Origin of the sequence: Kumtagia ephedrae (genome assembly GCF_003012745.1) — a bacterium.
Classification (GTDB): domain Bacteria; phylum Pseudomonadota; class Alphaproteobacteria; order Rhizobiales; family Rhizobiaceae; genus Kumtagia; species Kumtagia ephedrae.
Map to the genome: position 1 here is coordinate 1 of NZ_PXYK01000025.1, position 88,176 is coordinate 88,176.

The following is an 88,176-nucleotide window of genomic DNA, read 5'->3' on the forward strand; positions in this document are numbered from 1 at the left end:
CCTCAACGCCGTCCGTCTTGCAAAGGGCAAGCACTCCATCAAAACCACGCGAAAGCTCGCCGGATGGGATACAAACGAACTCGCGCGAATCCTAAGCCCTGCCCGTTAACCTGGACTCGTTGCCCTGGGTGTTACGGGCTGAGCCCGCCCGGTGGCGCAATTCCCGGCACCATGTGCGGCTTGTCTGCACACCGACGCGGTTCTAGACTTCGCCGATGTCCCACGACCATGACCACGACAACGACCTCGACCGGATGGCCGCGCGGGTGCGGGCGCTGGAGACCATCCTCGTCCGCAAGGGGCTGGTCGATCCCCGGGCGATCGACGCCATCGTCGAGACCTACGAGACCAGGGTCGGACCCCGCAACGGCGCGCGCGTGGTGGCGAAGGCATGGACTGATCCGGCCTATGCCGACTGGCTGAAGCGGGACGCCACCGGAGCGATCGCCTCGCTCGGTTATACCGGCCGCCAGGGCGAACACATGCAGGCGGTATTCAACAGCCGGGACACCCACAACCTCGTCGTCTGCACGCTGTGCTCCTGCTATCCGTGGTCGGTGCTCGGGCTACCGCCCGTCTGGTACAAGGCCCCACCCTATCGCAGCCGCGCCGTCATCGATCCGCGCGGCGTGCTGGAGGAGTTCGGCCTGACCCTGCCGGGCGACAGGAAAATCCGCGTCTGGGACTCGACGGCCGAGCTGCGCTATCTCGTCGTGCCGATGCGGCCGGCCGGCAGCGAGGGCTGGGACGAGGAACGGCTGGCCGGCCTGGTGACGCGCGATTCGATGATCGGCACCGGGCTGGCGCTGGAGCCCGCGCCATGAACGGGCCGCAGGACCTCGGCGGGCAGATGGGGTTCGGGCCCGTCGCGCCGGAACAGGACGAGCCGTATTTCCACGCGGAATGGGAGAAGCGGGCGCTGGGCGTGACGCTGTGCGCCGGCGCGATGGGCGCCTGGACGATCGACGAAAGCCGCCACATGCGCGAGTCCCTGCATCCGGCGGATTATTATGCGTCCAGCTATTACGAAATCTGGATCAAGGCGCTGGAGCGGCTGCTGGTGCGGCACGAGTTCCTGACCGACGAGGAACTGGGGCGCGGCGAGGTGCTGTCGCCGGCGGCGACGCCGAAGCGCGTGCTGAAGGCGGAAAACGTCGCGGCGGTGCTGGCCAAGGGCGGACCGTGCGACCGGCCGGTGGACGCCGCGCCGCGCTTCAGGGCGGGCGACAAGGTGCGGACGAAGAATTTTCATCCGGCCGGCCATACCCGACTGCCGCGTTATGCGCGGGGCAGGCTCGGCGTGGTGGAGGCGGTGCGCGCGGGTTTTGTCTTTCCCGACACCAATGCGCATGGCGGGGGCGAGCAGCCGCAGCATGTCTACACGGTGGTCTTCGACGCCGGCGAGATCTGGGGCGAGGGCGCCGACGCGACCCTTACGGTCTCCATCGACGCCTGGGAGAGCTATCTTGAGCCGGCGTGAAGCCGCCGGAGCGCCGTTGCCGCCGGGAGTGGACGAGCCGGTCTTCGCCGAGCCCTGGCAGGCGGAAGTTTTTGCGATGGTCGTCGCGTTGCACGAAAGCGGCTTGTTCTCATGGAGCGAGTGGGCGGAGGCGCTGTCGGCCGAGGTGCATCGTGTCGATGCGGCGACGGACGGCCACGACTACTACGAGCATTGGCTTGCGGCGCTGGAGAAGCTGCTGGCGAAGAAGGGCGTGGCGGCGCCCGCCGCCGTCGATGCGCTGGCGGCGGCCTGGCAGCGCGCGGCGCATGCGACGCCGCACGGCAAGCCGATCCTTTTGGAGAATGATCCCGCACACGGCGCGGAGCTGCCATGAAACGCACGGTCGCCGCGCCGGAATTCGCGCACTATCCCGAGGCGTGGCACTTGTCGCCCGTGCTGGACACCGGCGATTTCGTCTTCCTGTCCGGGCAGACCGGCTGGCGGCCGGACGATACCGTGGCCTCGGACCCGGAAGAACAGTTCCGCGACGTGTTCGAGTTCCTGAAAGCGAATCTCGCCGCAGCCGGGCTGAGCTTCGCCGATGTCGTCGAGATGACCAGCTATCACATCGAGCTGAAGAAACATCTGCCGGCCTTCGTGAAGGTGAAGGACGAATACGTGTCAGCACCCTATCCGGCCTGGTCGGCAATCGGCGTGAGCGAGTTCATCAGCGACGGGACGCTGGTCGAGGTCAGGGTGATCGCCCGCCGGTGACGACGTGCGGTTCGTCGCCTAATCCCGCTCGAGGCTCGCATCGATCAACAGCTCGGCGTTCCTGGCGACAGCGGCCGCCGGGCCACCCGGCCCGAACAACTGGCCGCTGATGTAGGCACCCTCGATCAGCAGCAGCAGGCCGTCGCCCAGCGCGTCGGGATCGGCGGCACCCATGTCTTTCGCCATCTGCCGCAGGCGGCGGCGCAGCTCGCGCTTGTTGGCCTCACCGACCGCGCGCGCCGGATGGCCGGCCTCCGGATATTCGACCGCCGCATTGGTCATGCCGCAGCCGCGGTAATTCTGCATCACCGCGCGTTCGCCGACGCGCGACAGGAAGGCGAGGATCTGCCGGCGCGGATCGCCGGGATGGGCGTCGACCGCTTCATCGAAACGCTTCCAGAACTCCGTTTCGTAGACCCGCAGATAGGACGCCGCAAGCTCGTCTTTCGACTCGAAAGCCCGGTAGAGGCTGGGTTTGGTGACGCCGGCCTGCTTGACGATCTCGTCGACGCCGATGGCGCGGATGCCTTCCAGGTAGAAGAGCCGGCGCGCCGTGTCCAGAATGCGCTCGGCGGCACGCGGGCCCTGGCGGTTGCCGTAGGGTGCCGAGGTCGGGTTCAGGATTTTTTCGTCGCTCATCGGTGCGGTCGCTTGACAATGTTACTGAACGGTACGTATCTGACGACAAGATACGTACCGGTGAGTCACATGACAATAGCAAATTCGCGTCCGTTCGGCCAGCGCTACGCTTTCGTGGTGGTCGGCGTCATCTTCCTGTGCCTGCTGATCGCGGCCGGCCTGCGCTCGTCGATGTCGGTGATGATGGTGCCGCTGGAGGACGCCTTCGGCTGGCGGCGCGACGTCATCTCGCTGGCCGCCGCCGTTGGTATCTTCATCTATGGCCTCGCCGGGCCGTTCGCGGCGGCGCTGATGGAGCGCATCGGGCTGCGGCGCACGCTGCTGGCGGCGCTTTTGATCATGTCCGCCTCGACGGCGCTCAGCCTGCTGATGACAAAACCCTGGCAACTGGTGGCGACCTGGGGCGTGCTGTCCGGCGTCGGCTCCGGCGCGGTCGCGACCGTGCTCGGCGCAACAATCGTCAACCGCTGGTTCAAGACCAATCGCGGGCTGATGATGGGGCTGATGTCGGCGAGCGCGGCGACCGGCCTGCTCGTTTTCCTGCCGCTGCTCGCCGCGCTGTCGCAATGGGGCGGCTGGCAGCCGGTTGCGATCGCGGTCTCCGTCGCCACCGCGGCACTCGTGCCGCTGGTCTGGCTGCTGGTGCCGGAACGGCCGTCCTCGATCGGGCTGACCCGCTACGGCGCCGACGGCCCCGAGCCGGAGGCTGCCGCCGTCTCGGGAAACTTCCTGACGCACACGCTGTCGACGCTGCGCAAGGCGGCGGGGACGCGGGTGTTCTGGTATCTGTTCGCCACCTTCTTCATCTGCGGCTTCACCACCAACGGGCTGGTCGGCACGCATCTCATCGCCTTCTGCGGCGACATGGGCATCCCGGAAGTGCAGGCGGCGGGGCTGCTCGCCGTGATGGGCGTTTTCGACCTGATCGGCACGACCTTCTCCGGCTGGCTGACCGACCGTTTCGACCCGCGGAAACTGCTCGGCGTCTATTACGCGGTGCGCGGCCTGGCGCTGATCTACCTGCCGCTGTCCGGCTTCTCGCCGTGGGCGCTCGCGGTCTTCGCGGTGTTTTACGGGCTCGACTGGATCGCCACCGTGCCGCCGACGCTGAGGCTGTCCAACGAGGCGTTCGGCGACCGCAGCGGCCCGCTGGTGTTCGGCTGGATCGTCGCCGGGCATCAGGTGGGCGCGGCCGCCGCCGCCTTCTTCGGCGGTTACATGCGCGAGCTGCAGGGCGACTACGACCTCGCCTTCCAGATCGCCGGCCTGACGGCGATCGGCGCCGCCGCGCTGTCGCTGCTGATCCGGCCGACCGGGCCGCGGGAGGAAATGGCCGAGCCGCAGGCGGCGTAAGCGGCTTCACCCCGCCGCCAGGCACACCCGCGCCATTTCATGATTTCGGCGGCGTCGCTCGAGGGCGGAACCGATCCGGAGCTTGCTCTCGGGGCGAGAATCCTGTCTTTCAAGCCGATGGAATTCTCGCCGCAACAAGACGACGCGCTGAAGGTGGTGGCGGCCTGGCTGAAGACCGGCCGGCCGCAGATCTTCCGCCTGTTCGGTTATGCCGGCACCGGCAAGACGACGCTCGCCCGCTATTTCGCCGAGCATGTCGACGGCCAGGTGCAGTTCGCCGCCTTCACCGGCAAGGCCGCGCAGGTGCTGCGCTCGAAGGGCGCCGCCAACGCCCGCACCATCCATTCGCTGATCTACCGGCCGCGCGGCGAGGAGGCGGTGGCCGACGAGGCGACGGGAAAAACCTCGATGTCGCCGACCTTCTCGCTCAACCGCCAGAGCCCGATCGCCAAGGCCAAGCTCGTCGTCGTCGACGAGTGCTCGATGGTCGACGAGGCGCTTGGCCGCGACCTGCTGAGCTTCGGCACCCCGATCCTGGTGCTCGGCGATCCCGGCCAGTTGCCGCCGATCTCCGGCGGCGGCTTCTTCACCGAGCACGATCCGGATTTCCTGCTCACCGAGATCCACCGGCAGGCGCGCGACAATCCGATCATCCGGCTGGCGCTCGACGTGCGCGAGGGCAGGGAGTTCATGAAGGGCGACTACGGCACCGCCCAGGTGATCGGCCGCGAGGAGGTCACGCAGGATCTGGTGCTGAAGGCCGACCAGGTGCTGGTCGGCACCAATCGCACGCGAAAACGCTACAACAAGCGGCTGCGCGAGCTGAAGGGTTTTTCCGCCGACTACCCGCAGGCGGGCGACAAGCTGGTGTGCCTGCGCAACGACCCTTCCAAGGGCCTGCTCAACGGCTCGCTGTGGAAGGTCATGACGTCGGCGCGCGAAACCGTGAAGCCGGGCATCAACCTGCTGGTCTCGCCGGAGGAGGACGATCCGGACCGCGGCGTCGCCAAGATCAAGCTGCTGAAGGCGGCGTTCGAGGATCCGGACGCCGAAATCCCCTGGCAGCAGAAGAAACGCTTCGACGATTTCGACTACGGCTATGCGCTGACCGTGCACAAGGCGCAAGGCTCGCAGTGGAACGATGTGGTGCTGTTCGACGAAAGCTTCGCTTTCAAGGACACGCGCGACCGCTGGCTCTATACGGCGATCACGCGGGCCGCGGAGCGGCTGACGGTGGTGCGGTGAGGGCCGCGCTCACAGGCTATCCCTCCTCGTCCATCCAGGCCCACGCAGCTTCCTCGTCCTCCGGCGAAAACTGCCGGAAATCCACCGGCGCGGCGTCGAGGAAGAGGCCGCGCGTCGCGGCGAGCGCCAGCCGGTCGCCGACCACGGCGCAGCGCCGCACATGCTCGCGCGCATGCGCCTTGCCCTCGCGGATCGTGTCGGGCGCGACCTCCTGCCAGTCCACGCCCTCGTTGTCGACGACGCGCAGCAGCACGTCGATCTCCGGGTCGAGGACATAGGCGGCCTCCAGCAGGCCGTAGAGGTTCTCGATGTCGGCGGCCGATACATGGCCGACGACGTCGAAGGCGTGCAGGCTGCGGCGATCGGTATCGATGCGGCGCACGGCCGGGACCGACTCGAGCGAACTCATCCATTTCTCCATGCAGGCATCCGATTGTCTGCAACACAATAATCCGCTTTCCGTTCCCCTCTTTCAGCCTGTAGGGAAGGCTGACAACCCTCGGGAGGCGAAGACTCATGCCCGCCAAACTGTCCGTGAACCTCAATGCGGTGGCGATGCTGCGCAACCGGCGCGACCTGCCCTGGCCGAGCGTCACGGAGCTGGGGCGCATAGCGCTTTCCGCCGGCGCGCACGGGCTGACGGTGCATCCGAGGCCCGACCAGCGGCATGTCCGCTTCTCCGATCTGCCCGAGCTGCGCGCATTGATCGACGACGCCTTTCCGCGGGCGGAGTTCAACATAGAAGGTTATCCGGACGAGGCATTCCTTGCCCTGGTCGAGAAGACCGCGCCGGAGCAGGTGACGCTGGTGCCCGACGATCCGTCGCAGGCGACCTCCGACCACGGCTGGAATTTTCGCGCCCAGGCGGAATTCCTGCGGCCGGTCGTGCAGAGGCTGAAGCGCAGGGGATTTCGGGTGTCGCTTTTCGCCGATCCCTCGCCGGACGGGGTGGAGATCGCCCGCGCGCTCGGCGCCGACCGCATCGAGCTTTATACCGGGCCGTACGGCAGTTGCCATTCCGATTCAGCAAAAGCCGCCAATGAGCTGGAAAAGCTCGGAAAAACCGCGGACGTCGCACTGGCCGCCGGGCTCGACGTCAATGCCGGCCATGACCTGACGGTGGACAATCTGCCGGCGCTGGCGCGGCGCATCCCGAGGCTGGCGGAGGTGTCGATCGGCCACGCGCTCACAGCCGAGGCGCTGGAGCACGGCATGGCCGCAACGGTGCGCCGCTTCCTCGCGGCTTGCGGCTGGTAGCCGCCGGCATAGGCCTATAGTCTCGGGTCGGGAGGCCGCTGTTGCTATTGCAGCGCAGCAAGCGTAGAGGAGCGCCCGTTTGCCGGAGGCGCCGACACAGATGGCCATCGAGGGCTCAGCGGAAGACGAGCAGCCGGCTTCGGTTGCCGGCGACCACCAGGAGCATTCGCAGGACATGCGGATCCTGATGCTCGGCGCCCTCGGCGTCGTCTATGGCGACATCGGCACCAGCCCGATCTATGCCTTCCGCGAGGCGCTGGTGGCGGCGGCCGGCGACGGCGTGGCGGCGCGCGAGGCGGTGCTCGGCGTGCTGTCGCTGATCGTCTGGGGGCTCACCATCATCGTCACGGTCAAATATGTCGGCTTCGTGCTGCGCGCCGACAATCGCGGCGAGGGCGGCACGCTGTCGCTGATGGCGCTGGCGCGCGCCAGCTTCTCCAACCGTTCCGGCGCCATCCTGCTGATCGGCATCCTCGGCGCGGGCCTGTTCTATGGCGACGCCGTGATCACCCCGGCGATCTCGGTGCTGTCGGCGGTCGAAGGCCTCAAGGTGGTCACGCCGGCCTTCGAGCCGTTCGTGGTGCCGCTCACGCTGGTGATCCTCGCCATCGTCTTCTCGGTGCAGCGCTTCGGCACGGGCAAGGTGGCGACCGTGTTCGGTCCGATCACCGCGCTGTGGTTCCTCGCCATAGGCTATTCCGGGCTGACGCACATCCTCGACGACCCGGAGATCCTCTACGCGCTCAATCCGCTGGAGGGGATCGCCTTCCTCTTCAATTCGCCGGACGTCGCCTTCGTCACGGTCGGTGCCATCTTCCTCGCCGTCACCGGCGCGGAGGCGCTTTATGCCGATCTCGGCCATTTCGGACGGCGGCCGATCGTGCTTGCCTGGCTGTCCATCGTCTTTCCCTGCCTGCTGCTCAATTACTTCGGACAGGGCGCCTTCGTTCTGTCGCATGACGGCGCCATCGGCCATCCCTTCTTTGAGATGAACCAGGGGTGGATGCTGGTGCCGATGGTGGTGCTGGCGACGGCGGCGACCGTCATCGCCAGCCAGGCGGTGATCTCCGGCGCCTTCTCGCTGACGCGGCAGGCGGTGCAGCTCAACCTGCTGCCGCGCTTCCAGATCCAGCACACGTCGAAGACGCAGTCCGGCCAGATCTACCTGCCGCGCGTCAATCTGCTGCTGGCGCTGGCGGTGATGATGCTGGTGGTCGGCTTCGGCGAATCGAGCGACCTCGCCGCCGCCTACGGCATCTCCGTCACCGGCAACATGCTGATGACGACGATCCTGCTCTATGTGGTGATGACGCGCATCTGGAAATGGCCGCTGGCGTGGGCGCTGGCGCTCACCCTCGTCTTCGCCGTCATCGACGTCGGCTTCTTCGTCTCCAACATCGTCAAGGTGTTCGACGGCGGCTGGGCCTCGCTCGTGGTGGCGCTGTCGGTAGTGCTGATCATGGTCACCTGGGTGCGCGGCTCGCGGCAGCTCTTCGACAAGACGCGCAAGAACGAGATTCCGCTCGATTTCCTGGCCGGCAGCATGGCCAAGAAGCCGCCGCAGCTCGTGCCCGGCACCGCTGTCTTCCTGACCAGCGATCCGCAGAGCGCGCCGACGGCGATGATGCACAGCCTGAAGCACTACAAGGTGCTGCACCAGCAGAACGTCATTCTGACCGTGGTGACGGCGCCGCAGCCTTTCGTGTCCGATGACGACCGGGTGAAGATGGAGCCGGTCAACGAGCTGTTCATGCGGATCACGCTCACCTTCGGCTACATGGAGCGGCCGAACATCCCCAAGGCGCTGGCGATCTGCCGCAAGCAGGGCTGGAAATTCGACATCATGACGACGTCGTTCTTCCTGTCGCGGCGCTCGCTCAGGCCGTCTCCCAATTCCGGCATGCCGGTCTGGCAGGACAAGCTGTTCATCGGGCTCGCCCGCACGGCGGCCGACGCCACCGAGTATTTCCAGATACCGACCGGCAGGGTGGTGGAGATCGGCACGCAGGTGGCGATCTAGGGTTCGGCGGGTATGCCGGGTAGGTCGAGCTGACGAGATCAGGAACGGAAGCGATAAGCCCTTCCGTCTGCTCCGCCGGAGCGCTTCGCTCCCGGTACGGCATGGATCCTAGGGTCTCCGCAGTTCGCTTCGCTCCTGCTACGCCCTAGGATGACGAAGAGGAGAGCCGTCTACGCCAATCGGGAACGTTGGCGATTAGCGGTAAACCCCTTCGCATTCGTCATCCTAGGGCGGAGCAGGCCGAAGGCCGTCGCGGAGACCCTAGGATCCATGCCGTGCCGGTGGCGAAGCGCTCCGGCGGAGTAGAAGAAAGCAACAGGCGGGTATCGACCGGCCCCCAGTGGGGAGAGTGAGGCGAGCGCAGCGACCACCAGAAACGGCGAGGCAAAATCCACGCCCGCCGGTTTCACCCCACGATAGGCGGGTTCAGGCGGGCAAAACCTTCCTGCCGCCGATAAGGGAAATGCGGATAGGGCGCAGTCACCGCGCTCGCCGCATCGAGCTTTTCGACCTGCTCAGCCGCCAGCGACCAGCCGACCGCGCCGAGATTGTCGCGAAGCTGCTCTTCGTTGCGGGCGCCGATGATGACGGAGGAGACGGTCGGCCGCCGGGTCAGCCAGTTGATCGCGACCTGCGGCACGCTTCTGCCGGTTTCGGCCGCGACCTCCTGCAAGGCATCGACCACCCGGTAGAGCAGTTCGTCCTCCACCGGCGGGCCGAAGCTTGCCGTCTCATGCAGGCGGCTGCCCGCAGGAAGCGGCTTGCCGCGGCTGATCCTGCCGGTCAGGCGTCCCCAGCCGAGCGGGCTCCAGACCAGCGCGCCGAGCCCCTGGTCGGCTCCGAGCGGCATCAGATCCCATTCGTAGTCGCGGCCGACCAGCGAATAATAGACCTGGTTGGCGACATAGCGCGCCCAGCCGTGTCTTTCGGCGACGGCGAGCGACTTCATGATCTGCCAGCCGGAGAAATTGGAGACGCCGATGTAGCGGAGCTTGCCGTCAGCCACGAGCCGGTCGAGCGTCGAGACGACCTCCTCGACCGGCGTCGAGGCGTCGAAGGCATGCAGCTGGAAAATGTCGATGTGGTCGGTGCCCAGCCGTTTCAGCGCCGCCTCCACCGAGCGGATCAGCCGGGAGCGGGAGGAGCCCCGGTCGTTCGGCCCGTCACCGGTCGGCAGGCTCGCCTTGGTGGAGATCAGCACCGCGTCGCGCCGGCCCTTGATCGCCGCGCCGAGCACTTCCTCCGAACCGCCGTTCGAATAGATGTCGGCCGTGTCGAACAGGTTGACTCCGGCTTCCAGGCAGATGTCGACGAGGCGGCGGGCCTCTTCCACGTCGGTTGTGCCCCAATGGCTGAACAGCGGGCCGGAGCCGCCGAACGTGCCGGCTCCGAAGCCGAGGACCGGCACTCTGAGGCCGGACGCACCGAGATTGCGGTATTCCATGATCGTGTCTCCTGAAACGGGATTGTCGTGCAGCTCATTCCGCGGGGGCGGGACAGGGCCGGGGGCCGGCAATGCTGGCGCTGCGTCTATCCAGGCGGACGGCGAGGAGCGCCACGCCGAGGGCGGCGATCGGCACCATGCCGGCGACCAGGGTGATGGCCGGCAGGCCGGGCCCGTGATCGATGACGGCGCCGCCGAGCCAGGCGCCGATGGCGTTGCCGAGATTGAAGGCGGCGATGTTGAAGCTCGACGCCAGCCCCTGGCCGGCGCCGTCGGCCTTCTCCAGCAGCCACATCTGCAGCGGCGGCACCGTGGCGAAGGCGGCGGCGCCGAACAGGCCGACGGCGACGACCGCGGCGATGGGCTGGTGGATGGCGGCGGTCATGGCTAGCAGCGTGAGGGACAGCAGGGCCAGGCTGCCGAGCAGAGTGGGCACCAGCCAGCGGTCGGCCAGCCGGCCGCCGGCGAGGTTGCCGGCGACCAGGCCGGCGCCGAAGACCAGCAGGATGGGCGACACCGCGGCCGCCGAAAAGCCGGTGACCTCGGTCAGGATCGGCGCGATATAGGTGAAGGCGGCGAACACGCCGACCCAGGAGAGCACCGTGGTGAGCAGGCCGAGCAGCACCGGGCGGCGGGTCAGCACGGCCAGCGCGCTGCCGCTCTCCTCGGTTTCCCCCGTCGGTTCGTCGCGCGGCACCAGCAGCGCGATGATCGCCAGCGCCGCGACGCCGACCAAGGTCACCGCCCAGAAGGTGGCGCGCCAGCCATAGGCCTGGCCGAGCCAGGTGCCGAAGGGCACGCCGAGGATATTGGCGACGGTGAGGCCGGTGAACATGATGGCGATGGCCGACGCCTTGCGGTTCGGCGCTACGAGGCCGGTGGCGACCACCGAGCCGACGCCGAAGAAGGAGGCGTGGGCGAAGGCGGTGAGCACGCGCGCCGCCATCAGCGTCCAGTAGTCGGGCGCCAGCGCGCAGGCGAGGTTGCCGAGGGTGAAGACCACAATCAGGCCGAGCAGCAGCGTCTTCTTCGACCAGCGGCCGGCAAGGGCGCCGAGCAGCGGCGCGCCGACGACGACGCCGAGGGCGTAGCCGGAGATCAGCATGCCCGCCGCCGAGATCGACACGCCGAGATCGGCGCCGACTTCGAGCAGCAGGCCCATGATGACGAATTCGGTGACGCCGATGCCGAAGGCACCGGCCGTCAGGGCATAGAGGGCGAGGGGCATTGGACATTTCCAGTCAAGAGCTTGGGAGGCCCTGAAGATGGACATGCCCGCTTTGGTGAACTAGCCTGCCGGAAGGAACATGACTTGTGAGATGAAGTCATCATGGGCAGGCTCGACGTCAATCGCTCCGGCGAAATGGAGGTTTTCTCGCGGGTCGTCGAACTCGGCGGCTTCACGGCGGCGGCGCGCGACTTCCGCATGACGCCGTCTGCCGTCAGCAAGCTGGTGGCGCGGCTGGAGCGGCGGCTCGGCGTGAGGCTGATCAACCGGTCGACGCGAAAACTGCAGCTCACGCCGGAAGGCGCTGCCTTCCACGACCGGGCGTTGCGCATCCTCGGCGACATGGACACGGCCGAGCGCGAGGCCGCCGCCGGTACCGCGCCGCGCGGCCGGCTGCGGGTCAACTGCAACGTGGCCTTCGGGCTGCACTACCTGCTTCCGCTGGTTCCGGCCTTCATCGCCCGGCATCCCGACGTCACCGTCGATATCGTGCTCACCGATACCGTCGTCGACCTGCTCGAGGAGCGCGCCGACGTCGCCATGCGGGTCGGGCCCTCGCGCGAATCGCGGCTGCTTGCCCGAAAGCTCGGCGAGACGCGCAGCATGGTGGTGGCCTCGCCGGCCTATCTGGAACGGCACGGCATGCCGAAGTCGCCCGCCGATCTCGCCGGCCACAACCGCCTCGGCTTCTGTTTCGTCAGGCTGATCGAGGGATGGCCGTTCGCCGACGGCGGCGGCGGGACAGTCAACGTGCCGCCGCTGGGCAATGCGCTGGTCAGCGACGGCGAGGCGATGCGGCATCTGGCGATCGCCGGGCTGGGCATGGCCCGGCTCGGCGTCTTTCACATCCGCCGCGACGTCGAGGCGGGACGCCTGGTGCCGGTGCTGGAGGATTTCAATCCGGGCGATACCGACCCGGTGCATGCGATCTTCGTGGGGCAGGGCGGGCACCTGCCGGCGCGCGTGCGCGCCTTCCTCGACTTCCTCGCCGAGACGGTGCGGCTCGACCGATAGGCCGTGTCCTTATCGAATTGCAGCCATGCCCATTGACAGCCGGGCGTCCGATCTGGCTGGCTCGACGCTCGCACGAGGAGCACATCAATGGAAATCGTCACGCCGGGCCTTGCCAACATCACGCTGTTCACCGGGGCGGCGCTGATCCTGCTGCTCGTGCCCGGCCCGGCTGTTCTCTACATCGTGGCCCGCTCGGTGGAGCAGGGGCGGTTCGCCGGCTTCGTCTCCGATCTCGGCATCCACTCGGCGACCCTGGTGCATGTCTTTGCCGCGGCGCTCGGCCTGTCGGCGCTGCTCGCCTCGTCGGCGGTCGCCTTCAGCGTCGTCAAATATGCCGGCGCCGCTTATCTGATCTGGCTCGGGTTGAAGAAGATATTCGGCCCCGCCGAACCGCTCGACATCGAGGGCCAGATGAAGCGCTACGGCCATTGGCGGCTGTTCCGCGACGGCTTCGTGGTCAACCTGCTCAATCCGAAGACCGCGCTTTTCTTCCTCGCCTTCCTGCCGCAGTTCGTCGACGTCAGCCGCGGCCACCTGGCGATGCAGATCACCATCCTCGGCCTGATCTTCACCGGGCTCGGCTTCCTCACCGACGGTTGCTACGCGCTCGCCGCCGGCACGGCGGGCGGCTGGCTGAAGCGCAGCCGCGGCTATCTCAAATTCGAACGTTACGTCAGCGGCGTGCTGTTCATCGGCCTCGGCGTGAGCGCGGCGCTGGCGGGCAACGGCAAGAAATAGACGGCCTCAGCACCCGCGAGGCGGCGGAAAAATCGTCGAGAACCCCGCTCAATGCCGGGGTTCTCGAGACGAAACCATCGACTTTTCGCGGAAATCGGCGCGATTGTGAGCGCTTCCCGCAAATCGTGATCGACTTTTGCGGGCGTCGGTGCCGCATTTAGCAGTTTGTTTTTTCTTTTTTCTTATGCCAGCAATTACGACGCGCAACTGTCCCGGGGATACAGGGAATGCTTCGTGTTGTGAGCTGCCTGGCCTATGAGCACGACCTGTCCTTCGTCCTGGTCGCCGCCGTCATCTGCATAGCCGGCTCCGTCATGACGATGCGCCTGTTCGACCGGGCCAAGCGTCTCTCCTCGGCAAATCGTGCGATCTGGGTCGTGCTGTCGGGCGTGGCCGGCGGCGCCGCCATCTGGACCACCCACTTCGTCGCCATGCTTGGCTTCCGCCCGCCGGCCGAATTCGCCTACGAGCCGGTACTGACGCTGGTCTCGTTCGGCTTCGCCGTGGTGTTCGTGGCGGCCGGCCTGCATGTGGCGACCCTTTCCGCGAAGGGATGGCAGATCGAGGCGGGCGGCGCACTGCTCGGCCTGGGCATCTCGGTCATGCATTTCACCGGCATGAACGGCCTCGACGTCGCCGGCCGGATCGAATGGGACTGGACGCTGGTTGCCGCCGCGGTGGTGCTCGGCGTCGTCTTCGGGGCGCTCGCCACCAACCGCGCGGGCAGGGCCGCCGGCGCGCCCGGCAAGCTGCTCGGCGCTGGTGCCCTGGTGCTGGCGATCTGCTCGATGCACTTCACCGCGATGGGTGCCGCCATCTTCGTTCCCGATGCATCGGAAGGGATGGCGACGGGGGTCTTCTCGCGCGAACTGATGGCCCTGTCGGTGCTCGCCGTCATGTCGATCGTCACCGGGCTGGCGCTCTACGTGCTCGACGCGCGCTCGCAGCGCGAGATGCTGGACAGCTTCCGCCATGCGGCGCTGCACGATCCGCTTACCGGCATGCCGAACCGCGCCTACCTGTCGTCGCGCCTGCCGGCGATGCTGGAGGCCGGCACCAGGTCGGGCCGCAAGGTCGCCATCATCGTCCTCGATCTCGACCGCTTCAAGGACGTCAACGACGTCCACGGCCATACGGCGGGCGACGCGCTGCTGCAATCCCTGACCACGCGGCTCAAGGAAGTCACCCTGCCGGGCGAGTTCGTCGCCAGGGTAGGGGGCGACGAATTCATCGCGGTCAAGCAGGACATCGCCGGCGAGAACGACGTGCTCGGCTTCGCCCAGAGGCTGGTCGCCTGCATTTCGCGGCCCGTCGCCTATCGCGACCGCACCTTGTCGGTGGGCGTCAGCCTCGGCATCAGCCTCTATCCGACCGATGCCGATACGGCGGACGAGCTGATCGGCGTCGCCGATCTCGCCATGTATCGCGCCAAGAAGCAGGTCGGCCACAAGATCTGCTTCTACGACCAGTCCATGGACGAAGGCAGGCGCACCAGGAGCGTGCTGGCGATGGATCTCTGTGGCGCGGTCGGCCGCAACGAACTGCTGCTCCACTACCAGCCGCAGATCGACGTCAGGAGCGGCGAGATCACCGGCTTCGAGGCTTTGCTGCGCTGGCAGCACCCGCAGCGCGGGCTGGTCGGGCCGTCGGAGTTCATCCCCATCGCCGAGGAGACCGGCCTGATCCTGCCGATCGGCGAGTGGGTACTGCGCACCGCCTGCGCCGAAGCCGCGTGCTGGCGCAAGCCCTACAAGCTGGCGATCAACATCTCGTCGGCGCAGTTGACCCAGTCCGGTCTGCCTGGCCTCGTCCACGAAATCCTGCTTGAGACCGGGCTTGCGCCGTCGCGGCTGGAGCTGGAGATCACCGAGGCGACGATCATCGACGACGTCAACGGAACCTTGCGCGTGGTGCGCCAGCTCAAGGCGTTGGGCGTCACCATCGCCATGGACGACTACGGGACCGGCTATTCGTCGCTGTCGACGCTGCAGATCTTCCCCTTCGACCGGATCAAGATCGACCGCTCCTTCGTCGAGCGGGTGACGACCAACAGGGCATCGGCGGCGATCGTCAAGGCGACGATCCTGCTGGCCGACAATCTGGAAATACCGGTGCTGGCGGAGGGCGTCGAGACCGAGGAGAATCTCGGCTTCCTGCGGGACGCGGGCTGCGCCGAGGCGCAAGGCTTCCTGTTCGGCCGGCCGCTGCCGGTGTCGGACATCGCCGCCCTGGCCGGGCGGGCGCGAAAGACAACCATCCAGCCGCTGCCGCAGCGCCCTGCCGAAGGCAGCTCAGCGGCGACCTCGCTCGGCGTCGAAAACCTTGCCAAGGTCGCGGCCGCGCCGCGATAGGCTCCATCCGCCTCGTCTATTGCCGCGATAGCACTTGCATTTGCCGGTCGGCCGGCGCATAAGGCCGAACCGTAACGTACGGTACGGTCCGCGAGCGGGCCGGGCAAGCGGGAAGATCGGTGTTGCAGTCCGCATCGCACAGCGAAGGCGTTGAGAACGGGATGCTGACGGACCGTCAGCAGGCCGTGCTGGATGCCGTGCTGGCGCTGATGGTCGAGCAGGGCGGCGACTTCAGCATGACCTCTGTGGCACGCCGCGCCGCCTGCTCGAAAGAGACGCTTTACAAATGGTTCGGCGACCGCGACGGCCTGCTGACGGCGACGGTGCGCTGGCAGGCGTCGAAGGTGCGCGCCGGCAACTATGACAGCCAGCGGCTCGACGCCGCGGCGCTGCGCGAGAGCCTGGAGAATTTCGCCGCGAACTGGCTGAAGGTGATCTCGTCGAGCACGTCGATCGCGCTCAACCGTGTCGCCGTCAGCCATGCGGCGTCCGGCAAGAGCAACCTCGGCCACATCGTGCTCGACAACGGCCGCTTCGCCATCGGCGAGCGGCTGAAGCCGCTGCTGGAGGCCGGCCGCGCCGCCGGGCTGCTTGCCTTCGACGACAGCGAAGCGGCGTTCCGCAGCTTCTTCGGGCTGGTCGGCCGCGACGTGCAGATCCGCCTGCTGCTGGGCGACGGTCTGAAGCTGACGGCCGCCGAGATTTCGCGCGATGCAAGCCAGGCGACGGCGCAGTTCCTCGCGCTTTTCGGTGCCGAGCGCCCGAAGGCCCGTTTTATCTGACACCATCAACCAGGAAGGGAATGTCTCAATGCGTGTCTATTACGATCGCGACGCCGATCTGAACCTGATCAAGGGCAAGAAGGTCGCCATCATCGGCTACGGCTCCCAGGGCCGCGCCCATGCGCTCAACCTCAAGGATTCCGGCGTCAAGGAGATCGCCATCGGCCTGAAGGCCGGTTCCCAGACCGCCAAGAAGGTCGAGGCCGACGGGCTGAAGGTGATGAGCGTCGCCGACGTCGCGAAATGGGCCGATTTGATGATGATGGCCACGCCCGACGAGCTGCAGGCCGACATCTATCGCGACGAGATCGCGCCGAACATCCGCGACGGCGCGGCGATCGCCTTCGCCCACGGCCTCAACGTGCATTTCGGGCTGATCGAGCCGAAGAAGACCGTCGACGTGCTGATGGTTGCGCCGAAGGGCCCCGGCCACACGGTGCGCGGCGAATACCAGAAGGGCGGCGGCGTGCCCTGCCTGGTCGCGGTGCACCAGGACGCTTCGGGCAACGCGCTCGATCTCGGCCTCAGCTATGCCTGCGGCGTCGGCGGCGGCCGCTCCGGCATCATCGAGACCAACTTCAAGGAAGAGTGCGAGACCGACCTGTTCGGCGAGCAGGTGGTGCTGTGCGGCGGCCTGGTCGAGCTCATCCGCGCCGGCTTCGAGACGCTGGTGGAAGCCGGCTACGCGCCGGAAATGGCCTATTTCGAGTGCCTGCACGAGGTGAAGCTGATCGTCGACCTGATCTATGAGGGCGGCATCGCCAACATGAACTACTCGATCTCCAACACCGCCGAGTGGGGCGAATACGTCTCCGGCCCGCGCATCATCACCGCCGAGACCAAGGCCGAGATGAAGCGGGTGCTCAACGACATCCAGACCGGAAAATTCACCAGCGAGTGGATGCAGGAGTACCGGGCCGGTCTGTCGCGCTTCAAGGGCATCCGCCGCATGAACGACTCGCATCAGATCGAGGAGGTCGGCGCCAAGCTGCGCGGCATGATGCCGTGGATCGCCAAGAACAAGCTGGTCGACAAGGCGAAGAACTGAGGCGATCCGCTTCGACCTGAGCGGCGCCGTAGGCGCTGCTCAGGCGTTCAAATGTCCGACATATATTCCATTGTCCGATAGTGTGTCCTCAGCCTTATCAAGATAGTCTACAACAGATTTTATAAGGTTAATTCCACGGAAGAATTTTATATCGCCTCGATCAGATTCGATTAGAAAAACTGATTCTACGTGTTTTCTTTGGTGTATAAGTCTGAAAAGTACTTCAATATCTTTTTCTGCATGCCCAAAGCGTTGCTTAAAAGTTATGTCGTCGTTTATAATAATCATATTTTTTGCATGAACTATGTTTCCTATTATCTCCCAAAGATTATATCTGTAATCAGAATCCTCGAAATAAAGTCCCGTCTCGTCACGTTTAGCTATGAAGGATCTTAGCTCTTCTGCTTTTAGCTTTTTCTGAGTTTTGGTTAGTTCAGCTAGGCGCCTAAGAGATATGCAAAGCAATATTGTGTCGCGGATCGCTAGCTCAGTGGCTCTCGTCTCATAGTATCCATGACCAATCACTTCCGAATACCTGGCGGTACAAAACGCCGCTAGGCGCGCAGTTGCTTCAGTGCTGTCGTAGAACGCCTGCTTGCAAAGTTCTGCATCCAGATTGTTCGCCGTTGCCAAAGCGTGCCCCCGAACGAAGTTGAACGCTTCCTATATGTGCTTGGTGTTGGGGCGAGCACGCAAGGGGATTGAAGCTACTATCGCGGCAGATCCACGATCCCTCCTCGCGCGTCCTCGGGCTTCGCCCTGCGGGCGAGCGTGGTGATCGCCAAAAAAACAGACCGGTGGACGAGCAAATAACCGAACCTGTCAGGACAAGATGTAAACAAGGGCCGCCGACCGCTCCGCGGCCCTTGTTTTTTGCTAGACTGCGATTCGCAGGGCAGGGCGCGTTCGGAGGGTTTGATGCAAATCGAATCGGCGCTCGAGCTGCAGGCGCGAATCTTTTCCCAGATATTCAACTTCATCGAGCTGCCCGCGGCGGCAGGCATGGGCGCGTTTTTGCCGCCCGGCCTTTTCCTCGACCCGATGCTGCTGGAGACCAAGTCGGCGCGGCCGCGCCGGCCCCCGCGCCGACGCGCCAACGACATCGCGCTCGGCGTGACCGAAGGGACGGGCGCCGGCGATGCCAGGCTGGCGGTGCTGGTGCAGAGCCGCGGCAAGATGCAGAGCGCGGTGGTCGAGGACATCGTCGGCCTGGCCAGGGGCGAGGCCGAGGTTCTCTACATCGGCCGGCAGCGGCCGCTGTGGACCACCGCGCGCAACGACCCGATCCGGCTGGGCTGCAGCATCTCGCCGGTCACGGTGCCCTATGCCGGCACGCTCGGCTGCTTCTGCCGGGACAATCTGAGCGGCAGGATGACGATCCTGTCCAACAACCATGTGCTGGCCGACGTCAATGCGGTGCCGGTCGGCACGGCGGTGATGCAGCCGGGCGCGCGCGACGAGGGCAATGCCGAAAAGGACGTCATCGCCGAGCTCATCCGCTTCGTGCCGATCCAGTTCGGCGGTTTCCCCAACCGTGTCGACGCGGCGGTCGCCGCGCTCACCGAGCATGGCCGGGCCGAGGACCGCGAAACCCTCTACGACAGCGAGGAGGTTCCCGAGCCGGCGATCACCTTGCAGCCCGGCGAACTGGCCGAAGCCCTGCCGGGCATGAGCGTGTTCAAGACCGGCCGGACGACACGTCAAACGCGCGGAAAAGTGCGCGCCGTCAACGTCAACAACTACCTCGTCGACGTCGGGGTGGGGCTGGCGCGCTTCGACGGCCAGATCGTCATCGAGACAGACATGGCGCCGCAGCCGTTCAGCCGGCCGGGCGACAGCGGCTCGCTGATCGTCGACGAGAACGGCCGTCCCCTCGGCCTGCTGTTTGCCGGCTCCGCCTCGGGCGGCGCCGGAAACGTTGGATTCACGGGGGCAAACCCTATATTGTCGGTGACGGAGCAATTGGGCGTGACGCTCGTCTAGGGCAAGGCGGGCCGTCACGAAAGCTGTGTGGGGCCGGCATGAAACACTCGATGGACGAGGCCAGGGAAATCCAAAAAGCCTTCGAGGAGCGTTTTGGCGACAGGGAAGGGCTGCTCGGGATAGGCATCTGTCTCAATCCGGGCAAGGACGATCTGGCGCTGAACATCTCCGTATCCCGCGAAGGGCAGGCTTCGGGGCTGCCGGCGACCTTCGACGGGCTCGACGTCGTCGTCGACGTGGTCGGATCCATCCGCGCCTTCTGAAGTCGTTGCCGGAAGTATCGCTGCGGACACGCTTTTGTGTCCGCCTGTCCCATCGCGGCACACTTGCGCTTGGTCCGCTTCTTGCAGCACTTCTCGCATGAGCGAGGAGGTCCGCACATGACACCGATCACCGAAAAATCCATCGGCATCGACGGCGTGGTCTTCGCCGAGCGCAGGCAGGCGGAGCGCCGCCGTGTGCTCAAGGGCGGCAGGCTCTCCTTCAACAGCGGCTATGGCAGCGCCGAATGCGTGGTGCGCAACCTGTCCGCGACCGGAGCGCGTCTCACTTTCGGGGATAGCTCGGCCATTCCGCAGCGCTTCGACCTTCTGATCACCAGCGAGGAAACGCCGCGCGGCGCAGTGGTGCGCTGGCGCAGCCGGACGGCGCTCGGCGTGTCCTTCGGGTAACGCCTGCGGGCGACGTTCCGTGCCGTTTCGGCCGGCCCCGCGGGGGGCGCCGGCGGCGGCACGAGAGCCGGCGCAGCGGGGGGCTGCGCCGGCTCAGCGGCCGAGATGGCGATCAGCCGTCAGCTATAAGGCGAATAACACTGCCGCCGCGGCCCGTTATAGGGCTGGAAGGTGTTGTCCCAGGCGCGGTAGCTGCGATAGCGCGAGTAGCACCAGCGCACATGCGCATTGCCGGCGACGGGCGCGCGGTAAACACGGCGCGGCGCGACATAGTAGGGATCGTAGCCGCCGTAGATCGGCACGCCTAGGCTGAGATAGATGCCGGAGTCGTAGCGGTCGCGATAGCGGCGGTAGCGCCAGCCGTCGTCCCAATGCCGGCGGGCATGCCGCCGCCAGTAGCGGTCGCGGCGCCATTCGCGGTCGCCCCGCCAGTGGCGGCGCTCGCCGCGCCAATGGCGACGATCGCCGCGCCATTCGCGGTCTCCACGCCACTGCCGGCCGCCGCCACGCCATTCGCCGCCGCCGCGCCGCTGCCGCCAGACCGGATTTGTCCCGCCGCGGAACTCGCCCTCGACGACCGGTACGACAGGAACGGCTGAGCCGGCCGCCGGCGCCTGCGGTTTGGCGATCGGGAGCGGCGCCGACTGAGCGCTCCCCGCGAGGCCGGTCAGCACGCCGAGCGCTATCACGCCCGCGCGCGCGAAACTCGAGAATGCGGTGATCATTTTCAGGTCTCCAGAACCAAACCCGCCGCCCGCGGATGCCGAGAGAGAAGCATCGTAGGACCACCACGATGAACGGCGGATGAATGGTTTTGTTCCGGCGCAGCCCGCGGGAGCCACGCCACGGGCTTGTCTTCGCCCGCGCCAGAAGGCATGAAGCGCTGCATGTCGCTGCGCCTCGCCACGTTCAACGTCGAGAACCTGATGAACAGGTTCGACTTCTCCGGCTATCGCAACCAACTGCACCAGGACCGCACCCTGGCGTTGTTCCACATCCGCGACGAGGCGGAGTTCCGGCTGCTGGAGCAGGCGCGCACCATCGCCCATACCGACGATACCCGACAGCTCACGGCGCTCGCCATCGCAGCCGCCCGCGCCGACATATTGTGCCTGCAGGAGGTCGACAACATCGAGGCGCTGAAGGCCTTCGAATACGGCTACCTGTTCAAGATGGTGGGGCAGGGCTATCGGCAGAAGTTCACCACCGCCGGCAACGATACGCGCGGCATCGACGTGGCTGTCATGATGCGCGAGCAGACGCGCGACGGCCAGCCGATCGAGTTCGTGCGCATGAACAGCCATGCGCCGCTCAGCTACGGCGAGCTCGGCCTGCACACGCCGGAGCTGGCGGCGCTCGGCATCGAGCCGCAGGAACGGGTGTTCCGCCGCGACTGCCTGGAAATCGACGTCAGGATCGGCGGGCAGCCGCTCACCATCTATGCCGTGCACTTCAAGTCGATGGGCGGGCCGCGCGACGGCGTGCCGGGCCGCGACGCCACCATGCCGGTGCGCATCGCCGAGGCGAAGGCTGTGCGCCACGTCATCGAAAGCCGCTTTGGCATCGATCACGCGCGCGCAAAACGCTGGGTGATCTGCGGCGACCTCAACGACTACCGCCAGCGCGTCGTCATCGAGGGCGACGGGCAGCCAAGCTATGCCTTCACCGTGGTCGACGAGCAGGCATCGGCGCTCGACCACCTGCTCGCCGACGGTTTTGCCCACAATGTCGTCGAACGCCTGCCGGAGATGGAGCGCTGGACGCTCTATCACACGCGCGGGCCGCAGGAGCGGCATCTGTGCCAGCTCGACTACCTGCTGCTGTCGCCGGCGCTGGCCGAGCGCAACGCCACCGCCGTGCCCGACATCGTCCGCAACGGACAGCCCTGGCGCACCATCTTCCCGCCGGGCCAGGAGGTCGAGCGCTTCCCGCGCGTCGGCTGGGACCGGCCGAAGGCGTCGGATCACTGCCCGGTCGCCATAACCCTCGACATTGCGTGACGCCTTGGTCGACACCGATACCCACCATGGCCGCCAAAGACCTCCGGACCCGGCGCGCCGCAATGCCGCCGACGATCGCCGGCGGCCTTCGATGAGAGAAGGCGCGCCGTCGCCGGGTCGTCTCGGAACGCTCGAGCGGCTCGACTACCGGGCCGACATCGACGGGCTGCGGGCGCTCGCCGTCCTGCCGGTGGTGTTCTTCCATGCGGGCGTCGCCGGCTTTTCCGGCGGCTTCGTCGGCGTCGACGTCTTCTTCGTCATCTCCGGCTACCTCATGGCCGTGCTGATCGCCGGCGAGATCGACCGCGGCGAGTTCAGCCTCGTGCGGTTCTACGAGCGCCGCATCCGGCGCATCTTCCCGGCCCTCTTCGCCATGATCGCGGCCTGTGCCGTCATGGCCTGGCTCTTCTTCATGCCGGACGAGTTCAGCCTGTTCGCACGCAGCGTGAGAGGCGCCGCGCTGTTCGTGTCGAACATCCGGTTCGAGCGGGAGATGGGCTATTTCGACATCGCCTCGGAGATGAAGCCGCTGCTCCACACCTGGTCGCTCGCGGTCGAGGAGCAGTTCTACATCGTCTTCCCGCTGGTGCTGATGGCGATCGCCCGCTTCGTGCCGCGACGGGTCGTCCCGATCCTGCTGGCATTGCTGCTCGCCTCGCTCATCGCCAGCGCCTGGATGGTGCACGACGATCCCGAGGCGGCGTTCTACCTGGCGCAATTTCGGGCTTGGGAGCTGCTGCTCGGCGCGCTGCTGGCCTTCAACGCCGTGCCGCGGCCCGGTGGAGCGATGGCGCGCCAGCTGATGGCCGCGATCGGTGTCGCCCTGATCGGTTTGGCCGTCTTCACCTTCAGCGAGGACACTGTCTTTCCAGGTCTCTCGGCGCTGGTTCCCTGCGTCGGAGCGGCGCTGGTCATCCATGCCCGCGCGTCCGGCGGCCCGGCCGGCCTGTTGCTGGCGGCGCGGCCGCTGGTCTTCGTCGGCCTGATCTCCTACTCGCTCTATCTCTGGCACTGGCCGATCGTCGTCTTCACCAACTATCTCTTCGGTCCCGATCCGTCGCTGGCCCGCAGTGGCCTGATCGTCGCGGCCTCGCTGGCCGCGGCGGTCGTCTCGTGGCGCTTCGTCGAGCGCCCCTTCCGGGGTAGCGCCAGCCGCGTCGCGCGCCGGCCGCTGTTCGCTGGCGCGACGGCCGTGATGGCGGCGTCGGCCGTGTTCGCCTATGTAGTCGTCGCCGGCGACGGACTACCCGGCCGGTTGCCGCCCGCGGCGGCCAAGGTCTACAGCGCGGTGCACGACAACGGTCGCTTTTCCTCGGCCGAATGCTTCCTTGAGTCGGACGGAGACGGCCTGTCCCTGGAGGATATTCGCGCCGGAAAACTCTGCCGGGTGGGCTTGCCGGGGCCCAACCCGCGCTTCCTGGTCTGGGGCGATTCGCATTCCGCGGCCATGGCGCCTGCTATCGACGCGTCGGCGGTCCAGGCTGGCGTCGGCGGGCTCTTTGTCGGAACCGGCGGCTGCCCACCGCTTCCGGACGTGCGGCTGTCCAAGGTGCGGGATATCGAACGCTGCCGCGACTACAATCAGGCCGTGCTTGATCTGATCGAGAGCATGCGCATTCCGGAAGTCATCATGGTCGCCTACTGGCCGAAATACGTGCATGGCGCCGAACTGCCGAACCAAGGGGTCTATTTCGATCCATCGGTGCCGCCGCCGGTGGAGGACCGTTCCGCCCCGATCGCCGAGGCGATGGACCGGGTCCTGGCGCGCCTGACGGAGCGCGGCACGAAGGTGGTGCTGGTCATGGACGTGCCGGAGATGGGCTACTTCGTGCCGGAAGCCCTGGCCCGCGCGGCCATCACCGGCGGCTCGACCGACATCGCGCCGTCCTGGGCTTACACCGAGAAGAGGCAGGCGCTCGCCCGAAAGATGCTGCAAGATTTTGCCGCCAAGTACAGCGCCACGGCCGTCGATCCGCTGCCGGCCTTCTGCAGCGACGGCCGCTGCCATGCCGAACGGGACGGCGTGCCTCTCTATACCGATTCCGATCACATCACGGCGACCGCCGCGCGCAGCCTGAGCCATCTCTACCAGCCGGTCATGCAGCGCATCCGCGAGGCGGAAACGGCGGACGACTGACCGGAGGCAGCATGTTGGCGTTTCCCCGCAACCAGGTGGCGCCGGTCTCGGCGGTCGAGGTGAGGCTGGAACCGGGCCCGCATCCGTTCGAGGTCGAGCACGCCGCGGCGATCGAGGCCAGCTGGCAGCGCGAGGTCGCAGCGAATCCCGCGCTGTTCGACGGCCGGGTCGTGCTGCTTTCGCACATCGCCTACGATCGCGGCAGGCTCGCCGGCCGCTGCCATGCGGTGCGCTATGCGACGCTCCTGCACTGGCGGCACAGTCGCCCGCCGGGCGCCGAGCACGCCTTCGCGCATGCCGCGCTGGTGTCGGGCGACGGCGCGCTGGTGGCCATCCGCATGGGCGCGCACACGGCCAATGCCGGGAAGGTCTATTTCGCCGCCGGCTCGTTCGAGCCGGTCGATTTCCGCGACGGCCTTGTCGATATAGATGCCAACATGGCACGCGAGGTGTTGGAGGAGACCGGGCTCGACATCGCCGCTTCGCCCGTCGACGAGACCTATCACCTCTATTCGCAGAATGCGACGACGGTGATCTTCCGCCGCTACCATCTGGCCGAAAGCGCCGACGCCATCGCCGCGCGGATTTCGGCCTTCGTCGCTTCCGAGGCCGAGCCGGAGATCGAGGGGCCGGTAATCATCCGCGGCCCCGACGACCTGCCCGACGGGCTGATGCCGCATATGCGGGCGATCGTCGACTGGCACTTCGGCCAGTGAGTTTCCGCATGGCGGCGCAAGAGCCTTCGCGCCGCCGTCAGCGTTGCTATTCGTGCCTCAGCGCCACGATCGGGTCGAGCCGGGCGCCGCGCAGCGCCGGGAAGAAGCCGAACACCATGCCTATCAGCGCCGAGAAGCCGACGGCGAGCAGGATCACTGCCGGACTCGGCGCGAACGGGATGGCAAGCGCAAGCGAGGCGGCGCCCGCCAGCGCCAGGCCGATGGCGATGCCGATCAGCCCCCCGAGCAGCGACAGCACCGTCGCCTCCACCAGGAACTGCACGAGGATGTGCCGTTCGTGGGCGCCGATGGCCAGGCGGATGCCGATCTCGCGGGTACGCTCGGTCACCGAGACCAGCATGATGTTCATGATGCCGATGCCGCCGACCAGCAGGCTGACGCCGGCGACGGCGCCCAGCATGCCGGTCATGGTGGCGGTGGCGCTCGCCATGGCGTCGGCGATCTGGGTCATGTCGCGCACGTCGAAATTGTCGTCCGCGCCCGGCGCGATGCGGCGGGTCTCGCGCAGGATCGTCTCCATCTCCTCCTGGACGTCGGAGGTGGCCACCCCGTCCATCGCAGAGACGTAGATGGTGTCGATGTTGCGCCTGCCGACGATGCGGCGCTGGTAGGTGGTGAGCGGCATGACCACGGTGTTGTCCTGGTCCTGGCCGAAGCCGGACGTCCCCTTGCTCTCCAGCACGCCGATGACGCGGCAGCTCATCTTGCCGACGCGAATCGACTGGCCGTCCGGATCGCCGGCGCCGAAGAACAGCGTCCGCACCGTCTGGCCGATGACGCAGACATTGGTGCCGCCGCGCGCTTCCGATTCGGTGAACAGGCGGCCCTCGGCCAGACCCCAGTCGCGCGCGACGAAATAGTCGAGGTCGGCGCCGGTGACGTCGGCGGCGGTGTTCTGCGCGCCGAAGACAACGCGCACCGTGCTCTGCGCGGCGGCCGAGACGGCGCGCGCCGAAGTCAGGCCGCCGACAAGGCCGGCAACGTCCTTCTCGTCGAGCCGGCGCGGCGTGAACGAGGTCGAGCCGGAGCGGTCCGGCCGGGCGGCGCGCACCACCAGAAGATTGCTGCCGAGCTGCGCGATGTCGGACTTGACCTTCTCGGTCGTGCCGCTGCCGATGGTGAGCATGGCGATGACGGCGGCGACGCCGATGACGATGCCGAGCAGGGTCAGGAACGAGCGCAGCACGTTGCGGCGCACCGAGCGCAGGGCGAGGCGGACGGTTTCCCACAGCATCACGCCGCCTCCGCGTTCAGCGTGTCGGACGCGACATGGCCGTCGAGGAAGCGGATGGTGCGGTCGGCATAGCCGGCGACGTCCTGCTCGTGCGTGACCATGACGACGGTCAGGCCGAACTCGCGGTTGAGGCGCGTCAGCAGGTCCATGATCTCGTGGCTGCGGGCGGTGTCGAGATTGCCGGTGGGCTCGTCGGCCACCAGCAGCATCGGTCTGGTCACGATGGCGCGGGCGATCGCCACGCGCTGCTGCTGGCCGCCCGAGAGTTCGGCCGGGGTGTGGTGCTCGCGGCCGTTCAGCCCGACCTCGGCCAGCGCCTGCATGGCGAGCTGCCGGCGCTCGGAGGCGGGGACGCCGCGATAGATCAGCGGCAGCTCGACATTCTCCGCCGCCGTGGTGCGGGCGAGCAGATTGTAGCCCTGGAAGACGAAGCCGATGTAGCGGTTGCGCAAGGTGGCGCGGCGGCCGCGATCGAGCCGGCCGGCGTCGGCGCCGAGAAAGCCGTGGCGGCCCCCGGTCGGCATGTCGAGGCAGCCGACGATGTTCATCGCCGTCGACTTGCCGGAGCCCGACGGCCCCATGATGGCGACGAACTCGCCGCGGTCGATGGAAAACGACACGCCGGCCAGCGCATGCACGCTGGCCTCGCCCCTGCCGTAGGTCTTCCAGACGCCGTCGAAGCGGATGAGCGGGCGGTCGGCGCTCATCCGCCGCGTGCCCCGCGCGCGCCGGTGATCACCTGGTCGCCTTCCGACAGGCCGGACAGGATTTCCGTGTTCTCGCCGTCGCTGGCGCCCGCCTTGACGCGCACGGCTTCCGGCTGGCCGTCCTTCAACAGATAGAGGGTGCGCGTGCCGTCCTGCTCGCGGGCGGCGGGGCGGGCACCGCGCGGCCGGCCCATGCGCGGCATGAACAGCCGCTGCAGGCTCCAGCCGGTCTGGCTCGCCTGCACCGGCGGGCTGTAGCGGAAGGCGGCGTTGGGCACGGTCAGCACGTCGCCGGCCTGGCGGGTGACCACGGAGACGGTCGCCGTCATCCCCGGCCGCAGCAGCAGCTCGTCATTGTCGACGTCGAGGCGGGCATTGTAGGTCACCACGCCTTCCGTGGTGGCCGAGGCGTAGGAGATGTCGCGGATGTCGGCGTCGAAGCGCCTGTCGGGAAAGGCGTCGACGGTGAAGCGCGCCGCCTGGCCGGGCTTGACGCCGCCTATGTCGGCCTCGTCGATGGCCGCCTTCAATTCCATCTTCTTCAAATCGGCGGCCAGCACGAACAGCACCGGCGCCTGCAGCGACGAAGCGACGGTCTGGCCGGGATCGACCGAGCGGGTGAGCACGATGCCGTCGATCGGCGCATAGATCCTGCTCTTCTGCAGGTCGGCCTTTTGCAGCTCGAGCTCGGCCTGGGCGATGGCAAGATTGGCCTCGGCGACCGCGAGGGCCGCTATGGCGCGGTCGCGCGTAGCGAGCGCGGTGTCCAGCCCCTGCTGCGCCACCATGCCCCGGTCGGACAGCCGCTGCGAGCGGGTCAGCGTCTGTTCCGCCTCCTTCAGCGTGGTCTCGGCCTGTCCGATCTGCGCCTGCGCCACCTTCACCGAGGCTTCCGCCCGGTCGACATTGGCAAGGGTGCGGACCGTGTCGAGCTCGGCCAGCACCTCGCCCTTCCTCACGGTCTGGTTCTCGTCGACGGCGACAGAGCGGACGACGCCGGACAGTTCGCTGGAAATGTCCACCTGGGTCAGCGGCTGCAGCGTGCCGGTGGCCGAGACCTCCACGGTGAGGTTGCCGCGCGTGGCCGGCACGGTGGCGAAGGTGATCGGCGCCTGCGACGGCGACGCCCACCAGTACACGCCGCCCGCGGCGGCCGCCAGGAGAGCGGCGGCCAACGTCGCGCGAACCAGCCGGCGGCGCCAGCGGACGCGCGGGCTGGCGTCGAGACCGAGCGCGGCCTCTATCGACGGCGGGTTGTCCGCGCCTGGCCGATTGACAATCTGGTCCATCGAGGACCCCTATGATCGAGATTCCCTTCGCGTCACAGGTCATGCCGGGGCGATCGGATTTCAAGTTAATTTTCGCTCATGTTGGAGCGGTTGGAGGATCGAGGCGATGCAGAAACGCCGCTATGTGGTCTACGACGTGTTCACCGGCGAGGCGCTCACCGGCAATCCGCTTGCCGTGGTGCTCGATGCCGAGGGTCTGGATCTCGCCGCCATGCAGCGCATCGCGCGCGAGTTCAACCTGTCGGAATCGACCTTCGTGACCGCGCCGGAGGATCCCCGGCACAAGGCGCGGGTGCGCATCTTCACCCCCGACTACGAGATGCCCTTCGCCGGCCACCCGACCGTAGGCACGGCGATCGCGCTGGCTGAGCTCGCCGGCAGCACCGAGCCGTCGATCCTGGTGCTGGAAGAGAATATCGGGCCGGTGCGCTGCGTCGTCGGCCACAGCGACGGCGTGGCCTTCGCCGAGTTCGGCCTGGCGAAGCTGCCGGAAGCGCTGCCCTTCACGGTCGATGCCGACGTGGTCGGCGCCGCGCTCGGGCTCGGGCCGCACGAGATCGGCTTCGAGAATCACCGCGTCTCCTACTGGTCGGCGGGCGTGCCCTACGTCATGGTGCCGGTGTCGGGCCTGAAGGTGGCCGCCAAGGCGCGGCTCGACAATGAAGCCTGGATGGACATCTCGCCGCAGAAGAGCGGCAGCGCGGTCGCCTCCGCCTATGTCTACTGCCGCGAGACGGTGCATCATGACAGCGCCTTCCATGCGCGCATGTTCGTGCCCGGCAATCCTTCCTACGAGGATCCGGCGACGGGCTCGGCGGCGGCGGCCTTCGCCGGGGCGGTCGCCAGGTTCGACGAGCCGATGGACGGCTCGACCCGGCTGTGGATCGAGCAGGGCATGGAGATGGGCCGGCCCTCGCGGATAAGGCTGGAGATCGACATGGAAGGCGGACGCATCGAGGCGGCGCGCATCGGCGGCCAGGCGGTGAAGGTGGCGGAAGGCGTCCTGCTGGTGTGAGCCGGCGTCTCTCGACTTGGGTTCCTCGCCCCCAAGTGCAGGCTATCGCATATGAGCTTACCCCCACCCCTGACCCCTCCCCACAAGGGGGAGGGGGACTCTGCGACCGCCATGCCGCGCGAAATCGCCAACGATTGTGCCTGGCGGTGATGCCAGCAAGTCCCCCTCCCCCTTGTGGGGAGGGGTTGGGGGTGGGGGTGCGAAGCAGCGAATTCCTCGCCTTTGCAGGCGCTGCAAAATCGTCAATCACCCGGCCCGAGCGCCTCTTCGAGCAGATGGGCCAGCCTGTATCCCGCCTGCTTCAGCCGTGCCCGCACGACGGGCCAGTTGTCGTCGAGATAGGCCTCCGGCAGCGTCGGCAGCACGTCGCGCCTGGTCGTGGCGATGCGCGGGTCGGTGAAGATGGTGTCGCGGGCGATGTCGCGGCCCTCGAGCGCCCAGCCCGCCGGGGTCGACGGGACGATCGGTCCGGTCGGCGCCGCTTCGACGGCGTCGGCCAGTTCGCGCCAGTCCTTGCCCTGCCGGGCGACGATGGCATCGTCCCAGACGTCGTGCAGCCGGGTCACCTTGCCGTCGAGCACGACGGCGCGGCCGCCGGTGTCGGCGCTGGCATGCAGCGGCTGGTGCAGGTCGCCGACGAGATGGACGACGTATTTCAGCGCGGCGAGGCGCTCGTCCGCCGGTCTTGTCCGGTCGTGCAGGATCGCCGCATATCGCTCGACCGCGGCGGTGGCGCAGCGGTTCTTCCTGCAGACCTTCGCCGCGTTATAGCCGCTGTCATCGAGGGGAAGGCGCACGACATGCGACGGCTGGCCGGGGATGCGCAGCACCTTGACGAGGTCGGCCCAGAGCGAGACGTCGACCAGCGATTTCTGGCCCTCGACGGCCAGGAGGCCGGACACCGCCTTCTTCGCCTCCGACGAAAGATGCCGCTCCGCGATCTCGGCGACGATGGCATGGCCGCTCCAGGTCCAGGCCGAAGCGGGCGCGGACAGCGCGATCACCATCGCCAGTGCCGACAGGATTCGTCTCATCGTCCGAGATTAGCCCGGGAATGTGGCCGGGTCAGCTTTGTTCGAAGGTATTGTTTCAAGGCGGGAGGCGATGACGATCTCGATCGACGCGGCTGCGAAAAAGGGGACAAATTTTCGTTCTTTCCGCCTGTGCAAGCCTGGAGCGGCAGCGCTTTTCCAGGAAAAGGGCAATTGTTGCCGATATTTGATCTCCTCTCGCCGCGCCAGCGCTTACCACGCACCGAATTTCTATCCCCTCCCTTTCCGCCTGCGGCATACTTCGCCGTGAAAGCCGCTCCCTGCGGGAACTTGGTGCGCACCGGGTATCAGGAGGGAGCGTCGGCGCCGGGTCGGCCGCGCAAACGGTAGCGCGGCTGGCGTGAGCTGGAGACCCGGGCCCCAGCCGCGACACCTGCGCGAATGCAGCGCTAGCGGACGGGCAAGAACGCCGGCGGGGCGCGGGTCACCGCGCCACGTACTTTACTTAGAGAGGCTCGGCCCCGCGCCCCGCTTCCCGCACTTTCCTTCAATGGCCAGACTGCAAAAGCAGGGCGTGGCGAGGATGACGCTTGCTGTATCCGTCCTGTCGACAGCCTTGTGGAAGACACGGTCGTGCTCACACACCGATCGGCATGTGCTCGGCCGAGCGGGTGACGGCGCGCGGGGCGGTCAGTTCCTTCCACTGCGACAGCGCCTTGCTGACCGCCGGGAAGGGCCTGCGCTCGACCAGCTTACCGCGGCCGGGGCGCGGCTGCGAGTTCTGGCCCTCCGACCAAACCACCTCGCCCCGCGACAGCGTATAGCGCGGCAGGCCGGAGACCTTGAAACCCTCGAACACGTTGTAGTCGATGATCGATTTCTGCGTCGCGGCCGAGATGGTCTTGGACAGTTTCGGATCCCAGACGACCATATCCGCGTCGGAACCGGGAAGAATCGCACCCTTTTGCGGATAAATATTGAGGATTTGCGCGATGTTCGTGGACGTGACGGCGACGAATTCGTTCGGCGTCAGCCGGCCGGTCTCGACACCCTTCGCCCACAGCACCGGCATGCGGTCCTCCAGCCCGCCGGTGCCGTTGGGGATTTTGGTGAAGTTGCCGACGCCCACGCGCTTCTGCTCGGTGGTGAAGGCGCAGTGGTCGGTGGCGACCACCTGCAGCGAGCCGGCCGAAAGCCCCGCCCACAGCGAATCCTGGTGGCTCTTGTCGCGGAAGGGCGGGCTCATCACGCGCTGCGCGGCATGGTCCCACTGCCTGTTGAAATATTCGGTCTCGTCGAGCGTCAGGTGCTGGATCAGCGGTTCGCCGAAGACGCGGATGCCCTTCTGGCGGGCGCGCCGGATCGCTTCATGCGCCTGCTCGCTCGAAGTGTGGACGATGTAGACCGGCACGCCGGCGGCGTCCGCGATCATGATCGCCCGGTTGGTCGCCTCGCCCTCGACCTCGGGCGGGCGCGAATAGGCGTGGCCCTCCGGTCCGGTCAGCCCCTCGGCGAGATATTTCTGCTGCAGCGCGGCGACCAGGTCGCCGTTCTCGGCATGCACCAGCGGCAGCGCGCCGAGTGCTGCGCAGCGCTGGAAGGAGGCGAACATCTCGTCGTCGTTCACCATCAGCGCACCCTTGTAGGCCATGAAGTGCTTGAAGGTGTTGATGCCGCGCGCGACCACCTTCTCCATCTCGTCGAAATGCTGCTTCGACCAGCCGGTGACGCACATGTGGAAGGAATAGTCGGCCGAGGCCTGGCGCTTCGCCTTGCCGTGCCAGTCCTCGAGCGCGGCGAGCATGCCGTCGGGGCCGGGAATGACGAAGTCGACCACCAGCGTGGTGCCGCCGGACAGCGCGGCGAAGGTGCCGCTTTCCCAGGTCTCTGCCGCGGTGGTGCCCATGAAGGGCATTTCGAGGTGGGTGTGCGGGTCGATGCCGCCCGGCATGATCAAGGCGCCTTCGGCGTCCAGCGTCTTGTCGCCTTTCAGGTCCTTGCCGATCGCCGCGATGGTCTCGCCTTCGATCAGGATGTCGGCCTCGTAGGTCCGGTCGGCCGCGACGATCGTCCCGCCCTTGATCACTGTCGACATGGTTTTCTCCTTCTCTCGCGGCCGCGCGACCGGCGTTCCCTTTGCGCCTACTCTGCGCGAAAGGCGCGCCCAAGCCAAGCACGATGCGGGCATGCCGCCGGTGGCCCATGCGGCGGAAAACACCGGTCCAGCGCCGACCGCGCCGGCATCGCCGCCGCGTTGACGCGGCAAGCCCGATCTCCGCAACGGGCCGGCAACTCCCCCGATGACGGCCGTGTTGCCGGACGCAGGGCAGCCATGTGCATTTTGTCCGGCGATTGCGGTATTCAAGGGCTGGACAGGCCCGGCATGCATGGGTATATGCGCCCCCATCGCCCTCGTGGCGGTCCCGGGTGCGTAGCTCAGTTGGTAGAGCAGCTGACTCTTAATCAGCGGGTCACAGGTTCGATCCCTGTCGCACCCACCATCTTCATCCAAATCAGTAACGTGACCCCCGTAAACGGGCGGTTGCCAACCCTCTATGTGGAAGGTCGTCGTACGCGTACTTAAGCACTGTTCGACTGGATTGCTCACCACGCCGACAGAGACCGACCAGCCGGCTGAACCAGGCGAGCGACAAAGCCAACCCCTTCCCTTTGTAACTCGACCTGCTGCCTCTGTCATAATCACTTCACAACACTAACGGTTGTACTTTTGATGCAGCGTGCCTATGGTTGCAGCTTCTGTGGAGGGGACATGACCGAAGAAGTTCAATTCAGTGACGCTCCGAAAGTCGCGGGCGGCTTGAAACGTCGTCTGCTTTCATTCTTTCGGACTGCCAACCGACCGAAAGTGAACATTTTAAGCAAGACCGTGCGGCGGGTTGCCAAGCCTTCTGACAGAGACCTGATCGCTGCCAGGGATGCGTCCTTTAAGGTTGAAGCATCCGCAGTGGAAGAGTTGCGCGACCGCATCGACGGTTATCTCCCACCTAACTATCGATCCCGGAAGATGATTGACCATCTGGAAGGGTTTGCAAAGAGTGGTGGCTATAATAACGAAGCCGAGTATTACAATTTTCGCTACGCTTGTGAAGAAACTCGCTTGCAAAGTAACAGGGTGTTTTCGTGGGTACTTGCCGATCATTCCAGGATACAGAAAGTGGACATGGCGGGAACCATGTTCGGTGGGATACTAAAGCAGAGATCCGCTAAGATTATTCGTCTTAATGGCGAAGATGACGCGGAGGTCCCGAAGGATCTGTGGGACAATGCAATCGACGATGCCTACCGGCACATTGAAGCTTACGGCTATTGGAAACTTCCGGTGCTTGCGCCGCCAGCTCTCGTCAAGAGCCTGAAAGCAAAAGTCGAGGCGCAGCTAAAACCCATACAACAGGAGGTAGAGCAGACGATCGCCGGCAATGAAGGAGCCAAGCTTGCCCATTGGGTTAACACCAATCAGGCGTGTACCTTCAAAGAGCTCTACCAGCTCGCCGCCGACCCGTTTCTCTATTCCATCGCTCAGAAATATCTCGGACTGCCGCCGATCTTCAATACACCCGTTTCGGTGCTGTCCGGTCCGGTGAAGACCAAGGCGGACAAGGAGATGGAGGGTACTGGCCAACTCTACCATTACGACATGCACCGGCTGAAGTTCGTCAAGATGTTCATATATCTGACGGACGTCGACGAAGGTTCAGGACCGCACACTTTGATCAAGGGCACCCACAGGAAGCGTCCGGAACTCCTTTGGACCGATCGCCGCTATTCCGACGCAGAAATGGCCGAGTGCGGCGCGAAAAACGATGAGGTCAGCATTACCGGCCGGGCAGGGACAGTCTTCTTCGTTGACACGTCCGCTTATCACAAAGGTGCGCACCCGGAAAAAGCCTACCGAATCATGGCACAGGTCCAGTACACGAACTCACTCTTCGGCAAGCCGATCAGGCCAATCGAACACAAGATCGAGCTGGCGAAGCGCCGGCAGAGTGGCACCCTTGAAAAGACGATCTCGCTCGTGCGTAAGTATGCCGGTCTGCGCGGTGCGCGGTTCATGCAGAATTATATCTGAAACCATGACCGTCTATTTGATCTCCTACGATCTCAGTGGAGATCGGAAGGCCTACGCCAGCTTTTATAAGAGGCTGAAGGATATGGGCTGCAGGTCTCCTTTAACTGGCGTGCAGTTCGTCGAGACGAATAAGCAATCAGGGTCACTCTTCATCGAGCTATCCGACCTTATCGGATCGGAGGATCGAATCTTGATAGTAGAGATCAAGGAAACCGCAGACTGGTTCTCATACAACACTCCGAACGATCATTGGCTGCGTGACCGTGTGCCGCAGGGCTAAGGCCCTGCGGCACACGGGAATGGATAGCTTCCGACACCTGCTCGGCGCCAATTGGCAGACCGGAGACTCACCTAAGCGGAGGTTTTCTGCCGTCTAATCCAACTGCGCTTAGGCGATGTGGGTCGGGCAACTCGCTCCCCATCATTGCTGGCTGCTGCGATGCCCTCGCCCTTGCCCAAGGCTTTGCCAACGAGCTTTTCCAGATTCAAGATATAGCGGCCTCTCGTCTGGCTGAACAACGTAACGTTCGGGTGATCCGGTCTGGCCGTTTCGGCGACATGACGGTAGATGCCGGTGATATGCTCGCGGACCCTTTCATCGGCGATCCTAGGCAGAATGCAGGAATTCGCGGGATTCAACCGGGCCATGTTCCTCGCCAGCAGCGGATCGGCGACGGTCTTGTCCAGCGTGCGTTGATTGAAATTGGGGCGGCTGCGCTTGGCGAGCGTACTGTATGCCTTCCCAGTCTTCTTGCGGACGTAGGCATACAACTCGGCCTTGGGAGAGGCCGCGTCGGCAAGCTTGCGCTGGCGGCCGAGGAAATAGGAGAGAATCGGACCGCTCTGGATCACCAGTTCGCAGCGGCTGCCGTCCGGATTGGCGAAGGTGGAAAGCCGCTTGGCCGAAAGCGCGGCATAAGTGTAGTAGCGGATCAGCTGGACGGCTGTTTCCATGTCCTTCATTGCCGGGCCGGCAAACGCCTTGAACAAATCCACTTCCTTCTGAAGGCTGGCGACCTGGTCCACCGGCGCGGCCATCTTCGGGAGAAGGTTCGGGTACTGGCTGGAGATCATGCCGCGAAGGATGCCGTTGGGGCCGGGTTCCGGGTCAGGAATGGTTCCCTTCGTCACCTTCGATACGGCTGTGGCGATATAGGTCTGAAACCGCTTATCAACCAGGAACGGCCGCGTGAACATGAGATTGGAGAACAGCACGTCATATTGCCGAAGTCTCAGGGCTTCGTCCTTCTCGGATTGGTCCCACTTCAGGTTCGACAGGAGGGGCTTCTCGAAATTGCTCTGGAGCACGTTCATGTTGATGTGGGCCAGCGCATCGGCGTTCTGGCCGTTGAGGATGACGGTTCCGCCGAAATCCTTCTCGATCATCGCGACCGCGGGGCCGCGGCCCGAGATGATGTCCTTTTCCATGCGGCTGTCGAGCACGGCAGTGGCGAAGGCGGACTGGGAATAGGTTTCCTTGACGAGTTCGAGCGCCATGCCGACCTTGTCGGCGACGGCGAATGCCCTGTCCGGTCCATTGGCGGTGTTGTGCTCGACCGTAAGCGAGCGGAACTCGGGGATCTTGCCGCGAAGGCCGAGATAGATCGTGAAGCAATCGACGCCGCCGGAGAACATCAGCACGGGATTGATACGATTGCGTGTGAAATGCCGCGCCAGAGAGTCGGAGATCTCCTCGATCGCCGCTTCGAAGGAAGCCGGCTGGTCCGGCCGGTCCATGATGTAGGAGCGGAAGACAGTCCTCTCTCCTCCCTGGAATTCTATGAGCGCGGCCGGCGGGATGCGGAAGACGCCTTCGAAATGGGTCGATATCGGCAACTGGTTGTAGGCGCTCTTGGGAGCATGGGTGAGGAACAGGGAAATGGCATAGGAGTCGATCGAGATCCGGTCGCCCAGCACGGCGAGCACCGGAGCCAGCGTGGTCGAGGCGACGGCCTCGCCATGTCCGGCATAGCCGTAACCGCCGCAATACCCCGGTGACGTGATGATCCTGCCGCGGTCGAAGTCGACCAGGACGTAGTTTCCGATCGACCGGCGGGCTTCCGAAGCCAGAAAGTCCGGCAGCGGGACGGCACCGTATCGCGAGACGAGTTCGCCTGGGTGTTCGCAGTGAAGCGGAGTGCCGTAGATCGCTACCCCGGACTGGGTCGTCGAGTTCCCCTGCTGGTGAAACACCAGATTGTCGACAGCGAAGATCATGGAGATTCCTTCATTGGTACGGGCCGGCATGGCCGCGCTTTCAGCCCATTCGACGGGGTAATCATCTGTTCGGCAATAGCAATCCTAACCTGCAGACAATCTGGAGAGGAAGTTCCTTAGGCTTAAGTCTTCCCGACATTTTTCGAAGCGTCAATCTCACGATTGAGGCAACTTTGCCTTTAGCCACCTCTCATTGGATATGCCGTAAGCGAACCAATCGGCACCGTCCTTGATCTCCATTACTACTATCCGGTCTTCCGGCTCAAGGCCCTCGGACAGATCCATGAACAGCGACGCGGCGTCCCTGTCGGTCTCGACGAATTGGACCGCCTTCAGAGGCGATCGGCTGTCAAGGACCTTCAGCGTGTCGTAAAATCCCTCGTAGACTTTGCGCTTCCCCCGCAAATCGTAGGCAATCATAAAGATGGGCATTTCCTCACATCGGCCGTTGCTGACAGGGGCACGGACCCTAGGCGATTGTCGTCAAAAGTACACGGGGTAATGCGCCATAATGATGACGCTTTGAGCAAGAAGCTTGAGGGCGCGATGAAACGTAGAGCATTTCTTGGGCTGCTGGGCGCAGCTGCCGTCGTGCGACCGAAGCTGGCGTTTGCGGCGCGCGACTTCCCGACGCGCGCTGCCCTCGCCGCCGCGCTTGCTGGTGGGCTGGTGCCGGAAGTAGGACAGACCTACACGGCGGGCGGGTTTCGCTACGCCGGGGCCTCGGGCGCGGCCGCGTTGCCGGACCTGCCCGGGTTGCTGCCGGACGGCGACGTCTATCCACAGCATTTTGGCGCGCTCGCCGACCTGGCATACACGCTGCGCAACGACCTGCCGCTCGACGCGTCCTCCGCCGAGCGCAGGAGAGGTTTTGTTCGAACAGGCGGCACCAATGACAGGGCCGCTTTCGAGGCAGCCGACGCCCATGCCTTCGCGAGGCGAGTGCCGCTGATGCTCGACGGCGATTATTTCATCGACGGCGAGATACGGCCGAAAGCCCGCTGGATCGCAAAGCAGCGCTTCGCCAGTACCCTGTGGTGCAGACATTCATGGAACGGGGTCGCCAATCAGTACATCGAGAGCGGGATGGTGCTGCTCGAACCCGGCTCGGGCCTGATCGGTATACGCTTCATAGACCAGTGGGCGGCCACCTCCGTAAAGCCGAACAAAGGGCGAGGCATGGGCTGCTTCGGTACCGCTGTCCGCGTCGGCGAATTCGGAACCGTAGCCGAGCAGCCGCTGCGGAAGAACATCGACCTTGACGTGCTTTTCTGCAGGGCGGCACGCCTCGCAGGAGAACAGCCTTCCCAAGCCAATCTCATGGTCACCTATATGGGCCATGTTGAAGACTGCAGGGTCGATGTCGGGGTTTTCGGCGCAACCAATGTCGGTACGAACATCCTTCTGCTTTGCCATTTCGGCTTCAAGTACGACCCACGGGCCGACGGTTTCGACGATCGGAACAATCCAAGCAAGACAGATGCGCGGATGCTCGAAACCTATCATCCCAGCAATTTCGACATCACCTTTCTGAGCGAGCTGGACAATGCCGACGGCTGGGGCTTGCTTCGGCCATATGACCTTGCGTCTACGGGTGCGATGCGGGTCGGCCCGGTCAGAACGAGGGGCCTTCCGACCGGGGGCGCGGTCTCCTGCGGCGACTATTGCGACATGCTGACCGTGGAGCGCCAGAAGGGCACGATCGGCAAGGGCATCCGTCTGGGCTTCATCCACGCTACCGGCTGCCGCCTGTCCAACCGGAACGACGAGGCCCGGTTCGGCGGCTTCTACGTCAAGGGGATAGGCACGGTCTCCGGAAGCGGGTTCGTCTACGACGGCACCGACATGAAACTGAGGTCCCAGCTCGAATGGGACATCAAATGCGAGGGCATGCACCTTGAAATGGAGGCCGACGCGGCCGAGGGCAAGTCATATCCGCCGATGAAACCGAGCGCGGTGCGCGGCGTCTGGCTCAACGGCTGCCTCGGCAGCATCGATCTCGGCAAGATCTCGACCTTCGGCGCGACGCGGGCGGTCGAGGTCGAGTACAGCAATTGCGATCTCGTCTACGACTATGTCGCCGGCGACGGGGTGCTGATGTACGAATTTTCCAAGGGCGGTCGGATACTCGGCTCCTCGACCATGCGCCGCGGCGACGACGCGGAGGACGGTTCGCAGGCTTCCGCACGCAAGACGGCGGTCACGGTCATCGGCAGGACACTGGCTACCAAGACCACGCAGGATATCCAGGCCGGTGCGACCGTCATTCCGATCAAAGCCTTCGATGCCGGCCCCGAAGGGCGCGCCGACGACGTCTATGTCGGCGACCCCATCAGTATCGGTGACGAGACGGTTATTGCGCGCGCGCTTATCCAGAACGGTGTGTCCTACCTGGTCACCACGCCGCTGGCGGCGCCGGTGCGGTCGGGAACGCCGGTAATCGTCGACCAGCGAGCGCGGCTCGAACGATTCGTCGGCACGTTCGACAGCGCCGGCGAGGGGATGGTCCTGGTCAATGCCGATGTTCTCGATGCCGACCTGTCGCGGGTGAAGTGGGAGGGCCGGTACGCGGCGACGCTGAAGCGGGACAGCTACCTGCAACTCGTCGAGGGGCCTCCGGCACCGCTGAGCCTGTCGGCCGCCTCCGGCAAGGTCATCGCAGTGGACAGAACCAGCCGGGTGGATGAACCTGGAGCCCGCTGAGCGCGAGCAGGCTTCCAGCAGGGCGCGGCGAAGGAGTCGCGTACCGGCTCTCGCTCATCCCTTCTTCTTGTTGTAAAGGTCGAAGGCAACGGCGCCGAGCAGCACCAGACCCTTGATGACCTGCTGCCAGTCGATATTGATGCCCATGATGCCCATGCCGTTGTTCATCACGCCCATGATGAAGGCGCCGATGACCGCGCCGGTGACCTGGCCGACGCCGCCCAGCGCCGAAGCGCCGCCGACGAACACGGCGGCGATGACGTCGAGCTCCAGGCCGGCGCCGGCTTTCGGCGTCGCCATGTTGAGGCGGGCGGAATAGATGAGGCCGGCAAGGGCGGCCAGCATGCCCATGATGGCGAAGATGTGGAAGGTCAGCCGCTCCGTGTTGATGCCGGAAAGCGCCGCCGCCTTGAGGTTGCCGCCGATGGCGTAGATGCGCCGGCCGAAGGTCATGCGCTTGGTGATGAAGACGAACAGCGCGATCAGCACGCCCATCACCACCAGCACGTTGGGCAGGCCGCGGAAGGAGGCGAACTTGTACATCAGGAACAGGATGATCGCCGAGATCACTAGGTTCTTGATGACGAAGAAGACGAACGGTTCCGCCTCGTAGCCGTGGCTCTCGCGGCTGCGGCGGCTCTGCACCGCCAGATAGAGCATGGCCAGCACGATCAGGACGCCGATGACGAGGGTCGTCGAATGCAGCACGATGCCGGTTCCCGGCATCGGCGCGCCGGATGCGTTGAGGGTCGGCGCGACGAGGGTGAAGGGCCCGATCACGTCGGGGATGAAGCCGGCGCTGAGCAACTGGAACAGCGGCGGGAAGGGGCCGACGGAGCGGCCGCTCAGCACGTTGAGCAGCAGGCCCTTGAACACCAGCATGCCCGCCAGCGTGACGATGAAGGACGGGATCTTCATATAGGCGATGAAATAGCCCTGTATGCCGCCGATCACCGCGCCGAAGGCGATGCACAGGAGGCCGGCGAGCAGCGGGTTCATGCCGTAGTCGACCATCAGGATCGCCGCCACGGCGCCGATGAAGCCGGCTACCGCGCCGACCGACAGGTCGATGTGCCCGGCGACGATGACCAGGAGCATGCCCAGCGCCATCACGATGATGTAGGAGTTCTGCAGGACGACGTTGGTCAGGTTGACGGGATAGAACAGCACCCCGTTGGTCATGTACCAGAAGAACACCATGATCGCGATCAGCGCGATCACCAGGCCGTATTCGCGCAGATTCTCCCTGACGGCGTCCTGGACAGTGGCCTTGGCGGCGCTGGCGGGCGGTGCGGCGGTCTCGGTGCTCATGACGCTGCCTTCTCTTCTCCGCGGACGATCGCCCGCATGATCTTTTCCTGGCTCGCCTCGTGGCCGGCGAGCTCGCCGACGATGCGCCCTTCGTTCAGCACGTAGATGCGGTCGCAGATGCCGAGCAGTTCCGGCATCTCGGAGGAGATGACCAGTATGCCTTTGCCTTCGCCGGCAAGCCTGTTGATGATGGTGTAGATCTCATATTTCGCGCCGACGTCGATGCCGCGCGTCGGCTCGTCGAGGATCAGCACGTCGGGATTGGCGAACAGCCATTTCGACAGCACGACCTTCTGCTGGTTGCCGCCGGAGAGGTTGCCGGTGATCTGATAGACGCTGGAGGAGCGGATATTGGTCTTCCTGCGGTATTCGTTAGCGACCTTCAGCTCGTCCATGTCGTCGATGACGCCCGACTTCGAAACACCGGGCAGGTTGGCTATGGTCACGTTGTGCTTGATGTGGTCGATCAGGTTGAGGCCGTAGACTTTTCTGTCCTCCGTGGCGTAGGCGAGCCCGCTGGCGACCGCCCGGTGCACCGTCGAGGTGTCGGCCGGCTTGCCGTGCAGAAACACCTCGCCGGTGACGTTGATGCCATAGCTGCGGCCGAACACGCTCATGGCGAATTCGGTGCGTCCGGCGCCCATCAGGCCGGCGATGCCGACCACCTCGCCCTTCTTCACATGCAGGTTGATGCCCTTGATCACCTGCCGCTCGGGGTGCTGGGGGTGGTAGACGGACCAGTTCTTCACTTCGAAAATGGTCTCGCCGATCTTGGGCGTGCGGCTGGGATAGCGGTTCTCCAGCGTGCGTCCGACCATCGAGGTGACGATGCGGTCCTCGGTGATGTCGGCCTTGTCCATCGTCTCGATCGACTGGCCGTCGCGGATCACCGTTATCCGGTCGGCGATGCGTTTGATCTCGTTGAGCTTGTGCGAGATCATGATCGAGGTGAGGCCCTGCGTCTTGAATTCGAGCAGGAGGTCGAGCAGGGCCTGGCTGTCCTTCTCGGACAGCGATGCCGTCGGCTCGTCCAGGATCAGCAGCTTGACGTCCTTGGCCAGCGCCTTGGCGATCTCGACGAGCTGCTGCTTGCCGGTGCCGATATTGGTGATCAGCGTATCGGGGTCCTCGCGCAGCCCGACCTTGCGCAGCAGCTCGGAAGCGCGCCGCTTGGTCCGGTTCCAGTCGATCACGCCGGCGCTAGCCTGCTCATTGCCCAGGAACATGTTCTCGGCGATGGAGAGCATCGGCACCAGTGCCAGTTCCTGATGGATGATGACGATGCCGACCTTTTCGGAATCGTGGATGCCGTGGAACCGGCACTCATTGCCTTCGTAGCGCACGTCGCCGTCATAGCTGCCGAAGGGATAGACTCCGGAAAGCACCTTCATCAGCGTCGATTTGCCTGCGCCGTTCTCGCCGCAGATGGCGTGGATGTCGCCGCGGCGGACCTTCAGGTTGACGTTCTCGAGCGCCTTGACGCCCGGAAACGTCTTGGTGATGCCGCGCATCTCCAGAATGGTGTCTGTCATGGATGATCGTCTTCGATGCCTGGCCGCCGATAGTCGGCCACAGAGAATAGCTCAAGAGCCCGCAATATCCTACGGCCGACGATGCGCGGCCGGCAGGCCCCGCAAGCCCTTTCTCCCGCTGTCGCGGGAAGGAGGCCGGCAGGCGGATGAGGTGCGACCCGAACGCGGCAGAGTTGACGCCGCCCCTCATCCGGCCGGGCCGCCTTCTCCCCGCAGCCGGAGAGAAGGCGATGTCGATTACTTCAGGTCCTCGGCCTTGATGTAGCCCGAGCCGACGACGATCTCTTCATAGTTCGACTTGTCGACCGAGACCGGGACGAGCAGGTAGGACGGAACCACCTTGACGCCGTTGTTGTAGGTCTTCTCGTCGTTGATCTCGGGCTTGCCGCCGGAGAGAGCGGCGTCGACGAGATTGGCAGTCACCTTGGCCAGCTCGCGCGTGTCCTTGAACACGGTCGAATACTGCTCGCCGGCGATGATCGCCTTGATCGACGGGGTCTCGGCGTCCTGGCCGGAAATGATCGGCCACGGCTGGTCGGCCGAGCCGTAGCCGACGCCGCGCAGCGACGAGATGATGCCGCGCGACAGGCCGTCATATGGCGCCAGAACCGCATCGACGCGGCTGCCGTCCGAGTAGTTGGCCGACAGGATGTTGTCCATGCGGGCCTGTGCGACCGCGGCGTCCCAGCGCAGTGTGCCTACCTTCTCCATGCCCATCTGGCCTGACTTCACCACCAGCACGCCCTTGTCGATCAGCGGCTGCAGCACGCTCATGGCGCCGTCGTAGAAGAAGAAGGCGTTGTTGTCGTCGGGCGAGCCGCCGAACAGCTCGATATTGAACGGACCCTGCTTCTCGGGGTAGCCGAGGCCCTTGAGGATCGACTCGGCCTGCAGCACGCCAACCTTGAAGTTGTCGAAGGTGGTGTAATAGTCGACGTTGGGGCTTTCGCGGATCAGGCGGTCATAGGCGACCGTGATCGCGCCGCTGTCTTTCGCCTGCTGCAACACCTGGCTCAGCGTCGTGCCGTCGATCGAGGCGATCACCAGGGCCTTGGAACCCTTGGTCACCATGTTCTCGATCTGGGCGAGCTGGTTGGGGATGTCGTCCTCGGCATATTGCAGGTCGACGGTGTAGCCCTTGGCCTCCAGCGCGGCCTTCAACTCGTTGCCGTCGCTGATCCAGCGCAGCGAGGATTTCGTCGGCATGGCGATGCCGACCAGGCCCTTGTCCTGGGCGTGGGCGGCAAAGGTCAGGCCAGCCAGGCTTATTGCCAGGGCGCCGACCAATGTCTTGATGATCTTCACGGTGTTGTTCTCCCTTGTCCAAATCGAGCGCAGCCGGCGCGCGGTCGCTCATGTGGGGCGGCCCCAGGGGTCAGTCGCATGCTGTTCCGAAGTCCTCCCGCTCCCTCCGGCCCTTCGTCAGGGCGCACTCGAACGCCCGTCAGGGGAGGGCCCGAGACCGCCTGACACTGTGTCCAATTCGATATGACTGTCAAATCAGAATTATGACGAAAGATATATCCAGTCTGGTATATCGTGGCGTGCGCAGAACAGGAGGATGCGAATGCAGGATGCCGGTCCGGACCACCATCCGACATACCATGCCGACATGCCGGTGGTCGGCGCCGACACGCTGCTCAGGAGCGGGCTGAAGCTTGCCCACATGCGCATGATCGTGGCCCTCGACGACCACGGCCAGGTGAGCGCCGCCGCGCAGGTGCTCGGCATGTCGCAGCCGGCGGCCTCGCGCATGATCGCCGAGATGGAGGGGATTTTGAAGGCGCCGCTCTGCCAGCGCCTGTCGCGCGGCGTGGGGCTCACCGCCTACGGCCGCGCGCTGGCGCGGCGCGCCCGCGCCATCCTGCTGGAGTTGAGGGAGGTCGACCGCGAGATCTCGGACCTGCGCTCGGGCAAGGGCGGCTCGGTCTTCCTCGGCGCGGTGACCGCGCCGGCGATAGAGCTCGCGGTGCCGGCGATCGGCAAGATGCGCGCCGACAACCCGCGGCTCGAGGTCAATATCCAGGTCGACACCAGCCCGGTGCTGGCGCGCGAGCTGCTCGCCTCGCGCCATGACTTCATCATCGCGCGCATCCCGGACGACCTCAACCCGCGCCAGTTCGAGAGCCGCGAGATCGGCATCGAGAAGGCCTGCCTGATCGTGCGCCGCGGCCATCCGCTGGCCGGCGACGGCACCGTGCCGACCGACCGGCTGGCCGATTACGACTGGGTGTTCCAGCCGGCCGGCTCGCTGCTGCGACGTACGCTCGAGCGCATCTTCCTGAGCCGCAACATTCCGCTGCCGGAGCGGGTGCTGAACACCGGCTCGCTGCTGCTCACGCTGGTCATGGTGGCGCAGTCCGATGCGATCGCGCCGGTGTCGGTGGAAGTGGCGCGCTTCATCCGCGGCGAGCAGGGGCTCGGCGGGGCTATCGACGTGCTGCCGATCGATTTCGACATCGTCGTGCAGCCCTACAGCCTGATCAAGGTGCGCAACCGGGTGCTGTCGCCGGCTGCCGCGGCGCTGCACCAGCGCATCCTCGACGAGATCGCGGAAGGGTGAGGCGCGGCCGTCCGTCTCGGGATCGCCCCGCAGGGACGTTCAGAAATAGCACTCCGCGCCCTTGCCGCGCGCATAGGCGCTGCGCTCGCCGCACTGCTGGCCGTTGAGCATGATGTCGTAGGGGCACTGGCAGTCGCCGCCTTGCGGCGCACGGGCAGGTCTCATCGCTCCCCAGATCGACTTGTCGGCCGGCGACGCAACGGCAGGGATGGCCGCCGCCGGTTCAGAGATCGGCGCCACATCGGCCCTTGGCCGCGGCACGGCGGCCATTTCCGTCGTCGGCCGCGGTGCGCGGGCGGTGAGATAGTCGCTGTGCACCCAGCCGACCATGCCGTCCACCGTGACCTTGCGCCACTTGCCGTCCGCGACCGTGGCCTCGAGGGCCTGTCCGGCCTTGAGCATCGCCACCACGGGGCTCGCCGTGCTCGCTTCCTTGCGCAGGCGCACCTTCTCGGTGGTGCGCAGCGTCTCGGCCTCGATCCGCGCCACCGGCTTTTCCGGCCGCGGGATCGAGCTGGTCACCATGGGCGAGGGTTTCGGCGCCGGCGCGGCGGCGAGGGCAGGGGTGCTTTCCGTCGGCTTCCTCTTCTCGACCGATGCGCTCTCGCCGGTGCGCTGGCGCTGCCAATGCTCGCGCTTCGGCGGCTCCTGGGTCATCGCCCAGGCGCCGGCGGCGAGCGCACCGATCACCAGCCATCGCAGTCGTGGAAGCATGAATCCAGCCATGCGCCGATCATGCGCCGGAATCGCTTAAGGCTTGGTTTACCACGATGCGGCGGCGCATCGATCTGACGGGAGGCGAGCCGCCGGCGGCTTTGTCCTCCGACTGGCCCAGCGCTTGTTCGCCACTAGCGATTGCATCGTCCCGTAAGGCTTGCGAAACGGGCTGCATGCAGACGCAATCCAACCTCAAGGCGGCCTTCTGGATGGCCTGCTCGCTGGGGTGCATGATCCTGATGACCTGGGCCGGGCGGGAAACCACCCGTGAGCTCGACGTCTTCCAGGTCATGGAGATCCGCTCGCTGATCGGCCTCGTCCTGCTCTATCCGCTGGTGCACCGGCTCGGTGGGCTGCGGGCCATGGCGACGGCTCGCCCCCTTCAGCATATAGGCCGCAACGTCGCCCACTATACCGGCCAGTTCTCCTGGCTGGTGGCGCTGACCATGATCCCGCTGGCGCAACTCATTGCCATCGAGTTCACCATGCCGATCTGGACGGCGCTGCTGGCCGTCACCTTTCTCGGCGAACGGATGACGCCAGCGAAGATCGTCGCGATCGTGCTTGGGGTGATCGGCGTGGCCGCCATCGTGCGGCCGGGCGCCGGGAGCTTCCAGATCGGCCAGCTCATCGTGCTGGGGGCCGCCGTCGCCTTTGCCATCTCCTTCGTCATGACCAAATCGCTGACGCGCACCGAATCGGTGGTGGCAATCATCTTCTGGATGCTGGTCATCCAGTCGGCGATCGGGCTCGTGCCCGCGCTGCTGGTGTGGCGCACGCCGTCGATCGAACTCTGGCCCTGGCTGGTGGTGATCTCCTTCGGTGGCTCCTACGCGCATTACTGCATGGCGCGCGCCCTGGTGCATGCCGACGCCACCGTGGTCACGCCGATGGATTTCATGCGCGTGCCGGCGACGGCGGCGCTCGGCTACTTCGCCTATGCGGAGAAGGTCGACCTGTTCACGGTGCTCGGAACCGTGCTGATCCTGGCGGGCAATTTGCTCAACCTGGCCGGCCGGCGGCACAAGGCCGAGCCGCCGGTCTCCACGCCCTGACCTGACCTACTGGCGCCGGCGTAGCGCCAGCCGCACCCGCTCGACGCCGGTGATGATCACCGCCTCCATCGCGGCCCGCGCAGCGGCCGCGTCGCGGGCGCGGATCGCCTCGACGATGCGGTGGTGGGAGGCCGAGGCACGGTGCACCTCGCTGATGTCGGCCGTCGGCGAGGACAGGTTGAAGACGCCGACCAGCGCCGCCTCGATCAGATTGCCGACCGAGCGCATGAACGGGTTGCGCGACGCCTCCGCCACCGCGAGGTGGAACTTCAGGTCGGCCATGGCGTGGCTTTCGGCGCTGTGGCCGTCCTTGCCCATGTCCAGGGCAAGGCGTTCGAGATGGGCGACGTCGGCGGCCGAGGCGCGCTCTGCGGCGAGACCGGCGGCATAGGGCTCGAAGGCCAGGCGGATTTCGCTGAGGTGCACGAGGAAGGCGTCGTTGATGCCAGCCTCGAAGTGCCAGTTGAGGATATCGGCGTCGAACAGGCTCCAGCTCTCGCGGCTGGTGACGCGGGTGCCGATGCGGGCGCGCGGCACGATCAGGCCCTTGGCGGCGAGCGTCTTCAGAGCCTCGCGCAGCACGGTGCGCGACACGCCGAAGCGCGCCATCAACTCGGTGTCGCCGGGCAGGGTGGAGCCGCTGGGGATGGTGCCGGAGACGATGTCGAGGCCGAGCGAGTCGACGATGTGCGCGTGGTTGCTGCGCGACCGCTGGCCGGTGATCACTGTCTGGAGCAGGCCCATCGGTTGCTTTAGCGAGCCTCCTGAGAGTGGTCTGGCTGGGGTTCGTGGGGACGGCGCGGTCCGCCCCGAGCTTGGTTGCCGGACAAGGGAGACTCCTGCGGTGTAGAATCCCGCCGGGAAACGGGAAAACAACGGCAGCGGCCGGCACCCCCATCGCGGGAGGCGATCGTCCTTTGCTGCCGCGTTCCCGTCATCGGCGGTCGTCCACCTCAGTGATTGTCCCTTGGAATGCCCTTGGTCTGGGCGATGCGCTGGTAACGCACCGCCGGCTCCAGCACCGCGCCGGTTTCCATCTGGCCGATCATCGAGCGCTGGATCTCCTGCCAGGGCGTCTGGTGGTCGGGATATTTGTAGCCGCCGGAGGCCTCGAGCTCGGTGCGCCGGCGCGCCAGCTCCTCGTTGGGGACGAGGATGTCGGCGGTGCCCTTGCCGAGGTCGATGCGCACCCGGTCGCCGGTCCTCAGGATGGCCAGCCCGCCGCCGGCCGCCGCCTCCGGCGAGGCGTTGAGGATCGAGGGCGAACCCGACGTGCCGGACTGGCGGCCGTCGCCGATGCAGGGCAGCGAATGGATGCCGCGCTTCAAAAGATAGTCGGGCGCGCGCATGTTCACCACCTCGGCGGCACCCGGATAGCCGATCGGACCGGCGCCGCGCATGAACAGCACAGTGGTCTCGTCGATATGGAGATCCGGATCGTCGATGCGGGCGTGATAGTCCTCCGGTCCGTCGAACACCACGGCCGGCCCCTCGAAGGCATTGGGGTCCTTGGGATTGGAGAGATAACGGTCGCGGAACTCCTGCGAGATGACGCTGAGCTTCATGATCGCCGAGTCGAACAGGTTGCCGCGCAGAACGCGGAAGCCGGCATGCTCCTTGAGCGGACGGTCGATCGGCCAGATCACCTTCTCGTCGAGGATCTTCGCGTCACGGCAATTCTCGCCCATCGTCTTGCCGTTGACGGTGAGCGCGTCCTCGTTGATGAGGCCCCTGCTCATCAACTGGTTGACGACGGCCGGCACGCCGCCGGCGTGGTGATAGTCCTCGCCGAGATATTCGCCGGCCGGCTGCAGGTTGACCAGCAGCGGAATCTCTTCCCCATAAGTCTGCCAGTCGTCGATGGTGAGCTCGACGCCGACATGGCGAGCGAGGCCGTTGAGGTGGATCGGCGCGTTGGTCGAGCCGCCGATCGCCGAATTGACGCGGATGGCGTTGATGAAGGCGTCGCGGGTGAGGATGTCGGAGGGCTTCAGGTCCTCGTCCACCATCTCGACGATGCGTTTTCCCGTGAGATAGGCCACTTCCTGGCGGTCGCGGTGCGGCGCGGGGATGGCGGCCGAGCCAGGAAGCTGCATGCCGAGTGCCTCGGCCAGCGAGTTCATGGTGGTCGCCGTGCCCATGGTGTTGCAGTAACCGGTCGACGGAGCCGACGAGGCGACCAGGCTGACGAAGCCGGCATAGTCGATCTCGCCCGCCGCCATCAACTCGCGCGCCTTCCACACGATGGTGCCGGAGCCGGTGCGCTCGCCGCGGAACCAGCCGTTGAGCATCGGCCCGACCGACAGCGCGATGGCGGGGATGTTGACGGTCGCTGCCGCCATCAGGCAGGCGGGCGTGGTCTTGTCGCAGCCGATAGTGAGCACGACGCCGTCGAGCGGGTAGCCATAGAGCACCTCGACCAAGCCGAGATAGGCGAGGTTGCGGTCGAGGCCGGCGGTCGGGCGCTTGCCGGTCTCCTGGATCGGATGGACGGGGAATTCCAGGGCGATGCCGCCGGCCTCGCGGATGCCCTCGCGCACGCGCTTGGCGAGGTCGAGATGGTGACGGTTGCAGGGCGACAGGTCGGAGCCGGTCTGGGCGATGCCGATGATCGGCCGGCCCGACTGGAATTCCTCCTGGCTGATGCCGAAATTCATGTAGCGCTCGAGATAGAGCGCTGTCATGTCGGGGTTGCCGGGGTTGTCGAACCAGGCCTGCGACCGGCGCAGCGGCCTCGTCCCGTTGGGTTTGTGCGCTCCGTTTCCTGGCTTGCTCATGGCTTGGAGTCCTCGGGTGTTTCCTGGGGCTTGTATCAGTCTTCGAACGGTTCGACGAAGGCGTGCCGGCCGACCATGAAGGCGTCGGCGACGTGGCGCAGCGGCCGCGGGTCGACGTCGCTTTCCCGCGCCGCGATCAATCCGGCGAAGCGCCTGTAGATGCCGGCATATTCCTCGTCGCGTCCATCGACGACCATCTTGCCGTCAATGGTGAGCCGGGCGCCACCCGACTGCAACAGCAGATCGCCGTCGTCGGTCGAGGCGCGGATGTCCCAGGTCTGCGGGCCGGTCTGGCGCCAGTCGAAGGTGGCGGTGGCGCGCTCGCCGGCTGCGTCGGCGAAGGTGAGCTCCGCGGCGATCGGCTGGGTGCGGTTCTCGGGGAACTGCAGCGTCGCGGCCGTCAGATGGATCGGCATCGGCAGGATTTCAGTGACGATCGACAGGGCATTGATGCCGGGATCGAACACGCCGAAGCCGCCCGGTTCCCAGATCCAGGCCTGGCCCGGATGCCATTTGCGCACGTCCTCCTTCCAGTCGACGCGCACGGACCGGATATTCCTGGAGGCCAGCCACTGCTTCGCCTGGGCGACGCCGGCCGCGAAGCGCGAATGCCACGTGGCGAAGAGCGACACGCGCTGTCCCGCCGCCAGGGCGACGAGGTCATCCAACTCGGATAAAGTCGCGCCGGGCGGCTTTTCGAGCAGCACGTGTTTTCCGGCGCGCAGCGCGGTCAGTGCCGCGGCGTGGCGCGGTCCGGGCGGCATGCACAGCGCCACCGCGTCGAAATGTTCGACCTTTTCCAGCAGCGCTTCGATGTCGGGATAGCTTGGAACCCCGTCGACGCTGCCGTGACGGCTGGCGGTGGCGACCAGGTCGAAATCGGCGCTGGCGGCGATCGACGGCACATGCTGGTCGCGCGCGATCTTGCCGACGCCGACGATGGCGATGCGGATCGGGGTCATCTGTGCGATCCTAAAGCGCCTTCACCGCCACCGGTTTCGGCTGGTCGGTCGCCAGCCTGTTGCGCAGCGGCAGGGTAAACGGCTTCGCCTCGATCTCGAACACGTCGCCGTCCTGCGGCTTGATGCCGTCGGAGAAGGACAGGGTGGCGGTGCCGAAGAAATGCACATGCACGTCGCCCGGCCGGCGGAACAGATCGTATTTGAAGTGGTGGTGCTCAAGATTGGCGATGGTGTGGGACATGTTGTCCTCGCCCGACAGGAACGGCTTTTCCCAGATCACCTTTCCGCCGCGGCGGATGCGCGAAAAGCCTTCGACGTGGCCGGGCAGCGGGCCGGTCAACAGTTCCGGGCCGATCGAGGCCGGCCTGAGCTTGGAGTGCGCCAGCCAGAGATAGTTGTGGCGCTCGGTGATGTGGTCGGAAAACTCGTTGCCGAGAGAGAAACCGACGCGGAACGGCGTCCCATCGGGACCGATGACGTAGATCGCCGCGATTTCCGGCTCCTCGCCGCCGTCCTCGGCGAATGCCGGCGAGACAAGCGGCGCCTCGGGCGCGATCACGCTCAGGCCGTCACCCTTGAAGAACCATTCCGGCTGCGCGCCGACCTCGCCCGGCTTTGGCTTGCCGCCCTCGACGCCCATCAGGAACATGCGCATGGAATCGGTCGGCTTCTCGGCCGACGCGGCCGCCTTGTGCATCTTGTCGCGGCCTTCCGCCGAGCCGAGATGGGTGAGGCCGGTGCCAGCGAGCATGAGATGCGCCGGATCGGGATGGTCGATGGGAGCAAGGACGCGCCGTTCGGCAAGCGCGGCGGCGAGATCGACTTCCGGTCCTTGGGGCAGGCCCGCCACCGTCGCCTCGAGCGAAACGCCGTCCTCGATCGCCCTGCAGGCGAGCTCGTAGGTGGAGGCCACGCCGCCGACCAGCCGCGCATCGCCGGCATCGTCCACGGCGGCGACGCGCCGCTCGCCCTGATGGATGAGTTGAACCAGCCTCAGCGCCATTCGTCTTTCCGGCGACGCGCGCCGGCCCTCTCGTTTCGCTACCGGCCTCTGCCGTTTGAAAGTCATATAGTACGACTTTTCAGGGCTGCATAGCGCCAAGTCGGCCAGAGGTTCGGGCCATGCGCGGCGAGGAGCGAGGCTGCGTCGGCGGAACTCCAGCCATGCGAAAAAGCCGTCGCGCGTTGGCGCGGACGGCCTTCGGTGGTCCAGGCGCGGCTAGACGGGTCAGAGACAGCGCCGGCCCTATCGGCGGGCCAACAGCCCGACGAGCAGGCCGATGACCGCGAGGCCGACGACCGCGGTCGTCACCGGATGATCCGATGCCGCGCGGCCGACGGCGCGCGAGCGGTCGCGAATCACCGGCAGGGCGTCGCCGATGTGGCTGGAGATGCCTTCATAGAGGTCGGACGCGGTTTCGTAGGCGTCGTCATAGGCCGCCGAGCCGCGTTTGCCCAACGCCCTGCGCAGCGACCTGACCTCCTTCTGCAGCTTCGCCATCTGGGCCTCGAGGTCGTCGGTCACATCGTCGCGGAAACGGGAAAGGGAAGCCATCATATGTCCTTGCGAAAGGGGAGATATTTCCCCGAACGCGAAGCGTGCGGAGATGGTTCCGCCTCAGCCCTTTTCCGAAACGCCTGCGTCGGCGAAGCTCGCCATGCCGGTGTGGCAGGCGAGCGCCGAGCGCAGGATGTTGACGGCTAGGCAGGCGCCGGAGGCTTCGCCGAGCCGCATGCCCAGGTCGAGCAGCGGCTTCAGGTTCATGGCGGCGAGCAGCCCGCGATGGCCGGCCTCGGCCGAGCAGTGGGCGGCCACGGCATGGTCGAGCCCATGCGGGTGGAGCCGCATGAGCGGCGCCGCCGCGGCGGTCGAGACGAAGCCGTCGAGCAGCACCGGAACGTTTTTGTGACGCGCCGCCAGCGTCGCGCCGAGGATGGCGGCGAGTTCGCGGCCGCCGACGGCGGCGGCCGCCCGCAGCGGGTCGTGCAAAACCTCGCCGTGCAGCTTTACGGCGACTTCGATCGCCGCCATCTTGCGGCCGAGCCCGGCGTCGTCGACGCCGGTGCCGCGCCCGACCCACTGGTCGACGCCGCCGAATAGGGCGGACGCGATGGCCGCCGCGGCGGTGGTGTTGCCGATGCCCATCTCGCCGAGGCAGACGAGGTCGGTTCCCGCCTCGACGGACTCGTAGCCGCGCCCGACCGCCGTCAGGAACTCTTCCTCGCTCATGGCGGGCAGCAGGGTGAAGTCGCCCGTCGGACGCTCGATGTCGAGCGCGATGACGTCGAGCTCGGCGCCGGCGGCGCGCGCGAGCTGGTTGATCGCCGCCCCGCCGGCGGCGAAGTTGGCGACCATCTGCGCGGTGACCTCTGCCGGGTAGGCCGACACGCCCTGGGCGGTCACGCCATGCGAGCCGGCGAAGACGAGCACCTTGACCCTGTCGAGGTCGGGCGTGTCGCGGCCCTGCCAGCGTGCCAGCCAGGCGACCAGCGTCTCCAGCCGGCCGAGGCTGCCCTGCGGCTTGGTCAGCGTGTCCTGGCGGCGGGCGACCGCCTCCGCCGCGGCGGGACTGCCGGCGGGCAGGTCCTGGCAGGCGGACCGCAGCGCGTCGAAGGAAGCGAATTTCATCGGAAAGGCTCCGTTGATCAGAAGACGGCCGAAGCGGCCAGAAGGACGAGGATTTCGGCAACCTGCTGCAGGGCGCCGGCCGTGTCGCCGGTCTGGCCGCCGATCTTCTTCAGGCAGAGTGCCCGCATAAGGAAGAAGGCGGCGGCGAGCAGCAGCGCGGCGGCGACGACGCCGGCGAGGCCGAGGGCGAGCAGCGAGGCGGCGCCCAGCAGCAGTGCCGTGTTGGCGACCGGGGCCTCGACGGCGCCCGCGCCGGCCGAAAGCCCGTCGCTGCGGGCAGGGGGGACGAGCCGCAGCAGGGCCGGCAGCAATGCGCGCGAGGCGCCATGCGCGGCGATCAGCGCCGCAAACACCGCGCCGGGACCGGCCAGCTCGCTCAGCGCGCTCCAGCGCAGCAGGATCGACAGGGCCAGCGCGCAGGCGCCGAAGGCGCCGATGCGGCTGTCGCGCATGATCTCCAGGGTTCTCTCTCTTGTGAGTCCGCCGCCGAAACCGTCGGCGGTGTCGGAAAGCCCGTCCTCGTGCAGGCAGCCGGTGGCGAGCATGGTGGCGGCGAGCGCCAGCGCGGCCGCCGGGCCGGCGGCGAGGCCGAGCCCGTTCGCCAGAGCGAAGGCCAGGCCGCCGATCAGCGCCACCGCCCAGCCGGCCACGGGTGCGGCCCAGAACGCAGCCGACAGGCTGCGGTCGGATGCATCGAAGGCGGGAACCGGCAGGCGCGTGAAGAAGGCGACGCACAGGCCGACGTCGCGCAGCAGGATTTGCGGGGAGAGGGTCATGCGCCTGCACCGAAAATCATCATCCCGCCCTCGCGATGGCGTGGAAGAATGTGCCGGTGACCAGCCCGCGGCGGCCGCCGAAGGCGCCGAGCGGTGCGCCCTGGCCGTCGAAGAGCTCGGCGAGCGGCTGGTCGGGGCCGGCGTCGACCAGCCGGGCATAGTGGAATTCGTGGCCGCGAACCAGCGTGCCGACCGCGCCGATCGGGCAGTCGGCGAGCAGTCTTGCCTGGCGGTAGCCCAGATTCATGCGCCGTTTGGCGAAGCTGGTGGCATGGCCGAGCAGGCCGAGCATGGTGTGGGTGACGCCGTCGGCATCCTCCAGCGTTTCGCCCAAGACCATGAAGCCGCCGCACTCGCCATGGACAGGGCGGGTCGCGGCGAAGCGGCGCATGCCGGCGGCGAAGTTTTCCGCTTCCGCCAGCCGGCCGGCGTGGAGTTCCGGGTAGCCACCGGGCAGCCAGCAGACGTCGCAGCTCTCGTCCGGCGCCTCGTCGGCGAGCGGCGAGAACGGCCGGATCTCGGCGCCGGCCGCCTGCCATTGGGCGACAAGATGCGGATAGAGGAAGGTAAAGGCGGCGTCCTTTGCCAGCGCAATGCGCTGACCTGGCGGGGGCAGGGCGGTGGTTGTCAGTGCCTGTCCCCGACTGGGCAGCTTCGTCGATGAGGTTCGGTCGCTGCCTGTCCCACCCCCCTCTGTCCTGCCGGACATCTCCCCCGCAAGGGGGGAGATTGGCAGCTTCGGCCCCGCCACTCCTCCTGCAGCGTTGGCGATTGGCGAAGGCGTGGCGGCAGGCGCAATCTCCCCCCTTGCGGGGGAGATGTCCGGCAGGACAGAGGGGGGTGGGACGGAGCGGATACGAGGATCGCGAGTGGCAGCTGCTGTCGGCGACCGAACCTCAAACGCCCCTGCCATCTCGACAACCCGCCCTATCTCGAGCGAGCGCTCCATCACGTCGGCGAGGCGGTCGATATGGGCGTCGAGGTCGGCGTGCTCGGAGGCCTGCACCAGGCCGAGATGGCGCTCGGGGATGGTGACCAGGGGATCGCGCAGGATCGAACCGACCACCGGCAGGCCGAGCCGCTCGATGGCGTCGCCGGCGAGTTTTCGGTGGCGCTCGCTGCCGACGCGGTTCAGTACCACGCCGGCAATCCGCACCGCCGGGTCGTAGGCGACAAAACCCTTGGCGACCGCCGCCGCCGTCTCGGACTGGCCGGAGACGTCGAGCACCAGCAGCACCGGCAAGCCGTAGCGGCGGGCCAGATCCGCGGCCGAACCGGAGCGGCCAGCCGGCGCCGGGATGCCGTCGAAAAGCCCCATGGCGCTTTCGATCACGACGATGTCGGCGTCGCGCCCCGCTTCAGCGGCGAGCGTGTCGAGCAGCGCGGGCGGCATCGCCCAGGAATCGAGATTGACGCCCGGCAGTCCGGTGGCCGCCTCGTGGAAGGTCGGGTCGATGTAGTCGGGACCGGACTTGGCGCCGCGCGCGGCGAGGCCGCGCCGCTTCAGCGCGCGCAGAAGACCGATGGTGACGCTGGTCTTGCCCGAGCCGGAGCGCGGCGCCCCGACGATCAGCCCGCGCGCGCTCATGGCAGGCCCGCGAGCGCGGCGCGCATCGACACGATATGGCCGACCACGATCAGCGCCGGCGCACCGATGCCGGCCTTCTCCGCTTCCTCGGCGAGCGTGGCGAGCGTCGCCGTCAATACACGCTCGTCCGGCGTCGTCGCCTGCTGGACCACGGCGGCCGGCGTGTCGGCCGGCAGGCCGCCGGACTGGAGGGCGGCGGCGATCAGCGGCAGGTTCTTCAGCCCCATATAGATGACGATCGGCTGGCCGGTTTTCGCCAGCGCGGCCCAGTCGAGGTCCTCGTCGGTGCCGGCGGCGTGGCCGGTGGCCAGGATGATAGCCTTGTTGATGCCGCGCATGGTGGTCGGGATGCGCGTGGCGGCGAGCCCCGCGAAGGCGGAGGTGAGGCCGGGCAGGACCCGGAACGGGATGCCGGCGCGCACCAGCGCCAGCGCCTCCTCGCCGCCGCGCCCGAACACATAGGGGTCGCCGCCCTTCAGCCTGAGTACGCGCCGGCCGGCGCGGGCGAAGTCGATCAGCCGGCGGGTGATGTCCTCCTGCTCGGTCGACGGCTTTCCGCCGCGCTTTCCGGCGAAATGCAGCTCGGCATGGCCGGCCGCGGCCAGGATTCTGTCGGAGACCAGGGCGTCGTAGACCACACAGTCGGCCTGTGTCAGCGCCGACAGTACGTCGAGCGTCAGGCAGCCGGGATCGCCCGGCCCGGCTCCGGCCAGCCAGACATGGCCGGCCAAAAATCCGGCCGGACGGTAGTCGAGGCGGGTGAGGGCGTCGGCGAGCGTCATGCGTGTCGCTTTGGACGATGACGCCCGGCTTCCGCAAGCCTATAGACGGCATCATGGAGACGGAAGATCGCCCCTTGCGGCGCGGATGGACCACCGGCGCCTGCGCGGCGGCGGCGGCCAAGGCCGCCTGCGCGGCGCTGACCACAGGCGATTTTCCCGATCCGGTCGAGATCGGCCTGCCGGGCGGGCGGCGCGTCGCCTTCGCGCTGGCGACGACCGAGGTGCGCGATGGCGAGGCTACGGCGGGCATCGTCAAGGACGCCGGCGACGATCCCGACGTCACGCATGGCGCGCTGGTGAAGGCGACCGCGCGGCGCGCCGCCGCCGGCTCCGGCGTCACCTTCCGCCGCGGCGAGGGGGTCGGGCTGGTGACGCGGCCGGGCCTGCCGATCCCCGTCGGCGAGCCGGCGATCAACCCGGTGCCGCGAAAGATGATCGCCCAGGCGGTCCGCGAGGCGGCGGGCGAGGGGGCGGACATCGAGGTCGAGGTGTCGGTGCCGAATGGTGCCGTGCTGGCCGAAAGGACGCTCAATCCGCGCCTCGGCATTCTGCACGGCATCTCCATCCTCGGCACGACCGGCGTGGTCATCCCCTATTCCTGCTCGGCCTGGATCCACTCCATCCATCGCGGCATCGACGTGGCGCGAGCCATGGGGCTCACCCACATCGCCGGCTCGACCGGCAACACCACCGAAGCCGCCGTGCAGAAGTTCCACGACCTGCACGAGGTGGCGCTGATCGACATGGGCGACTTCGTCGGCGGCATGCTGAAATATGTGCGGGCGCATCCGGTGGCGCGCGTCACCATCGCCGGCGGCGTCGCCAAGATGACGAAACTGGCGCAGGGCATGCTGGACGTGCACTCCAAGCGCGGCGCGGCCGACTTGGACGCGCTGGCGACGGTCGCGATCACGGCAGGCGGGTCGGCGGCGCTGGCGGATGCCATCCGGAAGGCCAACACCGTCGCCGAGGCGTTTTCGCTGGCCGGGGCGGAGGGGGTGGCCATCGGCGACGCGGTGGCGGCGGGCGCTTGGAAGACGGCGGCCGGGGCGTTGAAGGGAGCGGATGTGGAGCTGGAGATTCTGGTTTTCGATCGTCTCGGCAATCTGCAGGGGCGGAAGGGTTTTATGCCAGTGAATGAGAGGTGAGCGGCGGGCGCCGCGCTCTTTCGTGGGAGGTCGCCTCACTTCCGCTCCCGAAAACGCCGCTGATAGGCCGGATCGTAGAGCGAGCTCTCGCGAAAATCGTCGGCGCCGAGCGAGCGGCCGACGAAGATCACCGCCGTGCGCTCGATCGGCTGCGCCGCGAGTTTTTCGGCGATGGTGCCGAGCGTGCCCCGGATGATGCGCTCGTCGGCGCGAGAGGCGTGGAAGACGATGGCGACCGGGCAATCGGTGCCGTAGAGCGGCGACAGTTCCGCGACGATGCGGTCGATGGCGTGGATGGCGAGGTGAATGGCGAGCGTCGCGCCGGTGGCGCCGAAGGCGGCCAGCGTCTCCCTTTCCGGCATCGGCGATGCACGGCCGGAGACGCGCGTCAGCACCAGGCTCTGCGCCACTTCGGGGATGGTCAGCTCGCGCCCGAGGCTCGCGGCCGCTGCGGCGAAGGCCGGCACACCGGGCGTCAGCGTATAGGAGATGCCGTGTTTCTCCAGCCGTCGCACCTGTTCGGCGACGGCGCTCCACACCGACAGATCGCCGGAATGCAGCCGCGCCACGTCCTGCCCGGCCTGGTGGGCGGAGATAAACTCCCGCTCGATCTCGTCCAACGACAGCGGCGCTGTGTCGACCAGTCTTGCGCCGGGCGGGCACCAGTCGAGCAGTTCTTTCGCGACGATCGAGCCCGCAAACAGACAGACCGGGCAGCGCGCGATGAGATCGCGTCCGCGCACCGTGATCAGGTCGGCCGCGCCCGGCCCGGCGCCGATGAAATGCACAGTCATGGCAGAACTCCGTCATATGCCAGCGCGCAGGTCACCCTACCGGCCGCGACACGCGGCCCGAGCAGTTTTGCGCCGGCGCCAATGGCCGCGAGCGCTGTCGCCTCCGACGCCGACGGCGCGCCGGTCGCCTTAAGGGACCGCGCCGAGTGCGTCAGCGAGCCGGCGCCTGCGGCTTCCAGCTCGGCCCGGCCGATCACCACCACGATCTTTCCCAATATCTGCGCCGCCGCATGAATGCCCGGCTCATCGGTCTTCATTTCCGGCACGGCCAAGGCTTCCAGGTCCGACGGTTCGACGGCATGGGCGGCGCAGGCGGCGTCGACGGCAGCGAGCACCTCCGCCGCTGTCACGCCACTGGCGCTGCCTATGCCCGCGACGATCATGGCTTCTGCCACGCCCATTGCGTCACCGGCAGGGCGGGCCGCCAGGCCTGCATGGTGCCGACCGGAGCGGCGCGCGAAAGCCCGATGCGGGTCAGGTCGCCACCGCGTTCGGCCTGGCAGGCGATCAGCACCGCCTCCATTTCGAGCGTCACCGCATTGGCGACCAACCGGCCGCCGGATTTAAGCGCGTCGATCGCGGCGTCCATGACACCGGCCTCGCTGCCACCACCACCCACGAAGACCGCGTCGGGCGCCGGCAATCCGGCGAGCGCGGCCGGCGCCGTTCCGGTGACGATCTCCAGCCCCGGAACGCCGCAGCTCTCGGCGTTGCGGGCGATCCGCCCGGCCCGTTCCGGCGAGGCCTCGATGGCGATCGCGCGCAGCGAGGGATGGCGCAGCATCCATTCTATGGACACCGAGCCGGAGCCGGCGCCGATGTCCCACAACAGCTCGCGGCGGCGCGGCGCCAGTGCCGACTGGGTCAGCGCGCGGATCTCGCGCTTGCTGATCTGCCCGTCATGCTCGAACAGACCGTCGGCCATGCCGGGCGTGAGCGGCAGGATTCTGGCTTCAGAATTTGAATCAACCGAGATCGCCAAGACGTTGAGCGGATTGATCTCTTCCATCGCGAAGCCGGCAGCCTGCGCTGTGCGTATGCGCTCGTTCGGGCCGCCCAGCGCCTCCAGAACGGTGAGCCGTGAGGCGCCGAAACCCGTTTCCGCCAGAAGCCTGGCCACCGCACCGGGCCCGTCCGCATCCGAAGTCAGCGCGATGATGCGCGTGGCGGGATGCAGCAGCGGGCGGATCAGGTCGATCGGCTTGCCGTGCAGCGAGACGGTCTCCACCTCGGGAAGCGCCCAGCCGAGCCGGCTCGCTGCCAGCGAGAAGGCGGACGGCGCCGGGATGGTACGCAACTCCGCCGCCGCGACATGCCGTGCCAGCGTGGTGCCGGCGCCATGGCAGAACGGGTCTCCCGAAGCGAGCACGCACACTCTCTTGCCGCGCAAAGCAGTCACGGCGCGCATCTCCGCGTCGAAGGGCGAGGGCCAGGGCCGCGCCTCGCCTGAGATGGCGGCGGCCACCAGCGCCAGATGCCGCCTGCCGCCGAACACGATTTCGGCTTCGGCGATCCGCCGCTTGGCCTCGGCACCCAGACCGTCTAGACCATCTTCGCCGACGCCGACGATCGTGAGCCATGGCGCGGCGACGTCCTTCGCTTCAGCAGCCACCATGACCCATCGCATCCTCATCCTCGGCGGAACCACCGAAGCCCGGCAACTGGCGGAGCGGCTTGCCGGCCGCAGCGGACTTGCCGTAACCCTGTCGCTCGCCGGCCGCACGGTCAATCCGATCGTTCATCCCGTGCCGGTGCGCAGCGGCGGATTCGGCGGCGCCGAAGGCCTCGCCGCCTATCTGCGGGAGGAGCGTATCGATCTGCTGGTCGACGCGACGCATCCCTATGCCGCGCGCATCTCGGCCAATGCGGCGCGGGCGGCTTCGTCCACGGGCAGCGGCATGCTGGCCCTGCGCCGAGCCCCCTGGCAGGCTGTCGTCGGCGACCGCTGGACCATCGTCGACGATGCCGCCCATGCGGTTTCGGCGCTCGGCGCGGTGCCGCGAAAAGTGTTTCTGGCGCTCGGCCGGCAGGAGATCGGGCCTTTCAAGGCCGCCCCGCAGCACTCCTACCTCATCCGCAGCGTCGATCCGGTCGAGCCGCCGCTGCAGGTGCCGGATGCCACCTATCTGCTTGCGCGGGGACCGTTCGCGGAAGCCGAGGAGCGCAGGCTGCTGGAAGAAAACGGCGTCGAGGCGATCGTCGCCAAGAACAGCGGCGGAATGGCCACCTATGGCAAGATCGCCGCCGCCCGCGCCCTCGGCATCGAGGTTCTTCTCTTGCGCCGGCCGGCGCTTCCACCGGTGAGGACGGTGGAAACCGTCGCGGAGGCGGTGCTGGCGATCGATCATTGGCTTGCCGGGACGAACGATCGCGGCGTGTAGACCAGCGGCGGCCTTTCGCCGCGCGCGATCAGGCGGGTCTCGGCCGAGCCTATGATGACGCAGGTCGCCATGTCGGCGCGCTCCGGATCGGCCGCGGCCAGCGTCATCGTCTCGATGCGCTCGTCCGGCCGGCCGGCGGCGCGGCCGAAGATCACCGGCGTTCCAGCCGGCAGCGCGGCCCGCAGGCGTTCGAACGCCCGGCCGAGCTGCCATGGCCGCGCCTTGCTGATCGGATTGTAGAGCGCGATCACGAAGCCGGCCGCCGCCGCCGCCGTCAGCCGGTGCTCGATCACGTCCCATGGCTTCAGATTGTCGGAGAGGGAGATGGCGCAGAAATCATGGCCGAGCGGCGCGCCGGCGCGGGCGGCGACCGCCAGCATCGCGGTGACGCCGGGGACGATTGTGATGTCGAGGTCGCGCCAGGCCGCCGGTCCGGCCTCGATCGCCTCGCAGACGGCGGCGGCCATGGCGAACACGCCGGGGTCGCCGCCCGAAACCACCGCCACCGTCTCGCTCCCCGCCGCTTTCGCCAGTGCGGCCTCGGCGCGCGACAGCTCCTCGCGGTTGTCGGAGGCGACGCGGACCTGCTCGGGAGTTAGGTCAAGACGGTCGAGATAGGGCTTGTAGCCGTAGAAGAATTTGGCTTCGGCCACCGCCGCCCGCGCTTCCGGCGTGACCTGATCCGGGCTCCCGGGACCGAGGCCGACGACGAACAGGCGGCCGCTCACAGCACAACTCCGGATGCCGTGACGCTGCCGGGGCGGCCGAGCCAGCCGGGAACCAGCACGATCGAGAAATACGGCGCTGCGTCGTCGGCCTTGTCGGCCAGCCGCATCGTTGCCCCGTTGGCCATCGTGCCGCGCTCGACATAAAAGGCACGCTCCAGCCTGCCGGTGGTCTCCAGCGCGCGGCGGATCTTCGGCAGGTTGCGGCCGACCTTCATGATCACCGCGGCGTCGGTGTCGTTGAGCCGGCGCGCCAGTTCGAATTCGCTCATGGTGCCGGGCAGCACGGTGAGCACGTCGTCGCCCTGGACGATGGGCTGGCCGGTGGCCGACCAGCAGCCGGACATGGCGGTGACGCCAGGAACCACTTCGGTGGGATAGAGATGCGCCAGGCGCACATGCAGGTGCATGTAGGAGCCGTAGAACAGCGGGTCGCCCTCGGAGAGCACCGCCACGGTGCGGCCGGCGTCGAGGTGGCGCGCGACAACCGCGGCAGACTCCTCGTAGAAGGCGAGGATATGCGCCTTGTAGTCGTCGTGGCTTTTGGCGATCTCGGTGGTGACCGGATAATGCAGGGGCAGCTCGACGACGCCGGGCTTCAGCCGACCCTCGACGATGGCGCGGGCGTTGCCGTTGCCGCCGCGCTTGGCGAAATGCGCCAGCACGTCCGCCTCTGCGAGCGCGCGCACCGCCTTGAGCGTCAGCAATTCGGGGTCGCCCGGCCCGGTGCCGACGCCGATCAGGCGCCCTTTCGACTGCGCGGTCACAGGCCGGCCCTCGCCAGCGCGTTGAGGCAGGCCGCCGTCATGGCGCTGCCGCCGAGCCGTCCGCGTACGATGGCGAAGGGTACGCCATAGGAATTTTCGGCAAGAGCATCCTTGGATTCGGCGGCGCCGACGAAGCCGACCGGCATGCCGAGGATCGCCGCCGGTTTCGGCGCGCCGTCGCGCAGCAGTTCGAGCAGATAGAAAAGGGCGGTGGGCGCATTGCCGATCGCCACGACCGAGCCGGCCATGCGCTCGCCCCACAGCCTTATCGCGGCGGCCGAGCGCGTATTGCCGATCTCGGCGGCGATCGTCGCCGTGCGCGGGTCGCGCAGCGTGCAGACCACCTCGTTGCCGGCCGGCAGTCGGGCGCGCGTGACGCCGTGCGCCACCATCTGGGCGTCGCAGAAGATCGGCGCGCCGCCGGCCAGCGCCGTTCGCGCTGCCTCCACGAAATTCTCAGAGAAGACGAAATGCTCCGCCGCCTCCACCTGGCCGCAGGCATGGATCATGCGGATCGCCACATCGGCCTGGGCCTCGGAGAAGCGCGAGAGATCGGCTTCCTCGCGGATGATGGCGAAGGAGCGCCGGTAGATGGCGTCGCCATCGCGGATGTAGTCGTAAACCGTCATGGTCTTCCCTGTTCGAATGCCGCGGCGAGCCTGGCCTTGTCGTCCTGCGTCAGCGCTGCAATGTCCGAATCGCCCGGGCGCCGGCCGCTGCGTATAGCTTCCGGCACCGGCTTCGCGCCACCGGCGCGCTCGGCCCCGAGATTTGTCAGAATCCTTGCCACCGCCGCGATCGCCCGCGGCAGGCCGTCCGCCGACCTGTAGGCCAGGGGCGTCGCCTTAGGTGTTCCCTGCACGACAAGTCCGGCGCCGTTTTCGCCGCCGACGATGACGATGTCGGCCGCCGCCTGCCGGGCGCAGCCCTTTTCGCAGCCGGAGATATGGATGGAAAGATCGGAGTCGGTAAGGTCGGCGAGCGCGCCAGCGAGGCGCTCGGCGATCTCCCGAGCCGGGATCTTTCCGGAGGCGCAGGCCGGCGCGCCCGGGCAGGCGGCGATTCGTGAACGCGGATCGGCGGGGTCGGTGACGAAGCCAAGCCTTACCGCTGCGGCGCGCAAGGCGTCCGCGGAGTCGAGCGAAGGGCAGATCGGCAGCAGGGTGCGTGCCGGGGCTGGGCGGATGTCGGCGATACCCAACGCCTCCGCGTGGCGGGCGAGGTCGATGAGGGGGGCGGCGTCGATATGGCCAAAGGGCAGGGTGACGGGGAAGGTGTGGCGGTCGCTTTTCAATCGAACGGTCAAAGGGACAGTACGCTTTGGCAGGGAGGGCGGTGGGCTGCTGGCCTCTATCAGGTCGCGCCCCTTCGCACCCCCCTCTGTCCTGCCGGACATCTCCCCCACAAGGGGGGAGATCGCGCCGGCCGCCTTGATTTCGCTAGTCGCCAAAGATGGAGGCGTAGCAAGGTCAACGCTGCGAATCTCCCCCCCAGGGGGGGAGATGTCCGGCAGGACAGAGGGGGGTGCGAAGGGGCGCCAATGGTCCAACCGGCCGCCGACCGGAAGGTCGCGCGCCCGACCATCGCGCCCGAGCGCCGCAATCGATTGGAGAACCTGCAGAGCGTAGCCGACTGCGGCGTCTTCACCGAAGGGACCGGCTGGAATCGCCGTCTCTGCATCCCCCGCGATCGCCACTTGCCAAACCACGCCGCCGTCACGCACCTCCGCCGTCAGCCGCACGTCCGCCGCGATCGAATCCAGGGACACGCTGCCGCCGCCGTCGACCAGGACGGAGACCTTCGGCCCCAGCCGTCCCGCCAAACCCGCCTCGGCAATTGCGCGCCGGATGCGCTCCGCTATCGGCACCGGATCGGCGATGTCGGCCGGATCCGTCCCCGCCAGCGGGCTCACCTCGACCGGCACGCCGGTGCGCACCGCTATGCCGAGCGCATCGACGTCGGCGGCGAAGCGCTCGGCGGACGACGCCGAGAAACCGCGGAACTGAAGGCTGCCGCGTGCCGTCACCTCGACCACGCCGTTGCCGTGGCGCGCGGCCGATTCGCAGAGTCCGATCAGCGACTTCGGCGAAAGTCCTCCGGAAACGGGCGAGAGCCGGATCAGCAGCCCGTCGCCGGTGGGCATCGGCGCCGACAGGGCCGGGCAGGCGCCGCGCCTGAGGGCCGCGCTCATGCCGCCTTCTCCTGGGCCGAGGCCTCGGCGATGAGCGCGGCGAGATCGTCGTCGACCGAGTTGCGCAGCGGGTGCCACAGGCCGCGCCGCCGCGCGGCGGCAAAACGCTCGGCGATCGCCCGCGCCGCCGCCGGATTCTCGCGTAGCAGGAAGGCGCGCACCCGTTCGTCGCCGAGATAGGCGTCGTGCACCGCGCCGATCAGCGCGCTGGGGATGGCATTGGTGGTCTCGGCGAAGCCGACCAGCCGGTCGACCGTCTCTGCGAACTCTGATGCGCCGCGCGGGCCGTGGCGCATCTGGCCTTGGATGAAGATCGGGTTGGTGGCGCGCGCCCGCACCACGCGGGTCACCGCCTCCGTCACCGAGCGCGGTTTCGGCCGTGCCGGGTCGGTGGTATCGAGCACGATCACGTCGGCATTTTTGCCGAGTGCGGCAAGTGCTGCCGAAAAGCCGCCGATGAAGGCGACGTCGGCCGAGCCTTCGAGGATGTCGCGGGTCGGGTCGTCGCCGGTATGCACCAGGAGGTCCGCCCCGGCGATGCGGCCGGCGAAGGCCCCGGGCGCGGCTTCGCCGATGCCGTCGGCGCCGCCATAGGCGTGCGATGCGGCTGCCAGATAGGCCTTGCCGATCTCTTCGCGCGCTGTCCAGTCGCCACGCGCCAGCAGGTCTTCGATGCCGGCGCCGTAGGTGCCGGGCGAGGAGCCGAAGATGCGCGCGGGAGGCTTGCCTTCGGCACGCGCGGTGGCGGCGAGCGGATTGTCGGCAATTTCCTCGGCACAGGCGGCGACGGCGCGCGCGGCGGCGTCCATCAGCGCGATCTGCGTCGGGAACATGTCGCGGAACAGGCCGGATATGCGCCAAGTGACGTCGACGCGCGGCCGGCCGATCGTCGCCAGCGGCAGCACTTCGATGCCGGTGACGCGGCCGGTGGCGGCGTCCCATTGCGGGCGGCAGCCCATCAGCGTCAGGCCCTGCGCGATCTCCTCGCCGCCGGTGCGCAAGGAGGCGCTGCCCCACAGGTCGATGACCAGCGAGCGCGGCCAGTCGCCGTGGTCCTGCAGGTAGCGGCGCAGCACGTCGTCGGCCGCCGCCTTGCCGAGGTCGAAGGCGGTCGGCGTCGGCATGGTGCGCGGATCGGCGGTGAACAGGTTGCGGCCGGTCGGCAGCACGTCGGTGCGGCCGCGCGCCGGGGCGCCGGCCGGCCCGGCGCGGACATGGCGGCCGTCGAGCGCGGCGAGCAGGTTTTTGCGCTCCGCCTCGGCGCTGGCGGTGCGCAGCGGCTCGGCTTCGCCGGGCGCGGCGCGGCCGTAGACGTGCAGCCCGTCCTTGACGGCAAAATCCTTGAGGTCGCAGAGCCAGGCGTCGATGCGGCGCAGCGCCTCGTCCGGCGCGTCGGTCTCGGCCACACCGGCTTCGCCGGCCAGCCCGGTCTTGGCGGCGGTCTCGACGATCAGCTTGGCCAGCCGGTCGCGGCGGCGGCGGTCGAGGCCGTCGGCCTGCGCGTATTCGTCGACCAGCCGCTCCAGCTTCTGGCGCTCTCCGTCATGGCCGGCGGCGGCCATCGGCGGCGGCAGATGGCCGAGGGTGACGGCCGCGATGCGGCGCTTGGCCTGTGCTGCCTCGCCGGGATTGCTGACGATGAAGGGATAGACGACGGGCAGGGGCCCCGTGACGATTTCAGGAAAGCAGTTTTTGCTCAGGGCGACGACCTTGCCGGGCAGCCATTCCAGCGTGCCGTGGGCACCGACATGGACGAGCGCATGGCAGCCGAGGCTTTCGCGCAGCCACAGGCCGAAGGCGACCAGCGCGTGGCGCGGCGGCAGCGTAGCGTCGTGATAGTCGGCACGGCGGTCGGCGGAGCGGCCGCGGTCGGGCGCGAGCGCCACGGTGACGTTGCCGAAGGTGGCGGCGCGGAAGGGGAAGTGGCGGTTTGGTTTCTTTGATGTGGAAATGGATGCGCTCCGCTCCTTCGCACCCCCCTCTGTCCTGCCGGACATCTCCCCCCCTGGGGGGGAGATTGAGCCGGCCGCATTGGTTTCGCAAATCGCCGGCGTTGCAGAAAGAGTGGCGTCGCCGACGCTGCCAATCTCCCCCCTAAGGGGGGAGATGTCCGGCCCATTCGACAAGCTCAGGACAGAGGGGGGTGCGAAGGAGCGCGGATTATCGCAATCATCGCCCGCGTCCCCCCACGCTGCCTCGACCGCGGCCATGGCGTCAGCCGGCAGGTCGATAGCCAAGCGCCGATAGTCATCGAGCGTCAGGCTCTGCCCACCGCGCTCCAGCAGGTCGAGCAATGCGCGTGGTGATTCCGGAATCGAATCAACGCAATATCCGGCGTCCTTCAGATCGTGCAGCATGGCGAGCACGCTGGCGGGAACGTCCAGGCCGACGGCATAGCCGGTGCGTCCCGGCGCCGAGGGATAGTCGGGGATGAGGATCGCCAGCCGGCGTTGTTCGCGCGGGGTTGCGGCGAGCCGCAGGAAGGCAGCGATGCGCCCCGCCACCTGCTCGACGCGGTCGGGCTCAGGCGTGTTGGCTTGCGCCGTGAAGCCGAGCGATGGGTCGACGATGCTCGCAGCCTTGAAGGACAGCGCGCCGGCGAGCACGCGGCCGTCGAGTTCCGGCATGACGACGTGCATGGCGAGGTCGGCCGGCGCCAGGCCGCGCGCATTCTCCGCCCAGGCCTCGCGCCGGGTGGTGGCGACGATCACCTGGAAGACCGGCACGCCGGCGCGGTCGAACAGCGTGTCGGCGCCGGGCTCGGCGCCGGTCGCGAAGGCGGTGGCGGTGACGATCGCCGCCGGCGCGAGGTCGCGGATCGCCGTCTCGACGCACGCGATCGATTCGCGGTCCTTCAGGCTGGCGACGAAGATGGGGATCGGCGCGATACCCCTGGCTTCCAGCGCCGTGGACAGCGCGTCGATCGGTGCGACGTCGTCGGCGAGCAGCATGGAGCGATAGAAGAGAACGAGGACGGGGGGTGCGTTTCCCTCCCCCTCGAGGGGAGGGTGGCCGGTCCCGAGCTTGTCGAAGGGCCGGCCGGGTGGGGTAATTTCGGCAGTGCTCGGCGTTCCCCGAGGCCGAGCGCGGCTTGGACCTTCATGCCGAGCGCTGCCTCGACCGACCCCCTCTGGCCGCTGCGCGGCCATCTCCCCCTCAAGGGGGGAGAGGACGCCGCGCCCGTAAAATCCCGCCTTCGGCACCGCCACCGCCGCATCCGCCGCGCCGTCGCCGCGCGCCAGCGCCGCGAGCCGCCGCACGAGCGCGTCCATATTGTCCGGTCCGCCTTCACGGAAGAAGGCGAGCAGCGCGTCGAGTTCCCCGCGTGGCAGGGTGGAGCATTCGACCAGCCGCTCGTCCTGTTCCCGGCATTCGCCGGGCAGCAGCGCGAGTCGGACATTTTTGGCCCGCGCCAGCGCGGCTACCTGGTCGCAGCCGTAGCGCCACCAGTCGTAGCCGCCGAGGATGCGTATCAGAATCACTTTGGCGTGCGCCGCGACCTTGTCCAGCCAGAGATCGACCGACATGGGGTGGCGAAGGTCGCGGAGTGCTGCGAGCCGCATCGAGGGCAGGGCGGCCTCGTCGCGCTTCCACGCCGCCGCGATGGCAGCCAGGTCGCTGTCGGTGAAGGACAGCGCCACGATGTCCGCCGGCTGCTGCGCCAGGTCGACCGGCTCGATCAGGTCGTCGAGCGATGCGGATGTCGTGGGCAGGATGTGCATGGCGCAGTCCTAGACCAAGCCGGCCGTTTGCCACAGCGGCGGTCCGTACTCCTTCACACCCCCCTCTGTCCTGAGCTTGTCGAATGGACCGGACATGTCCGGCCCATTCGACAAGCTCAGGACAGAGGGGGGTGCGAAGGGACGCGGCATTCCGTCAGCCCGCCAGAATCTTCTCAACCGCATTCCGGTCCAGCCCCTTCAACCCGATCACCACCAGGCGCGAGCGGCGGTCGTCGGCGGCGGTCCAGGCGCGGTCGTAATAGTGGTTGACGCGCGGGCCGACCGCCTGGACGAGCAGCCTGAGCGGCTTGCCGTCGACGGCGACGAAACCCTTCATGCGCAGCACGTTCTCGCTCTCGGCGGCGGCGGCGATGCGCCCGGCGAGATCGTCCGGGTCGGTCACCCGCGGCAGCTCGACGATGAAGGAATCGAAATCGTCGTGCTCGTGGTCGAGCTCGTCGTCGTGATGGGTTTTTCGGTTCTCGATGTCGTCCTCGACGGCCAGGCCAAGGCCGAGCAGCACGGACGGATCGACACGGCCCTCGGCCGTCGGCACGACCTTCACGGCGCGCGAAAGATGCGCGTCGATCAGGTTGCGGGCGGCCGCGGTCGCTTCGGCGTTCATCAGGTCGCTCTTCGACAGGATGACGAGGTCGGCGCAGGCGACCTGGTCCTCGAACACCTCCTCGACCGGGTCGTCATGGTCGAGCGTCCCGTCGGCGGCGCGCTGCGCGGCGAGCGCGTCCATGTCGGAGGCGACCTTGCCGGCGGCGAGCGCCGGGCCGTCGACCACGGCGACCACGCCGTCGACGGTCACGCGGCTCTTGACGCTCGGCCATTGGAAGGCCTGCACCAGCGGCTTCGGCAAGGCCAGGCCGGAGGTCTCGATGATGATGTGGTCGACCTTCGGCTCCTTGGCGAGGATCTGGTCGAGCGCAGGCACGAAATCGTCCGCGACCGTGCAGCACAGGCAGCCATTGGCCAGCTCGATGATGTTCTCCTCCGGACAAGCCTCGACGCCGCAGCCCTTCAAAATCTCGCCGTCGATGCCGACGTCGCCGAACTCGTTGACGATCAGCGCCAGTCGCCGTCCGCCGGCGTTTTCCAGGATGTGGCGGATCATCGTCGTCTTGCCGGCGCCGAGGAAGCCGGTGACGACGGTGCAGGGGACGCGGTTGAGCGAAGCGGTCATGAAGGGTCCTCGAGGATGGCAAGGGGCGGGATGCGGGCGACCAGCCCGCGCTTGAGGCAATCGGGGCGGCCGCGCCAAGGCAGCAGGCCGTCGGTCGACGTCGCGAAGAGCAGGGCGCCGGCGACGAGGTCGGGCGCGTCGTCCTCCGTCAGGTCGCCGAACACGTAGCTCCAGCAGCCGTCGCGCAGCAGAGCGGCGCTGAGGCGGCGCTTGCAGTTGCCGAGGCATTCGGCCTGGCGCACGGCTACGCCGGTGCCTTGCGCCGTTTCACGGACCTGGTTGCCGAGCAGTTCGCCGGCGCGCGGCCGGGCGTCCGAGCCGGCGGTGTCGCGGCAGGACGAGCAGACGACGAGCATCACGCCCTCGACCGGCGTGGCGGCGTCCTGCGACGGAAACGGTCCGATGGTCACGTCATACGGCTCCTCGTCCGGGTCACCCGCCGGACAGTGGGATTGCGATTCCGACGGCAGGTCTCCTGGCTCGCGGGTTGTCGCCCTCAGCCGCCTTCCCGGATCGCTCCAGTGGCTTTCGGCGCGGGCTTGCCGCCTACAGTTGCGGGGACAGCTGCGGATTCGGCCGGACGGCCTGACCGCATTCCCTCTTAGCCCTTCCGGAGAAGGGACCGTCGCGCCTGATGTACGCTCCGGCGGCGGAACCTGTCAACGCACCCTCGACAGCGGGTCGGTAGTGGACCTGCAGCTCGCCGCACTTCGGTTCCGGAACATGATCGGGCTTGCAAGCCGCTTTCGTCCGACACATTTTTGATCCGATGGGTAAAGACGGGATTCCGGTCCGCTCGGAAAAGTCGCTCGACCGCTCCGGTTCGCGCGAGATCGACGATTTCGTGCGGCTGGCGCGGTCGATGGCGCAGGCCAAGACGGATGCCGGCGGGCGGCTGGTGCTGGCGCTCGACGCCACGATGAGCCGGCAGCCGACCTGGGACATGGCCTGCCGGCTGCAGGGCGAGATGTTCGACGCCGTCGGCAACAGCGGCGGGCTCGAGGTCCAGCTCGCCTATTTCCGCGGTTTCGGCGAATGCCGCGCCTCGCGCTTCGTGCGCGACACCGGATCGCTCAAGGATCTCATGACCAGGATCGACTGCCGCGCCGGCCACACCCAGATCGGCAAGATCCTCGCCCACGCCCTCAAGGAGACGGCGCGCCGCAAGGTGGATGCGCTGGTCTATATCGGCGACGCGATGGAGGAGGAGATCGACGGGCTCGCCGAACAGGCCGGGCGGCTCGGCCTGCTCGGCGTGCCGGTCTTCGTGTTCCAGGAGGGGCGCGATCCCGTCGCCGAAAAGGCGTTCAAGGAAATGGCCCGGCTGTCGAAGGGCGCCTGGTTCCGCTTCGACCGGACCGCTGCCGCGACGCTTGCAAAGCTGCTGTCCTCGGTGGCTGTATTCGCGACCGGCGGGTTGAAGGCGCTGGAGGCGCGCAACCGGCCGGAGGACAGATTGCTGATCGAACACATGCGGGGTGAAGGATGAGCTATGTGATCGGCGGCCTGCTCGTCCTGCTGGTCGCCCTGGCCGCCGTGACCGGCTTCCTGAAATCGGACGCCGCCAAGCTGGCGCGCACGCTGCGCACCGCCGGTCCGATCGTGCTCGGGGTCTTCGGCCTGGTGCTGCTGCTGGTCGGCCGGTCGGGGATCGGCGGCTTTCTGATCTCGGCGGCGCTGGCGTGGTACGGCGCGGCGCGGGTGCAGGCCGGGCGAAAGCCGAAAAGCCCCGGCAAACGCTCCAACGTCCGCACCGCCGCGCTCGAAATGGAACTGGACCACGACAGCGGGGCGCTCGACGGGCTGGTGCTTGCCGGCCGTCACGAGCAGCGCATGCTGAGCAGCATGACGTTGCGCGAGCTCCGGGATCTGCGGGACGACCTCGCGGACGATCCGGAGAGCCGCCAGCTACTGGAGACGTATCTTGACGGCCGCTTTCCCATCTGGCGCGAAAACGCGAAGGCGGACGACGGCGACGGGGAGCGAGCTGCGCCACGTGCGGGCGCCATGACTAAGCAGGAGGCCTACAAGATCCTTGGTCTTGAAGCGGGGGCCTCCCCGGCGGATATCCGCAAGGCGCATCGCCGCCTGATGCAACGCCTGCACCCCGACCTCGGCGGGACGTCGTTCCTCGCGGCGCGGATCAACGAAGCCAAGGATGTCCTTCTCGCCAATCACCACTAACTCTCCCGATACGAACTACAACTTCGGAAATGCGTGTTCTCAGTTCTGGACGGCGTAGCAGCCGATGTTCTGCTTCTTGAGCTGCCCGCAGGCCTTCCAGGCGGCCGCCTTGGTGTCGAAGCCGGCGAAGCGGACGCGGTGGTAGGTGACGCCGTCCTTGTAGAAGGGAACGGTGTAGCCGGACGTCGAGGCGAGCACGGACGGAGCCTTGCGCGCCGTCGTTTCCAGCATGGCGGCCGCTTCCACCTTGCTCGGCGAGGAGGCCACCTGAATGACCCAGCCCTCCGGCTCGACGGAGGCCGTCTGCATGGCGTCGATGTCGGCGCGCGGGCGGGGCGCCGGGGCCGCATAGGCCTGCTCGACGACGGCCGTCGTCTCGATTGTCTCGTCCGCGGCTTCGGCGATCTCCGCCACCGCGTCGATGTCCGGACGGGCCTGCGGGGTCGGCGCCTTGCGCTTGGGCAGAATCGCCTCGGCGATCGCCGTGAACGAGGAGCCGGCGGCCTTGGCCACCAGCGGGCCGCCGCGGCGGCCGCTCGCCCTGGGCAGGTACTTCTCGATCAACTCCGCCATGTGGCGGTCGCGGCTGGCGCCGCTCTGCCCGCCCATCACCACTGCGACGACGCGCCGGTCGCCGTCGGTGACGGAGGAGACCAGGTTGAAGCCGGAGGCGCGGGTGTAGCCAGTCTTGATGCCGTCGACGCCTTCGACCTTGCCGAGCAGGCGGTTGTGGTTGGCGATGCGCTGCTTGCCGTACTGGAAGGAGCGCACCGAGAAATAGGGATAGTACTGCGGGAAATGCTCGCGCAGCGCGATGCCGAGGGTCGCCATGTCGCGCGCGGTGGTGAACTGCGCGGTGTTGGGCAGGCCGTGCGGGTTGCGGAACACGGTGCTGTCCATGCCGAGCGCACGCGCCTTGGCGGTCATCATCTTGGCGAAACCGGCTTCCGAGCCGCCCAGCATTTCGGCAAGGGCCAGCGCCGCGTCGTTGGCGGAGCGGGTGATCAGCGCGTAGATGGCGGTCTCGACCGACACCGAGCCGCCGGCGCGCACGCCGAGCTTGGTCGGCGGCTGCGCGGCCGCCTCATTGGAGAAGCGGACCGGCGTCGTCTTCTTGATCTTGCCGGCCTTCAGCGCCTCGAAGGTGAGATAGAGCGTCATCATCTTGGTCAGCGACGCCGGATAGCGGCGCGCCCCGGCATTGGCCGAGAACAACGTCTTGCCGGTATTGGCGTCGACGACGACGGCGGCATAGCGCGAATCGGACGCCGACGCGGCGCCGACGCTGATGATCAGGGCGAGAAAACAGGCCGCGATCGCTTTGGGGGATATGGAAAACTGGAAAAAGCGGACCGCCGTCGCCTGACGCACTGTTACATCCTTTGAATTCTTGTTGCACCGGGAGGCGGCAAAGGTTCCTGCCTCGAACGGGCAGAGTAGGCGGCGGGCGTTACCAATCCGTTTATGGTAACCAGCGCGTTCATAAATTCGTTCGGGCTTTAGGTTCTAAAATTTGCGTCGAATTCGCGCGGGGCCTTGGCGGGCAAGGGCTCCTTGACAATTTTGCGGTGCACAATATCTATTTTGCAATGCACGCCATCCATCCGAAGGGACAGCCATGACCACGATGTTCGAAGACACCGGCGCGTTCGGCAAGGAGTTCGTCGACAGCAGCCTGAAGAGCGTAGCCTCCGTCTCCAAGGCCGCGCAGGCGATCGTCGCCGAGACGACCGACTACACGAAGAAGTCCTACGAGGCCGGCGCCGCGGCGATCGAGAAGCTGTTCTCGGCCGGCTCGGTCGAGACTGCGTTCGATGTCCAGGCCGACTACGCCAAGAAGACCTATGAGGGCTTCGTCGCCGAATCCGGCAAGCTGGGCGGTCTCTACGCCGATCTCGCCAAGGAGGCCTACAAGCCGTTCGAATCGCTCGTCTCGCGGGCGAAGTGACGCCCCGTCCGAGCCCTCGTCACCCTCCCATGTCGGCAATCCGGTCGCTCGCGGCCGGATTTTTTTGCGTTGTCGGGCCTTGCGGACACCGGTTGCCGCCGTGCAATGCGGTCGTGATCGCGACCATATTGTCACCCCAATAGAAGGGCTTAAAATCGGTGATCGGAGACCTACATGAGACGGGCGGGCCGGAGGTTCGCGAAAGGAAAGGATCCGTGAGACAAGGCGGGGAAGCCACGGTGTGGCAAGCGGCTAGGATGCAAGGCGGCGACCAGGACGGGCGAGGACCCGGCCGGGGCACGGCGGTGATCACGCGCACCAAGCCGAAGACCAAGAAACCCAGTCTCTACAGGGTGCTGATCCTGAACGACGACTACACGCCGATGGAGTTCGTGATCCATATCCTGGAGCGTTTCTTCCAGAAGGATCGCGAGACGGCGACCCGCATCATGCTGCATGTCCACAATCACGGCGTCGGCGAATGCGGGGTCTATACTTTCGAGGTGGCCGAGACCAAAGTGGCTCAGGTCATGGATTTCGCCCGCCAGAACCAGCATCCGCTGCAATGCGTGATGGAGAAGAAGTGAGGTCTTGAATGCCGGCTTTCTCACCAGGACTCGAAAAGGCCCTTCACCAGGCGCTCACTTTCGCCAATGAGCGGCACCACGAATACGCGACGCTCGAGCACCTGCTGCTGGCGCTGATCGACGATGCCGAGGCCGGTGCCGTCATGCGCGCCTGCAATGTCGATCTCGACGAGTTGCGCCGCACCGTGCTCAACTACATCGACACCGAACTCGACAACCTGGTCACCGGCTACGACGAGGATTCGAAGCCGACCGCCGGCTTCCAGCGCGTCATCCAGCGCGCCGTCATCCATGTGCAGTCGTCCGGCCGCGACGAGGTGTCGGGCGCCAACGTGCTCGTCGCCATCTTCGCCGAGCGCGAGAGCCACGCCGCCTATTTCCTGCAGGAACAGCAGATGACCCGCTACGACGCGGTCAACTACATCAGCCACGGCATCGCCAAGCGCCCTGGCGCCGGCGAGAGCCGCGCGCCGCGCGGCGTCGAGGAGGAGCAGGGCAATGGCGGGCAAGGCGGCGACGCCGACGAGACCCCGTCGAAGAAGAAGCAGCAGGACGCGCTGTCGGCCTATTGCGTCGACCTCAACAAGAAGGCGCGCGCCGGCAAGATCGACCCGCTGATCGGCCGCGCCGACGAGATCAACCGGACGATCCAGATTCTGTGCCGGCGCTCCAAGAACAACCCGCTCTATGTCGGCGACCCCGGCGTCGGCAAGACGGCGATTGCCGAGGGGCTGGCCAAGCGCATCGTCGAGGGCGACGTGCCGAAGGTGCTGGCCGGCGCCACCATCTTCGCGCTCGACATGGGCACGCTGCTCGCCGGCACGCGCTATCGCGGCGACTTCGAGGAGCGGCTGAAGCAGGTGGTGAAGGAGCTCGAGGAGTATCCCGGCGCGATCCTGTTCATCGACGAGATCCACACGGTGATCGGCGCCGGCGCGACCTCGGGCGGCGCCATGGACGCATCGAACCTGCTGAAGCCGGCGCTGTCGTCGGGCGCGATCCGCTGCATCGGCTCGACCACCTACAAGGAGTTCCGCCAGTTCTTCGAGAAGGACCGGGCGCTGGTGCGCCGCTTCCAGAAGATCGACGTGAAGGAGCCGACGATCGCCGATACGATCGAGATCATGAAGGGCCTCAAGCCCTACTACGAGGACTTCCACCAGGTGAAGTTCACCAACGACGCCATCAAGGCGGCGGTGGAGCTGTCGGCCCGCTACATCAGCGACCGCAAGCTGCCGGACAAGGCGATCGACGTGATCGACGAGACCGGCGCCTCGCAGATGCTGCTGCCCGAGGCCAAGCGCAAGAAGACGATCACCATCAGGGAGATCGAGGCGACGATCGCCACCATGGCGCGCATCCCGCCGAAGACGGTTTCGGCCGACGACGAGCAGGTGCTTGCCAATCTCGACGCCGAGCTGCGCCGCGTCGTCTACGGCCAGGACACGGCGATCTCGGCGCTGGCATCCGCGATCAAGCTGGCACGCGCCGGCCTGCGCGAGCCGGAGAAGCCGATCGGCAGCTATCTGTTCTCCGGCCCGACCGGCGTCGGCAAGACCGAGGTGGCGAAGCAGCTCGCGGCGTCGCTCGGCGTCGAGCTGCTGCGCTTCGACATGTCGGAATACATGGAGCGCCACACCGTGTCGCGGCTGATCGGCGCGCCTCCCGGCTATGTCGGCTTCGACCAGGGCGGCCTGCTGACCGACGGCGTCGACCAGCATCCGCACTGCGTGCTCCTGCTTGACGAGATCGAGAAGGCGCATCCGGACCTGTTCAACATCCTCTTGCAGGTCATGGACCACGGCAAGCTGACCGACCACAACGGCAAGCAGATCGACTTCCGCAACGTCATCCTGATCATGACGACCAATGCGGGCGCCTCCGACATGGCCAAGGCGGCGATCGGCTTCGGCTCGTCGAAGCGCGAGGGCGACGACATGGAGGCGATCAACCGGCTGTTCACGCCGGAGTTCCGCAACCGCCTCGACGCGATCATCCCGTTCGGCTCGCTGCCGGTGCCGGTGATCCATCAGGTGGTGCAGAAGTTCGTCATGCAGCTCGAGGCGCAGCTTTCGGAGCGCGGCGTCACCTTCGACCTGCAGCCGGATGCCGTCGCATGGCTGGCCGACAAGGGCTATGACGAGCGCATGGGCGCGCGGCCGCTGGCGCGCGTCATCCAGGAGCACATCAAGAAGCCGCTAGCCGACGAGGTGCTGTTCGGCAAGCTCAAGAAGGGCGGCACGGTGCGTGTCACCGTCGAGGAGAAGGAGAACGGCGAGAAGGGCCTCAAGCTCGATGCGGTGGCCGACGAGGTGCCGGTCAAGCCGAAGAAGGAGGAGGAGCCCCGCAAGCCGCCGGCCCGCAAACCCGCCGCCAAGAAGGCCTCGGCCAAGAAGACGGCCGCGCAGAAGCCGAAGTCTTCGCCGCCTGCGAGGGACGGCGGCAAGCGCAGCCTGGTGCCCCAACTGCCGCGCAAGGGGTAGGGCCGACCGCAGGCCGGCAACATCCGAACAATGAGCCAGGAGCCCGCCCATCCGGCGGGCTTTTGGCTGTTCGACCCTATGCTGCGTCCGGCACCCCGATCGGTGGCAGCCTACGCTCGACCGGCGAGGATTGCACGATCGCCGTGTTGGTCATGGCGAAGGGGATGATCCGGTCGATCACCTGCTCCAGATGCTCGACCGAGCGCAGATGCGCCTTGGCTATGAAGCAGTCCTCGCCGGTGACACGGTCGCACTCGACGATCTCCGGCAGGCCGCGCAGGATTTCGGCGACCTGCTGAAGCTCGCCCGGTAATGGCCGCACCCTGAGCCATGCCGACAGCGGCAGGCCGAGGCCGGCAGCGTCGATGCGCACAGTATAGCCGGCGATGACGCCGTTCTCCTCCAGCCGGCGGATGCGCTCCGAGACGCTTGGCGCCGATAAGCCGACCAGCCGCGCCAGTTCGGCGACGCTGACCCGCGCGTCATCGGCGAGGGCGCGCAGGATCTTCATGTCGACCGGGTCCACCGGCCCGTTTTCATATCGAAGGCGTTTCATCGTTCCTGCCTGCGAACCGCGGTGAACAGACAGGATACAACGTTCTTTCTCCATAGGAAATTGCAGGCGCGGCTTGCATGCTCGGTTCGTCCAGAAAGTAGTCGGGCCGCTCGGCCAGCGGTCGATCTCTGGCCGTCTCGATCTCGATCTACGGCCGAACCCATAGAGTCCCAATGCCGATCCTCGATACAGCCGCCGAAAAAGTACCGCCGCAAGCCTGGTTCGTGGTCAGCGCCGTCTTCCACTATCTCGGCCCGTCCTTCGCGGTGCTGCTCTTTCCGGCAGTCGGCGTGTTCGGCGTCGCCTGGATGCGGATCGCCTCGGCGGCGCTGATCTTCGCGCCGTTCACGCGACCAATGAAGACGATCCGCACGGCAGACGGCCAATCGCGAATGCTGCTGGTCGCCCTCGGCATCACGCTCGCGGTCATGAACGTCTCGTTCTACCTTGCGCTGGAGCGGCTGCCGATGAGCCTGGTCGCGGCGATGGAATTCGTCAGCACCATCGTCATCGCGCTCTATGGGCTGCGGACGCCGCGCAACCTGCTGGCGCTGACGCTGGCCGTCGCCGGCGTTTTCGCGCTGATCGACGTCCGGTGGTCGGCCGATCCGATCGGGCTCGGCTTCGCGGCGCTCAATGCCGGGCTGTTCGGGCTCTATGTCGTGCTCGGCCACAGGATCGCCGAGAGCGGTGCCGGACGCGGCGTGGAGACGCTGGGCGCCGCGATGGCGCTGGCGCTCGTCTTCGCCTTTCCGGTCGGCTTCATGCAGGCGCTGAAGGTGCTGGGTTCGCCGGAGCTGGTCCTGGCGGGCATCGGCGTCGGCCTCTGCTCGTCGGTCATTCCCTACATCTCCGACCAGCTCGCCATGTCGCGCCTGCCGCGTGCCACCTTCGCGCTGATGCTGGCGCTGCTGCCGGCCACCGCGACGGTCGTCGGCGCGGTCGTTCTGGCGCAGGTGCCCGGCCTGCGCGACCTCGCCGGCATCGCCCTGGTGATGGCTGGCGTCGCCCTGCACCGGCAGGCGGCGCGGTAGCAGGTGGCCCAAGCTGTGATCGTCGCGCGGCGCGGCGGGATGTGCTAGGCGCGGGACGATGAATGACGACAATCCGCAAGCCGCCCAGCCGGGGCGCGCCCGCCGATGGCTCCTTCGCGGCGTGCGCGCGGCCTGCTCCGTACCCGGCCTGATCCTCGCCAGCGCCCATGTCGGCTTCGCCGGGCTGGCCAAGGAAGCCGGCTTCACGCTGGCCGAGAGCATGTTCATGGTCGCCGCGGTGTGGGCGCTGCCGGCCAATGTCGTGCTGGTCGGTGCCGTGCTGTCAGGTGCCTCGCTGCCCGCGGCCGCCTTCGCTGTCGCGCTGTCCTCGGTGCGGCTGATGCCGATGGTGGTGGCGCTGGTCCCGGAGATGAAGGCCGAACGGACGCGCGGCTGGGTGCTCTACGTGCTGGCGCATTGCGTCGCCGTCACGTCGTGGGTGATTGCGATGGAGCGCCTGCGCGCCGTCCCGCGCGAGATGCGCACGGCCTATTACGCGGGGCTCGGCTTCACCCTGGTGATCGGCAATACCCTGCTCGTCGGCGTCGTCTATCTGCTGGTCGGCAGCCTTCCCGCCTGGGTGACGGCGGCGCTGCTCTTCCTCACCCCGATCTATTTCCTGACGTCGTTGTGGAGCTCGGCGCGCGAGCGGGCGGGGCATGTGGCGATGGCGACGGGGCTAGTGCTCGGCCCGGTCTTCCACGTCCTGCTGCCCGGCTTCGACCTGCTGGCTGCCGGCCTGATCGGCGGGGGCGGGGCGTTCCTGTATCACTGGTTGCGCCGCAAGGGCGATGGAGCGCCGGCATGACCTTCGACGCGATCGACGCCTGGTGGTGGCCGTTCCTGTTCATCCTCCTCGCCGGCTGGCTGGCAACGGACGCGTGGCGCTTCCTCGGCGTCGCATTCGGCGGCCGCATCCGCGAGGATTCGGAAGCGCTGGTGTTCGTGCGCGCGGTGGCGACGGCGCTGGTGGCGGCGGTCATCGGCAATCTGTTCGTATTCCCGAGCGGTGCGCTGGCCGACACCACGGCGGCCCTGCGCATCGGCGCGGCAGCGCTTGGTTTCGTCGCCTACCTCGCCGCCGGCAAGCGCATGCTGCTCGGCATCGTGGTCGGCGAGGCGGCGCTGATCGCCGGCATGGCGGCGGGATGGTGACGCCAACCTGGCCGCTCAGCCGAGCGCGGCCCTGATCTTCTCCGCATTGGCGGCCAGCACTTCGGGCTTCTCCATCTGGCCGGTATGCGGCTTCAGCGCCACGCCGTCGAAGCGCGGAATGACGTGGACGTGCAGGTGGAAGACGACCTGGCCGCCGGCCGGCTCGTTGAACTGCTGCACGGTCACACCGTCGGCGGAGAAGGCTTTCACCACGGCGCGCGCCAGTCTCTGCGTCGTCGCGGCCACGGCGGCCAGGCTTTCCGGCGCGACGTCGAGGATGTTGCGGGACGGCTTCTTCGGGATCACCAGGCAGTGGCCTTCGCCGCGCGGCATGATGTCCATGAAGGCGAAGGTGGCCTCATCCTCGTACAGCTTGTGGCTCGGTATTTCGCCGCGCAGGATCTTGGCGAACACGTTGTCGTCGTCGTAGGCGGGGGTCGTCATGGGCATCTCGCGGTGAAGGGGAGGCGGCATCATCGCCCTTCCGCCGCGCGGGTCAACCGTCGAATCGGGGCGAAGGCGCATGCAGCTCAACTATCTCTACCTCATCGTCGCGATCGGCTTCGAGGTGGTGGCCACCAGCGCGCTGAAGCAGACCGACGGCTTCACCCGGCTGTGGCCGTCGCTGCTGGCGATGGGCGGCTATGCGCTCGCCTTCTATTTTCTGTCCATCCCGCTGCGCACCATGCCCGTCGGTGTCGTCTATGCGATCTGGAGCGGGGCCGGCATCGTTCTGATCACGGCGATCGGCTGGGCGCTGTTCCGCCAGGCGCTGGACTGGCCGGCCGTCATCGGCATCGCCCTGATCATGGCCGGCGTGCTGGTGATCAACCTGTTCTCGCGCACCGTCGTGCACTGAGGCGGGTCGTCAGCATCCGGCCGGCGGCGCGTCCTTGCGGAAGGGCACGTGCTCCTCGAAATATTCGGTGACCCGCGCCACCTCCTGGCGCTCGCGCGTCAGGTAGTTCTCCACCGCGCCGCGCAGGCCGGGATGGGCGATGTAGTGGGCGGAGTGCGTCGTCACCGGCCGGTAGCCGCGCGCCAGCTTGTGCTCGCCCTGGGCGCCGGCCTCCACCACCCGCAAGCCCCTGGCGATGGCGAAGTCGATCGCCTGGTGGTAGCAAACCTCGAAATGCAGGAAGGGGTGGTCCTCGACGCAGCCCCAGTTGCGGCCGTAGAGCGTGTCGGAGCCGATGAAGTTGATGGCTCCGGCGATATAGCGGCCGTTGCGCTTCGCCATGACCAGCAGGACGTCGCGGCCCATGCGCTCGCCGACCAGCGAGAAGAATTTCCGGTTGAGATAGGGGCGGCCCCATTTGCGCCCGCCGGTGTCCATGTAGAAGGCGAAGAAATCGTCCCAGACCCTTTCGGTCAGGTCGCTTCCGGTCAGCCAGTCGATCGAGATGCCGGCCGACAGCGCCTCGCGCCGCTCCTTCTTCAGCGCCTTGCGCTTGCGCGAGGCGAGCGAGGCGAGGAAGTCGTCATAGCTGGCATAGCCCTCGTTGAAGAAATGGAACTGCTGGTCGGTGCGGTGCAGGTACCCGGCGGCCGAGAGCGCCCGCATGTCCTCCTCGGAGGCGAAGGTGACGTGGGCCGAGGAAGCGCCGATGCGGTCGGTGACCGCCTTCAGCCCGGCGGCCAGCGTGGCGCGGGTTGCCGCCGGATCGAGATCGCGGCGCGCCAGCAGGCGGGGGCCCGTGGCCGGCGTGAATGGAATGGAGACCTGCAGCTTCGGATAATAGCTTCCGCCGGCGCGCTCGAAGGCGTCGGCCCAGCCGTGGTCGAACACGTATTCACCCTGGCTGTGCGACTTCAGGTAGCAGGGAACCGCGCCAAGCAGGCTACCGGCGCCGTCCTCCAGCCGCAGATGGCTCGGCTGCCAGCCGCTGCGCGCCGCGGCGCAACCGGACTCCTCGAGCGCCCGAAGAAAGTCGAAGGACAGGAAGGGGTTATAGCCACATCCCGGCCCGTCGGGCGAGGTTCCCGCAAGGCTCTCCCACTCCTCGCGGAAAAAGTCGGCCATCGACCCGGCGACGCGGATCGCCTGTCCGGAATGGGAGTTGCCCGAGCCGCCTTCGCTGCGCTGCATCATCGCGGTCATATGTGCATTGCGAAAGCGGTGCGGCAAGGCCCTTTCAAGCCATGCCTGTCTCCGGCGGCTCGAAACCCTCGAAGGTGATCTGGTCGGCATGGGCGAAGCTGTGCCCGGCCGCCGCCTCGTCGCGCACGGTCCAGGTGATCACCGGCATGGCGAGCTTTTCGCGCACGAAGCCGACGAAGCGGTTGGGCAGGTGGTCGAAGGCATAGGAAACGAAGGCGATGTCGTGGGCGAGCATGGAGAAATGCGCCTCGATCTCCTGGTTGGCGACGCCCCATGCGGTAAGTCCGCCGGGGATGCCGGGGGCGTGGCGGGAGAAGTTGCGGATGAGCCAATGGTCGAACGACATGATCGCGACCTTGCCGGGGTAGTCCTTCAGCAGGTCGCCGACCTTGGCGACGAGGCCGGCATCGTGTCCCGGAATGCCCTTCAGCTCGACCACCAGCGGCACGCGGCCGGCGACGAAGTCGAGCGTCTCCTGGAGCGTCGGCGCGTGGTCCCGCGTGGTGCCGATGCTCAAGGCACCCATCTCGGCGGCGGTCTTCTGCCAGACATAACCTTCCTCACCGGCAAGGCGCCTGAGGTCGTTGTCGTGGAAGACGACGACCTCGTTGTCGAGGGTGAGGTGCACGTCGCACTCGATCGTGTAGTTCTTGTCGATCGCCCGGGCGAAGGCCCGCAGCGTGTTCTCCCACACCTTGTCGTTCATGTCGTGCAGGCCGCGATGGGCGACCGGCCGCCGCGTCAGCCAGGAAAGATCGGTCATGGTTAGCCTCAGGCGGTTTCGATGAGGGCTTCGATCTCGACGGCGGCGTTCAGCGGCAGCGAGGCCGTGCCGACCGCCGACCGCGCATGCTTGCCGGCCTCGCCGAGGACCGCGGCCAGAAGATCGGACGCGCCGTTGGCGACGAGATGCTGCTCGGTGAAGTCCGGCGTCGAGGCGACGAAGACGGTGATCTTGACGATGCGGCGGATTCTCTCCAGCGATCCCAGCGCAGCCCTGGCTTGCGCCAGGATGTTGACGGCGCAGAATTTCGCCGCCTCCCGGCCCGCGGCGGTGTCGAGGTCGCGGCCGAGCAGGCCGGTGAAGGCGAGCTTGCCGTCCTTCAGCGGCAACTGGCCGGCGGTGAAGAGCAGGTTGCCGCTCTGCGCGTAAGGCACGTAGTTGGCGGCCGGCGCGGCCGCTTGCGGCAGGGTGATACCGAGATCCTGCAGCCGCTTTTCGATTGTGTCGCCCATCGGGAATCCTTATCGTTCGTCAATCAGGGTCGGGTGGCCCGCGCGGCTGAAACTTGCAATTTTTGCCTCGCTTCCGCCACGACTATTTCGGAAACCATGGGCTGACAACAGGCCGCCCCTCGGCCGCCGATCGGAGCTTTTCATGCGCGCCTTGCGCCCACTCACGTTTGCCCTTCTGGCCACCTCCACGGTCTGCACGGCTTCGGCACTGGCCGCGGCGCCGCTCGTTCCGCATCGCGCGGTCTACGACCTGGCGCTCGACAAGGCCTCCGACCGCTCCGGCATCACCGGGCTCACCGGGCGCATGGTGTACGAGTTCAACGGCTCGCCCTGCGACGGCTACACGGTGAATTTCCGCTTCGTGACGCGCATCGACACCGGCGAGAATTCGCGGCTGACCGACCAGCAGACCACCACGTTCGAGGATGCCGGCGGCAAATCCTTCTCGTTCGTGACCAAATCCTTCACCGACCAGGCGCTCGAGCGCGAGTTGAAGGGCACCGCGACACGCGAGGACGAAGGCTTGAAGGTGGAGATCGACAAGCCCGAGAAGAACAGCCTGGAGCTGCGCCGGACCCAGTTTCCCACCCAGCATCTGGCGGAGCTGATCGACAAGGCCAACACCGGCGAGACCTTCTACGAAACCAATCTGTTCGACGGTTCGGACAATGGCGACAAGGTCATGACGACGACGGTGATCGTCGGCAAGCAGGCCTCGGCCGCCGCCAACGATCCGGAGCTGCAGGTGCTCGACACACTCGCCAAGGACAAATACTGGCCGGTCGACATCGCCTATTTCGACGACGACAATGACGGTGGCGAGGAGGTGCCGGAGTACCGGATCGCCTTCAAGCTGCACGAGAACGGCCTCACCCGCGACCTGACCATGGACTATGGCGACTTCTCGATGAAGGGCAAGCTCGTCAACCTCTCGGTGTTCGCCACCCCGCCGCAAAGCTGCAAGTAGCCGCGCCCGCCGCCGTGCGATCCGATCGCCCGCCTCCGAGGACGCGTCGCCTGGCCGCGTTGCCGGAACCGTAGGAGACCGCGTTTGGAGGGAAGCGCGAGCCGTCTCAACATTTTCGTCGCGCCGGTGCCCAACCGGCCGCTGATCGCCCTGATGACGCCCGTCAACAGGGTGCTGATGCTGAAGGGCATGCCGCTGCTGCGCGACCTGCCGCCGTTCAACCGCATTCCCGGCTGCCGCGGCGTCACCAATGTCCGCGAGGTCGATTTTCCGCAAGCCGACAGGGACCGGCTGAGCGCCGTCTGCGGGCAGGGCATGGCGACGTTCCTCACCCCGAACCATCCGGAATTCTTCACCGACTGGATGATCGACAAGCAGATCGTGTCGAAAGTGGCGCCTCTTGCCGCCTCGTGGGCGACCAACGGCGTCGTCAACGGCCTCGGGCGGCTGGCGCAGAAATTCTGGCTGGCCAACAACCTGATCGCGCAGATACCGGGCAACAGCGACGCGGCGCGCGACCATTCGGTCGGCTGGGCGGCGCAAGGTCACGGCGTGCTGCTGCATCCCGAAGGCGCGGTAGGCTGGCACGGCGACTGGGTGGCGCCGCTGATGCCCGGCGCCGCCGAGATGGCGCTCGAAGCGCTCGAACGCGGCCGCGCGGCGGATCCGGCGTTCCGGGCGTTCGTCGCGCCGATGGTCTGGAAGCTGGTGTTTTTGCGCGACGTCGAGGCGGAGCTTTTGGCGGAATGCGCCTATGTCGAGCGGCGGCTGAAGATCGCCGCGCCGCCGGCCGGGGCTGACCCGGCCGGGCGGGTGCATGCGATCTATGCCGCGCTGCTGGCGCGCGACGAGGAAGCCGCCGGCGTCGTGCCGGACGAGGCCCGGCCGTTTCCGGCCCGCCTGGAGGCATCGGTGTCCATCAAGAAGGCTGAACTCGCCGATCTGGTCGGCAGCCCGGATGGGGAGACGGCCGACCTGCCGCGTGCCGCCCGGCGCTGGCTGCGCGAGACGACCGGCACCACGCCGGAGGCGGCAGGTCGGGTGAAGGCTACGGCCGAGGCGCTGCAGCGGCTGATGCGGCTCGGGCCGTTCGCCTGGGCGCGCGATCGCATGACGCAGGAGGAGGCGGCCGAGCACATCAAGCGCATCCGCAACGACTATTGCGCCGGCACCTTCCGCGACACGCTGAACCGCTTCGTGCCGCAGCCGGCAGGTCCGCGCCGCGCCATCATCCGCGTTCCGGAGCCGATCGCGGTGCATGACTTCGCCGGGGACGCGGCGGCGCTGACGGCCGAGTTGCGGCGCCGCCTGCAGGCGGCGCTCGATGCGATCAATGCCGGCCTGCGTGCCGGGGGAGGATTGAGGGATTATTCCAATCCGTTCGCGGGGTGAGCGGGTGCCGTGCGTCCTTCGAGGCTCGAAGGACGTACGATCAGGCACGCCTCAATCCACCCAAAGCCCGTTCTTCCTGTGCCAGTCGGCGATCGAATCCTCGGGATAGAGGTCGAAGGTCGCGTCGCCGTCGCGGACGGCCGGCTCGACCCAGGAGGCCTTGTATTTCAGCATGATGTGGACGCGCCGGGGCGCCCTGGGCAGATCGGTGTCGACGGCGCTGGCGAAGGGATGGACCAACTCCGGCCAGGTCGGGTCGTAGAGCCACAAGGCCGATCCGCATTTCTTGCAGAACCGCCGCTCGCCGGTCGAGACCTCGCAACGCGTGCGCTCGTCGTCCACGATCTCGGCGCGGTAGAGGCCGAGATCGCTCTCGCCGGTGACCTTCAGCGTCTGCGATACCGCGCCGAGATTGACGGCGTATCCGCCGCCGCCCTGCTGCTTGCGGCAGATCGAGCAGTAGCAGAGCATGTAGGGGACGGGCGTGTGGCTCTCGACGGAAAAGCCGACGGCGCCGCAGCGGCATGAACCTTTGAGCAGAAGAGGCAAGGGTCTTCCCTTCGTCGTTGTGCGGACCGCGATGCTGGCGTTGCGACGTCGCGATGACAAGCCCGTTCGCCGCTGGCATAGTCCTGGTCATGGACAACGTCGCAATCGCCGATCTGTTCGCCGGGCTGGGCGAGGTCTCCATCCGAAGAATGTTCGGAGGGAAAGGCATCTACCACAACGGATTGATCATCGGCATCGAGCTGCGCGGCGAGCTGATGCTCAAGGGCGACGAGATTTCCGCGCCGGAGCTGGAAGCCGCCGGCGCGCGCCGCTGGCGCTACACCGGCTCGCGCCACGGCAAGCTGGTGGCGATGCCCTACTGGACCATTCCCGACGAGGCGGTCGACGACCCGGAAGAGTTCGGGCGCTGGGCGAGAAAAGCCTATGAGGCGGCGGTGCGGTGGCAGAGCAAAGGCTAGCCGATGGGATTTGGCGGTGCTCCAAGCCAACCTACAGCGCCTTGGCGATCCGCGCCGCCAGCCTCGCATTGTTCTCGACCAGCGCGATGTTGGTTTTCAGGCTCTCGCCGCCGGTGAGTTCGAGAATCTTCTGGAGCAGGAAGGGCGTAACCGTCTTGCCGGAAACGCCTTGTTCGGCGGCCGCCTTCTGCGCGGCGGCGATGTGGACGGCCATTGCCTCGGCGGCGATCTCGTCCGCTTCCGGCACGGGATTGGCGACCAGCATGCCGCCGTCGAGGCCGAGCGCCAGGCGAGTCCTGAAGAAGCCGGCAATGGCTTCGGCGGTGTCGAGGCGCAGCGGCGCGGGGTAGGGCGAGGTGCGCGACCAGAAGGCCGGCATCACATCCGACTGGTAAGCGACCACCGGCACGCCGCGCGTCTCCAGCACCTCAAGCGTCTTCTCGATGTCGAGGATCGCCTTGGCGCCGGCCGACACGACGATGACCGGCGTGCGCGCAAGCTCGTCGAGGTCGGCCGAGACGTCGAAGCTCAGCTCGGCGCCCTTGTGGACGCCGCCTATGCCGCCGGTGGCGAACACCGAGATGCCGGCGAGCTTTGCCGCGATCATGGTGGCGGCGACCGTCGTGCCGCCGGTGCGGCGTTCGGCCACGGCGAAGCCGAGATCGGCGCGCGACAGCTTCATCGCCCCTTGCGTCTGCGCCAGCGCCTCGCGCTCGGCCGGCGACAGGCCGATTTTTATGCGGCCGTCGACCACCGCGATGGTGGCGGGGGTCGCGCCTTCCCCGGCGATGATGCGCTCGACGTTCTCGGCCATGCGGCTGTTGTCGGGCCAGGGCATGCCGTGGGTGATGATGGTGCTTTCCAGCGCCACCACCGGCCGGCCGGCGGCCAGCGCCTCGGCGACCGGCGCGAAGATGTCGATATGGGCCATGGCCGTGTCAGGCGACATGCGCTTCTCCTTCGTTCGGCGCCTCATGCAGCGTTTCGGCCGGCGGGACAAGGGCAAGGGCTGCCTCGAACGCGTCGCGGGTGAGCAAGGGGGCGGCGTCGGCACTCTCCAGGGCAAGCAGCGCCGCCGCCATGCCCTCGCGCACGGCTTCGGAAAAGGGCCGGCCGGAGAGCAGCGCGGCTGACGCCGCACCGGCCAGCGCATCGCCGGCGCCGGTGACGTCGGCGATTGTCTTCGGGGAAGGGGGCGTGATCGAAAAAATCCGGCCGCCATCGAGCGCCAGCACCGGATCGGCTCCCTTCGACAGCACCGCACGCCCGAGCCCGAGGGTCTTCAACGCGTCGAGCATCGCCGGTGCGGGAGCGTCCGGGCCGAGGCCGGACAGCGCGCCGGCCTCGCGCGCATTGAGGAACAGGCAGGAGAGCGCCGGCAGGATGGATTTCAGCCGCACCGCCTTGGCCGGCGAGATGGCGATTGCGAAGACCGGTTTTGCGGCGGCGAGCGCCGGCAGCCGCGCCAGCGCCTCGGCCGACAAATTGGCGTCGGTGAAGATCGCGTCGGCTTCGGCGATCGCGGCGCGGGCAGAGGCGCGGCGCAGCTGCTTGGCGAAAGCGAGATCGTAGAGGCCCATGTCGGCGAGGGCTGCGACGACATCGCCGTGGCGGTCGAGCAGCGCGGTGTAGCTCGGCGTGACGCGGTCGAGGAAAGTGACGGAGAGGTCGCGGATGCCGGCAGCCTGGATGGCGCGGGCGACGGTCTCGCCGGCGGCATCACCGCCGCGCACCGACATCATCCGCGCCCCGACGCCGCGCTGCACGGCATTGCGCAGCGCGTTGAAGGTGCCGCCGCCGGCCTCCTCGCGCATGGTGCCGGGGTTGGAGGCGCCGGGCACGAAGTCGACGGCGATGCGGCCGCGCCGGTCGATATGCGCGCCGCCTATGCCGAGGATGGTCTTCTGCTTGCCTGCGCTCATGCCCGACGTGTTCTCCATGCGTCCGCCAAGACCTAAGCAGGTTTGGCCGGCATCGCCAACAGGAGCAGCGGTCCTCGCAGACAGCACGGATCGTCGCCACGCCGCGGAAAAGTCCACGGTGACCGTTCGATCCTTCGCTTGTCGTGTTGGCTGGGCGGCCGTCATTACGTGTCGGGCGGCTCCAGAGCCCACTGGGCAAGCCCGTGCACGACGTCGAGAACCTCGTGCACCTCATGAACGGGCTTTTTTCGCCGCCAGCCCGGCGGCCGGCCGGGTTTCAGCGGCGAGAAGCGGCCGAACCGGCGCAGACCGCCGGTTTCCCGCTCGCGCGCGAGGGCGGCGTCGCGGCGTGCCCGCCAGCGGGCGAAGCGTCTGGCCTGGCCGGGCAGGTCGTCGAGCGCGCGAGCGAGCGCCCACAGCCGCGCGTCCAGCCGCCTCGCGTCGATCGGATCGTTGGGCGACCAGGCGGGGATGCGGAACGGCTCGCTGTAGCCGGGACAGGAGATGCGCGGCACGCCCCTGGGCGCCCGCCGCAGGCGGCGGTTCCAGGGTTTCAGCGGGTCGAGCAGCGGCAGGGAGGTGCTGCGGGCGCGGGTTTTCGGCCGTGCCGGCATGCGGACGGGGCCGGCCCCGGGCCGGAATTTCGGCTGCGGTTTCTGCCGGGGCGGCGGCAAGGTCACGACGAGGCCGCGCGCGGCCACGACGATGAGGCGCCGCACCGCCGCTTCGGCCGGACGCAGGAGCCGGAGTATGGCGCGGTGGAGGCGGCGGGGAAGGGTAAGTGCCGGCGTAAGCGCCGGGGACAGTTTTACCCCGACTCCCTGGAGACCCGAAGAACGGCGTTGACGTTGGGGCCGCGTGCGATTCTGCTGGGATCATGATTCGCGGCGGCTTTCTGTCGAAGGATGGACGAGCACACCTCGAG

At 67.2% G+C, this 88,176-nt stretch carries 84 protein-coding genes, 1 tRNA gene and 1 riboswitch; of the genes, 39 read left to right on the forward strand and 46 right to left on the reverse strand.

The genetic code is table 11. From position 1 onward, the window contains the following. Window positions 1–215: 215 nt before the first annotated feature. The 4 genes from nthA to C7I84_RS22175 are packed head-to-tail and all read left to right on the forward strand — an operon-like array spanning window position 216 to window position 2,215. A complete protein-coding gene (nthA, locus tag C7I84_RS22160; RefSeq protein WP_106774402.1) occupies window positions 216–824 on the forward strand; it encodes a nitrile hydratase subunit alpha in 609 nt (202 codons plus the stop codon). After that, entirely contained in the window at window positions 821–1,480 is a 660-nt protein-coding gene (gene nthB, locus C7I84_RS22165) for a nitrile hydratase subunit beta (protein WP_106774403.1), read from the forward strand. Before nthA ends, nthB begins: the two co-directional genes overlap by 4 nt. Next, entirely contained in the window at window positions 1,467–1,835 is a 369-nt protein-coding gene (locus C7I84_RS22170) for a nitrile hydratase accessory protein (RefSeq protein WP_106774404.1), read from the forward strand. Before nthB ends, C7I84_RS22170 begins: the two co-directional genes overlap by 14 nt. After that, window positions 1,832–2,215, forward strand: a complete 384-nt coding sequence (locus C7I84_RS22175; protein WP_106774405.1) for a RidA family protein — start codon at window positions 1,832–1,834, stop codon at window positions 2,213–2,215. Before C7I84_RS22170 ends, C7I84_RS22175 begins: the two co-directional genes overlap by 4 nt. 18 nt (window positions 2,216–2,233) lie before the next feature. Here the strand turns inward: C7I84_RS22175 and C7I84_RS22180 are convergent, their stop codons facing one another. Continuing rightward, entirely contained in the window at window positions 2,234–2,854 is a 621-nt protein-coding gene (locus tag C7I84_RS22180; RefSeq protein WP_106774406.1) for a TetR/AcrR family transcriptional regulator, read from the reverse strand. 69 nt (window positions 2,855–2,923) lie between these two features. Between C7I84_RS22180 and C7I84_RS22185 the strand changes: the two genes are divergently transcribed. Together C7I84_RS22185 and C7I84_RS22190 are read left to right on the forward strand one after the other, a co-directional pair. Then, window positions 2,924–4,207, forward strand: coding sequence for an MFS transporter (locus tag C7I84_RS22185; RefSeq protein WP_165816175.1), 1,284 nt, complete (start codon window positions 2,924–2,926; stop codon window positions 4,205–4,207). A gap of 117 nt (window positions 4,208–4,324) precedes the next feature. Continuing rightward, window positions 4,325–5,452 (forward strand): ATP-dependent DNA helicase, encoded by a 1,128-nt coding sequence (locus C7I84_RS22190; protein WP_106774476.1) that lies wholly within the window; start codon window positions 4,325–4,327, stop codon window positions 5,450–5,452. 16 nt (window positions 5,453–5,468) lie between these two features. Here the strand turns inward: C7I84_RS22190 and C7I84_RS22195 are convergent, their stop codons facing one another. Beyond that, window positions 5,469–5,861, reverse strand: coding sequence for a SpoIIAA family protein (locus C7I84_RS22195; RefSeq protein WP_106774408.1), 393 nt, complete (start codon window positions 5,859–5,861; stop codon window positions 5,469–5,471). 107 nt (window positions 5,862–5,968) lie between these two features. Between C7I84_RS22195 and C7I84_RS22200 the strand changes: the two genes are divergently transcribed. Together C7I84_RS22200 and C7I84_RS22205 are read left to right on the forward strand one after the other, a co-directional pair. Next, entirely contained in the window at window positions 5,969–6,709 is a 741-nt protein-coding gene (locus tag C7I84_RS22200; protein WP_106774409.1) for a pyridoxine 5'-phosphate synthase, read from the forward strand. A 100-nt stretch (window positions 6,710–6,809) separates the two neighbouring features. Then, window positions 6,810–8,729 carry a potassium transporter Kup gene (locus tag C7I84_RS22205; RefSeq protein WP_106774410.1) on the forward strand — a complete coding sequence of 640 codons (1,920 nt, stop codon included), beginning with the start codon at window positions 6,810–6,812 and terminating at the stop codon, window positions 8,727–8,729. 406 nt (window positions 8,730–9,135) lie between these two features. Here the strand turns inward: C7I84_RS22205 and C7I84_RS22210 are convergent, their stop codons facing one another. Further along, window positions 9,136–10,173 carry an aldo/keto reductase gene (locus C7I84_RS22210; RefSeq protein WP_106774411.1) on the reverse strand — a complete coding sequence of 346 codons (1,038 nt, stop codon included), beginning with the start codon at window positions 10,171–10,173 and terminating at the stop codon, window positions 9,136–9,138. A gap of 34 nt (window positions 10,174–10,207) precedes the next feature. After that, entirely contained in the window at window positions 10,208–11,401 is a 1,194-nt protein-coding gene (locus C7I84_RS22215; protein ID WP_106774412.1) for an MFS transporter, read from the reverse strand. A 102-nt stretch (window positions 11,402–11,503) separates the two neighbouring features. Here C7I84_RS22215 and C7I84_RS22220 point away from each other — a divergent pair, with 102 nt between their 5' ends. The 5 genes from C7I84_RS22220 to ilvC all read left to right on the forward strand — a co-directional run bounded on the left by C7I84_RS22220 (window position 11,504) and on the right by ilvC (window position 17,334). Beyond that, the gene (locus tag C7I84_RS22220; protein ID WP_106774413.1) at window positions 11,504–12,415 is read left to right on the forward strand and encodes a LysR family transcriptional regulator; all 912 of its coding nucleotides are present in this window, start codon (window positions 11,504–11,506) and stop codon (window positions 12,413–12,415) included. 87 nt (window positions 12,416–12,502) lie between these two features. Further along, the gene (locus C7I84_RS22225) at window positions 12,503–13,153 is read left to right on the forward strand and encodes a LysE family translocator (protein WP_106774414.1); all 651 of its coding nucleotides are present in this window, start codon (window positions 12,503–12,505) and stop codon (window positions 13,151–13,153) included. Between the two features lie 227 nt (window positions 13,154–13,380). Beyond that, on the forward strand, window positions 13,381–15,504 hold the full coding sequence (locus C7I84_RS22230) for a putative bifunctional diguanylate cyclase/phosphodiesterase (protein ID WP_106774415.1): 2,124 nt from the start codon (window positions 13,381–13,383) through the stop codon (window positions 15,502–15,504). A 161-nt stretch (window positions 15,505–15,665) separates the two neighbouring features. Continuing rightward, window positions 15,666–16,286, forward strand: coding sequence for a TetR/AcrR family transcriptional regulator C-terminal domain-containing protein (locus tag C7I84_RS22235; protein WP_106774416.1), 621 nt, complete (start codon window positions 15,666–15,668; stop codon window positions 16,284–16,286). A 28-nt stretch (window positions 16,287–16,314) separates the two neighbouring features. Further along, complete coding sequence (gene ilvC, locus C7I84_RS22240; protein WP_106774417.1) at window positions 16,315–17,334, forward strand: ketol-acid reductoisomerase; 1,020 nt, start codon at window positions 16,315–16,317, stop codon at window positions 17,332–17,334. Between the two features lie 39 nt (window positions 17,335–17,373). Here ilvC and C7I84_RS29785 read toward each other — a convergent pair whose 3' ends face one another. Next, a complete protein-coding gene (locus C7I84_RS29785) occupies window positions 17,374–17,967 on the reverse strand; it encodes a hypothetical protein (RefSeq protein WP_133170137.1) in 594 nt (197 codons plus the stop codon). Window positions 17,968–18,252: 285 nt separating this feature from the next. Between C7I84_RS29785 and C7I84_RS22245 the strand changes: the two genes are divergently transcribed. From C7I84_RS22245 to C7I84_RS22255, 3 genes are all read left to right on the forward strand, one after another. After that, window positions 18,253–19,317 (forward strand): chymotrypsin family serine protease, encoded by a 1,065-nt coding sequence (locus C7I84_RS22245; RefSeq protein WP_106774418.1) that lies wholly within the window; start codon window positions 18,253–18,255, stop codon window positions 19,315–19,317. A 38-nt stretch (window positions 19,318–19,355) separates the two neighbouring features. After that, entirely contained in the window at window positions 19,356–19,580 is a 225-nt protein-coding gene (locus C7I84_RS29555) for a hypothetical protein (protein ID WP_133170138.1), read from the forward strand. A 117-nt stretch (window positions 19,581–19,697) separates the two neighbouring features. Beyond that, entirely contained in the window at window positions 19,698–19,988 is a 291-nt protein-coding gene (locus C7I84_RS22255) for a PilZ domain-containing protein (RefSeq protein ID WP_106774420.1), read from the forward strand. Window positions 19,989–20,107: 119 nt separating this feature from the next. Here C7I84_RS22255 and C7I84_RS22260 read toward each other — a convergent pair whose 3' ends face one another. Next, window positions 20,108–20,713, reverse strand: a complete 606-nt coding sequence (locus C7I84_RS22260) for a BA14K family protein (protein ID WP_106774421.1) — start codon at window positions 20,711–20,713, stop codon at window positions 20,108–20,110. Between the two features lie 162 nt (window positions 20,714–20,875). Between C7I84_RS22260 and C7I84_RS22265 the strand changes: the two genes are divergently transcribed. The 3 genes from C7I84_RS22265 to C7I84_RS22275 all read left to right on the forward strand — a co-directional run bounded on the left by C7I84_RS22265 (window position 20,876) and on the right by C7I84_RS22275 (window position 24,841). Next, a complete protein-coding gene (locus tag C7I84_RS22265) occupies window positions 20,876–21,988 on the forward strand; it encodes an endonuclease/exonuclease/phosphatase family protein (protein ID WP_106774477.1) in 1,113 nt (370 codons plus the stop codon). A gap of 91 nt (window positions 21,989–22,079) precedes the next feature. Then, window positions 22,080–24,125 (forward strand): acyltransferase family protein, encoded by a 2,046-nt coding sequence (locus C7I84_RS22270; protein ID WP_106774422.1) that lies wholly within the window; start codon window positions 22,080–22,082, stop codon window positions 24,123–24,125. Window positions 24,126–24,136: 11 nt separating this feature from the next. Continuing rightward, complete coding sequence (locus C7I84_RS22275) at window positions 24,137–24,841, forward strand: hypothetical protein (RefSeq protein ID WP_425351379.1); 705 nt, start codon at window positions 24,137–24,139, stop codon at window positions 24,839–24,841. 46 nt (window positions 24,842–24,887) lie between these two features. Here the strand turns inward: C7I84_RS22275 and C7I84_RS22280 are convergent, their stop codons facing one another. From C7I84_RS22280 to C7I84_RS22290, 3 genes are read right to left on the reverse strand one after another with little or no spacing between them, the layout of a single operon-like run. Beyond that, window positions 24,888–26,096, reverse strand: a complete 1,209-nt coding sequence (locus tag C7I84_RS22280) for an ABC transporter permease (RefSeq protein ID WP_106774423.1) — start codon at window positions 26,094–26,096, stop codon at window positions 24,888–24,890. Then, window positions 26,096–26,803 (reverse strand): ABC transporter ATP-binding protein, encoded by a 708-nt coding sequence (locus tag C7I84_RS22285; RefSeq protein ID WP_106774424.1) that lies wholly within the window; start codon window positions 26,801–26,803, stop codon window positions 26,096–26,098. The genes C7I84_RS22280 and C7I84_RS22285 overlap by 1 nt, the downstream gene beginning before the upstream one ends. Beyond that, window positions 26,800–28,092 carry an efflux RND transporter periplasmic adaptor subunit gene (locus C7I84_RS22290; RefSeq protein ID WP_106774425.1) on the reverse strand — a complete coding sequence of 431 codons (1,293 nt, stop codon included), beginning with the start codon at window positions 28,090–28,092 and terminating at the stop codon, window positions 26,800–26,802. The genes C7I84_RS22285 and C7I84_RS22290 overlap by 4 nt, the downstream gene beginning before the upstream one ends. Window positions 28,093–28,198: 106 nt before the next feature. Here C7I84_RS22290 and C7I84_RS22295 point away from each other — a divergent pair, with 106 nt between their 5' ends. Beyond that, entirely contained in the window at window positions 28,199–29,107 is a 909-nt protein-coding gene (locus C7I84_RS22295; protein ID WP_106774426.1) for a PhzF family phenazine biosynthesis protein, read from the forward strand. Between the two features lie 242 nt (window positions 29,108–29,349). On the opposite strand, the gene C7I84_RS22300 is transcribed toward C7I84_RS22295, so the two are convergent. Both C7I84_RS22300 and hydA read right to left on the reverse strand, forming a co-directional pair. Next, the gene (locus C7I84_RS22300; RefSeq protein WP_106774427.1) at window positions 29,350–30,141 is read right to left on the reverse strand and encodes a S1/P1 nuclease; all 792 of its coding nucleotides are present in this window, start codon (window positions 30,139–30,141) and stop codon (window positions 29,350–29,352) included. Window positions 30,142–30,736: 595 nt separating this feature from the next. Continuing rightward, window positions 30,737–32,194 (reverse strand): dihydropyrimidinase, encoded by a 1,458-nt coding sequence (gene hydA, locus C7I84_RS22305; protein ID WP_165816176.1) that lies wholly within the window; start codon window positions 32,192–32,194, stop codon window positions 30,737–30,739. Between the two features lie 330 nt (window positions 32,195–32,524). On the opposite strand from hydA, the gene C7I84_RS22310 reads away from it, so the two are divergent. Together C7I84_RS22310 and C7I84_RS22315 are read left to right on the forward strand one after the other, a co-directional pair. After that, window positions 32,525–32,600: transfer RNA gene (locus C7I84_RS22310), tRNA-Lys, on the forward strand. Window positions 32,601–32,869: 269 nt separating this feature from the next. After that, on the forward strand, window positions 32,870–34,186 hold the full coding sequence (locus C7I84_RS22315) for a phytanoyl-CoA dioxygenase family protein (protein WP_165816177.1): 1,317 nt from the start codon (window positions 32,870–32,872) through the stop codon (window positions 34,184–34,186). A gap of 351 nt (window positions 34,187–34,537) precedes the next feature. Here C7I84_RS22315 and C7I84_RS22325 read toward each other — a convergent pair whose 3' ends face one another. Beyond that, window positions 34,538–36,403 carry a hypothetical protein gene (locus C7I84_RS22325; protein ID WP_106774431.1) on the reverse strand — a complete coding sequence of 622 codons (1,866 nt, stop codon included), beginning with the start codon at window positions 36,401–36,403 and terminating at the stop codon, window positions 34,538–34,540. A 156-nt stretch (window positions 36,404–36,559) separates the two neighbouring features. After that, complete coding sequence (locus tag C7I84_RS22330) at window positions 36,560–36,823, reverse strand: hypothetical protein (protein ID WP_133170139.1); 264 nt, start codon at window positions 36,821–36,823, stop codon at window positions 36,560–36,562. A 102-nt stretch (window positions 36,824–36,925) separates the two neighbouring features. Between C7I84_RS22330 and C7I84_RS22335 the strand changes: the two genes are divergently transcribed. Next, window positions 36,926–39,106 carry a hypothetical protein gene (locus C7I84_RS22335; RefSeq protein ID WP_133170140.1) on the forward strand — a complete coding sequence of 727 codons (2,181 nt, stop codon included), beginning with the start codon at window positions 36,926–36,928 and terminating at the stop codon, window positions 39,104–39,106. Between the two features lie 54 nt (window positions 39,107–39,160). On the opposite strand, the gene mmsB is transcribed toward C7I84_RS22335, so the two are convergent. The 3 genes from mmsB to chvE all read right to left on the reverse strand — a co-directional run bounded on the left by mmsB (window position 39,161) and on the right by chvE (window position 43,254). Beyond that, window positions 39,161–40,417, reverse strand: coding sequence for a multiple monosaccharide ABC transporter permease (gene mmsB, locus C7I84_RS22340; protein ID WP_106774434.1), 1,257 nt, complete (start codon window positions 40,415–40,417; stop codon window positions 39,161–39,163). Continuing rightward, a complete protein-coding gene (gene mmsA / locus C7I84_RS22345; protein ID WP_106774435.1) occupies window positions 40,414–41,949 on the reverse strand; it encodes a multiple monosaccharide ABC transporter ATP-binding protein in 1,536 nt (511 codons plus the stop codon). The genes mmsB and mmsA overlap by 4 nt, the downstream gene beginning before the upstream one ends. Window positions 41,950–42,186: 237 nt before the next feature. Continuing rightward, window positions 42,187–43,254: a multiple monosaccharide ABC transporter substrate-binding protein gene (chvE, locus tag C7I84_RS22350; protein WP_106774436.1), complete on the reverse strand. Its 1,068-nt coding sequence runs from the start codon at window positions 43,252–43,254 to the stop codon at window positions 42,187–42,189. Window positions 43,255–43,561: 307 nt separating this feature from the next. On the opposite strand from chvE, the gene C7I84_RS22355 reads away from it, so the two are divergent. Continuing rightward, window positions 43,562–44,512, forward strand: coding sequence for a LysR family transcriptional regulator (locus C7I84_RS22355; protein ID WP_245428567.1), 951 nt, complete (start codon window positions 43,562–43,564; stop codon window positions 44,510–44,512). A 39-nt stretch (window positions 44,513–44,551) separates the two neighbouring features. On the opposite strand, the gene C7I84_RS22360 is transcribed toward C7I84_RS22355, so the two are convergent. Further along, entirely contained in the window at window positions 44,552–45,226 is a 675-nt protein-coding gene (locus C7I84_RS22360) for an SH3 domain-containing protein (protein ID WP_165816178.1), read from the reverse strand. A gap of 176 nt (window positions 45,227–45,402) precedes the next feature. Here C7I84_RS22360 and C7I84_RS22365 point away from each other — a divergent pair, with 176 nt between their 5' ends. Further along, on the forward strand, window positions 45,403–46,284 hold the full coding sequence (locus tag C7I84_RS22365) for a DMT family transporter (protein WP_106774439.1): 882 nt from the start codon (window positions 45,403–45,405) through the stop codon (window positions 46,282–46,284). Between the two features lie 6 nt (window positions 46,285–46,290). On the opposite strand, the gene C7I84_RS22370 is transcribed toward C7I84_RS22365, so the two are convergent. The 9 genes from C7I84_RS22370 to cobA all read right to left on the reverse strand — a co-directional run bounded on the left by C7I84_RS22370 (window position 46,291) and on the right by cobA (window position 55,798). Continuing rightward, window positions 46,291–47,028, reverse strand: a complete 738-nt coding sequence (locus C7I84_RS22370) for a FadR/GntR family transcriptional regulator (protein WP_106774440.1) — start codon at window positions 47,026–47,028, stop codon at window positions 46,291–46,293. A 209-nt stretch (window positions 47,029–47,237) separates the two neighbouring features. Then, the gene (locus C7I84_RS22375; RefSeq protein WP_106774441.1) at window positions 47,238–49,061 is read right to left on the reverse strand and encodes an IlvD/Edd family dehydratase; all 1,824 of its coding nucleotides are present in this window, start codon (window positions 49,059–49,061) and stop codon (window positions 47,238–47,240) included. Between the two features lie 35 nt (window positions 49,062–49,096). Beyond that, complete coding sequence (locus C7I84_RS22380) at window positions 49,097–50,023, reverse strand: Gfo/Idh/MocA family protein (protein ID WP_106774442.1); 927 nt, start codon at window positions 50,021–50,023, stop codon at window positions 49,097–49,099. Window positions 50,024–50,033: 10 nt separating this feature from the next. Continuing rightward, window positions 50,034–51,026, reverse strand: a complete 993-nt coding sequence (araD1, locus tag C7I84_RS22385) for an AraD1 family protein (protein WP_106774443.1) — start codon at window positions 51,024–51,026, stop codon at window positions 50,034–50,036. 243 nt (window positions 51,027–51,269) lie between these two features. Next, entirely contained in the window at window positions 51,270–51,578 is a 309-nt protein-coding gene (locus C7I84_RS22390; RefSeq protein WP_106774479.1) for a hypothetical protein, read from the reverse strand. A 63-nt stretch (window positions 51,579–51,641) separates the two neighbouring features. After that, window positions 51,642–52,652: a nicotinate-nucleotide--dimethylbenzimidazole phosphoribosyltransferase gene (cobT, locus tag C7I84_RS22395; protein WP_106774444.1), complete on the reverse strand. Its 1,011-nt coding sequence runs from the start codon at window positions 52,650–52,652 to the stop codon at window positions 51,642–51,644. 17 nt (window positions 52,653–52,669) lie between these two features. Further along, the gene (locus C7I84_RS22400; RefSeq protein WP_106774445.1) at window positions 52,670–53,428 is read right to left on the reverse strand and encodes an adenosylcobinamide-GDP ribazoletransferase; all 759 of its coding nucleotides are present in this window, start codon (window positions 53,426–53,428) and stop codon (window positions 52,670–52,672) included. A 19-nt stretch (window positions 53,429–53,447) separates the two neighbouring features. Continuing rightward, entirely contained in the window at window positions 53,448–55,016 is a 1,569-nt protein-coding gene (locus C7I84_RS22405; RefSeq protein ID WP_106774446.1) for a cobyrinic acid a,c-diamide synthase CobB, read from the reverse strand. Then, a complete protein-coding gene (cobA, locus tag C7I84_RS22410; RefSeq protein WP_106774447.1) occupies window positions 55,013–55,798 on the reverse strand; it encodes a uroporphyrinogen-III C-methyltransferase in 786 nt (261 codons plus the stop codon). Before cobA ends, C7I84_RS22405 begins: the two co-directional genes overlap by 4 nt. Before the next feature lie 53 nt (window positions 55,799–55,851). Here cobA and C7I84_RS22415 point away from each other — a divergent pair, with 53 nt between their 5' ends. Further along, window positions 55,852–56,946 carry a cobalt-precorrin-5B (C(1))-methyltransferase gene (locus tag C7I84_RS22415; protein ID WP_106774480.1) on the forward strand — a complete coding sequence of 365 codons (1,095 nt, stop codon included), beginning with the start codon at window positions 55,852–55,854 and terminating at the stop codon, window positions 56,944–56,946. 35 nt (window positions 56,947–56,981) lie between these two features. Here the strand turns inward: C7I84_RS22415 and cobM are convergent, their stop codons facing one another. Genes cobM through cbiE form a run of 3 tightly spaced genes read right to left on the reverse strand, consistent with a single transcriptional unit; the run spans window position 56,982 to window position 59,355 of the window. Next, window positions 56,982–57,740, reverse strand: coding sequence for a precorrin-4 C(11)-methyltransferase (gene cobM, locus C7I84_RS22420; protein ID WP_106774448.1), 759 nt, complete (start codon window positions 57,738–57,740; stop codon window positions 56,982–56,984). After that, window positions 57,737–58,123, reverse strand: coding sequence for a cobalamin biosynthesis protein (locus C7I84_RS22425; protein ID WP_106774449.1), 387 nt, complete (start codon window positions 58,121–58,123; stop codon window positions 57,737–57,739). The genes cobM and C7I84_RS22425 overlap by 4 nt, the downstream gene beginning before the upstream one ends. Next, window positions 58,120–59,355, reverse strand: coding sequence for a precorrin-6y C5,15-methyltransferase (decarboxylating) subunit CbiE (cbiE, locus tag C7I84_RS22430; RefSeq protein ID WP_106774450.1), 1,236 nt, complete (start codon window positions 59,353–59,355; stop codon window positions 58,120–58,122). The genes C7I84_RS22425 and cbiE overlap by 4 nt, the downstream gene beginning before the upstream one ends. Between cbiE and C7I84_RS22435 the strand changes: the two genes are divergently transcribed. Continuing rightward, window positions 59,354–60,121, forward strand: coding sequence for a cobalt-precorrin-6A reductase (locus C7I84_RS22435; protein ID WP_106774451.1), 768 nt, complete (start codon window positions 59,354–59,356; stop codon window positions 60,119–60,121). The two genes, cbiE and C7I84_RS22435, sit on opposite strands and share 2 nt — an antisense overlap. Here C7I84_RS22435 and C7I84_RS22440 read toward each other — a convergent pair. From C7I84_RS22440 to C7I84_RS22470, 7 genes are all read right to left on the reverse strand, one after another. Continuing rightward, window positions 60,085–60,849 carry a precorrin-3B C(17)-methyltransferase gene (locus C7I84_RS22440; RefSeq protein ID WP_106774452.1) on the reverse strand — a complete coding sequence of 255 codons (765 nt, stop codon included), beginning with the start codon at window positions 60,847–60,849 and terminating at the stop codon, window positions 60,085–60,087. The two genes, C7I84_RS22435 and C7I84_RS22440, sit on opposite strands and share 37 nt — an antisense overlap. Next, on the reverse strand, window positions 60,846–61,613 hold the full coding sequence (locus C7I84_RS22445; RefSeq protein ID WP_106774453.1) for a precorrin-2 C(20)-methyltransferase: 768 nt from the start codon (window positions 61,611–61,613) through the stop codon (window positions 60,846–60,848). The genes C7I84_RS22440 and C7I84_RS22445 overlap by 4 nt, the downstream gene beginning before the upstream one ends. Further along, on the reverse strand, window positions 61,610–62,242 hold the full coding sequence (locus C7I84_RS22450) for a precorrin-8X methylmutase (protein ID WP_106774454.1): 633 nt from the start codon (window positions 62,240–62,242) through the stop codon (window positions 61,610–61,612). Before C7I84_RS22450 ends, C7I84_RS22445 begins: the two co-directional genes overlap by 4 nt. Continuing rightward, window positions 62,239–63,804 carry a precorrin-3B synthase gene (gene cobG / locus C7I84_RS22455; RefSeq protein WP_106774455.1) on the reverse strand — a complete coding sequence of 522 codons (1,566 nt, stop codon included), beginning with the start codon at window positions 63,802–63,804 and terminating at the stop codon, window positions 62,239–62,241. Before cobG ends, C7I84_RS22450 begins: the two co-directional genes overlap by 4 nt. Continuing rightward, window positions 63,801–67,526, reverse strand: a complete 3,726-nt coding sequence (locus tag C7I84_RS22460; RefSeq protein WP_106774456.1) for a cobaltochelatase subunit CobN — start codon at window positions 67,524–67,526, stop codon at window positions 63,801–63,803. Before C7I84_RS22460 ends, cobG begins: the two co-directional genes overlap by 4 nt. A 154-nt stretch (window positions 67,527–67,680) precedes the next feature. Continuing rightward, window positions 67,681–68,718, reverse strand: a complete 1,038-nt coding sequence (gene cobW / locus C7I84_RS22465; RefSeq protein WP_106774457.1) for a cobalamin biosynthesis protein CobW — start codon at window positions 68,716–68,718, stop codon at window positions 67,681–67,683. Continuing rightward, on the reverse strand, window positions 68,715–69,074 hold the full coding sequence (locus tag C7I84_RS22470; RefSeq protein ID WP_106774481.1) for a DUF1636 family protein: 360 nt from the start codon (window positions 69,072–69,074) through the stop codon (window positions 68,715–68,717). The genes cobW and C7I84_RS22470 overlap by 4 nt, the downstream gene beginning before the upstream one ends. A gap of 92 nt (window positions 69,075–69,166) precedes the next feature. Next, a riboswitch (cobalamin riboswitch) is annotated at window positions 69,167–69,360 on the reverse strand. Window positions 69,361–69,487: 127 nt separating this feature from the next. Between C7I84_RS22470 and C7I84_RS22475 the strand changes: the two genes are divergently transcribed. Then, a complete protein-coding gene (locus tag C7I84_RS22475) occupies window positions 69,488–70,207 on the forward strand; it encodes a hypothetical protein (protein WP_106774458.1) in 720 nt (239 codons plus the stop codon). Next, window positions 70,204–70,902, forward strand: coding sequence for a DnaJ domain-containing protein (locus C7I84_RS22480; protein ID WP_106774459.1), 699 nt, complete (start codon window positions 70,204–70,206; stop codon window positions 70,900–70,902). Before C7I84_RS22475 ends, C7I84_RS22480 begins: the two co-directional genes overlap by 4 nt. A 39-nt stretch (window positions 70,903–70,941) precedes the next feature. Here C7I84_RS22480 and C7I84_RS22485 read toward each other — a convergent pair whose 3' ends face one another. Continuing rightward, window positions 70,942–72,273, reverse strand: a complete 1,332-nt coding sequence (locus C7I84_RS22485) for a D-alanyl-D-alanine carboxypeptidase (protein ID WP_106774460.1) — start codon at window positions 72,271–72,273, stop codon at window positions 70,942–70,944. 247 nt (window positions 72,274–72,520) lie between these two features. Here C7I84_RS22485 and C7I84_RS22490 point away from each other — a divergent pair, with 247 nt between their 5' ends. The 3 genes from C7I84_RS22490 (at window position 72,521) to clpA (ending at window position 75,920) form a co-directional block, all read left to right on the forward strand. Next, window positions 72,521–72,850: a phasin family protein gene (locus C7I84_RS22490; protein WP_106774461.1), complete on the forward strand. Its 330-nt coding sequence runs from the start codon at window positions 72,521–72,523 to the stop codon at window positions 72,848–72,850. Between the two features lie 257 nt (window positions 72,851–73,107). Beyond that, the gene (clpS, locus tag C7I84_RS22495; RefSeq protein ID WP_106774462.1) at window positions 73,108–73,437 is read left to right on the forward strand and encodes an ATP-dependent Clp protease adapter ClpS; all 330 of its coding nucleotides are present in this window, start codon (window positions 73,108–73,110) and stop codon (window positions 73,435–73,437) included. A gap of 8 nt (window positions 73,438–73,445) precedes the next feature. Further along, window positions 73,446–75,920: an ATP-dependent Clp protease ATP-binding subunit ClpA gene (clpA, locus tag C7I84_RS22500; RefSeq protein WP_106774463.1), complete on the forward strand. Its 2,475-nt coding sequence runs from the start codon at window positions 73,446–73,448 to the stop codon at window positions 75,918–75,920. Window positions 75,921–75,996: 76 nt separating this feature from the next. Here clpA and C7I84_RS22505 read toward each other — a convergent pair whose 3' ends face one another. Beyond that, entirely contained in the window at window positions 75,997–76,476 is a 480-nt protein-coding gene (locus tag C7I84_RS22505) for an Lrp/AsnC family transcriptional regulator (RefSeq protein ID WP_106774464.1), read from the reverse strand. Window positions 76,477–76,649: 173 nt separating this feature from the next. Here C7I84_RS22505 and C7I84_RS22510 point away from each other — a divergent pair, with 173 nt between their 5' ends. The 3 genes from C7I84_RS22510 to C7I84_RS22520 are packed head-to-tail and all read left to right on the forward strand — an operon-like array spanning window position 76,650 to window position 78,665. Then, a complete protein-coding gene (locus C7I84_RS22510; protein WP_106774465.1) occupies window positions 76,650–77,510 on the forward strand; it encodes an EamA family transporter in 861 nt (286 codons plus the stop codon). Between the two features lie 58 nt (window positions 77,511–77,568). Next, window positions 77,569–78,318: an AzlC family ABC transporter permease gene (locus tag C7I84_RS22515; RefSeq protein ID WP_106774466.1), complete on the forward strand. Its 750-nt coding sequence runs from the start codon at window positions 77,569–77,571 to the stop codon at window positions 78,316–78,318. Then, on the forward strand, window positions 78,315–78,665 hold the full coding sequence (locus C7I84_RS22520; RefSeq protein ID WP_106774467.1) for an AzlD domain-containing protein: 351 nt from the start codon (window positions 78,315–78,317) through the stop codon (window positions 78,663–78,665). The genes C7I84_RS22515 and C7I84_RS22520 overlap by 4 nt, the downstream gene beginning before the upstream one ends. A gap of 15 nt (window positions 78,666–78,680) precedes the next feature. Here the strand turns inward: C7I84_RS22520 and C7I84_RS22525 are convergent, their stop codons facing one another. Further along, window positions 78,681–79,109, reverse strand: a complete 429-nt coding sequence (locus C7I84_RS22525; RefSeq protein ID WP_106774482.1) for an HIT family protein — start codon at window positions 79,107–79,109, stop codon at window positions 78,681–78,683. A gap of 79 nt (window positions 79,110–79,188) precedes the next feature. On the opposite strand from C7I84_RS22525, the gene C7I84_RS22530 reads away from it, so the two are divergent. Further along, window positions 79,189–79,524 (forward strand): DMT family transporter, encoded by a 336-nt coding sequence (locus tag C7I84_RS22530; protein WP_106774468.1) that lies wholly within the window; start codon window positions 79,189–79,191, stop codon window positions 79,522–79,524. A 9-nt stretch (window positions 79,525–79,533) separates the two neighbouring features. Here C7I84_RS22530 and C7I84_RS22535 read toward each other — a convergent pair whose 3' ends face one another. From C7I84_RS22535 to C7I84_RS22545, 3 genes are all read right to left on the reverse strand, one after another. Then, window positions 79,534–80,688: a GNAT family N-acetyltransferase gene (locus C7I84_RS22535; protein WP_425351381.1), complete on the reverse strand. Its 1,155-nt coding sequence runs from the start codon at window positions 80,686–80,688 to the stop codon at window positions 79,534–79,536. Between the two features lie 112 nt (window positions 80,689–80,800). Then, window positions 80,801–81,529 (reverse strand): glycerophosphodiester phosphodiesterase, encoded by a 729-nt coding sequence (locus C7I84_RS22540; protein WP_106774469.1) that lies wholly within the window; start codon window positions 81,527–81,529, stop codon window positions 80,801–80,803. Between the two features lie 8 nt (window positions 81,530–81,537). Next, complete coding sequence (locus tag C7I84_RS22545; protein WP_106774470.1) at window positions 81,538–82,002, reverse strand: RidA family protein; 465 nt, start codon at window positions 82,000–82,002, stop codon at window positions 81,538–81,540. Window positions 82,003–82,144: 142 nt separating this feature from the next. Between C7I84_RS22545 and C7I84_RS22550 the strand changes: the two genes are divergently transcribed. Together C7I84_RS22550 and C7I84_RS22555 are read left to right on the forward strand one after the other, a co-directional pair. Further along, the gene (locus tag C7I84_RS22550; protein WP_106774471.1) at window positions 82,145–82,969 is read left to right on the forward strand and encodes a cell envelope integrity EipB family protein; all 825 of its coding nucleotides are present in this window, start codon (window positions 82,145–82,147) and stop codon (window positions 82,967–82,969) included. A gap of 84 nt (window positions 82,970–83,053) precedes the next feature. Then, the gene (locus C7I84_RS22555; RefSeq protein WP_245428565.1) at window positions 83,054–84,361 is read left to right on the forward strand and encodes a hypothetical protein; all 1,308 of its coding nucleotides are present in this window, start codon (window positions 83,054–83,056) and stop codon (window positions 84,359–84,361) included. A 51-nt stretch (window positions 84,362–84,412) separates the two neighbouring features. On the opposite strand, the gene C7I84_RS22560 is transcribed toward C7I84_RS22555, so the two are convergent. Next, complete coding sequence (locus C7I84_RS22560) at window positions 84,413–84,910, reverse strand: GFA family protein (RefSeq protein WP_106774472.1); 498 nt, start codon at window positions 84,908–84,910, stop codon at window positions 84,413–84,415. A gap of 89 nt (window positions 84,911–84,999) precedes the next feature. On the opposite strand from C7I84_RS22560, the gene C7I84_RS22565 reads away from it, so the two are divergent. Further along, entirely contained in the window at window positions 85,000–85,329 is a 330-nt protein-coding gene (locus C7I84_RS22565; protein WP_106774473.1) for a TfoX/Sxy family protein, read from the forward strand. A gap of 31 nt (window positions 85,330–85,360) precedes the next feature. Here C7I84_RS22565 and C7I84_RS22570 read toward each other — a convergent pair whose 3' ends face one another. The 3 genes from C7I84_RS22570 to C7I84_RS22580 all read right to left on the reverse strand — a co-directional run bounded on the left by C7I84_RS22570 (window position 85,361) and on the right by C7I84_RS22580 (window position 87,970). Next, window positions 85,361–86,278, reverse strand: a complete 918-nt coding sequence (locus C7I84_RS22570) for a pseudouridine-5'-phosphate glycosidase (protein ID WP_106774474.1) — start codon at window positions 86,276–86,278, stop codon at window positions 85,361–85,363. Then, window positions 86,268–87,251: a PfkB family carbohydrate kinase gene (locus tag C7I84_RS22575; protein ID WP_106774485.1), complete on the reverse strand. Its 984-nt coding sequence runs from the start codon at window positions 87,249–87,251 to the stop codon at window positions 86,268–86,270. The genes C7I84_RS22570 and C7I84_RS22575 overlap by 11 nt, the downstream gene beginning before the upstream one ends. Before the next feature lie 164 nt (window positions 87,252–87,415). After that, entirely contained in the window at window positions 87,416–87,970 is a 555-nt protein-coding gene (locus C7I84_RS22580) for a hypothetical protein (RefSeq protein ID WP_106774475.1), read from the reverse strand. Window positions 87,971–88,176: the final 206 nt, after the last annotated feature.

Bases quoted from the DNA above. Each gene is read 5' to 3' on its own strand.
- nthA (WP_106774402.1), top strand. From the start codon at position 216: ATGTCCCACGACCATGACCACGACAACGACCTCGACCGGATGGCCGCG.
- nthB (WP_106774403.1), top strand. From the start codon at position 821: ATGAACGGGCCGCAGGACCTCGGCGGGCAGATGGGGTTCGGGCCCGTC.
- C7I84_RS22175 (WP_106774405.1), top strand. From the start codon at position 1,832: ATGAAACGCACGGTCGCCGCGCCGGAATTCGCGCACTATCCCGAGGCG.
- C7I84_RS22180 (WP_106774406.1), bottom strand. From the start codon at position 2,854: ATGAGCGACGAAAAAATCCTGAACCCGACCTCGGCACCCTACGGCAAC.
- C7I84_RS22185 (WP_165816175.1), top strand. From the start codon at position 2,924: ATGACAATAGCAAATTCGCGTCCGTTCGGCCAGCGCTACGCTTTCGTG.
- C7I84_RS22190 (WP_106774476.1), top strand. From the start codon at position 4,325: ATGGAATTCTCGCCGCAACAAGACGACGCGCTGAAGGTGGTGGCGGCC.
- C7I84_RS22195 (WP_106774408.1), bottom strand. From the start codon at position 5,861: ATGAGTTCGCTCGAGTCGGTCCCGGCCGTGCGCCGCATCGATACCGAT.
- C7I84_RS22200 (WP_106774409.1), top strand. From the start codon at position 5,969: ATGCCCGCCAAACTGTCCGTGAACCTCAATGCGGTGGCGATGCTGCGC.
- C7I84_RS22205 (WP_106774410.1), top strand. From the start codon at position 6,810: ATGGCCATCGAGGGCTCAGCGGAAGACGAGCAGCCGGCTTCGGTTGCC.
- C7I84_RS22210 (WP_106774411.1), bottom strand. From the start codon at position 10,173: ATGGAATACCGCAATCTCGGTGCGTCCGGCCTCAGAGTGCCGGTCCTC.
- C7I84_RS22215 (WP_106774412.1), bottom strand. From the start codon at position 11,401: ATGCCCCTCGCCCTCTATGCCCTGACGGCCGGTGCCTTCGGCATCGGC.
- C7I84_RS22220 (WP_106774413.1), top strand. From the start codon at position 11,504: ATGGGCAGGCTCGACGTCAATCGCTCCGGCGAAATGGAGGTTTTCTCG.
- C7I84_RS22225 (WP_106774414.1), top strand. From the start codon at position 12,503: ATGGAAATCGTCACGCCGGGCCTTGCCAACATCACGCTGTTCACCGGG.
- C7I84_RS22230 (WP_106774415.1), top strand. From the start codon at position 13,381: ATGCTTCGTGTTGTGAGCTGCCTGGCCTATGAGCACGACCTGTCCTTC.
- C7I84_RS22235 (WP_106774416.1), top strand. From the start codon at position 15,666: ATGCTGACGGACCGTCAGCAGGCCGTGCTGGATGCCGTGCTGGCGCTG.
- ilvC (WP_106774417.1), top strand. From the start codon at position 16,315: ATGCGTGTCTATTACGATCGCGACGCCGATCTGAACCTGATCAAGGGC.
- C7I84_RS22245 (WP_106774418.1), top strand. From the start codon at position 18,253: ATGCAAATCGAATCGGCGCTCGAGCTGCAGGCGCGAATCTTTTCCCAG.
- C7I84_RS29555 (WP_133170138.1), top strand. From the start codon at position 19,356: ATGAAACACTCGATGGACGAGGCCAGGGAAATCCAAAAAGCCTTCGAG.
- C7I84_RS22255 (WP_106774420.1), top strand. From the start codon at position 19,698: ATGACACCGATCACCGAAAAATCCATCGGCATCGACGGCGTGGTCTTC.
- C7I84_RS22260 (WP_106774421.1), bottom strand. From the start codon at position 20,713: ATGATCACCGCATTCTCGAGTTTCGCGCGCGCGGGCGTGATAGCGCTC.
- C7I84_RS22265 (WP_106774477.1), top strand. From the start codon at position 20,876: ATGTCGCTGCGCCTCGCCACGTTCAACGTCGAGAACCTGATGAACAGG.
- C7I84_RS22270 (WP_106774422.1), top strand. From the start codon at position 22,080: ATGAGAGAAGGCGCGCCGTCGCCGGGTCGTCTCGGAACGCTCGAGCGG.
- C7I84_RS22275 (WP_425351379.1), top strand. From the start codon at position 24,137: ATGTTGGCGTTTCCCCGCAACCAGGTGGCGCCGGTCTCGGCGGTCGAG.
- C7I84_RS22280 (WP_106774423.1), bottom strand. From the start codon at position 26,096: ATGCTGTGGGAAACCGTCCGCCTCGCCCTGCGCTCGGTGCGCCGCAAC.
- C7I84_RS22285 (WP_106774424.1), bottom strand. From the start codon at position 26,803: ATGAGCGCCGACCGCCCGCTCATCCGCTTCGACGGCGTCTGGAAGACC.
- C7I84_RS22290 (WP_106774425.1), bottom strand. From the start codon at position 28,092: ATGGACCAGATTGTCAATCGGCCAGGCGCGGACAACCCGCCGTCGATA.
- C7I84_RS22295 (WP_106774426.1), top strand. From the start codon at position 28,199: ATGCAGAAACGCCGCTATGTGGTCTACGACGTGTTCACCGGCGAGGCG.
- C7I84_RS22300 (WP_106774427.1), bottom strand. From the start codon at position 30,141: ATGAGACGAATCCTGTCGGCACTGGCGATGGTGATCGCGCTGTCCGCG.
- hydA (WP_165816176.1), bottom strand. From the start codon at position 32,194: ATGTCGACAGTGATCAAGGGCGGGACGATCGTCGCGGCCGACCGGACC.
- C7I84_RS22315 (WP_165816177.1), top strand. From the start codon at position 32,870: ATGACCGAAGAAGTTCAATTCAGTGACGCTCCGAAAGTCGCGGGCGGC.
- C7I84_RS22325 (WP_106774431.1), bottom strand. From the start codon at position 36,403: ATGATCTTCGCTGTCGACAATCTGGTGTTTCACCAGCAGGGGAACTCG.
- C7I84_RS22330 (WP_133170139.1), bottom strand. From the start codon at position 36,823: ATGATTGCCTACGATTTGCGGGGGAAGCGCAAAGTCTACGAGGGATTT.
- mmsB (WP_106774434.1), bottom strand. From the start codon at position 40,417: ATGAGCACCGAGACCGCCGCACCGCCCGCCAGCGCCGCCAAGGCCACT.
- mmsA (WP_106774435.1), bottom strand. From the start codon at position 41,949: ATGACAGACACCATTCTGGAGATGCGCGGCATCACCAAGACGTTTCCG.
- C7I84_RS22355 (WP_245428567.1), top strand. From the start codon at position 43,562: ATGCCGGTGGTCGGCGCCGACACGCTGCTCAGGAGCGGGCTGAAGCTT.
- C7I84_RS22360 (WP_165816178.1), bottom strand. From the start codon at position 45,226: ATGCTTCCACGACTGCGATGGCTGGTGATCGGTGCGCTCGCCGCCGGC.
- C7I84_RS22365 (WP_106774439.1), top strand. From the start codon at position 45,403: ATGCAGACGCAATCCAACCTCAAGGCGGCCTTCTGGATGGCCTGCTCG.
- C7I84_RS22370 (WP_106774440.1), bottom strand. From the start codon at position 47,028: ATGGGCCTGCTCCAGACAGTGATCACCGGCCAGCGGTCGCGCAGCAAC.
- C7I84_RS22375 (WP_106774441.1), bottom strand. From the start codon at position 49,061: ATGAGCAAGCCAGGAAACGGAGCGCACAAACCCAACGGGACGAGGCCG.
- C7I84_RS22380 (WP_106774442.1), bottom strand. From the start codon at position 50,023: ATGACCCCGATCCGCATCGCCATCGTCGGCGTCGGCAAGATCGCGCGC.
- araD1 (WP_106774443.1), bottom strand. From the start codon at position 51,026: ATGGCGCTGAGGCTGGTTCAACTCATCCATCAGGGCGAGCGGCGCGTC.
- C7I84_RS22390 (WP_106774479.1), bottom strand. From the start codon at position 51,578: ATGGCTTCCCTTTCCCGTTTCCGCGACGATGTGACCGACGACCTCGAG.
- cobT (WP_106774444.1), bottom strand. From the start codon at position 52,652: ATGAAATTCGCTTCCTTCGACGCGCTGCGGTCCGCCTGCCAGGACCTG.
- C7I84_RS22400 (WP_106774445.1), bottom strand. From the start codon at position 53,428: ATGACCCTCTCCCCGCAAATCCTGCTGCGCGACGTCGGCCTGTGCGTC.
- C7I84_RS22405 (WP_106774446.1), bottom strand. From the start codon at position 55,016: ATGAGCGCGCGCGGGCTGATCGTCGGGGCGCCGCGCTCCGGCTCGGGC.
- cobA (WP_106774447.1), bottom strand. From the start codon at position 55,798: ATGACGCTCGCCGACGCCCTCACCCGCCTCGACTACCGTCCGGCCGGA.
- C7I84_RS22415 (WP_106774480.1), top strand. From the start codon at position 55,852: ATGGAGACGGAAGATCGCCCCTTGCGGCGCGGATGGACCACCGGCGCC.
- cobM (WP_106774448.1), bottom strand. From the start codon at position 57,740: ATGACTGTGCATTTCATCGGCGCCGGGCCGGGCGCGGCCGACCTGATC.
- C7I84_RS22425 (WP_106774449.1), bottom strand. From the start codon at position 58,123: ATGATCGTCGCGGGCATAGGCAGCGCCAGTGGCGTGACAGCGGCGGAG.
- C7I84_RS22435 (WP_106774451.1), top strand. From the start codon at position 59,354: ATGACCCATCGCATCCTCATCCTCGGCGGAACCACCGAAGCCCGGCAA.
- cbiE (WP_106774450.1), bottom strand. From the start codon at position 59,355: ATGGTGGCTGCTGAAGCGAAGGACGTCGCCGCGCCATGGCTCACGATC.
- C7I84_RS22450 (WP_106774454.1), bottom strand. From the start codon at position 62,242: ATGACGGTTTACGACTACATCCGCGATGGCGACGCCATCTACCGGCGC.
- cobG (WP_106774455.1), bottom strand. From the start codon at position 63,804: ATGAGCGCGGCCCTCAGGCGCGGCGCCTGCCCGGCCCTGTCGGCGCCG.
- C7I84_RS22460 (WP_106774456.1), bottom strand. From the start codon at position 67,526: ATGCACATCCTGCCCACGACATCCGCATCGCTCGACGACCTGATCGAG.
- cobW (WP_106774457.1), bottom strand. From the start codon at position 68,718: ATGACCGCTTCGCTCAACCGCGTCCCCTGCACCGTCGTCACCGGCTTC.
- C7I84_RS22470 (WP_106774481.1), bottom strand. From the start codon at position 69,074: ATGCTCGTCGTCTGCTCGTCCTGCCGCGACACCGCCGGCTCGGACGCC.
- C7I84_RS22475 (WP_106774458.1), top strand. From the start codon at position 69,488: ATGGGTAAAGACGGGATTCCGGTCCGCTCGGAAAAGTCGCTCGACCGC.
- C7I84_RS22480 (WP_106774459.1), top strand. From the start codon at position 70,204: ATGAGCTATGTGATCGGCGGCCTGCTCGTCCTGCTGGTCGCCCTGGCC.
- C7I84_RS22490 (WP_106774461.1), top strand. From the start codon at position 72,521: ATGACCACGATGTTCGAAGACACCGGCGCGTTCGGCAAGGAGTTCGTC.
- clpS (WP_106774462.1), top strand. From the start codon at position 73,108: ATGCAAGGCGGCGACCAGGACGGGCGAGGACCCGGCCGGGGCACGGCG.
- clpA (WP_106774463.1), top strand. From the start codon at position 73,446: ATGCCGGCTTTCTCACCAGGACTCGAAAAGGCCCTTCACCAGGCGCTC.
- C7I84_RS22505 (WP_106774464.1), bottom strand. From the start codon at position 76,476: ATGAAACGCCTTCGATATGAAAACGGGCCGGTGGACCCGGTCGACATG.
- C7I84_RS22510 (WP_106774465.1), top strand. From the start codon at position 76,650: ATGCCGATCCTCGATACAGCCGCCGAAAAAGTACCGCCGCAAGCCTGG.
- C7I84_RS22515 (WP_106774466.1), top strand. From the start codon at position 77,569: ATGAATGACGACAATCCGCAAGCCGCCCAGCCGGGGCGCGCCCGCCGA.
- C7I84_RS22520 (WP_106774467.1), top strand. From the start codon at position 78,315: ATGACCTTCGACGCGATCGACGCCTGGTGGTGGCCGTTCCTGTTCATC.
- C7I84_RS22525 (WP_106774482.1), bottom strand. From the start codon at position 79,109: ATGACGACCCCCGCCTACGACGACGACAACGTGTTCGCCAAGATCCTG.
- C7I84_RS22530 (WP_106774468.1), top strand. From the start codon at position 79,189: ATGCAGCTCAACTATCTCTACCTCATCGTCGCGATCGGCTTCGAGGTG.
- C7I84_RS22535 (WP_425351381.1), bottom strand. From the start codon at position 80,688: ATGGCCGACTTTTTCCGCGAGGAGTGGGAGAGCCTTGCGGGAACCTCG.
- C7I84_RS22540 (WP_106774469.1), bottom strand. From the start codon at position 81,529: ATGACCGATCTTTCCTGGCTGACGCGGCGGCCGGTCGCCCATCGCGGC.
- C7I84_RS22545 (WP_106774470.1), bottom strand. From the start codon at position 82,002: ATGGGCGACACAATCGAAAAGCGGCTGCAGGATCTCGGTATCACCCTG.
- C7I84_RS22550 (WP_106774471.1), top strand. From the start codon at position 82,145: ATGCGCGCCTTGCGCCCACTCACGTTTGCCCTTCTGGCCACCTCCACG.
- C7I84_RS22565 (WP_106774473.1), top strand. From the start codon at position 85,000: ATGGACAACGTCGCAATCGCCGATCTGTTCGCCGGGCTGGGCGAGGTC.
- C7I84_RS22570 (WP_106774474.1), bottom strand. From the start codon at position 86,278: ATGTCGCCTGACACGGCCATGGCCCATATCGACATCTTCGCGCCGGTC.
- C7I84_RS22575 (WP_106774485.1), bottom strand. From the start codon at position 87,251: ATGAGCGCAGGCAAGCAGAAGACCATCCTCGGCATAGGCGGCGCGCAT.